The sequence below is a fragment of the Variovorax sp. Soil_C_19 genome (assembly GCF_057657255.1).
Window position 1 is genome coordinate 55640 of record NZ_JBDGIV010000001.1, and the last position, 112537, is coordinate 168176.

Here is a 112537-nt window from a genome sequence, read left to right on the forward strand (position 1 = left end):
GCCGACACCTGCCGCCGCCTCGCGAAGCTCGGCTATCTGGCGATCGCACCCGAGTTCTATGCGCGCCAGGGCGACCCGCGCGGCTACACCGACATCCCCAAGCTGCAGGCCGACATCGTCTCGAAGGTGCCCGATGCGCAGGTCATGGCCGACCTCGACGGCGCACTCGCCTATGCCGCGGCCAACGGCGGCGACACCAGCAAGGCGGGCATCACCGGCTTCTGCTGGGGCGGCCGCATCACCTGGCTCTATGCCGCCACCGGCAAGGTCAAGGCGGGCGTGGCGTGGTACGGCCGGCTCGTCGGCAACGCGAGCGAACTGACGCCCAGGCACCCGGTCGACGTGGCCGCCAGCCTGCAGGCGCCGGTGCTCGGCCTCTATGGCGGCAAGGACCAGGGCATCCCCCTTGACACGGTTGATAAGATGAAGGCCGCCCTGGCGACCGGAACCCCGGCTGCCAAGGCCTCGAGCTTCGTCGTGTACCCCGAAGCAGGCCACGCGTTCCATGCCGACTACCGCCCGAGCTACGTCAAGAGCGCAGCCGACGACGGATGGCAGCGCGCCTCGGCCTGGTTCAAAGCCAATGGCGTCGCCTGACGATCGCCAGTAGCCAACCACTGCCGAAGGCCGTCCGCGTGACGGCCTTTTCCGTTTATTTGTTGATGAACGACATCGGGCGCATGCGCCCATCGACCTTGCGCAAGCAGCTATGAATTTGATAGTGATCATCGTGGCGACCCTGGTTGCCGGCATCGGAAGCGTGTGGCTCGCCGCAGGGTTGCTGCGCGTGGGCGTGCGCAGCGGCTCGGGCGGCGTGAATCCGCAGCACCTATTGAGCCTCGCCGCGGGCGCGCTGCTCGCGACCGCCTTCATGCACCTGCTGCCCGAGGCCTTCGAGAGCCGCATCGCGCCCGCGCTCCTGTTCGGCGTGCTGCTGTTCGGGATCGTGTTCTTCTTTCTGCTCGACAAGGCCGAGCTCTGGCACCACGGCCACGAGCATCACCAACATGGCGGCCATCACCACGCGCATGGCCACGATCACGACCACGCGCATGCCCCGCGCGCGGGCGGCGGCTGGGCCGTGCTGACCGGCGACAGCGTGCACTGCTTCGGCGACGGCATCCTGATCGCATCGGCCTTCGTTGCCGACATGCGCCTGGGCCTCGTGGCGGCCGTGGCGGTGCTCGCGCACGAGGTGCCGCACCACATCGGCGACCTGGTCGTGCTGCGGCAGACCTCGGCCAACCCGCGCGCTGCACTCGTCAAAGTGTCGCTTGCGGGCACCATGACGATGCTCGGCGGCATCACGGGATGGTGGCTGGTCGACCAGCTCAAGGACTGGCTGCCGTATTTCCTGGTGCTGGCGAGCAGCAGCTTCGTCTATGTGGCGCTGGCCGACCTGATTCCGCAACTGCAGAAGCGCCTGGGCGCACGGCAGACCGCGGCCCAGGTGGCCTGGCTTGCGGTGGGCATCCTGCTGGTCGCGCTCGTGAGCGGGCTGGCCCACGGCGACCATGCGCATGGGCATGCCGAGGGACATGAGGAACATGGCCACGAGGGCCATGACCACGGCACGCACGGCGAGCCCGGACACAAGGACTGAATCCGCGGCCGGCGGGGATTTGGCGCAATCCCGAAACAGGCGCACCATCGGGGCTCGCGATTGTTTCGTCCATTCCCTTCGCCGAGGAGCCGATCATGAAGCACGTCGACGCCCACAAGCGTTCCGCCCCGCCGCCATCGAACGAAGATGAAGACGACTCGCCGGTCGACGATTTCGAGGAAATGGAATCCGAAGCGGGCGACGATCTCTCCGAGGCCGGCCTCGACCTCACGGACGCCAGCGATCTCGATGCCGACAACGTGCCGGCCGACGAGGAATTCGCGCGCGTGATGAACGCGCCCGACTAACCCGCCCAACTAACGCGCCGCTGCCGCGTCCCGCCGCACGATCACCTGCCCGTTGCGCGCCCCGCTGTGCACGCCGTGCTGCCAGGTGACGGCGCCGTTCACGATCACCACGTCGATGCCCTCGGCCGGCTGCGCCGGCGCTGCGTAGCTCGCGGTGTCGCGCACCGTGGCGGCATCGAAGATCACCACGTCGGCATGGTGGCCCGGCGCCAGTGTGCCGCGTTCGGTCAAACCGAAGTTGCGCGCGGTGAGCCCGGTCATCTTCCACACCGCCGTCTCCAGCGGGAACAGGCCGATGTCGCGGCTGTAGTGGCCTAGCACGCGCGGGAAGGTGCCCCAGAGCCGCGGATGCGGCTTCTCGCCGAGCGGAATGCCGTCGGAGCCGATCATGGTTTCGTCGAACGCCAGCACGCGCTGCACGTCGTCCTCGTCCATCATGAAATAGATCGCGCTGCCGGGCAGCAGGCGCTTTGCCGCTTCTTCGGCCGGCACGCCCCAGTCGGCGGCGATGTCCTTCAGGTCGCGGCCCGCGCACTCGGGGTGCGGCACGCTCGAGGCGATCAGCACGCGGCCGTCGAGCATGCCCCGGTCGGTACGGATCATGGTGGAGCCCGCGGTGTACGGATAGCAGTCGAGCCCGATGCACTGGTGCTGCATCGCCTGCTGGATGAAAGGAAGCGTGACCTTCGTGCGGCCGAAGTTCTGCGCGTTCTGCACCTTGTGGTGCGACACCACCACCGGAATGCCGAGCGCGCGCCCGATGTGGAAGGTCTCCTCGAGCGATTCCATCACGCGGTCGCCTTCGTCGCGCATGTGCGTCACGTAGAGCGCCTTGCGGGCGGTGAGCGGGCGTGCGACCTCGATGATCTCCTCGGTCGTCGCCTTCGTCGCGGGCGGGTAGAAGGTGCCGGTCGACAGGCCGATCGCGCCGGCCTGCATCGCTTCTTCGACCAGCGCCTGCATCGCCGAGATTTCCTCTGCGGTCGCGGCGCGGTCGAGGTCGGACATCACCACCGCGCGCAGCGTCGAATGGCCGACCATCGCGGCCACGTTCACCGACGAGGGCGCGGCGCGCAGCGCGTCGAGGTAGGCCGTGAAGCTGGTGAAGCGGCCTTCGGCGGGCGCCTCGAGCAGGCTCAGCGGCATCGGCAGGTCCATGTCGGGCCGAAGCGGTGCAGCGCTGATGCCGCAATTGCCGGCCACCACGGTCGTGACGCCCTGCGACACCTTGAACGGCATCTGCGCCTGCGACAGCACGGCCTGGTCGTCGTGCGTGTGCGAGTCGATGAAGCCCGGCGCGACGATGCGGCCGGTGGCGTCGAGCACGCGGTCGGCCGTGTGGCCCGCGAGCTGGCCGATGGCGGCGATGCGGCCGCCCGCGATGCCGACGTCGGCCTCGAAACGCGGCGCCTTGGTGCCGTCGATCACGGTGCCGCCGCGGATCAGCAGCTCGTAGTGGGGGGGCTTATCGGTCATCGGTGAGGTCGTTTCTTCAGCGAAAGTGGCAGGCGACCCAATGGCCGCCGGCCGATGACGAAGGGCGCTCGCCCAGTTCGGGCGTCTTTTCCTTGCAGACCGCCTGCGCCATCGGGCAGCGCGTATGGAAGCGGCAGCCGGAGGGCGGGTTTGCGGGGCTCGGCGGATCGCCCTGCAGCAGCATCCGGCGCGCGGGCGTGCGCGGATTGGGCACCGGCACCGCCGAAAGAAGAATCTCGGTGTAGGGATGCAGCGGCGTCGAGAACAGCGTGTCGCGGTCGGCGATCTCGACGATGTGCCCGAGGTACATCACCGCCACGCGGTGGCTGATGTGCCGCACCACGGCCAGGTCGTGCGCGACGAACAGGTAGGCGATGCCGAACTCCGCCTGCAGGTCCATCAGCAGGTTCACCACCTGCGCCTGCACCGACACGTCGAGCGCCGACACGGGCTCGTCGCAGACGATGAGCTTCGGGTTGAGCGCGAGCGCGCGCGCAATGCCCAGCCGCTGCCGCTGGCCGCCCGAGAACTCGTGCGGAAACTTGCTGGCCGCTTCGGGCCGCAGCCCCACGCGCGAGAACAGCCACTGCACGCGCTCACGCCGCTCGGCGGCGGCACCCATGCCGAAGTTGCGCAACGGCTCGGCCACGATCTCGCCGGCCGCCAGGCGGGGGTTCAGCGAGGCGTACGGGTCCTGGAAGATGATCTGCAGTTGCCTGCGGCGCAGCCGCATCTCGTTGGCCGAGAGCGTCAGCAGCTCTTCGCCCTCGAGCGCCACCGAGCCCGAGGTCGGCTCGACCAGCCGCATCACCGACTTGGCCGTCGTCGTCTTGCCGCAACCCGACTCGCCGACCAGCGAGAGCGTCTCGCCGCGCGCGACCGAGAACGAGACGCCGTCGACTGCCTGGATCGCCGGCTGAGCGGGTCGCAGCCAGCGCTTGGGCGAGATGTAGTGCTTGCGCAGGTTGCGTACCTGGAGCAGCGGCGCGCTGTCGGTCGTCGTCATGCGCTCACCTCCACGGCATCGGCGGGCTGGTCCCAGCGTTCCTCGACGGCGAAGCAGGCCACCTCGTGGTCGCCGCCCTGCGGCGCGAGCCGCGGCGCCTCGGTGCGGCAGCGCTCGCGCGCGTGGCTGCAGCGGGCGGCGAAGGCGCAACCGCGCCCCAGTTCGTGCGCAGCGGGCACCAGGCCCGGGATCTCGCTGAGCCGCGCACGCGCCGTGTTCATTGCGGGCATCGAGGCCATCAGCGCCCGCGTGTACGGATGCAGCGGCCGGTCGAACAGGTCGATCACGTCGGCTTCCTCGACCTTCTTGCCGGCGTACATCACCACCACGCGGTCGCAGCTTTCGGCCACCACACCGAGGTCGTGCGTGATCATCACCACGCCCATGCCGAGTTCCTTCTGCAGCCGCTTGATGAGGTCGAGGATCTGCGCCTGGATCGTCACGTCGAGCGCGGTGGTGGGCTCGTCGGCGATCAGCACCTCGGGGTTGCAGGCCAGCGCCAGCGCGATCATCACGCGCTGCCGCATGCCGCCCGACAGCTGGTGCGGGTATTCGTTCACGCGCCGCTCGGGCTCGGGGATCTGCACCACGCGCAGCATCTCGACCGCGCGCTGCATCGCCTGGGTGCGGGTCGCCTTCTGGTGCAGCTGCACCGTCTCGGCGATCTGCCGGCCCACGGTGAGCACCGGGTTCAGCGAGGTCATCGGCTCCTGGAAGATCATCGAGATGCGGTTGCCGCGGATCTGCCGCATCTCGCGCTCGCTCAGCTGCATCAGGTCGGTGCCGCGCAGGCGCACAGAACCCATATGGCGCCCGGGCGGCGTGGGCACGAGCCGCAGGATCGACAGCGCGGTCACGCTCTTGCCGCAGCCCGACTCGCCGACCACGCCGAGCGTTCGGCCCGCGCGCACCGTGTACGAGACGCCATCGACCGAACGCACCACGCCATTCAACGTGTGGAAGTGCGTGCGCAGCTCGTCGACCTCGAGCAGGGGCTCGCCGGGGGCGAGGGCCACATGGGACATCGGCTTCATGGCGCTCTTCCCACTTTCTACAGTTGCCGCGCCAGGCGCGGATCGAGCGCATCGCGCAAGCCGTCGCCCAGCAGGTTGATCGCCAGCACCGTCGCGGCCAGCAGCAGCCCCGGGTACAGGATGATGTGGAACGCCACCGCCACGAAGTTGCGGCCCTCGGCCATCATGTTGCCCCAGCTCGGCGTCTGCGCGGGCACGCCCACGCCCAGGAACGAGAGAGCGGCCTCGGTCAGCACCGCCGCGGCCGCGACGAAGGTCGATTGCACGATCAGCGGCGCCACCATGTTGGGCAGCACGTGGCGAAACAGGATCAACGGCAGGCGCGTGCCCACGGCGTGCGCGGCTTCCACGTAGAGCTGTTCGCGCAGCGTGAGCGCGAGCGAGCGCACCAGCCGCACCACGCGCGGGATCTCGGGCACGGTGATGGCGACGATCACCGTCGTGAGGCTCGCGCGCGTCACGGCCATGAGCGCGATCGCCAGCAGGATGCCGGGGATGGCCATGAGCCCGTCCATCACGCGCATCACGGGCCCGTCGGCCCAGCGCACGAAGCCCGCGAACAGGCCGATCAGCACACCGAACACGGTGGCCAGCGCGGCCACTGCAGCGCCGACGATCATCGAAACCTGCCCGCCCCACACCGCGCGGCTGAACACGTCGCGACCGAGCGCGTCGGTGCCGAACCAATGCTCGGCCGACGGCGGCTGCATGCGCGCGAGCGGATCGATGTCCTGCGGATCGTGGGTGGCGATCCACGGTGCGGCGATCGACAGCACGGCCACGGCGATCAGCAGCAGCGCGCCGACGATCAGCGTCGGGTGCTTGCGCGCCCAGCGCCAGCGCGGCGGCACGAAGGGCGCCTCGTCGGGCATGGCAGCGGCAGGCGCCGCGGGCAGGGTGTGTTCGTTCATCGGAAGGATGCTGGACATCACGGTGGGCTAGTAACTGATGCGCGGATCGAAGAACCGGTAGCTCAGGTCGATCAACAGGTTGATCAGCACGTACACGCCGGCCGACAGCAGCAGCACGCTCTGGATCACCGGGTAGTCGTGGCGCTGCACCGAATCGATCACCAGCCGGCCCACGCCCGGAATGGCGAACACGGTCTCGGTGACCACCACGCCGCCGATCAGCAGCGCGATGCCGACACCGACGGTGGTGGCGATCGGGATCGCCGCGTTGCGCAGCGCATGCCCGAGCACGGGCAACACGCCCAGGCCCTTGGCGCGCGCAGTGCGGATGTAGTCTTCATGCAGCACCTCGAGCACGGTGGCGCGCGTCATGCGGGTCACGAGCGCGATGTACACCAGCGCGAGGTTCACGCACGGCAGCACCAGCGAGCGCAGCCATTCGCCGGGGCCGTCGGCAAAGCGCACGTAGCCCTGCACCGGGAACCACGGCAGCTGGATCGCGAAGGCATAGATCAGCAGATAGCCGACGAGGAACACCGGCACCGAGAACGCGAGCACCGCGAACAGCATCACGAGGCGGTCGACCCAGGTGCCCGCGCGGTAGGCCGCGAGCGTGCCCAGCGGCACCGCGACCACGAGCGTGATCAGCATGGTGAGCGCAGCGATCGACACCGTGGGCTCCAGCCGCTGGCCCAGCAGCTGCGACACCGGCACCTGCGTGAAGATCGAGGTGCCGAGGTCGCCGGTGAAGAGCTTGCCGAGCCACAGCACGAACTGCTGCCATAGCGGCAGGTCGAGCCCGAGCGCGGTGCGCAGCTTCTCGATGTCTTCCACGCTCGCGAGGTCGCCCGCGATCAGCGCGGCCGGATCGCCCGGCGACAGGTGGATCAGCAGGAACACCACGACGGCGACCACCGCCATGACGGGAAGCGTCGCGATGACGCGTCGAACGATGTAGCCCATGGTGGTGCCTGCGTTGCCTATCGGCTGAGTGCCCAGAACATCGGCATGCCGGCCCAGAGCTTGTCGGGTCCCTTGAGGTCGGCACGCGCGGCGAAGGCGGCCGAGTACTGACCGGCGTTGATGTAGGGCACCGCCTCGTAGGCGCGGACCTGGAAGGCGTCGAGCAGCTCCTTCCGCTTGGCGGGCACGGTTTCCTTCAGCCAGGCGGTGCGCAGCTCGTCCAGCGGCTTGTCGCACGGCCAGCCCGGCAGCGTGTTGCCGCAGGCTGCACCCAGATAGGCGTTGCTGATCGGCGAGTTGACGTCGAACTCGCCGGCCACCGTCACGTACATGTTCCAGCCGCCGGCCTCGGGTGCATCGCGCTTGGCGCGGCGCGCGCCGATGGAAGCCCAGTCGAGGTTCTGCGCATCGACGTTGATGCCGATGCTCTTCATGGTCTGGGCGGCCATCAGCGCCTCGGCGTTGAGGTAGGGCACGTCGCTCGGCACCAGCAGCACCACCTTCTCGCCCTTGTAGCCCGCGTCGGCCAGCATCTTCTTGGCCTTGGCGACGTCGGGTTTGCGGTAGGGCTCGGCACCGGCCGCGGTCTCGTTCGGGCTGCCGCAGATGAAGAAGGTGGGGCAGTAGGCCATGCGCATGTCGAGCGGATAGCCCATGGCCGCGACGAAGCGCTCCTGGTTCACCGCTGCGAGCAGCGCCTGGCGCACCTTCGGGTTGTTGAACGGGGGATGCAGCTGGTTCATGACCAGGAAGCCCTGGTAGGCGCCGCCCGAGCCGATCTTGATGCTGCTGTCGGTGCGCAGCGGCGCGATGTAGTCGGGCTGCAACTGCTCGACGAGGTCGACCTCGCCGCGCTTGAGCGCCGCGATGGCGCTGTTGGAATCGGGCAGGTAGAGCCACTCGATGCGGTCGAAGTGCGGCTTCTTGCTGCCCGCGAGGCCGTTGGGCGGCTCGCTGCGCGCCACGTAGTGCGGATTGCGCACGAACACCGCCTTGTTGCCCGGCACCCATTCATCGCGCTTGAAGACGAACGGGCCCGAGCCCAGCACCTCGGACAGCGGCGCGGTCGCCGACATCTTCGCGAGCCGCTCGGGCAGCACCACCGGCGGAAAACCCGAGGGCTTGGCGAGCGCATCGAGCACCATGCCGAAGGGCTCTGCGAGCGTGAGCGTGAAGCTGCGCGCATCGGCGGCCTTCCATTCGGCGCCGACCGCGGTCATGGCACGGCCCAGGCTGTCGCGCGCGGCCCAGCGCTGCAGCGAGGCCACCGCGTCGGCCGAGGTGACGGCGCTGCCGTCGGAGAACTTGAGGCCCTCGCGCAGCGTGAAGTTCCAGGCCTTGCCGTCCTTCGAGACCGTGTATTTTTCCACCATCTGCGGCTGCGGCTTGCCCGACGAATCCTGCGCGAACAGGGTGTCGTACACCATGTAGCCGAAGTTGCGCGAGATGTAGGCGGTGGTGAAGGTCGGGTCGAGGATCTTCAGATCCGCATGCGCGACCACCTTGAGTGTCTTGTTCGCGGGTGCCTGTGCCAGCGCCGGCAGGCACGCGGCGGAAAGCGCCAGGGCAACAGCAGCAGCGTGGACTGCGAGCGTTCGTCGTTTCATGGTCGGTACTCCGGTGGGGCAAAAGAAGAAAGGAAAACTCAAGCGGCGACGCCGATCGGCCACTTGGGCAGCCGCGCCTTGCGGTAGGGCAGGGTGTTGAGATCGAGCGTGACCGCGCCCGGCGCGCCGGCGTAGATCACGTGCTTCGCGACCTTCGAATACGACGCGTAGAAGTGCTGCGACGACTTCACGACGATGATCTTCTTGGCCGCGAGGTCGCAGCCCAGCTGGGTGAACAGGTCGGTGCCCATGGCCTGGTTGCGCAGCGTGATCAGCACGATCTCGATGCCGTTGGCTTCGACGAGGGCGCTGTCGCCCATCAGCGTGGGCGTGCCGGCAAGCCCCGTCATCACCAGGTCGTGCCGCAGCGCCTTCACCGTGCATTCGAGATCGATCGGGTCGCCCGAGAGCGGACTGATCTTGCCGCCGAGGCGCATGGCCAGCCGGGCGCCCACGCCCGCATCGAAGGCGATGCGCACCGCGATCGGGTCCCACATCGGGCCGAGCGCCGCATTGGCGATGCCGCGTTCGACCATGCGGCGCAGGATGAAGGTCGCGTCGCTGGCGGCGCCGCCGCCGGGGTTGTCGGCGCCATCGGCGAGCACCACCGGACCGCCGTCGAAGGCCAGCGCCTCGTCGAGCGAGGCATCGATGCCGGGGTAGTTCACGGTGAGGCCGTCGCGCATCGCGATGACTTCGTCGGCGAGCTGGCGCGCGAGCGCATCGGCCTTGGCCTGGTCGCCGTCGGTGTAGACCAGCACCTTGGTGCCCATCTCGGGCACGTCGCCCCACGAGAAGCCGTGCGTGAGCGAGATCGACAGCACGCCGTCCTTTCCCTCGAGCGACTGCATGCGTTCGACGAAACCGCGCGCCGGCTCGCGCGAGGTGTGCACCGTCACGATCATGTCGCAGTCGACCACCGCCGCCACCGGCTTGACCTTGCCCTCGACCATTGCGGCGCAGAGGTCCACCAGCTCGAGCCCGCGCTCGAGCACGTCGGTGTGCGGGTATTCCTTGAACGAGATCATCAGGTCGGCGTTCGCGACCATCTCGGGCGTGAGATGGTTGTGCGGATCGAGCTCGGCACCGATCACCGCGCCGGGCCCGGCGATCTGCCGCACGCGTGCCAGCAGGTCGCCTTCGCAGTCGTCGTAGCCGTCGGCCACCATCGCGCCATGCAGGCCGAGCAGCACCATGTCGACGGGCATCACCGCGCGCAGGTCGGCCAGCAGCTCGTCGCGCAGCGTCTCGTAGGCGTGGCGCGTGGTGGTGCCGCTGGGCTGTGCGCCGGCCACCATGCCCTCGAACAGTTGCCAGCCCTTGTCGGCGCCGCGCATGCGCGCGGCCCACAGCGGGCCCGAGAACAGCGTCATCGCATCGGGGTGCTTGCCGGCCGCGAAATAGCCGCGGTCCTTGAAGGAGGCAAGGCCGGTCGGCATCGGGCCGAAGGTGTTGGTCTCGGTGGCGAGCGAGGCGCTGAAGACACGCATGGGATGGTCTTTCGTTCGAGGGGGTGGTTGTTCTTGTCAGGCGGGCGACGCGCTGCGCAGCCGCTCGGGGCCGAGCATGGCGGCCGTGAGCCCGAAGGACGCGATGCGTTCGGGCAGCGGCAGCCCGCGGGCCAGGGCCGCGCAGGCCTCGCCCATCGCCGCCGAGGTCTGGATGCCGTAGCCGCCTTGCGCCGCGACCCAGAAGAAGCCCGGCGCGCCGGGCTCGAACCCGCCGACGAGGTCGCCGTCGGCCACGAAGGAGCGCAGGCCGGCCCAGGTGCGCGTGGGCCGGCGGATGGCGAGCGTGGTGGCTTCTTCGATGCGGTGGATCGCGATGGCGATGTCGAGCTCCTCGGGCTGCACGTCCTGCGGGTCGACCGGATCGGCATTGGCCGGCGAGCCGAGCAGCATGCCGGCATCGGGCTTGATGTACCAGCCCTCGTCGGCGCTGAAGACCATGGGCCAGTGCGCGACGTTCTCGCCCTCGGGCGGCGCGAAGATGAAGGCCGAGCGACGGCGCGGCTCGATGCCGATGGGCCGCACGCCGGCCAGCTGCGCGATGGCGTCGACCCAGGCGCCCGCGGCATTGAGCAGCACCGGCGCTTCGTAGGCAACGCCGCCGGCCGTCACGCGCCAGCGTTCGCCGATGCGCTCGATGGCCGTGACGCCGGCGTCGCACACCAGCTTGCCGCCGGCCTGGCGCATGCCGCGCAGGTAGCCTTGGTGGATGGCGTGCACGTCCATGTCGGCGGCATCGGGCTCGTAGACGGCACCGTCGACCTGGTCGGGGCGCAGCGCCGGCACCATGGCGATGGCCTCGGCGCCGCTGAGGCGCATCGCCTCGCGGTCCATGGCGCGCAGCACGTTCCAGTGCGCATCGAGCACGGCGGACTGCGCGGCGCTGCCCACCATCATGGCGCCGCGCGGCGTGAGCAGCGGATGTTCGGCAAAGCCCTCGGGCGGGTTCTGCAGGAACGCGCGGCTCGCCATGGTGAGGGCCCGCACCTGCGGCGTGCCGTAGCTTTCCATGAACAGCGCGGCCGAGCGGCCGGTGGCGTGGTAGCCCGGCTGGGCCTCGCGTTCGAGAACGATCACGCGCGCGTGCGGCGCGAGCCAATGGGCCACCGAAGCCCCGGCAATGCCGCCGCCAATCACGAGGTAGTCGGCTGCCATAACGGGCGCGGGTGTGCTGGAGGTCATTGGCGAAAAGTGTAGGCAGGATTTTGCGGATACGCAAATTATTTGCAACGCACCAAGGGGAAACCATGACGCACCGCATCGGTGAAATTTGCGTGAATGCAATTTGCGGATACGCAACTTCCGCGCCTGCGTCATCCGGGTTGCCATGGATGGCGTGCTGCCCACTGGCAGAATCGCCATGCATCACAAGAGAAAGCCAAGCGTGAATCCACACACAGTGACCAGAGCGGGGACCAAGCCGAAGGACGAGCCGCCCACACTGGACCGCACCACTTTCGGTCACCGGCTGCGCAGTGCGCGCAAGCGTTTCGGCTGGACGCTGGCGCAGCTGGCCGAGCGATCGGGCGTGTCGATCACCACCATCTCGCGCGCCGAGCGCGGTCAGCTCGCACTCGGCTACGAGAACTTCACCGCGCTGGGGCGCGCGCTCGAGATGGACATGAACGCCATGTTCGCCGGGGCCGGCATCAAGCCCGCGCAGCTCGACGGCCCGGTGGTCACGCGCGCGGGCAAGGGCGTGGTGTACCGGGGGCTTTCGATCGCCTACGAGTTCCTCGGCACCACCGCGGCCGGCAAGCAGATGAGCCCGATCGTCGGCACCGTGCACGCGCGCCGCATCCATGGCCCCGAAGACTTCGTGCGACATGCGGGCGAAGAGTTCGCCTATGTGCTCTCAGGCGAGATCGAGGTGCATTTCGAGAACGGCGAGGTGGTGCGCCTCGCGCGCGGCGACTCGTTGTACTTCGACAGCCGCATCGGCCATGCGTACAAGAGCGTGAGCCGCCAGCTCGCGAAGATCGTGGGCATGACCACGGGTGAAAGCGGGCACATGAAGTCGGCGCGCGAGGCGCCGGCGCTGGCGCCGAAGGGCGCCGCCCGAGGCCGAAAGGCCTGAGCCGCCTTACTTCGCGCCGCCCGTGTATTTGGTGACGCTCGTGGCGCTCACGTGGTAGCCGCTCACGCCCATCATCGAATCGTTGCGCTTGGTTTGCAGCTTGCCCGTGACCCACACGGTGTCCATCGCGCGGAACTTGGCGCCCTTGGGCGTCACCACGTGCAGGATCTGGTTCGCGGGCGGCGGCGGGGTGTGGATGCAGGCGCCGAAGTAGGGCACGAGCAGGAACTCGGTGACTTCGCCCTTGACCTCTTCGAGCGGCACGATGAAGCCCGGGATCTTGACGTCGACGCCGTTCATCGCCGGGTTGGTGGGTGCGTTGTTCGACACTTCCTGCATCTTCATGAGCAGCTCGTTCGCGCGCGGGTCGCCGTCCTCGAGCGCGCTCAGGTCGATGCCCTTGAACTCCTTGGCGGGGTCCCAGTCCTTCGGCACCAGTTCTTCCCAGCTGATCTGGCGTGGCTGCCCGGCGGCAGCCTTGGCTGCGGCCGCCGGCGCACCACCCTTGCCGCCGAGCGGGTTCGTGGCGGTGGTGTCCTTGGGCGCGGGTTCGGCGGCCCAGGCCGCAGCCGTGAGCAGCGAACTGGCCAGCGCCAGGGCGGCGCAGGAACGGAAGCCGCGAAGTCGGGGGGTGTTCATGTTTCTAGATCCTCGGAGAAAGCCCGTCCGCCAGCGACAGCCTGTACGCGCGGATTCCGGGCAGCAGGCTTGCCAGCCAGCCCGCGGCCAGCAGGCTCGCCAGCAGCAGCCATTCGTTCAGTGTAGGTTCCGAAAGGCTCAGTGTCAGCCCGAACTGCGACTGCAGCCATGGCGCCAGCAGGGCAATGCCGAGCACCGCCATCGCCACGCCGAAGGCCACGCCGAGCACGGTGACCATGGCGCCTTCGAGCGCGAGCAGCGCCAGCACATGGCGCCCGCCGGCGCCGACGGCGCGCAGCACCGCGAGCTCGCGCCGCCGCTCGTTGAGCCCCGCCAGCACAACCGACACCAGCCCCGCGAGGCTGACGAGCGCCACCAGCGCCGACATCAGGAGCAGCGCGTTCTCTCCCACGCCGATCACGCTCCACAGTTCGTCGAGGGCCACGCCGGGCAGGATCGCCATGAGCGGCTCGCCGTTGTAGGTCGAGATCCAGCGCTGCACGCCGAACACCGCGGCGCGGTTCTTCAGGCCCACGAGCGCGGCCGTCACGTTCTTCGGCGTGAGGTCGAACTTGCGCACCTGCTCGGCCGGGATCTTCACGCCCGGCATCGGTGCGCCGCCCACCCACTCGAGGTGGATCGCCTCCATCGCCTCGAGGCCGATGTGCACCGTGCGGTCGACCGGCGTGCCGGTCCGCGCGAGCACGCCCACCACGGTGAAGGGCTTGTCGGCATGCTCGGCGGTGTTGAGTTCGCCGCCGCCATGGGCGAGCGTGATCTTCTGGCCCACGTGGTAGCCGAGCCGGTCGGCCACTTCGGCGCCGACCACCGTGTCGAACAGCGCGTCGAAGGGCTTGCCCTCGCGCAGCACGAGCGGCTGCCGGTTGCCGTAGCGGAACCGCATGAAGTACTCGGGCGAGGTGGCAAGCACGGCAAAGCCGCGGTGCGAATCGCCGAGCGACAGCGGCACCACCCAGTCGACGCCCGGGTGCGCGGCGAGCGCCTGCACGCTCTTCCACGCAATGTTGTTGGTGGCCGAGCCGATGCGGAATACCGAATACAGCAGCAGCTGCGTGGAGCCCGTGCGCGCGCCGACGATCAGGTCGGTGCCCGAGACCGACGCGGCGAAGTTCTGGCGCAGCTCGGTGCGGATGCGCTCGACCCCGAGCAGCAAGAAGGTCGACAGCGCGATCGAGAACACGGTGAGCGCGAGCGTGAAGCGGCGGTTCCAGGCGCTGCGCCAGGCGATCGAGAAGAGGGCGCTCATATCATTTCCGACGCGCCCGCCGCCGCGCGGTTGATCTCGGGCAGCAGCACGTGGCGCGCAAAGCGCTGGGCGATGCGCTGGTCGTGGCTCACGAAGACGAGCGCGCTCTGGTTCAGTGCGCAGGCGGTCAGCAGCACGTCGAGAAAGGCTTCGCGCCGGTCCTCGTCGAGCGCCGAGGTGGGTTCGTCGGCGATCACCACCTCGGGCTGGCCGATGAGCGCGCGCGCCGCGGCCACGCGCTGCTGCTGGCCCACCGAGAGCTGCATGGCCGGGCGCTGCCAGAGGCTGCGCTCGAGGCCCATGCCGCCGAGCAGGCGCTCGGCCTCGGCGCGCGCGCTGCCGCCGTGCTGCGCCGCCTGGTTGCTGCGCCGCTCGGAGAATCGGCAGGGCAGCAGCACGTTGTCGACCACGCTCAGGTACGGCAGCAGGTTGAACTGCTGGAAGATGTAGCCCACATGCGCCACGCGGCAGCGGTCGCGCGCCGCGCCCGAAAGCTTCGACCAGTCGTGGCCCAGCAGGCACACGCGGCCTTCGTCCGCCACCAGCACGCCGGCCAGCAGCGACAGCAGCGTGCTCTTGCCACAGCCGCTCGGCCCGTGCAGGAAGACGGATTCGCCGGCGGTGATGCGGAAGGCTTCGATGTCGATGCAGGGCCGCGTCGCGCCGGGCCATGCAAAGCGCAGGCCTTCGGCGGCAAGCACCACGCGCAGCGGCTTCGCTTGGCCCGCGGCGAGGGTGCTCACGGCCTCATTGGCCCCAGCCGAGGCGAACCGGCTGGGCCGCCTTGGCGCCGCCCGGGCGCTTGAGCTGGCGCTTGAACTGTCCCTGGGCCGTGGCGACCTGCACGTCGATCTGCCGCATGCCCTTGAAGGCGGAGAAGAGGTTCACGTCGATGAATTTGGCCGCGGCTGCGCTGGTGCAGTTGAAGGAGAAGGTGGCGTCCAGGTCGGCATGGCCCGCGGCCTCGGCGGGGTCCGGCTGGCCCAGGCCCAGCGCGCTGGAGCGCAGCTCGACCGGGCCGAGCTTGCAGTTGGCCGCGGGATCGACGGCGAAGAGCTTGTCGGCCGCGCGCAACTGGGCCACGGCGTCCTCGGAGGTTTTTTTCTCGGCGTTGGTACGCGGCGCGCGCTCGAAGCCCACGAGGTTGTCGAGCGGGGATTCCATGGCGATCACCACCGTGGGGCCGTCGACGGCCACGTCGAGCGTGAGCTGGCCATGCACATGCGCATGCTGGTGCTGGGCCTGTGCAGGAAGAACGCAGGCGGCAGCCAATGCTGCTGCCATTGCGAGGGCGAAGCCGGACGACGTGCGTCGGAGTCGAATGCGTTTCATGGTTCTGCGCCTTGCCGGGTCGGCAGCCCCGGGGTGTTGCTCCATTCGCTCCAGCTGCCGGCATAGAGCGCGGTCGTTCCCAGCCCCGCGATCTGCATCGCCAGCAGGTTGGGCACGGCGCTCACGCCACTGCCGCATTGGTGCACGACCGTCGCCGGATCGCGTCCCGCGAGCAGCGCCTCGAACTCGGCACGCAGCTGCGATGCCGGCTTGAACTTGCCGTCGGGGCCGAGGTTCTCGGCGAAGGGCCGGTTCAGGGCCCCGGGGATGTGACCCGCGATCGGGTCCAGAGGTTCCACCTCGCCGCGATAGCGTGCGGCGGCACGCGCATCGATCAAGTTCTGGCCGGGCTGGCCGAGCCGGCGGACCACGTCGTCGGTGGTCACGAGCCGAGCGAGCGGCTCGCTGGCGACGAAGTTCGACTGGAAGCGCGCCGGCTCCTCGCGGTCGGTCACTTCGCCGCCTGCGGCCTGCCACGCCTGCAGGCCGCCGTCGAGCACGGCCACGGCATCGTGGCCCATCCACTTGAGCATCCACCAGAGCCGGCCGCAGTAGTTGGCGCCGTTGCGGTCGTACACCACGGCCTGCATGTCGTTGGAAAAGCCCACGCTCGACAGCCACTGCGCGAATTTCTCGCGGCTCGGCAGCGGATGGCGCCCGCCCGAGGCCGGCACGCCGTCTTCTTGTGCAACCACCACCTCACCGTGCGCGCCGGGCCTGCCGTGCGGCGCGCTCAGGTTGTCGTCGAGGTCGGCATGCACTGCGCCCGGGATGTGGGCCGCCGCATATTGCTTTGCGCCGGCTTCGGGCGCCATGAGGTCGAAGGTGCAGTCGAAGACCATCAAGGGCGTGTCGCCCGCTTGAAGCGCGCGGAGTTGTTCGACGCTGACGAGGGTGGTGTACATGGCAAGTTCCTTCGCTGTCGCGTTGATCGGTTTGATGCGCCGGCGTGTCAGTGTTCCTCGGCGGGCGCCTTGGGCACGGCGCGCTGACGCAGCACGGTGGCCGCGATGCCGCTCGCGATGATGAGCGCCATGCCGGCCCAGCCGGTGGCGTCGATGCGGTCGTCGAACAGCACCACGCCGTAGAACGCCGCAAAGACGATGCCGGAATACTGCAGGTTGGCGACCACGAGGGTGCCGGCCTGCGTCTTGGCAGTGGCATAGGCGCGTGTCATGCAGAGCTGGCCGAGGGCGGCCAGGAGGCCGATGGGCAGCAGCCAGAGCGCATGCTGCCACGTCCATGCGCCGTTGCCCGAAAACCCGGTGGCGCCGGTCGCGAATGCGCCGGCCACGGCCGAGCCCACCGCAAAATAGAAGACGGTACGCAGCTCGGGTTCGCCGATGCGCGACAGCGCCACCACCTGCATGTAGGCGAAGGCGGCCGTCAGGCCCGACAGCAGGCCCAGCATGCCCGCGAAGCCGTTGCTGTCGTCCACCGTGGGCTTGAGCATCAGCACCACGCCGACGAAGCCCGCGAGCACCGTGGCCGCGAGCGTGCCCTGCAGCGGCGGGCGCTCGACGCGGCCGTCGCGCCCGCGCACCGGCACCCAGGCGAGCAGCGTGCCGCCGACCAGGAAGGCCGCGACCCAGACACTGCTCATGTAGTTGAGCGTGACGGCCGTGGCGAGCGGCATGTGGGCGATGGCGTAGAACCACGCGCCGAGCGACACCACGCCAATGATGCTGCGCCAGGCGTGCATGCCGGGGTAGCGCGTGGCCATCGACACGCCGCGACTGCGCGCCAGCAGCCACAGGAACACGATGCCGATCAGCCCGCGCCCGAGCACCATCTCGCCGCTGTTGAACCAGGCCGATGCAATCTTGACGACCACGCTCATGGTTGCGAAAAGAAAGGCGCCCAGCACCATCCACAGTGCTTGCATCAGCCGCCCCCGCCCGCCGGCGCAGCGGTCATCGCCTCAGGCGGCATGCATCGTCTGCCGATACCACTCGTGGAACTGCTGCATGCCGTCTTCCATCGGGCTCTGGTAAGGGCCGGTCTCGTTCTCGCCGCGCAGCATCAGCGCGCGGCGCCCGGCGTCCATGCGCTCGGCGATCTCGTCGTCCTCGACGCAGGTTTCCATGTACGCAGCGCGTTGGGCCTCGACGAATTCGCGCTCGAAGGCGACGATTTCCTCGGGGTAGAAGAACTCGACCATGTTGAGCGTCTTCTGCGGCCCCACCGGGTGCAGCGTGGAGACGGTCAGCACGTGCGGATACCACTCGATCATGACGTGCGGGTAGTAGGTGAGCCAGATGGCGCCGAACTTCGGCGGCTTGCCTTCGCGGTACTTGAGCAACTGCTCCTGCCAGCGCTGGTAGACGGGGCTGCCGGCGCGGCCGAGCCGGTTGGCCACGCCCACGGTCTGCACGGAGAAATTCTTGTTGAATTCCCAGCGCAGGTCGTCGCATGTCACGAAGCTGCCCAGGCCCGGGTGAAAGGGGCCCACGTGGTAGTCCTCGAGGTAGACCTCGATGAAGGTCTTCCAGTTGTAGTTGCACTCGTGCAGCTCGACGTGGTCGAGCGCATAGCCCTCGAAGTCGAGTTCGGCGCGCGGCCCCAGCGTGGCGAGGTCGGCCGCCACGTCGCGCCCGTTGGCCTCGAACAGCAGCCCGTTCCACTCGGTGAGCGGGTAGTTGTGCAGGTTCAGGCAGGGGTCCTGGTCGAAGTGGGGCGCGCCGATCAGCGTGCCCGTGGTGCGCGGGTCGCTCGCCGCGTAGGTCCACCGGTGCAGCGGACACACGATGTTGCCGCCCGCCTGGCTGTCGAGTTGGCCGCGGCCCTGCAGGATCAGCGCCTGCCGATGGCGGCACACGTTGGAGATGAGCTCCACGCCCTTGGGCGTGTGCACGAGCGCGCGGCCCTGGTGCTCCTGCGGCAAGGTGTGGAAGTTGCCCGGTTCGGGCACGGCCAGCCGGTGACCCACGTAGCGCGGGCCTTGGGCGAAAAGCGTCTGCATCTCGCGCGCGTAGAGCGAGTCGTCGAAGTACGCGGAAACTGGAAGTTGGCTCGCGGCCTGCTGCAGTTGAAGACTTAAATCAGACATGGAGGACCTGACCAAGCTCCCCACAGGGAGAAAAGAGAAAGACGGAAGGGCGCCGTGCGGCAATGCGACGGCCCGAGAGTTGTGCCGGCGCTGCCGGCGGGGGAATCGGGCATTGTACCCAAGGGGGCATCATCGCGCCGGCCCAAGGTCGAGGCCCGGCGGCAGCCCGCTGGTTCCCCGTCCTAAAATGCCATGTTTCATTCACATTCCCTCGCATGCCCAAGGTCACTCCCTCCGCTTCGTCCAGCCCGGAAGCCTCGCCCGACACAGGTCCGCTGCCGGCCAGCTACGAAGCCGGGCTCCAGGAGTTGGAGAAGCTGGTTGCAGAGCTCGAGTCGGGCCAGTTGCCGCTCGACCAGCTGCTGGGCAGCTACCAGCGCGGCGCCGCCCTGCTCGCCTTCTGCCGCGAGAAGCTCCAGGCGGTCGAAGACCAGATCAAGGTGCTCGATGCCGGCGCGCTGAAGCCGTGGGCCGCCGAATGAGCGCTGAACGTCTGGCCGGGCACTGGGACTCGGCGCGCCTCGCGCGCTGGAGCGAACCGCACCTCGCACGCGTCGAATCGGCGTTGTCGGCCTGGGTCGGTGTCGATGCGCCCGTGCTGCTCGGCGATGCCATGCGCTATGCAGTGCTCGACGGTGGCAAGCGCCTGCGGCCCCTGCTGGTGCTGGCGGCGAGCGAGGCGGTCGACGGCAATCCCGCCGCGGCGCTGCGTGCGGCCTGCGCGGCGGAACTCATTCATGCGTATTCGCTGGTGCACGACGACCTGCCCTGCATGGACAATGACGTGCTGCGCCGCGGCAAGCCCACGGTCCACGTGAAGTTCGGCGAAGCCGATGCGCTGCTGGCCGGCGACGCGCTGCAGGCGCTGGCCTTCGAGCTGCTGACGCCCGAAGGCGACGAGGTGCCTACGCTGATGCAGGCCACCCTGTGCCGGCTGCTCGCGCGCGCCGCAGGCAGCCAGGGCATGGCGGGCGGCCAAGCCATCGACCTTGCCAGTGTCGGCATGGCGCTCGACGAAGCCCAACTGCGCGAGATGCACCGCCTGAAGACCGGCGCGTTGTTGCAAGGCAGCGTCGAGATGGGCGCGGCCTGCGCGGCCGGTACGATGCCGCCCGGCGCCGTCGCCGCGCTGCGCGAATACGGAGCCGCGATCGGCCTGGCGTTCCAGGTGGTCGACGACATCCTCGACGTGACGGCCGACTCGCAGACCCTCGGCAAGACGGCCGGCAAGGATGCGGCCGCGGACAAGCCCACCTACGTCTCGCTCTGGGGCCTCGAGGGCGCGCGCGCGCAGGCGGCCCAGTTGCTCGCCCAGGCGCTCGCCGCGCTCGAACGCAGCGGCCTCGCCGACACGGCCGCGCTGCGCGCGCTGGCCCACATGGTCGTCGACCGCGACCGATGAACTGACCACCGATGGACAAGAAGACCCACGACGAACCCATGGCACCGCTGCTTTCCACGCTCCACGACCCGGCGCCGATCCGGCAGTACGACCGGGCCCAGCTCAAGCAGCTGGCGGACGAGGTGCGGGCCTGCGTGCTCGACAACGTCTCGCGCACCGGCGGCCACCTGAGCTCCAACCTCGGGACGGTCGAGCTCACGGTCGCGCTGCACCATGTGTTCGAGACACCGCACGACCGGCTGGTGTGGGACGTGGGCCACCAGACCTATCCGCACAAGATCCTGACCGGCCGGCGCGATCGCATGCCCACGCTGCGACAGATCGGCGGCATCTCGGGCTTTCCGCAGCGCACCGAGAGCGAATACGACACCTTCGGCACCGCGCACTCGTCGACCAGCATCTCGGCCGCCCTCGGCATGGCGATGGCGGCCAAGCAGAAGGGCGAAGACCGCCACACGGTCGCGATCATCGGCGACGGCGCACTCACCGCCGGCATGGCCTTCGAGGCGCTCAACAACGCGGGCGTGTGCGACTGCAAGCTGCTCGTGATCCTGAACGACAACGACATGTCGATCAGCCCGCCCGTGGGCGCGCTCAACCGCTATCTCGCGCAACTGATGAGCGGCAACTTCTACGCCGCGGCCAAGAACGTCGGCAAGAGCGTGCTGCGCGCCGCGCCGCCGCTGTTCGAGCTGGCCAAGCGCTTCGAGCAGCATGCCAAGGGCATGGTGGTGCCGGCCACGCTGTTCGAGCAGTTCGGCTTCAACTACGTCGGACCGATCGACGGCCACGACCTCGACTCGCTGGTGCCCACGCTCGAGAACCTCAAGCACCTCGACGGCCCGCAGTTCCTGCACGTGGTCACCAAGAAGGGGCAGGGGTACAAGCTGGCCGAGGCCGATCCGGTGGCCTACCACGGGCCCGGCAAGTTCGATCCGCAGGTCGGCCTGGTCAAGTCCGCAGCGCCGGCCAAGCAGACCTTCACCCAGGTCTTCGGCCAGTGGCTCTGCGACATGGCGGCGCACGACGGACGGCTCGTGGGCATCACGCCCGCGATGCGCGAGGGCTCGGGGCTGGTCGAGTTCGAGCAGCGCTTCCCCGATCGCTACTACGACGTGGGCATTGCCGAGCAGCATGCGGTCACCTTCGCGGCCGGCCTCGCGTGCGAGGGCCTGAAGCCGGTGGTCGCGATCTATTCGACCTTCCTGCAGCGCGCCTACGACCAGCTGATCCACGACGTGGCGATCCAGAACCTGCCCGTGGTGTTCGCGCTCGACCGCGCGGGCCTCGTGGGCGCCGACGGTGCCACCCATGCGGGCGCCTACGACATCCCGTTCCTGCGCTGCATTCCGAACATGAGCATCGCCTGCCCGGCCGACGAGCGCGAGTGCCGGCAGCTGCTCACGAGCGCCTACGAGCAGAACCATCCCGTGGCGGTGCGCTATCCGCGCGGCGCGGGCGCTGGCGTGGCGCCGCACCTCGCGCTCGACGCGCTGCCCTTCGGCAAGGGCGAGGTGCGCCGCCAGGGACGGCGCATTGCGATCCTCGCGTTCGGCACGCTGCTCTATCCGGCGCTCACCGCCGCCGAATCGCTCGACGCCACGGTGCTCAACATGCGCTGGGCCAAGCCGCTCGACGTCGAGCTGTTGCTCGAGGCCGCCCGCACGCACGAGGCCATCGTCACGCTCGAGGAGGGCGCGGTCATGGGCGGCGCGGGCAGCGCGGTGCTCGAGGCGCTGCAGGCTGCGGGCGTGCAGAAGCCGGTGCTGCAATTGGGCTTGCCCGACCGCTTCATCGAGCATGGCGACCCGGCCGGGCTGCTGGCGTCGATCGGGCTCGACGCGGCCGGCATCGAGGCCGCCATCGCCCAGCGCTTCGGCGCGGTCGCAGGGTAAACCCCGGCGAGCCGGGTGTAAGCGGGTTTTTACAATCGCGAAGACTCACAAAAGTCCCCAACGCGGTCACAAGCCGCGTTTCGTTTTTTCTGAAGCACCCGGAGTGAAATCAATGGATCGTCGTTCTCTCATCAAAAACGCAGGCATCGCCGGCGTTCTGGCTGCCGGCATTGCGCCCGCGGTTCACGCGCAGGCCGCCGTCCGCTGGCGCCTCGCATCGAGCTTTCCCCGCTCGCTCGACACCATCTTCGGCAGCGCCGAAATGCTGTCGAAGACGGTCAAGGCCATGTCGGGCGGCAAGTTCGAGATCTCGGCGCACCCCGCCGGCGAACTGATGCCCGCGTTCGGCGTGGTCGATGCCCTGCAGGGCGACACGCTCGAGATGGCGCAGAGCGCCGCCTACTACTTCACCGGCAAGGACCCGATCTTTGCGTTCAGCTGCGCCGTGCCCTTCGGCCTCACCGCACGCCAGAACGACGCCTGGAAGGAATACGGCAACGGCCGCAAGCTGCTCGATGCCTTCTTCGCCAACTACAACTTCCACACCGCCAGCGCCGGCAGCACCGGCACGCAGATGGGCGGCTGGTACCGCAAGGAGATCAAGACCGTCGCGGACCTCAAGGGCCTGAAGATGCGCATGGGCGGCGGCGTGTTCGGCGAGGCGATGGCCAAGCTGGGCGTGATCTCGCAGAACATGCCGGCCGGCGACGTGTACCAGGCGCTCGAGAAGGGCACGCTGGACGCGGCCGAGTTCGTCGGTCCGCACGACGACCAGAAGCTCGGCTTCAACAAGGTTGCGCCGTATTACTACTACCCCGGCTGGTGGGAAGGCGGCGCCGACCTCGAGTTCTTCATCAACAACAAGGCATTCGCCAAGCTGTCCGACGAGAACAAGGCGATCCTCAACGCGGCCACCAAGGTTGCCGCGCGCGACATGCTCGCCAAGTACGACGCGTACAACCCCATCGCGCTGAAGAAGCTCGTGGCCGACAAGACCCAGCTCAAGGCCTTCCCGAAGGCAGTGATGGACGCCGGCTTCAAGGCTTCGATGGAAGTGTTCGCCCTGCACGAGGGCAAGTCGCCCGAGTTCAAGAAGATCCACCAGGACATGCGCGCCTTCCAGCGCGACCAGATCCTGTGGAACCGCTTCTCGGAGTACCCGTTCAACCAGTACATGAACTCGGTCAAGATCTGACCGGACGCACCGGCGAGCAATCGTCGGGCGCACGACAAAAAAGAAGGCCGGCCACTCGCAAGAGTGGCCGGCCTTTTTGCCGTCAGTGCCTGGCGGCAGGTCAGGGCTTCTTGCCCTCCTGCTGCTTGAGCGCGTCTTCCATGGCCTTCAGCGGATCACTCTCCGCGCTCTCCGCGCTCTCCGACGGTTCGGCGGGTTCAGCCGACGGCGGCGGTTCTTCCGGCGCAGGGCTGCTGCCGAAGGTCGGCACTTCGGAGCCATAGGGCTCGGGCGCGAGTCCGCCGCCTTCGGGCGTGAGGCTTTCACGCATCTGGCGGCCGATGTCCTCGAGATTGACGTTCGGCGCCTTCTCGAGGCTGCCCGTCACGATCTGCGGGAACGCGATCAGGATGCCCACCATCGTCAGCTGAATCAGCAGGAAGGGAATCGCGCCCCTGTAGATCTGCATCGTGGTGACCGGCTCCATGACCTTCTGGGTCACGCGGTCGACGTACTGCTTTTCGGGCGCCACCGAGCGCAGGAAGAACAGTGCGAAGCCGAACGGCGGATGCATGAACGAGGTCTGCATGTTGACCGCGAGCAGCACGCCGAACCAGATCAGGTCGATACCAAGCTTGTCGGCCACCGGCGCCAGGAGCGGCACCACGATGAACGACAGTTCGAAGTAGTCGAGGAAGAACGCCAGGAAGAACACCAGGATGTTCACCACGATCAGGAAGCCCACGGCGCCGCCCGGCAGCGAAGAGAGCAGGTGCTCGACCCAGATCGGGCCGTCGGCGGCCTGGAACACCAGGCTGAACACCGTCGCGCCGATCAGGATGAACATCACGAAGCTCGACAGCTTGGTGGTCGCGGCCAGCGCCTGCTTGAGCAGCGAGAAGCTCAGCCGGCGGCGCACCCAGGCCATGATCAGCGCGCCCATGGCGCCCATTGCGCCGCCTTCGGTCGGCGTGGCAACGCCCAGGAAGATGGTGCCCAGCACCAGGAAGATCAGCAGCAGCGGCGGGATCAGCACGAAGGTCACGCGCTCCGCCAGTCGCGACAGCAGGTTGAGCTTGAGCGCCTTGTTGGCCAGGGCTATCACCAGTGCGAGGAACACGCCGCCGCACAGCGCCACCACCACCTTCTCGTCGGTGGCCACGAAGGTGACTTCACGGCCCTGGATCCAGGTGTGCACCGCTTCCATGTTGCGCGCCAGCCAGACCGCCACCACGGCCGACAGCGCCGTGAGCCCCACCAGCGAGATGTAGCCGCCGCTGCCGTTGGGCTCACGGTAGGTGCGCGCCTCGGGCGGCAGCGCAGGCACCTGCGACGGCTTGAAGATCGCGAGGAGCACGACGTACAGCACGTACAGGCCCATCAGCATGAAGCCGGGCAGGAACGCGCCCTTGTACATGTCGCCCACGCTGCGGCCGAGCTGGTCGGCCATGATGATCAGCACCAGCGAGGGCGGGATGATCTGCGCCAGCGTACCCGAGGCGGCGATCGCACCGCTCGCGAGGCGCCGGTCGTAGCCGTAGCGCAGCATGATCGGCAGCGAGATCAGGCCCATCGAGATGACCGAGGCGGCCACTACGCCGGTGGTCGCCGCCAGCAGGGCGCCGACGAAGATCACCGCGAGCGCCAGGCCGCCGCGCATGGGGCCGAAGACCTGGCCGACGGTGTCGAGCAGGTCCTCGGCCATGCCGCTTCGCTCGAGGATGAGCCCCATGAGCGTGAAGAAGGGCACGGCCAGCAGCGTGTCGTTGGCCATGATGCCGATGAGCCGCTGCGGCAGCCATGCCATCACCGAGGACTGGAATACGCCCAGTTCGATGCCCACGAGACCGAAGAAAAGGCCGCAGGCGCCGAGGCTGAAAGCCACCGGAAAGCCGAGCAGCAGGAAACAGATCAGCCCCGCGAACATGATCGGGGCGAAGTTGGCAGCAATGAATTCCATGATGTGGTTCTGGCGGGGTCAGTGCTGTGGCTTGGGCTCGGCGGCGGCCTTGGCGGCCTCGACCTCGGCCTGCAGGCGCAGGGCTTCGATGAGTTCGGCCTCGGCCGTCTTGTCGGTCAGGCGGCCCATCGGGTCGGGCCCCTCGCCGCGCAGGAATGCGATGCGCTTGATGAGCTCGGACCAGCCCTGCAGCATCAGCAGCATGAAGCCCACCGGCAGCGCCGCCCACACGGGCCAGCGGATCAGGCCGCCCGAATTGCCCGAGGTCTCGCCCGACTGGTACATCTGGAGCACCACCGGCGTCGACAGGTACAGCACCGTGAGGCACAGCGGCGTGAGAAAGAAGGCGAAGCCGATGATGTCGATCCACACCTGCTTGCGTTTGGACAGGCGGCTGTTGACCACGTCGATGCGCACATGCTCGCGGTGCAGCAGCGTGAAGCCCGCCGCAACCAGGAACGACCAGGCGAAGAGGTACCACTGCACTTCGAGGAACGCGTTCGAACTCATGTTGAAGACCTTCCGGACCACCGCATTGAGTGCGCTGATCACGGTGGCCGCCAGGATGAGCCAGATGGCGTATTTGCCCACTTGGGCATTGAGCCAGTCAATGGCCCGGGACAGCTTGAGCAAGCCTTGCATCACATCTCCATCTTTGTATTGGAAGCCCCCGATACGAATGCACCCGACGCACCGGCGTTGTGCGCCGATGGGTCGGGTGCGGGAGGGCGGGCTGAATTCTAATGAACTACCCAGGGGAATACCTTCAGGGGCTACCCGCGGGACGGTGCCGATAATGCGGGCCATGGCCCAGGCACCGCGCTCCGCATTCGATCCGGCGATCTCCGTGCCCGCCGGCATCGATTCGCCCGAGATGCATCGGGCCGGGCGCGACCTGCTCTCACTGGCGCTGATCGACGCGCGCAACCACACGCTCCACCTGCTGTCGCTCTACGAACAGGCGCTGGGCTCGGCCAGGCTGCCGGTGCCCGCGGGCGAGCCGGACGTGGTGCCGCCGCTCTGGCTCGCCGGGCACATCGGCTGGTTTGCCGAATGGTGGATCGGCCGCAACACCCAGCGTGCCTTCGGCGCCGACTGCCCGGTGCGCCCGACCCGACTCGCCGCCATCGACCCGCAGGCCGACGAATGGTGGAACCCGGCGCAGCGCGGGTCGTCGGACCTGCCCGACCTGGCGCACACCCGGGCCTACCTGCTCGAGACCCTGGAGAGCACGCTCGAACTGCTCGAGCATGCGGCCGAGACCGATCCGGGGCTCTACTTCTATCGCCTGGCGCTGTTCCACGAAGACCTGCGCGGCGAGCAGTTCATCGTGATGGCGCAAACGCTGGGGCTGCCGCTCGGCATCGGCCAGCCGCCAGCCGCCGTGGTGCGCGAGCCGCTGCTGCTGCCCGCCACGCCATGGGCGCTCGGCGCGGGCGAGGGCGGCGGCTTCGCCTTTGCGCAGGAGACGGGCCTGCAACGCCTCGAGGTGCCCGAATTCGAGATCGACGCGCAGCCCGTGACCTGGAGCCAGTACATCGAGTTCGTCGACGAGGGCGGCTACGACCGCGAGGCGCTCTGGCATCCCGAAGGCTGGCGCTGGCTCGGGCAGCAGGCCGAGGGGCGTCGCAGTCCGCGCCACGTCGAGCAGATCGGCGCGGCACGCATCGGCACCGGCGGCGGCTCGGTGCTGCAACACCGCTTTGGCGCCACGGTGCGCGCCGCGGGCCATCACAGCGCGGTGCACCTGAGCTGGTGGGAGGCTGATGCCTGGGCGCGCTGGGCCGGCCGGCGCATCGCGACCGAGGTCGAATGGGAGATCGCGGCCCACACTGCCGCGCGGCGCGGCTTCCGCTGGGCCGATGTGCACGAATGGACGGCGGGCACGTTGCGGCCGTGGCCAGGCTTTCGCGCCGATCCCTGGAGTGCGGGCAGCGAGTTCGACCCCGTGCCCGCCTTCGGCCGCGCGCGCGTGCTGCGCGGCGCCTCGTTCGCGACGCGCGCGCGGCTGCGGTCGCTGCGGCGGCGCAGTTTCGCGATGCCCGAACGCGACGACGGGTTTTTCGGCTTCCGGACTTGTAGCCTGTGACCCGCCACCCCCGAACAGGTCAACGGCCGTGCGGGCCTGTCGACATCGGCGGCGCCACTTCCTCGAGCGGCCGGCGTTCGGCGTCGGCCGCATAGCGCAGCGCCAGCAGCCCAGCCACGATGACCAGCACGGCGCCGATCGCGTAGCCGACCGTCACCGCGCCGCGGCTGCCGGTCTCGATGAGCATGCCGAACAGCAGCGGCGCCACGAAGCCGCCCGCGCCGGTGCCGATGGCATAGAAGATCGCGATCGCCATGGCGCGCATCTCGAGCGGGAAGACCTCGCTGACCGTCAGGTAGGCGGAGCTCGCGGCGGCCGAGGCCAGGAAGAACACCGCCGACCAGCACAGCGCCTGGCTGCGCGCGTCGAGCCAGCCCATCATGAAGGCCCAGCCCGTGAGCGCGAGGCCGATGCCGGCCAGCACGTAGGTCAGCGCGATCATCCTGCGCCGCCCCACGCTGTCGAACAGCGGCCCGAGCAGCAGCGGACCCAGCACGTTGCCGAGCGCGAACGGAAAGATGTAGAGCGCCACGTTTTCCTCGGCCACGCCGTAGAAGCGCGTGAGCACGAGCGCGTAGGTGAAGAAAATCGCGTTGTAGAAGAAGGCCTGCGACACCATCAGCGCCATCGCGACCACGCTGCGCGCGCGGTAGCGGTGCAACAGCACCTGCGCCACTTCGCGTAGGGTGGGGCTGCGGCGCTCGCCGCCGTAGGCCACGCGGCTCGTCGAGGGGGCCGGCAGCGGCCCATGCTGCACGCGCACCTCGGCCTCGATGCGCTCGACGATCGCGAGCGCCTCGTCGGCGCGGCCGTGCGCCACCAGCCAGCGCGGGCTTTCGGGTACGTCGCGCCGCACCAGCAAGATCGCCACCGCCAGCACCGCGCCGAGCCCGAAGCCCACGCGCCAGCCCCAGACCGGCCCGATCACCTGCGGATCGAGCAGCACCAGGCTGAGCCCGGCGCCCAGTCCGGCGCCGACCCAGAAGCTGCCGTTGATCGCGAGGTTCACGCGGCCGCGCACGCGCGCGGGGATGAGTTCGTCCACCGCCGAGTTGATGGCCGCGTATTCGCCGCCGATGCCCAGGCCGGTGACGAAGCGGCAGACCGCGAAGAACGCGAAGTCGGGCGAGAACGCGGTGGCGAAGGTGCCCAGCGTGTAGACCACCAGCGTGACGAGGAACAGCTTCTTGCGCCCGAGCCGGTCGGTGAGGCGGCCGAACAGCAGCGCGCCGATCACCGCGCCCGCGATGTAGACCGAGCCCGACAGGCCGATCTCGGTGGCGCTCAGGCCGAGCGTGTCGGGCCGTTCGAGCACCGCGCCGATCGATCCGACCAGCGTCACCTCGAGCCCGTCGAGAATCCAGGCGACGCCGAGCGCGATCACCACGCGCCAGTGCCAGCGCGACCAAGGCAGGCGGTCGAGCCGCGCGGGGATGTCGCTGTAGAGGGTGTTGCTGTTGCTTTGGTCGGTCAATGCGCTCCGTGCTCCTTCTCGCGTTGAAAGGTCCACCAGGGCAGCAGCGCGCGCAGCGACTGCACTTCGCCGCTGCCTGCGGTCTCGTAGCCGGGCAGCGTGCCCAGCAGGTGCTGCCACCCGGCGCTGCGCAGCACCTGCACCAGCGCCTGCACGGCGGGCTGGTCGAGCGCCGACTTGAGGCAGGCGAGGTGGTAGCGCTCGTGCACCAGCGGCACGAAGCCCAGGCCTTCGGCATCGGCCGCCGATGCGAGCCCGAGGCCCACGTCGGCCTGGCCCGATGCCACGGCATGCGCCACCGCCGCATGCGAGGTCTCGCAGCGCTCGTGGTAGCCCGCGAGCGCGGTGCCGTCGAGCCCGGCCTGCGCGAGCAGGTCGTCGAGCAGCACGCGCGTGCCGGTGCCGATGGCGCGGTTCACGTAGCGCGCGCGCAGGCGTGCCGCGTCGGCCAGCGAGCGCAGGCGCAGCGGATTGCCCGGCGCCACGAGCAGCCCCTGCGTGCGCCGCGCAAAGCCGATCAGCTTGTGCTGGCCCGGCTTGAGCAGCGGCTGGTAGGTGCGCTGCGCCAGCGAGCCGCGCGGCGGGTTCTCCAGCGTGTGGAAGCCCGCCATCACGCAGCGGCCCTGGTTGAGCGCGCGGATCGCGTCCACGCTGCCGGTGAAATGGATATCGAGCTGCAACTGCGCCGTGCCGGCCGCATGGGTGCGCAGCAGCGCGAGCGCGTCGTCGTGGCTCGCCTGCAGGCTCAGCACATGGGTGCGGTCGTCGAAGGCGAGCGCGAAGGCGCGCTCGAGTTCGGCATGCAGCGCCTCGATCTGCGGCGCGAGCCGGGCCTGCGCCTGGCGCTCGGCCCACAGCAGCTTGTCGCCGAATTCGGAGAGCTGCGCACGCTGGCCCTGTTCGCCCTGCACCAGCGGCCGGCCCAGCGTCTGCTCCCACGCGCGCAGTTCGCCCCACACATGGCGGTACGACAGCCCCAGCGCGCGCGACGCGCCCGATATGGAGCCATGCTCGCGCACCGCCTGCAGGATCTGCATCAGCGGATTGCGGATCTGCCGCGGTCCATGGCGGCGCGGCCGGATCGCGTAGGAAAGGTCGATCTGTTGCACGGGGCGGCGGAGGGTGGAGGCCGGCCCATTATGCAGAGCCGCCTCCGCCGGCGGGTGTCGGCCTGCGCCGCGCGGTGCGCGGCGTCCCTTTATTGCGTTTCGGCCAATGCGTCAGCCAGCGCGTTGACGAGGCGGTCGATCTCGGCCGGCTCGGCGATGAACGGCGGCGCGAGCTGGATCGTGTCGCCGCCGTAGCGCACGTAGAAGCCCTTCTTCCAGCAGTTCATCGCGATCTCGTACGGACGGCGTGCCGGCTCGCCCGGCAGCGCGGCGATCGTCAGGCCCGCGGCCAGGCCGTAGTTGCGGATGTCCGTCACATGCTTGCTGCCTTTGAGGCTGTGCACCGCGTTCTCGAAGTGCGGCGCAAGCGCCTTCGCGCGGCCGATCATGTCTTCCTTCTGCAGCACGTCGAGTGCGGCGATGCCGGCCGCGCAGGCGACCGGGTGCGCGCCATAGGTGTAGCCATGCGGGAACTCGAGCATGTAGTCGGGGCCGCCGGCCGCCATGAAGGTGTCGTAGATCTCCTTGCTCGCGATCACCGCGCCCAGCGGCTGCGCACCGTTGGTCACCTGCTTGGCCACGTTCATGATGTCGGGCGTGACGCCGAAGGCCTCTGCGCCCGTGAGCGCGCCGCAGCGGCCGAAGCCGGTGATGACCTCGTCGAAGATCAGCAGGATGTTGTTGGCAGTGCAGATGTCGCGCAGGCGCTTCAGGTAGCCCTTGGGCGGGATCACCACGCCGGCCGAACCCGCGAAGGGTTCCACGATCACGGCCGCGATGGTCGATGCGTCGTGCAGCGCGATCAGGTCGAGCAGGCGGTCGGCGAGCTCGGCGCCGTGCTCGGCCATGCCGCGCGTGAAGGCGTTGGCCGCGATCTGCGTGTGGGGCAGGTGGTCGGCTTCCACGCCCTGGCCGAAGAGCTTGCGGTTGGCCGCGATGCCGCCCACCGAGATGCCGCCGAAGTTGACGCCGTGGTAGCCCTTCTCGCGGCCGACCAGGCGCGTCTTGCCCGCCAGGCCCTTGGTGCGCCAGTAGGCGCGCGCCATCTTCAGCGAGGTATCCGCGGCCTCCGAACCCGAGCCCGTGAAGAACACGTAATCCAGGCCCGCGGGCGTGAGTTCCTTGAGCTTGTTGGCAAGCTCGAAAGACAGCGGATGGCCGAACTGGAAGGCCGGCGAATAGTCGAGCTTCGCGATCTGGCGGCTCACCGCCTCGGTGATCTCGGGGCGGCCGTGGCCCAGGCCCGAGCACCACAGGCCCGAGAGGCCGTCGAAGATCTTGCGGCCTTCGCCGTCGGTGAAGTAGGCGCCCTTGGCTTCCACGATCATGCGCGGATCGGCCTTGAACTGGCGGTTCCCGGTGTAGGGCATCCAGTGCGCGTCGAGCCAGGCGGCGTCGGTGCGCAGGGCGGGCGTGGGATCTGCGGCGGGGGTGGCAAGGGTCATGGCGCGGGCTCCGGAGGTGAGTGGATGCGCCGATTGTTGATAGTGCCTTCAGTGTGGAGAATGGCGCAATATCAATGTTCACTTGACGATTCATGCAAGTAAAGGAAAAGAGCCGAAGTCGTGCGGTGCTCGGCCAGCTCAGCGACATGGACCTGCGCCTGCTCAAGGTGTTCAGGAGCGTGGTCGACTGCGGCGGCATGGCGGCGGCCGAGCTCGAACTCAACATCGGCACCTCCACGGTGAGCCGCCATGTCAAGGACCTCGAGACGCGGCTCGGCCTGGTGCTGTGCCGGCGCGGCCGCGCGGGCTTTGCGCTCACGGCCGAGGGCCAGCGCGTGTACGACGAGACGCTGCGTTTGCTGGCCTCGGTCGATGCCTTTCGCGGCAGCATCGACGACATCCACAACCGCATGGGCGGCCAGCTCGACGTGGCGCTGTTCGACAAGACAGCGACCAATCCGAAGGCGCGCATCGGCGAGGCGATCGCGCGCTTTGCCGAGATCGCGCCCGAGGTGAACCTGGCCGTGCACGTGGGCTCGATCAACGCGATCGAGCAGGGCGTGCTCGAAGGCCATTTCCAGATCGGCATCATCCCCGCGCACCGGGCGTCGAAGAGCCTGGTGTATGCCGACCTGTTCGACGAGACCATGCTGCTGTATTGCGGTGCCGGGCATCCGCTCTTCGGTGCGAGCCACGCGAAGCTCACCTGGGCCCGGTTGCGCGAACATCATTTCGCGGGCCTGGGCTACCACTCGCCGAACATGGAACTGAGCCACCGCGCGAAGCTGTCGCGCAAGGCCACGGGCTTCGACCAGGAGGCGATCGCGACCCTGATCCTGTCGGGTCGCTTTCTCGGTTTTCTGCCCGACCACTACGCACAGGTGTTCGAGCAGCGCGGGCTCATGCAGGCCGTGCTGCCGGCGCGGTTCAACTATGCGTGCCGGTTCGTGAGCCTGCTGCGCAGGTCGCCGAAGCCGTCGCGGGCGGTGCTGGCGTTTCAAGCGTGCCTGGAGGAGGCGCATTGCTGAATGCGATGTCGTGCAGAAAGTAAAACAAAAGCGTGCATACATCACGCGGTGGACGCCTTCTTTTCGGGCTGCGGCCAGAGCCTGGATTAGGCTTGCGCTCCCTCCAGAAACCGCGCGACAGACCCGTTCGCCAGCTCCCACAGATGCCCATCCCGCGCTACAAGACCTTCACCGCCTCGCTCGTGCTGGCGGCTTTCGCTTCGAGTTCGCATGCCGCGGACATCGGCGTTCAAGCCACCGACCCGGTGGTCAGCAAAGCGCTTCCGTCCGGTTCGGGCATGACCTGGCATGCGGGGAAGTACTTCGTCGTGGGTGACGATTCGCCCTATCTGTTCGAGCTGAACCGCAAATTCGCGATCGTCGACAAGACCCTGCTGCAGGACTATCCGCTCAAGAAGAACGGCCGCATTGCCAAAAACATCAAGCCCGACCATGAAGCGATGACCACGGTCACATGGAATGGGGTCGTCTGGAACCTGATCCTGGGCTCGGGCAGCAAGCAGGGAACGCGCGAAACGGGCCTGCTGGTTGCCGTGAGTGGCAAGTCTGTCGCCCATGTGCGGGACATGGCCGGGCTCTATCGCGACTTCGCCGCCCTCGCGGGCTTCGAGGCCGGCCAGACGGTCAACATCGAGGCCGTGGCGGTGGCCCTTGACGCGGTTTACTTCTTCAATCGGGGCAACGCCGGGCAGAACATGCTCTTCAAGGTGACGCTCGCCGACCTCATGGCCTACATGACCGGCCAGGCGAGCCGCATCGCCGACATCCGCCGGTACGTGGTGCAGCTGCCGCGGCTAGGGGGACGCGAGGCAGGGCTCTCGGGCGCCGACCACTGGCCCGAGATCGACAGCCTGGTCTACAGCGCCTCGGTCGAGGGAACCGACAACGCCTACGACGATGGCGCGGTGCTCGGCAGCTTCCTGGGGTTGATTCCGCTGTCCGAGCTGGACGATGGCGCGCCGCTCGACCTGACCCAACGCGCGCAGCGCCTGCTGTCGAAGGGCGGGGTGCCACTCAAGACCAAGGTGGAATCCATTGCGCTGACGCACACGGAGCCGCGCCAGGCCACGGCGGCCTTGGTCAGCGACAACGACGACGGCACGAGCGAGTTCTTCGATGTCGTCTTGACCCTGAAGTCCGCGCAGCGACGCTGACCACGCGGGCCTGCGCGCCTACCGCTGTCCCCCACTGGGCAGCAGCAAATGCTTCGCCCCGATGTGCGCTTCCATCTCGTGCATGTGGGCCTCGGCGTCGACCATGTGCTCGGCCATGAGCCGGCGCACCTCGTCCGCATCCTCCTTGCGGTAGGCCGCGAGCAGCTGCGTGTGGTAGTCCACGTTGGTCTCGCCGAAGTGGTGGTGGTCGAGCGCCTTCTTGTAGACCACCAGGTCGCGCAGCAGGTCATTGAGGAAGCGGCACATGAACGAGAGCACCGGATTGGGGCAGCGCTCGGCCAGCAGGGTGTGAAAAGCGAGTTCGGCCTCGCGCTGGGTGCGCAGCTCGTCTTCGTTGGTCGGCTCGATGGTGCACAGGCGCACGTTGGCCTCGAGCTGCTCGAAGTTCTCGGGCGTGAGCCGCCCCACCACGCTCACCGCGAGCTCTGGTTCGAGCGCCTTGCGCAGCTGGTAGATGTGGTGCCCGTCGAGGTGATGGAAGTGCAGGAAGTTGCGCAGCGGCTCCGACGCATGCTCGACCGACACCTGCTGCAGGTAGGCGCCGCCGCCGGGGCCGGTGCGGATCGCCACCAGGCCGCGCACCTCCAGCGCCTTGAGCGCCTCGCGCACCGTGCTCTTCGAATAGCCGAACAGCTCGATCAGCTCCTTCTCGTTCGGCAGCCGATCGCCGGGCTGCTTGCGCTCGGCCACGATCCAGCGCTTGACGTCTTCGACGATGACGTCTGACAGCTTTTGCCGCTTGGGGCGGCGCTGCCCGAAGCTCCTGGCGTCCTGCGGTTTCATGCGTGAGAAAGAAGTCCTTGCGAGAGGGAAAAGCAATGTGCGAGCAGGTATCGGATTCGGTCGCTGCCGATTTTGGCACGCGCATTGCTAGCGGGTTTTTACCAGCATATTAATCCTATTTATCCGCTTAAATTGCTGCGATTCGACGCAGCACCCTCTCTCACTTCACCCCGACCGGAGAACTCCATGCAACGCAGACACCTTCTTCAGCTCGCCGCCCTCTCGGCCGCGCCCGCCGCCTCCCTGCTGGGCGGCCGTGCCGCCTGGGCCCAGTCGGCCGAGGCGATCCGCTTCGGCTGCCCGGTGCCGATGTCGGGCGCCTTCGCGGCCAACGGCAAGTACGCCGACCTGGGCATGAAGCTCGCGATCGAGCAGTACGGCAGCGTGCTCAAGCGTCCGCTCGCCTACACCGTGCTCGACACCGAGGGCAAGCCGGCCACCGCCGTGCGCAAGGTGCAGGAAGCGCTGCAGCAGCAGGGCACCAAGTTCTTTGCCGGCGGCATCCTGTCGTCGGAGGCGCTCGCCATGGGCAAGGAGGCCGAGAAGGCCGGCGGCGTGTTCATCACCACCGCGGGCGCCGACGAGATCACCGGCAAGGACTGCAACCCGGCCACCTTCCGCTGGTCGGTGCCCACCTTCGGTGCGGTCGAGCAGACAGTGCGCCCGCTGATCGCGAGCATGCCGAAGGCCAAGCGCTGGTACACCATCACGCCGCAATACGTGTTCGGCGAAGGCCTGCTCAGCGCCGCCAAGAACATCTTCCAGGAGAAGGGCATCGAGCACGTGGGCAACAGCTACCACTCGCTCAACGAGAAGGAGTTCAGCGGCTATCTCACCAACGCGCTGGCCGCCAAGCCCGACGTGCTGCTCCTGCTGAACTTCGGCGCGCAGTCGTCGGCGGCGCTGCGCCAGGCGGTGAGCTTCGGCATGCACAAGAACATGACGATCCTGATCGCCTGGGCGTCGGGGCTGGAGCAGTTCGACGAACTCGGCGCCGACCTCTGCGACGGCGTGTACTTCGGCGCGCAGTACTGGCACACGGTCGACTCGGCGCTCAACAAGGACCTGGTCAAGCGCACGGCCGACAAGCTCAAGATCGTGCCCAACTACAGCCTCGCGGGCTCGTACGTGTGCACCAAGATCCTGATCGACGGCATCGTCAAGGCCGGCAACGTCGACCAGAAGGCCGTGATCGCGGCGCTCGAAGGCCTGAAGTACGACGGCCTCACGGGTGCCGAGGAAATCCGCAAGGCCGACCACCAGGTCATCAAGGACTACTACCTGCTCAAGGGCAAGGCCAAGTCGAAGATGAAGGATGCGGCCGACTACGTGGACGTGGTGAGTTCGGGCAAGTCGTTCCTGGCCCCCGACAAGACCGGCTGCAAGCTGGGCTGAGCACGCAAGGAAACCGACGCGCCCCATGTCCGTCTACCTGCTCCAGACCATCAACGGCATCGGCATCGGGATGCTGTATTTCCTGCTGGCCGTTGGCTTGTCCATCGTGTTCGGCCTGCTGCGCTTCGTCAACTTCGCGCACGGGGCGTTCTACCTGCTGGGCGCCTACCTCTGCTTCCAGGTGATGCAGTGGGGGCTCGACTTCTGGCTCGCGCTGGTGGTGGTGCCGGTGTTCGTCGGTGCGCTCGGCTGGCTGGCTGAAAAGCTGCTGCTGCGCCGCGTGTATGCCAAGCCGCACGAGTTCCACATCCTCGTGACCGTGGGGCTCGCGCTCGCGGTGCAGGAGATCGTCATCGTCGTCTGGGGGCCGCTGGGCAACAGCGTGCCGACGCCCGACCTGCTGCAGGGCGTGGTGATGTGGGGCAGCTTCATCTACCCGAAGTACCGGCTGTTCGTGATCGGCTTCACGGCCGTTCTCGCGGTGCTGCTGTGGTGGGTGCTCGAAGGCACGCGGCTGGGGAGCGCGGTGCGCGCGGGCAGCGAATCGACCGAGATGGTGTCGCTGCTCGGCATCAACGTGTTCCGCGTGTTCAGCCTGGTGTTCGCGCTCGGCGCGGCCACGGCCGCACTGGCCGGTGTGCTGGCCGCGCCGATCCGCGGTGCCGAACCGTTCATGGGCGTCGAGGCGCTGGGCGTGGCGTTCGTGGTGGTGGTGATCGGCGGGCTCGGCAGCTTCGGCGGCGCGTTGGTGGGCGGCCTGCTGATCGGCATCGTGCAGAGCCTCATGAGCACCCTCTGGCCGCCGGGCGCGAGCCTGATGATCTACATCGCGATGGGCGCCGTGCTGCTGCTTCGTCCACATGGCCTGCTCGGCCGGAGGGCTTGACCGCCATGTCGAAAAAAATGACGTTTCTCCTGGCGCTGATCGTCGCCGCGGGCCTGCCGCTGGTGCTGCGCTCGGGTTCGCTCGCGAGCGAGGTGCTGATCTACGCGCTGGCCGCGCTGGGCTGCAACCTGCTGCTGGGCTACACCGGGTTGCTGTCGTTCGGCCAAGGCATCTTCTTCGGCCTGGGCAGCTACACCATCGCCATCCTGCTCACGCGGCTTGCGTTGCCGATGCCGCTGGCACTGCCCGCGGCCATTGCGATGGGCGCGCTGGGCGCGGCGGTGGTCGGCTGGGTCGCCATTCGTCAGCGCGGCACCTACTTCGTGATGCTCACGCTGGCCTTCGCGCAGATGTTCTATTTCGTGGCCTACACGGCCTCGGGCCTGACGGGCGGCGACAACGGCCTGCTCGACGTGCCGCGCCCCGCCTTCATGGACACCCCCTGGAAGTACTACGCCTTCGTGGCCGTGATGTTCCTCATCGCGTTCGGCCTGCTGCTGCGCGTGACCGATTCGGTGTTCGGTCGCACGCTGCTGGCCATCCGCGACAACGAGGACCGCGCCGCTGCCGCGGGCTACAACCTGCGGCGCTTCAAGCTGCTGGCGTTCGTGATCTCGGGCGCTGTCACCGGCCTGGCGGGCGGCCTGCACGCGATGATGACCGGCATCGCACCGCTGTCGAACGCCGAGTACCACACGAGCGAGATGATCCTGGTCATCACCGTGATCGGCGGCACCGGCAACCTCTTCGCCTCGGTGCTCGGGTCGGCCTTCTACGTGCTGCTGGCCGACTGGCTCTCGACGCTCTGGCCGCGCTGGCTGTTGCTGCTGGGGCTGCTGCTGATCGCGGTGAGCATTGGCATGCAGCGCGGGCTCTGGGGCCTGGGCGAAGGCGCCTGGCGGCGCGTGTTCCGCAAGGCACCGCCTGCGGCCCGGTTGCCCGACGCACAAGGGGAAAAAGCATGAGCGAGGTGCTCATCGAAGCGATCGGCGTCACCAAGCACTACGGCAAGTTCGCCGCGCTCGGCGGCGTCGACCTGAAGATCAGGGCGAACACCGTGCACTCGGTGATCGGGCCCAATGGCGCGGGCAAGACCACGCTGTTCCACATGCTGACGGGCACCGGTACCACCACGGGCGGGCGCATCCTGTTCGATGGCCACGACGTGACGCGCGAGCCCGACCACCGGCGCGTGCAGCGCGGCATGGCGCGCTCGTTCCAGGTCACGAGCCTGTTCGCGAGCCTCGCGGTGCGCGAGAACCTTCGCGTGGCCGCGCAGGGCGTGGCGCCGCGCCAGGCCATGAACTGCTGGCGCGCGCCGGTCGGCGAGCGTGCCTGCACGCAGACGGTGGACGAGGTGCTGCAGCGCGTCGGCCTCGAGCGCATGGCCGACACGCCGGCCGGCGCACTGTCGCACGGCCAGCAGCGCCGCCTCGAGGTGGGCATGGCGCTGGCCGCCCGACCCAAGGCGATCTTTCTCGACGAACCGACCTCGGGCATGGGCATCGACGACCTCGACGACATGAAGCAGCTGATCCGCGGGCTGCGCGACGCGCACACCGTGGTGCTGATCGAGCACAACATGAACATCGTGATGGACATCTCCGACACCGTGACGGTGATGCAACTGGGCCGCGTGCTCGCCGAAGGACTGCCGGGCGACATCCGCGCCGATGCGCGCGTGCGCAGCGCCTACCTGGGCAACATGATCACCGGAGGAAAAGCATGAGCGCCGTTTCTTGCTCCCTCTCCCCCTGGGGAGAGGGCAGGGGTGAGGGCAACGGCCTTCGCACATGCACTGCCCCTGCCGTCGCCGCTGGCCCTCACCCCAGCCCTCTCCCCAAGGGGAGAGGGGGCAGCAGCCAGGCCATGGCCGATTCTCGGGGAACGGAGGCGACCCGATGAGCGCGAACATCCTCGAAGTCGAGTCCCTGCACGCCCACTACGGCAAGAGCCATGTGCTGCAGGGCGTGTCGCTCACGGTCGGCGAGGCTGAGCTGGTCACGCTGCTGGGCCGCAACGGCGCGGGCAAATCGACCACGCTCAAGAGCATTGCGGGCGCCGTCACGCCGAGCGGCGGGCGCGTGCGCTTCCAGGGTGCGGACGTCGCGGGCCAGCCGGCGCACCGGATCGCGCAGCGCGGCGTGTGCCTGGTGCCCGAGCACCGCGGCATCTTCAAGCTGCTGACGGTGGAAGAGAACCTCATGCTCGGCCAGCGGCGCGACTCGCGCTGGCAGTTGGGCGACGTGTACCGCATCTTCCCGCGGCTGAAGGAGCGGCGGCGCAACGGCGGCGGCCAGCTCTCGGGCGGCGAGCAGCAGATGCTCGCGATCGGCCGTGCGCTGATGAACCACCCGCGTTTGTTGATCCTCGATGAGCCCGTCGAAGGCCTCGCGCCGGTCATCGTCGAAGAGATCGTCGCCCAGCTCAAGACCATCAAGGCGGCTGGCGTGGCGATCCTGCTGGTCGAGCAGAACCTCGAGGTCTGCGTGCAGCTGGCCGACCGCCACTACATCCTGGAGCAGGGCGTGGTCGTGCACGAGGCCGGCAATGCGGCCTTCATGGCCGACCACAAGGTGAAGGACCGCTACCTGGGCGTGGGCCTTGCTTGAGGTTCCGCACTTCCATTCTTCGAACACCATGACACCCCACACCGAAATCCGCATCGACGGCGAGCGCCTCTGGCAGTCGCTGATGGAACTGGCCCAATTGGGCGCCACCGCAAAGGGCGGCGTCTGCCGCATCGCGCTGACCGACCTTGACCGCCAGGGCCGCGACCTCTTCGTGCGCTGGGCGCGCGAGGCCGGCTGCGAAGTGCGCGTCGACCGCATCGGCAACATCTTCGCGCGCCGCGCGGGCCGCGACGACGCGCTGCCGCCCGTGGTGACCGGCAGCCACATCGACACCCAGCCGACGGGCGGCAAGTTCGACGGCAACTACGGCGTGCTGGCCGGGCTCGAGGTGGTCCGCAGCCTCAACGACGCGGGCATCGTCACCGAAGCGCCGCTCGAGATTGCCGTGTGGACCAACGAGGAGGGCTCGCGCTTCGTGCCCGTGATGATGGGCTCGGGCGTGTTCGCCGGCGCCTTCACGCTCGAGCATGCGCTGGCCCAGCGCGACAACGACGGCATCAGCGTGGCCGAAGCGCTCGCGGCCATCGGCTATGCGGGCGATGCACCGGCCTCGGCCGCCGCGTCGCCTGTGGGCGCGTACTTCGAGGCGCACATCGAGCAGGGCCCGGTGCTCGAGGCCAACGAGCGCGTGATCGGCGTGGTCGAGGGTGCGCTCGGCCAGCGCTGGTACGACGTGGTGCTGCAGGGCATGGAGGCGCATGCGGGCCCCACGCCGATGGAACTGCGCCGCGACGCGCTGCTCGCGGCCGCCGAACTCGTGGTCGAAGTGAACCGCATCGCGCTCGCCCATGCGCCGCACGCGCGCGGCACGGTCGGCTGGATCGACAACTACCCCAACTCGCGCAACGTGATCCCCGGCCGCGTGAAGCTCAGCGTCGACCTGCGCGCGGCCGACGACGCGGTGCTGTCGGCCCTGGACGCCGCATTCAAGGACGCGGTGCAGCGCATCGCCGCCAAGGGCCGGGTCGAGGCCACGGTCGAACAGGTCGTCTATTTCCCGCCGCAGCCCTTCACGCCCGCGCTGGTGTCGGCGATCCGCGAGGCGGCCGAAGTGCAGGGCCTGAGCGCGATGAACGTGATCAGCGGTGCGGGCCATGATGCGGTGTACCTCGCGCGCGTGTGCCCCGCCGCCATGATCTTCGTGCCCTGCCGCGACGGCATCAGCCACAACGAGATCGAGGACGCCGAAGCCGCGCACCTCGAGGCCGGCTGCAACGTGCTGCTCCAGGCGATGCTGCAGAGCGCGGGAGTGGCCGCATCATGAAAGTGCTGATCGCGCGCCTCAACCACGAGACCAACACCTTCTCGCCGGTGCCCACGCCGCTTTCGGCCTTCGGGCCCGAGGGCCCCACGTTCGGCGCCCAGGCTTATCGCGACAACAAGGGCATGCGAACCGCGATGTCGGCCTTCATCGACCTGGCCGAGCAGGCGGGCGCCGAGGTTGTCACGCCGGTGTCGGCCTCGGCCAACCCGAGCGGGCCGGTCGATGCCGAGGCCTACACCACGCTCACGCAGAGCATCGTCGATGCGGCGCCGGGCTGCGACGCCATCCTGCTCGACCTGCACGGCGCGATGGTGGCCGAGAACAGCGCCGACGGCGAGGGCGACCTGCTGCTGCGCCTGCGCGCCGCGGCCCCGGGCGTGCCGATCGGCGTCGCGCTCGACCTGCATGCCAACGTGACGCCGGCAATGGTCGGCAACGCCGAGGTGATCGTCGGCTTCAAGACCTATCCGCACGTCGACATGTACGAGACCGGCGCCCACGCGGGCCGCCTGCTGTTCGACCTGCTCGCGGGGCGCAGCCGGCCCGCGATGCGCTGGCACGGGCTGCCGCTGATGGCGCACACGCTGCGCAGCGCCTCGTTCGTGGGCGCGATGCAGCGCGCGATCGAGGCCGCGCGCGCTGCCGAGGGCGCGGGCGAATCGCTCGCGGTGTCGATCTTCGCGGGCTTCTCGCTGTCGGACATCGAGGCGCCCTGCATGAGCGTGGTGGCGGTCGACGCGCAGTCGCCCGAGCGCGCGCAGGCCACCGCCGACCGCATCGCCGCGCAGATGTGGGCCGAGCGCGAGGCGTTCGTCTACCGCAGCGAGCCGCTGGCCGAATCGGTCGCGCGCGCGAAACGGCTCGCCGACGGCGCGACGCGCCCGGTGCTGCTGCTCGACCACGGCGACAACTGCATGTCGGGCGGCAGCTGCGACACGATGGACGTGCTGCAGGAAGCGCTGGCGCAGGGGCTGGCCGGCATCGGCGTGGGCCCGCTCTGCGACCCCGAAGCCGTGGCCGCGCTGGTCGCGGCGGGCGAGGGCGCCACGGCCACGGTGGCGCTCGGCAACAAGGTTTCGCTCGCGGGCATCGGCCGGTCGGCGCCGCCCGTGGTGCTGACCGGCGTGGTGCGCACCGTCTGCAATGGCGAGTACGTGATCACCGGTCCCACCTACACCGGGCAGCGCAGCAGCATGGGCCGCACCGTGCTGTTCGACACCGGCGCCGCGCGCATCGTCGTGACCGAGCGCACGCAGGAGCCGTGGGACCTCGGCGTCTTCGAATGCACGGGGCTCGATCCGCGTACCGAGCGCTTTCTGCTGCTCAAGTCGCGCATGTACTGCCGGCCCGTGTTCGAGCCGATCGCCGCCGGGCTGGTCGAGTGCGACAGCCGGGGCGTGACGAGCTCGGACTACGGGCTGTTCCCGTTCTCGAAGGTGCGCAGGCCCGTATTTCCGCTCGACGCGGTCTGAGGCCAGCGAGCGTGCCTACTTGGTGGCGAAGTTGTAGCCGAAATAGTGGGTTCGGTCTCGCATGTCTTTGACGCTTTCGGCGTTGAGGACGAGCCTCGAGGAATTCAGCATCACCGGATTCGACTGCTTGCTCACCCATCTGTCGGCACTCCCCAACGTGGTCAGCACACTGGACGCCCCTTTGGTGTAGTAGTGCGCCGGGATGACAATCTTGGGCTGGATGATCTTTACGATCTTCAGGATCTGCTCTTCACTCAGGATGTGGTGCGACTCGTCGATCGGCAGTATCAGCACGTCGACCCCCTTCAATGCCTCCATCACATGAGGGGCCGGCTCCGGCCGGTTGTCTCCCCAATGTGCGATGCGCAGTCCACCGGTGCTGATCACCTGAATGACGTTGTCCATGTGCATGGCATTCGACGAGGCGCAAAAATCCTGCCCGAACTCGGCGCCCACGTCGGTCCACTTGTACCAGCCCGGTGCACGGCACTGGTGCTTGTCCGCGAGGCCCGTCACCGATACGTCGCCGATGCTGAGCGTGCCTGCAAGACGCTCCAGTGTCGCGGCGGCATGGACGCGATGCACCGCGTCGTGATCGAAGTGCGCGTGCGTGGACAGCACCATGTCCGCCGGCACCTCGGGAAATTCCTTCGGGAACCATGCACCCCAGGCGCCGGACGGATCGTTTCGCCACGGATCGATGACGATCGTCGTGCCTTTCGGCGAGGTGATCCTGAATGCCATGTGGCCGAAGAAGTCCAGGGTCACGTCACCGGCCGCCGTCGCTGAACCACCCTCTCGCTGCGCCTTGATGACGTTGTTGTTGTTCTCCAGAAACTCCCAGGAACGGGATTGTGCGGACGCATTGCTGCCGTACGCGAAAGCCAACCATGTGAAAGAGATCGCAAGCGATTTGGAGAAGCTGAACATCGGAACATCCTTGGCAGTTGTAGAGGGCCATGGGGATCTTCGAGTGCGGGCCGAGGCAGCGGTAGGTCCACGATGGATCGGCGCGTAGAGCCAGGTGGAGAGAGGCGCACCCGCGAGGGGCCTGTCCAAATTCGATCGCCGGAGGCCGCCTTATGCAATCCTTTACATAGGTAACTCGAGCTGCCCCCCGATACTGCGGCGCCTTCCCACGCCTCCCATGAAGCCCGCTGCATGAACACCTTCGCGCAAAGTGCCGTCGCGGCCTGGCACCTGCTCGCCGACGGCGACCCGATGCTGCTGACCATCGTCGGGCGCTCGCTCGCGGTCAGCGCCAGTGCCTGCGTGCTGGCCTGTGGCTTCGGGCTGCTGTTCGGCGCCTGGCTCGGCGTGGCGCGGTTCCGCGGGCGGGCCGCGCTGCTGACGCTGCTGAACACGCTGCTGGCGCTGCCTTCGGTGGTGGTCGGGCTGGTGATCTACCTGCTGCTGTCGCGCTCGGGCCCGCTCGGCTTCCTGGGCTGGCTGTTCTCGTTCCAGGCCATGGTGCTGGCGCAGACGGTGCTGGTGCTGCCGGTGGTGACGGCGCTCACGCGGCAGACCATCGAGGACACCGACCGCGCGCACGGCGAGCAGCTGCGCTCGCTCGGCGCGCGGCCGCTGGTGCGGGCGCTGCTGCTGGCATGGGATGAACGCTACGCGCTGCTCACGGTGCTGATCGCGGCCTTCGGGCGCGCGGTCTCGGAGGTGGGCGCGGTGATGATCGTGGGCGGCAACATCGACGGCTTCACGCGCGTGATGACCACCGCCATCGCGCTCGAGACCAGCAAGGGCGACCTGCCGCTGGCGCTCGCGCTCGGGCTGGTGCTGTTGGGCGTGGTACTGGTGCTCAACCTCGCGATCGCGGCGCTGCGCGGCTGGCGCGAGCGGATCGACGGCGGCGCAGGCCCGGGCGCCGCGGCGCCGGCCTGGCGTGCGGAGGCGCGCTCGTGATCGCGGATGCGGCCGTGTTCTCACTGAAGGGCGTCGACGTGCGCCTGGGGCGGGTCGTGGCGCTGCAGGGCGCCACGCTGCGCATCCATGCGGGCGAGCGGGTGGCGCTGATCGGCGCCAACGGCAGCGGCAAGACCACGCTGCTGCGCCTGCTTCATGGGCTGGTGCCGCACGTGGCGGGCAGCCTGGCGGGCGCGGTGCCGCGCCGCCAGCAGGCGATGCTGTTCCAGCGGCCGCACATGCTGCGCGCCTCGGTCGCCACCAACGTGGCGCTGGCGCTCTGGCTGCGCGGCATGCGCTGGCGCGAGGCGCGCCGTGCAGCCCTGCCGGCACTCGCGCGCGTGGGCCTCGAAGACCTCGCGGAGCGCAATGCGCGCGCGCTGTCGGGCGGGCAGCAGCAGCGCGTCGCGCTGGCGCGCGCCTGGGCGCTGCATCCGGCGGTGCTGCTGCTCGACGAGCCCACGGCCAGCCTCGACCCGACCGCCAAGCGCGAGGTCGAGTCGCTCATCGCCGAGGCCGCGAGCGGCCGCACGCTGGTGTTCGCGAGCCACAACCTGGGGCAGGTCAAGCGGCTCGCCACGCGCGTGGTCTACCTCGAGCACGGCCGCATCCTGGCCGACCTGCCGGTGCACGATTTCTTTCATGGGCCGCTGCCGGAAGAGGCCCGCCTGTTCGTCAAAGGAGAGTTGGCATGAACCTGTCTTTCAAGCACCTTGCGGCCGCGCTGGCCATGTTCGCGGCGGCTGCGGCCGCCGCACACGCCGAGACCATCACCATGGCCTCGACCACGTCCACCGAGCAGTCGGGCCTGTTCTCGCACCTGCTGCCGGCCTTCATGAAGGCCAGCAACATCGACGTCAAGGTGGTGGCGGTGGGCACCGGTCAGGCCATCGACATGGCGCGGCGCGGCGATGCCGACGTGCTGTTCGTGCACGACGCCGCGGCCGAGGAGAAGTTCGTGGCCGAAGGCTTCAGCGTCAGGCGCTATCCGGTGATGTACAACGACTTCGTGCTCGTGGGCCCGAAGGCCGACCCGGCGGGCGCAAAGGGCAAGGACATCGCCACCTCGCTGAAGAAGATCGCCGCGGCGAATGCGCCTTTCGTCTCGCGCGGCGACAAGAGCGGCACCGACGCGGCCGAGCGCCGCCTCTGGACGCAGGCCGGCGTGGCCGAAGCGGGCCAGCCGGTGCCGAACGAGCGCAAGGGCAGCGGCTACAAGGAGTGCGGCTGCGGCATGGGCCCGGCGCTGAACATCGCGGCCTCCTCGGGCGGCTATGTGCTCGCGGACCGCGGCACCTGGCTCAGCTTCAAGAACCGCGCCGACCTGGCGGTGCTGGTCGAGGGCGACAAGCGCCTGTTCAATCAGTACGGCGTGATGGTCGTGAGCCCGGCGAAGTTTCCATCGCTCAACAGCCGGGGCGCGCAGAAGTTCGTCGACTGGGTGATCTCGCCGGCCGGGCAGGACACGATCGCGGGCTACAAGATCGGCGGGGAGCAGCTCTTCTTCCCGAACGCCTCGGCCAACTGAGCGGCGCCGGCGCGCCATGACCTCCGAGGTCATCGACGCCAAACGCGCGCGGCGCGACCATCCTTTCACCCCGCGACGTTGCGGGCATCGACCTCGAAAGGACACGCACCATGAACACCGCCGCCCACGACGCCACCGCCATCGCCCAGCGCTACATCGATGTCTGGAACGAAACCGACGTCGCACGCCGGGCTGAACTCATCGCTTCGGGCTGGACCGCCGATGCACGCTATGTCGATCCCATGGCGCAGGCCAGCGGCCGCGAGCAGATCGGCGCACTGGTCGGTGCGGTGCAGCATCGCTTTCCGGGCTTCCGCTTCAAGCTGCTCGGCGAAGCGCAGTCCCACGGCGATAACCTGCGCTTTTCGTGGACCCTGGGACCGAGCGAGGCCGAGGACATGATCCAGGGCACCGACTTTGCACAGCTCGAGGCGGGCAAGCTGCACGCCGTGACCGGGTTTCTCGACAAGGTTCCCGCGAGCGCCTGAGCCTCAGCGCGAAGCCGAGCGCCCGCGCCACAGCTTGCGGTAGACCGTGGCACGGCTGATGCCGAGCGCACGTGCAGCCTCGGCCACGTTGCCCCGGGCGTCGGCCACGGCCTTGCGGATCAGCGCGGTCTCCACATCGCGCAGCCGGGGCCGCGATTCGGCAACGGGCTCCGGCGGGTGCTTGCCGCCGCCGCGCTGCGGCCGCACCTGCACGCGCAGCCCCGACCAGAGCGGGGCTTCGAGCACCGCGTCGCCGCGCCGTGCGGCATCGAGCAGCATCTGCAGCGGCAGCGCGAACAGGTCGCTGCAGTGCAGCGGCGCCTGGGGGCTGCGACCGAGCGGCTCGTGCAGCATCTGCCGCGCGGCGGCATTGGCGCCGATCACGCCGCCCTCGGCATCGACGCACAGCAGGCCTTCGGTCGCCTCGCTGGGCGGACAGCCGGGCCACGACAGGTGCAGGCGCATCTCGCAGGGCTGATTCAGCACCAGCAGGTTCTCGATGCTGCGCGCCGACAGCATGGCCAGGTGGCGCAGCTCGGGCCGTTCGGCCACCTGCACGCCGGTCAGGTCGAGCATGCCGATGCAGTCGCCCTGCGGGCCGAAGAGCGGGGCGCCGGCGCAGCTGTAGACGCTGGTGTCCTCGAAGAAGTGCTCGCCACGGTGCAGCCACACCGCCTCCTGCTCGGCCAGCGCGGTGCTGATGGCGCTGGTGCCGATGGCGCGCTCCGACAGGTCCACGCCGATGCGGCCGATGTTGCGCGCATAGCGGGCGCTGTCGTCGGCGCCGTCGGGCAGAGCGCCCACGTCGACCACGATGCCCTCGGCATTGGTCAGCACCGCGAAATAGCGTGTGTCGGCAATGGCGCGCGACAGCCGCTCGATCACCGGCCGCGCCGCCGCCATGAGCGCCCGGTTGCGCTCGGCCACGTCGCGGATGGCCGACTGGCCGACCGGATCGAAGCTCACGCGTTGCTGCGGCTGGCGCCCGGCCTCCATGCAGCGCTGCCAGGAGCGCGCGATCCAGGGCTCGATGCGTACCGGCGCGCGGGCCTGGCCGTGGATCAGGGCCCGGCGCGCCTCGGCAATGGCGAGCGAACGCTCGGTCAGGTGCGGGGCGATCGGAGCGGACATCGTTCTGGTTTACGCGGGGAGGGGCGTCGTGGGGAGCGCTTGCCGGCCGCAAGCTGTTTCATTTTGAGAATTTCGCGCCCGTGGCGCAAGCGCTGAGGGTTTTGCCTAGGATAGTGCACGTGGCCGGCATCCAAGATGCCTTTCGCTGAACCAGCCATCACCTTCAACGGAGACAGCCACATGCAGGTAGCTTTCACGGTCAACGGCCGTCAGGTCACGGTCGACGCACCCCCCAACACCTTTCTCGTGCACGCCATCCGCGAGCATCTCCACCTGACCGGCACCCACGTCGGCTGCGACACGGCCCAGTGCGGCGCCTGCACCATCCACCTCAACGGCCGCGCGGTCAAGTCGTGCAACATCCTCGTGGCGCAGGCGGCCGGTGCCGAGATCACCACCATCGAGGGCATCGCCGAGCCCGACGGCACCATGCACCCGATGCAGGCCGCCTTCAAGGAATGCCACGGCCTGCAGTGCGGCTTCTGCACCCCCGGCATGGTGATGAGCGCCATCGACCTGTGCACGCACCATCCCAAGTCGAGTGAATCGGAGATCCGCGAGCTGCTCGACGGCAACCTGTGCCGGTGCACCGGCTACCAGAACATCGTCAAGGCGGTGCAGATGGGCGGCGAGGCCATGGCCTCGGGCACCCCGGTCAAGACCACGGCTTCGGCCTGAAGGGAGCGACATCATGGGTGCTTCCGACTTCTCGAACCTACCCCACATCGGCGAGGCGCTGCGGCGCAAGGAAGACTATCGCTTCCTGACCGGCGCGGGCAACTACACCGACGACATCACGCTGGCCAACCAGAGCCACGCGGTCTTCGTGCGCTCGCCGCACGCCCATGCGGTCGTCAAGTCGGTCGACACGGCCGAGGCGCTGAAGATGCCCGGCGTGGTCGGCATCTTCAGCGGCAAGGACATCGAGGGCAAGATGGGCGGGCTGCCTTGCGGCTGGCTCATCAACAACCCCGACGGCACCCCGATGAAGGAGCCAATGCACCCGATCCTCGCGATCCACAAGGTGCGCTACGTGGGCGACCATGTGGCCATGGTGGTGGCCGAGACGGTGGAGCAGGCCAAGAATGCCGCCGAGGCCGTGGTGGTCGACTACGACGTACTGCCCGCGCTCGTGAGCGTGGCCGATGCCGCCAAGAAGGCCGGCGGCGTCACGCTGCACGACGAGGCGCCCGACAACCAGTGCTACAAGTGGGCGCTGGGCGACAAGACCGCGGTCGATGCGGTGTTCGCCAATGCGGCGCACGTCACGAAGCTCGACCTGGTCAACAACCGGCTGATTCCGAATCCGATCGAGCCGCGCGTGGCGATCGGCAGCTACAGCCGGGGCACCGACGACTACACGCTCTACGTGTCGAACCAGAATCCGCACGTCGAGCGCCTGCTGATGACGGCTTTCGTGCTGGGCCTGCCCGAGCACAAGGTGCGCGTGATCGCACCCGACGTGGGCGGCGGCTTCGGCTCGAAGATATTTCTCTATGCCGAGGACGTGTGCCTGACCTGGGCCGCCAAGCAGCTCAACCGCAACATCAAGTGGACGGCCGAGCGTTCGGAGTGCTTTCTGTCCGATGCGCATGGCCGCGACCATGTGAGCCACGCCGAGATGGCAATGGACAAGGACGGCAAGTTCCTGGCCATGCGCGTGCACACCGACGCCAACCTCGGCGCCTACCTGTCGACCTTCTCGACCGCGGTGCCGACCATCCTGTACGCCACGCTGCTCGCGGGCCAGTACACCACGCCGCAGATCTACGTCGAAGTCGATGCCTGGTTCACCAACACCGCGCCGGTCGACGCCTACCGCGGCGCGGGGCGGCCCGAGGCCACCTACCTGCTCGAGCGCCTGGTGTCGCGCTGCGCCTGGGAAATGAACCTCGGGCAGGACGAGATCCGCAAGCGCAACTTCGTCTCCAGCTTCCCGTACCAGACGCCCGTGGCGCTGCAGTACGACACCGGCGACTTCCATGCGTGCATGGACAAGGCCCGCGTGCTCGCCGACGTCGACGGCTACGCCGAGCGCAAGTCGGCGACCGAGGCCCAAGGCAAGCTGCGCGGCATCGGCTACTCGAGCTACATCGAGGCCTGCGGCCTCGCGCCGTCGAACATCGCGGGTGCGCTCGGCGCGCGCGCGGGCCTGTTCGAATGCGGCGAGATCCGCGTGCACCCGACCGGCAGCGTGACGGTATTCACCGGATCGCACAGCCACGGCCAGGGCCACGAGACCACGTTCGCGCAGGTCGTCGCGGCGCGGCTCGGCATTCCGGTAGAGAACGTCGACGTGGTGCATGGCGACACCGGCCGCGTGCCCTTCGGCATGGGCACCTACGGCTCGCGCTCCATTTCGGTGGGCGGCGCGGCCATCATGAAGGCGCTCGACAAGATCGAGACCAAGGCCAAGAAGATCGCGGCGCACCTGATGGAGGCGAGCGACGCCGACGTCGAGTTCGCCAATGGCGAGTTCACCGTCAAGGGCACCGACAAGAAGATCCCGTTCGGACAGGTCGCGCTCACGGCCTACGTGCCGCACAACTATCCGCTCGACAAGCTCGAGCCCGGCCTCAACGAAACCGCCTTCTACGACCCGACCAACTTCACCTTTCCGGGCGGCACCTACATCTGCGAGGTCGAGATCGACAAGCAGACCGGCGAAGTGAAGGTCGACCGCTTCACCGCGGTGGACGACTTCGGCACCATCATCAACCCGATGATCGTCGAGGGCCAGGTGCATGGCGGGCTGGTGCAGGGCATCGGCCAGGCGCTGCTCGAGAACTGCGTCTACGACAACGAGACGGGGCAATTGCTCACCGGCAGCTTCATGGACTACGCGATGCCGCGCGCGGGCGACTTCCCGCAGTTCAAGCTCGACACCGTCTGCACGCCCTGCACCCACAATCCGCTCGGCACCAAGGGCTGCGGCGAGGCCGGCGCGATCGGCTCGCCGCCGGCCGTGATCAATGCCGTGCTCGATGCGCTGGCGCCGCTCGGCGTGAAGGACTTCGACATGCCCGCTTCGCCGAACCGGGTCTGGGAAGCGATGCAGAAGGGCGGCAACCCGCAGGACGTGCAGGCGCCTTCGCTCGCCGCCAGCACCCAGGGCCGCCCCGCGCCCTGAACACCGCAAGAACCGACAAGAAAAGAAGCACGAAAAGAAGGAACCCCACCATGTACGCCTTCACACTCGAACAGCCGACCACCGTGGCCGATGCGGTCCGGCTCGCCGCGGCGGGCGCCAAGCCGCTCGCAGGCGGGCAGACCCTGCTGGCCTCCATGAAGCTGCGGCTCTCCGCGCCCGAGCAGCTCGTCGACCTCGGCGGCGTCCGCGAACTCACCGGCATCCGCAAGGACGGCGACACGATCACCATCGGTGCGATGTCGCGCCACATCGAGGTGGCGAACCATGCCGACGTCAAGGCCGCCTACCCGGCGCTGGCCGACCTGGCCGCGCGCATCGGCGACCGGCAGGTGCGCGCCATGGGCACCATCGGCGGTTCGGTGGCCAACAACGACCCGGCCGCCTGCTACCCGAGCGCGGTGCTCGGCTCCGGTGCGACCGTCGTCACGTCGAAGCGCGAGATTGCCGCCGACGATTTCTTCCTCGGGCTCTTCACCACGGCGCTCGAGGAGGACGAGCTGATCACCGCCATCCGCTTCCCGGTCCCGAAGCGCGCGGTATACGAAAAGCTGCGCCAGAAGGCCTCGCACTTTCCGCTCGTCGGCGTGTTCCTCGCGCAGTACGACGGCGGCGTGCGCGTGGCCGTCACCGGTGCCGGCAACGGTGTGTTCCGCCACGCGGGGCTCGAGGGTGCGCTGAACCAGAGCTTCACGCCCGCGGCGGCGGCCGCAGTGAAGATCGACGCGAGCGAACTCAACAGCGACCTGCACGCGTCGGCGGCCTACCGCGCGAACCTGATCAGCGTGCTGACCCAGAGGGCGGTGGCGCGGGCGCTGGGCTGACGAGACCTTCGGCTGCCTGTTCGAGACCCCTGCGTCCGGCAGCCTGCGCTACCCTTTGCCATGACCTTCGCCTCCATCGACGCCCTTTCCGACAGCCTGGTGCAGGCCGGCTACTTCGCCGACCGGCGCCTGGCCACCGCGGTGTTCCTCGCGCTCAAGCTGCAGCGCCCGCTGCTGCTCGAGGGCGAGCCCGGCGTCGGCAAGACCGAGCTTGCCAAGGCCTTGTCGAAGGCGCTGGGCCGCGCGCTGCTGCGGCTGCAGTGCTACGACGGCCTGGAACAACGCGAGGCGCTCTACGAATGGAACTACGCCGCGCAATTGCTACATATGCGCGCGGCCGAAGCTGCGGGCGCTGCCCGGGATGTGGAGTCCGAGGTCTACCAGCCGCACTACCTGATCCGCCGCCCCCTGCTGCAGGCACTGCAGACCCCGATGCCCGGCGCAGTGCTGCTGATCGACGAAGTGGACCGCGCCGACGAGCCCTTCGAGGCTTTCCTGCTCGAATACCTGGGCGAGTACCAGGTCAGCATTCCCGAGCTCGGTACCGTGCGCGCCGTGGTGCCGCCGGTCACCATCCTCACGAGCAACCGCACGCGCGAGCTCAACGACGCGGTCAAGCGGCGCTGCCTCTACCACTGGCTCGACTACCCCGAGCGCGAGCGCGAGCTGGCGATCGTTCGGGCCCAGGTGCCCGAGGCCGGCGAGAAGCTCTCGGCCCAGGTGGCCGCCTTCGTCGCGCGGCTGCGCGATGCGCCTTTCGTCAACGCGTTCCAGCGCGCGCCGGGCATTGCCGAGAGCGTCGAATGGGCACGCGCCCTGATCGCGCTCGACACGGTCGAGCTCGACCCCGAGGTGGTGGTCGACACTGCCGGCATCCTGTTCAAGCAGCGCGACGACGTGGCCGCGCTCACGCACGAACTGGCCGCCGATGCGCTGCGGCCGGAGGAAGAGGCCGGCGCATGAACGCGGGCGCCGTGATGTCCGCCCGATTCGCCCGATGCAGCAGCTAGGCGACGCCCGCACCGGCAAGCTGGCCGGCAACATCACGGCCTTCGGCCGCGCGCTGCGCCGCGCGGGCGTGCGCACCGATGCGATGCGCATCGCGCTGGCCGCCGAAGCCGCGACGCTGGTCGGCGTGGAGAGCCGGCGTGATCTTGGCGCCGCCATGGAGGCCGTCATGGTGAGCCGCGAGCAGGACCGCATGGTGTTCCGCGAGCTGTTCGATGCCTGGTTCCGCGACCCCGAGTTGGCCAACAAGCTGCTGGCCCAGATGCTGCCGAGCGCCGAAGGCAAGGCCGAGCCGTCGAAGCGGCGCCCGCGCGTGCGCGAAGCCCTGAGCCCGCCGCGCGATGCGGTGAAGCCGGCTGCGGCGGCCCCGCCGGACAAGGAGATCGAGTTCGACGCCGCCATGACGGCCAGCGACCGGCATCGGCTGCAGCACGCCGACTTCAATGCGCTCGGCGCCTCGGAATACCGGCTGGTCGAGCGGCTCGCGCGCGAGGTCACGCTGCCCGTGCCCCTGCTGCCTTCGCGCCGGCTGCGCGCGACCGGCCAGGCGGGAGCGCATGCGCGCATGCACTGGCCCGGCGTGCTGCAAGAGGCCGCGCGCACCGGCGGCGAGATCCTGCGCCTGCCGCGGCTCACGCGGCGCGAAGAGCCGCTGCCGCTTTTGGTGCTGGTCGATGTGTCGGGCTCGATGGAGCGCTACGCGCGGCTGCTGCTGGCCTTCCTGCATGCCGCCACGCGGCGCGCCGGGCGGCGCGACGTGTTCGCCTTCGGCACCGGACTCACCGATCTCACGCCGGCGTTCCGCGTGGCCGACACCGACGCGATGCTCTCGGCCGCGAGCCTGGCAATCGACGACTTCGCGGGCGGCACCCGGCTCGGCAGTTCGCTGGCCGAACTCCGGCGAACGCATGCGCGCCGGCTGACGGGGCGGCGCACGCTGGTGCTGGTGATCAGCGACGGGCTCGACACCGGCGAACCGGCCGTGCTCGACCACGAGCTGCTCTGGCTCAAGCGCCATTCGCGCCGGCTGCTGTGGCTCAACCCGCTGCTGCGCTTCGAGGGCTACGCCCCCTTGGCGCGTGGGGCCGCCGTGCTGCACCGCCATGCGGATGCGATGTGGGCGGTCCACAATCTGAATGCCCTCGAACAGCTGGCCGCCAGCCTCGCGGCCCTGATGCGCTCCGGCCGCTGACCGGAAGAAGCGAAGAACCCCAAAGGAAACCACCATGGAAATGCTCGGCAACCGCCGCCTCGGCGTGACGCAACAACAGGCCTGGGAAGCGCTCAACGACCCCGAGACGCTCAAGAAGTGCATTCCGGGCTGCGACAAGTTCGAAGCCACCGGCGACAACCAGTACAGCGTGGCGCTGGCGCTCAAGATCGGCCCCGTGTCGGCCAAGTTCAGCGGCAAGGTCATGCTCACCGACATCGTCGCCCCCGACGGCTACAAGCTCGCGTTCGAAGGGCAGGGCGGCGTAGCGGGTTTTGCCAAGGGATCGTCGAGCGTGACGCTCCGGCCGGTTGATGGCGGCGCCGCCGGCGATGCGGCCTGCGAGCTCGACTACACGGTGCAGGCACAGGTCGGCGGCAAGATCGCGCAGCTTGGCCAGCGGCTGATCGACGGCGCCGCCAAGTCCACCGCCGACGACTTCTTCAAGCGCTTCGATGCCGAGATGCAAAGCCGCTACGGTGCGCCGCCCGCGGAAGGTGCCGCCGAAGCGCCGGCCGAAAAGGCCGGCATGGTGTCGGGCTTGATGAAGAAGATCGGCCTGGGCAAGAAGGACGGCAGCGACACGCCTGACGCGGCGAGCTAGGGGCGAAGGGATGGAGAATCTCGACGTCATGGTGCTGCGCACGCTGCGCGACTGGCGGCAGGCCGGAAAGCGTGCGCTGCTGACCACGGTGGTGCGCACCTGGGGCTCGTCGCCACGGCCGGTCGGTTCCATCATGGCGCTGGCGGACGACGGCGCGGTGGTGGGCTCGGTCTCGGGCGGCTGCATCGAGGACGACCTGATCGCACGCTACAGCCACGCGCACGGCAGCGGCGAGCGCGTGCCGCCGGGCACGCCGCCCGCGCTCGTCAAGTACGGCATCACGGCCGACGAGGCGCATCGCTTCGGGCTGCCTTGCGGCGGCACGCTGGAGCTGCTGCTCGAACACGACCCCGATGCCGCCTCGCTCGCGGCGCTCGTCGCCGCGCTCGAGCAGGGCCGGCTCATGCGGCGCACGGTCGCGCTCGCGAGCGGCGCCGTGCAGCTGGCCGAGGCCAGCGCGCCCGACGAACTCAAGGTGGACGAGACCGAGCTCACCAACACCTTCGGTCCCGAGTACCGCATGCTGCTGATCGGCGCCGGGCAACTGGCCGAATACCTTGCCACCATGGCCAAGTTCAGCGGCTTCGCCGTGACGCTGTGCGACCCGCGCGCCGAGTACCGCACCGCATGGTCGCTGGCCGGCGTGGAGATCACCACCGAGATGCCCGACGATGCGGTGCTGGCCTTCAGGCCGGACCGGCGCAGCTGCGTGGTCGCGCTCACGCACGATCCCAAGCTCGACGACCTCGCGCTGCTCGAGGCCCTGCAGAGCGAGGCCTTCTACGTGGGCGCCATCGGCTCGCGCCGCAATGCCGAGGCACGGCGCAGCCGCATGATCGAGCACTTCGACCAGACGGACGCCTCGCTCGCGCGGCTGCGCGGGCCGATCGGCATCTACATCGGCAGCAAGACGCCGCCCGAGATCGCGGTCAGCGTGATGGCCGAGATCCTCGCGGTGAAGAACGCGGTGACGCTGCCGCGCGAAATGGAAGTGGCGCGCGCCAAGGGCCTGCAGCAGGCGGTGGCGGGCTGACACGCGCGGGGGCGCGCGCTATTCCACGCCCAGCAGGTCGTAGATGCGGCGCACGTACGCGCCGAAGGCCGGGCTGGTCTTCACATGCAGCTTGCGCGGTTCGGGCAGCTCGATGGGGAAGAAGTCGGCCATGCGCGCGGGCCCGGCGGTGAGCACGGCGCAGTGCGAGCCCAGGAACACCGCTTCCTGGATGCTGTGCGTGACCACGACGAAGGTCTTGCGGCTCTGTTCCCAGATGCGCAGCATCTCGAGGTTCATCTTCTCGCGCGTGAGCGCATCGAGGGCGCCGAAGGGCTCGTCCATCAGCACCAGCTTCGGATCGTGGATCAGCGCGCGCGCAATGGCCGCGCGCTGCTGCATGCCGCCCGAGAGTTCGTAGGGCAGCTTGTCGGCGAAGCCCGCGAGGCCGACCATCTCGAGCAGCTCGTGCGCGCGCTGGCGGGCGGCGCGGCGCTCCAGCCCGAGGATGTCGGCGGGCAGCATCACGTTGTCGAGGATGGTGCGCCACTTGAGCAGCAGCGGTTGCTGGAACACCATGCCGACATCGCGCCCTGGCTGGAAGCCGGCACCGCCGGGCCCGCCGATCTCGAGCGTGCCGCCGTCGTGGCCGTGCAGTCCCGAGAGGATCTTGAGCAGCGTCGACTTGCCACAGCCCGAAGGCCCGACCAGCGAGACGAGATCGCCGGCGTGCACGTCCATCGTGACGTCGGAGACGGCGAGGAATTCTTCGTTGCGCTTGCGGTAGACCTTGCGCAACTGCCGCATGCGGATCAGCGGCGTTTCGTCGCGCGATTGCAGAACGGCGCTCATGCCAGCCACCGCGCAAGGTTCGCCTGCACGAACGCATCGTCGGCCAGGTCGCCGTGCTGGCGGTAGACGCGGTCGATTTCGTCCGCCTGCCCACGGCCGAGGCCCTCTTCGGGGTCGAGGCACCAGATGCCTTCGAGCAGGCCCTGGCGCCGCAGCACCTCGTGGCAGCCGGCGATGCAGCCGTGGAAGTTGTTCGGCACGTCGAAGAAGGCGGCATTGCAGTCGGTCACGCGCGCATCGAGCGCGAGCAGCGACGGGCTCAGCGTGCCCCCGCCCGCGGCGAGCTCGGCCTTGATCGCCTGCAGTTGCTTCACTGCGCTCGACGTCCAGACCGACCAGTGGCCGAGCAGTCCGCCGCGAAAGCGCACCTCGACCGGCGTGCCGTCGCGCATGGCGGCGAACGGCAGCGCAAGGTCGAGCACGATGTGGTCGTCGTTGCCCGTGTAGAGAAACACGCGCTCCTCGGCGCGCGCATCGACCAGCCCACGCACCACGTCGAGCGTGCGGTAGCGGTTGAACGGCGCGACCTTGATCGCGAGCGCATTCGGTATCGATGCGAAGCGGCGCCAGAAGTCGCTCGACAACACCGGGCCGCCGACGACCGTCTGCAGGTAGAAGCCGACGAGCGGAATCTCTTCGGCGATGGCTTCGCAGTGGGCGATGAGTTCGTCTTCGGGCGAGCCCGCGAGCGCGGCGAGGCTCAGCAGTCCCGCGTGGTAGCCGAGCGAGACGGCCGTGCGCGCCTCGGCCTGCGCCTGCGAGGTCGGGCCGCAGAGGCCGGCGATCATCGCCATCGGGCGGCCGCTCCAGGCAAGGCGGTCGTGCATCGCGGCTTCGAGTACCGTGGCGTAGAGGCCGCGCTCGCGGATCGCGAACTGCGTGGTGTGCACGCCCACCGCCAGCCCGCCGGCGCCGGCATCGACGTAGTAGCGCGTGAGCGCACGTTGACGCTGGCGATCGAGGCGGCGCGACGCGTCGAGTGCGAGCGGGTGCGCGGGAATCACCGTGCCTTGCGAGAGCAGCGCGAGCACGTCGGCGGGCAGGTCGGATCGATTCAATGGCATCTGGATGTCCTCAGCCGAACTCGGGGCCGGCAATGGCGTGGATGAAGGCAGGCTGGCCGAGCGGCGGTGCCGTGCCGGGGCGCGTGGCGAGCGCCATGCGCGCAAAGCTGCGCTGCGGCGTGAAGCCGGCTTCGCGCAGCGCCGCGGCCATGGCGGGGCGGTTTTCGGGCACGTCGATGAAGATGCGGCCGCCCAAGCCGCGTGCGGCGTCCTGCAGCAGCGCCGCGGCCGTGTGCTCGTCGGCCGACAGCAGCGGACCGATGTGATGGGCGATGCGGCCTGCGCGCACCAGCCCGAAGCCGAGGCCGTTGCGCACGCAGCGGCTGTCCTCGCGCGCGAGCAGGTCGGCGAGCACGGCCGGGCGCGCCATGCCGAGCGCCTCGGCGTCGAGTGCGGCGAGGCTGTCGATGGGCGGCTTGCCGGCCGCGAGCGCATCGGTGGGGCCTGCGGTGGCCTCGCGCTGCCAGCGCGCCAGCCGCCACAGCGGGGTGAAACCGAAGCTCGCATAGAGCGGCTCGCCCTGCGGCGTGGCGTCGAGCATGGCGACCAGGCCCGCCGCTTGCACCTGCTGCAGACAGCGCGCGAACACCGCGCGGCCCAGGCCCTGGCCGCGCATCTCCGGCTGCACGAGGATCATGCTGATCCAGGCTGCGCCTTCCATCGGCAGCACGGCACCGCTCGCGACGATCGTGCCGTGCGCATCGCGCACGACGTGCAGCGTGCCGAGCCGCTCGAACAGTCGCCAGTCGCAGCCGGTCTGGTTCCAGCCGCTGGCGGCGACCAGCGCATCGAGCATCGGCTGCGTGCCGGGCGTGATCGACGCGAGCGTTTCGACGGCGGGCGTGGCCACGGCTTCAGTACTTTCCGTCGCGCGATTCGAATTTCGTCGGCTTGCCGTACTGGCGCTGCTCGCGCGAGATCCAGTCGGCCACCCAGCGGATCTGCTGGGCGAGCGGCACGCGCGGATAGCCGAACAGGCGCTCCGCCTCGCCGGTGTTCATGAGCCAGGCGGTCGGGGCCTCCTGGCCGGTGATCGTCGCGGGCTTGCCGAAATGACGCGCAAATTCTTCGGCGAGCCAGCGGATCGAGGTCGTCTCGGGGCCGCTCACGTTGAGCGGCGAGGTCGGCACCGTGGCCACCGACAGGCAGCGCAGCGCCTGTGCGTTCGCATCACCCTGCCAGATCACGTTGACGTGGCCCATCGTCACATCGACCGGCTCGCCGCGCCAGACCTTGAGCGCCACGTCGGCCAGCACGCCGTAGCGCAGGTCGATTGCATAGCTCAGGCGAAACAGCCGCCCGGGCGTGCCGTGCTGCTGAGAGAAATACTCGAACATGCGTTCGCGGCCCACGCACGAGTTGGCGTATTCGCCGGGCGGATTGGGCGCATCGCCTTCGCTCGCGCCCTGGCCGATCACCGGCACGAACGGGTACACGCAAGCGGTCGAGAAGGCCACGATGCGCGACGCGCGAAAGTGCTCCGCCACCAGCGCCGGCACATGCACGTTCATGGCCCAGGTGAGCGGGTTGTTTGCATCGGCGCCGAATTTGCGCCCGGCCATGAAGACCACGTTGGCGCACGGCGGCAGCGCGGCGATCGCGGCGCGGTCGAGCAGGTCGCAGGCGATGGTCTCGATGCCGTGTGCTTCGAGCGATTCGCGCACGCCGGCTTCGCTGAAGCGCGCCACGGCTATCACGCGGCGGCCCGGCATCGCGTTCTTTGCGAGGCGCGCGAGCGTCGGGCCCATCTTGCCGCCCACGCCGAGGATCATCAGGTCGCCGTCGATGCGCGCCATGTCGCGCACGAGGTCGCGCGAGGGCGTGGCCAGGTAGTCTTCGAGTGCAGCTTCGGTCTCGAAGCGATCGGGAAAGGGAAGCTCGTCGAGCACGATGGGTGCGGTCATTGGATTCTTGCGTCCTGGGTGATGAAGAGGCGCTCGAGCAGGAGCACCAGCAGGTAGAGCAGAACGCCCAGGCCCGTGATGAGCAGCACGGCCATGAAGACCGCGGGCGTGTCGAGCGAGGCCTGGACCTGGATCATCAGGTAGCCCAGCCCGCGTTCGGAGGCAATGAACTCGCCGACCACTGCGCCGGCCACCGCGAGGATGGTGGCAACCTTCATGCCCGAGAACACGTAGGGCAGCGAGCCCGGCAGCTGGATGTAGCGAAACAACTGCCAGCGCGAACCCTTGAGCGCACGCACCAGGTCGAGCATCTCGGGCTCGGCCTCGTTGAGGCCGCGAATGGTGGTCAGCAGGATTGGAAAGAAGCAGAGGCTGAAGGTGATCAGGATGTTGGGCCCGATGCCGTAGCTGAACCACACGATCACGAGCGGGCCCATCGCCACCTTGGGAATCATGTTGAGCGTGACCAGGAGCGGAAACACCAGCAGCATGAGCCGGCGGCTGGTAATGAAGAGCAGCGCCGAAAGAATGCCGAGCACCAGCCCGAGCGCATAGCCGCCGAACACCTCGAGCGCGGTGACGCCGGTGTTCATGAGCCAGCTGTAGTTGGGGTTGCCCAGCGTGGCCAGCACCTTGGACGGCGCGGGCAAGACAAAGGACTGGACCTCGAGCACCCGCACGACGATTTCCCACAGCACGACGGCCGCGACGTGCACCGCGGCCACGATGGCCCAGCGCTGCCAGTCGGGGCGCTCGCCCGCGAAGGGCGCGGGGGCGGTTGGCGCGAGTGCGCCCTCGGGTGCCGTCATCTCGATTCCTGGTCTGGGCAAACAATGCGGCGGATCATAGGACCCGCACCGGACCGAGTCAACCAACCGGTTGATAAAAAGCGGGCGAGGAAACCCTCAGGGCCTCAACGCGTTGAGTGCGAACTCGACCACGTGCTTGCGGCGCTTGCGCAATGCGCCGCGCGCGTCGAGCGCCTTGCCGAAGATCGCCGACAGCGTGTGGTTGTTGGAGAAGAAGAAGTACGAGATGCCCGCGATCGAGATGTAGAGGTTGATCGCGTCGAAGTCGGCCCGGAACACCCCCGCTGCCACGCCGCGCTTGAGCGTGGCCTCGAGCATGTCGATGAACGGCGAATGCATCTTCTGCAGCCGCTCGGAAGCGCGCAGGTGGGCGCCCTGGTTGCGGTTCTCGTCCGCCAGCAGCGCGATGAATTCGGGGTGCTCGGCGAGGTAGTCGAAGGAGAACGCCACCAGCTTGGCCATGGCCTCCATCGGTTCGAGCGCATCGAGCGTGAGTTTCTTTTCCTTTTCGCGGATCTCGGCGTAGACCGATTCGAGCGCGACCAGGTACAGGCCCTGCTTGTTGTCGAAGTAGTGGTAAACGAGCTGCTTGTTGACGCCCGCGGTCGCGGCGATCTCGTCGACACGCGCGCCGGCGAAGCCCTTGCCGGCGAACTCGGCCACGGCGGCCGCGATCAGCGCTTGCTTGGCGGCGGCCGGGTCGCGCTCGCGGCGCGCGGGTGCAGGTGCAGGTGCAGGTGCAGGTGCAGGTGCGGATGCAGGGCGGCGGGAGAGGGAGGAGGTTGCTGCGGGCATGGTGGGATGGATTCTGGCCCCATGGGTGGGCGTGTCTGGATTGCCTGTCAACCAAACAGTTGGTACGATGAACTGCAGAATCTGTTTTTACCCTCTTTTGGAGCGACCCGCATGAAAAAGCTGCTGCCGGCACTCGGCGCCACCGCGCTGCTGATGGTCTCGATCCCCGCCGCCTTCGCGGCCGATTCCATGAGCCTGATGCTCAACTGGACGCCGACGGCCGACCATGCGCCGATCTATTTCGCGAAGTCGAAGGGCTGGTACACCGAGGCCGGCATCGACCTGAGCATCGAGGCCGGCAAGGGTTCGGCGGTGTCCGCGCAGCGCGTGGGCACGGGCGGCGCCGAGCTCGGCATCGCCGACCTGCCCACCGCCATCCAGGCGAAGGGCAAGGGTGCCGACGTGAAGGCGGTGATGGTGATCTACGCGAACAGTCCGCAAGGCTTCTACTGGCTCAAGTCTTCGGGCATCACCGGACCCAAGGACTTCGCGGGCCGCAAGATCGGCAACCCTCCCGGCGATGCGGCGCGCCTCATGTGGCCCGCGTTCGCCAAGAAGGTGGGGCTCGATCCGGCGAGCGTGGGCTTCGTCAACGTGAGCCCGCAAGCCAAGGTTGCGGCGCTCAAGAGCAAGTCGGTCGACATCATCAGCGACTTCTACAACGAGCACGACCTGAAGGTGCGCGAGTTCGGCAGCGACCTCGGCTTCCAGCCCTGGCGCGACGCGGGCGTGAACGTGTATGGCAACTCGCTGATCGTGAACGGCGCGTATCTGGCGAAGAACGCGGCGCAGGTGAAAAAGTTCGTGGCGGTGACGCAGCGCGCCTACGACGCCTGCGTGAAGAGCTTCGATCCCTGTCTGCAGGCGCTGACGGCCAGCGTGAGCGGCCTCACGCCCGACAACCAGCGCGACCAGTGGAGCCGCATCAAGCAGCTGATGCGCGACGACACCACCACCAAGGTGGCGCTCGGCGCCTTCGACGGCCAGCGCGTGAAGGCCGACTACGAACTGGTGTCTTCGCTGATCGGCATCGACAAGCCCTACGACCCGGCGACACTCTTCACCAACGAGTTCCTCGACAAGGGCGTGCGCATGGCGCCCAACTGAGGCCGAGCCGGCTTCAGCCCGACTTGGCCTGGGGCGGCACGTCGCCGCCCTTTTGCCGTTCGCGGAACAGCGCGGCGCGCATCAGGAAGATGGTGGTGATCGGCGCGGTGAGCGCGATGAACAGCACGATCAGGATGGCGTGCAGGAACAGGCTGAAGCCTTGCACCGAGAAGTAGACGATCATCGCGATCGTCATGCACCATACGCCGACGGTGGCGCCCAGCGTGGGCGCATGGATGCGGCGAAAGAAGCTCGGTAGGCGCACGAGCCCGAAGGAACCGATGGCCGCGAAAACAGCGCCGAGCACCGCGAACACCGCGGTCGCGATCTCGGCCCACAGCGGCAGGGGGCCGACGATGAAATCATTCACTCTATGACCTCCCCGCGCAACAGGAACTTGGCCATCGCCGTCGATCCCACGAAGCCGAAGATCGCGACCAGCATCGCGGCCTCGAAGTAGACGTTGCTCGCGTAGTTGATGCCGAGCACCAGCATCATCAGCATGCCGTTGATGTAGAGGCAGTCGAGCGCCATCACGCGGTCCTGCGCAGTCGGTCCGATCAGCAGGCGCCAGAGCGCACAGAGCATGGCCACCGCCAGCAGGAAAAGCGCGGCCTTGAGGGCCCAGAAAAGAACGGGCGTCATGATTCGAAGATCTCCATCAGCGGGCGTTCGTAGCGCGTCTTGATCATCTCGATGAAGGCGGCTTCGTCGTCGAGGTCGAACAGGTGGATCAGCAGCGTGCTGCGGTCGAACGCGATCTCGCCCCAGGCGGTGCCCGGCGTCAGGCACATGATCATGGCCAGCACGGCGAGGGCGTTCGGGTCGCGCAGTTCGAGCGGGACCTGCACGAACTTCGAGGCGATGCGCGACGTGCGGCGCGTGAGGAGCAGCCGCGACACGTCGTAGGCCGACTTGAGCATGTCCCAGAGCACGACGAACGCCAGCCGCAGCGCCAGGCCGGGCCGGCGCATGCGAACCGGGGCGGGGCGCAGGCCCTGCGTGAGCAGGGGCACGGCAATGGCCATCACGGCCGCCGACATCAATGTGGCGGCGTCGAGCGACTGACTCAGCAGCAGCCACACCGCAAACAGCGCGAGCGAGAGCGGCGGCGACGGCATCCATCGCTTCATGGGGTGCCCCCCTTGGCCGGCCGCGGCGGGTTGGGCACCTGCCGCGCATCCATCACGGCCTTGCGGTATGCGGTGGGCGTGCGCAGGTTCTCGGCCGTGGCAGTGGCGTGGCGCATGACCGGGCCGGCCCAGACCGTCAGCGCCACGCAGGCCGCGAGCAGCCCGGCCACGGGCAGCACCTCGAGCGCCGGCAGCGCGGGCATGACGGGATGCGGCTGGGTCCAGAAATGCCGGATGCCGGTGCGGCTCAGCGCGATCAGCGCCAGGAAGCCCGACGCCAGCAGCAGCGCAAGGAAGATCCAGACGGGCGTCGAGGTGCCGCTGGTCACGAAGGCGCCCGACAGCATCGCGAACTTGCCCACGAAGCCCGACAGCGGCGGCAGCCCCGCGAGCAGCAGCGTGCAGCCGATGAAACTCAGGCCCAGGAAGGCGACGCCGGCCGGAATGGCGCGGCCGTAGAGTGCCTGTGCCTCGTCGTCGAGGTTCACGTCGTCGACCACGCGCAGGTCTTCGGCAAGAAACGGGGCGTTGCCCGCCTGCTCGTGCGGCGCGACGCTCAGGCCGGCATTGCGCCAGCGCTCGATCATGTCGACCAGCAGGAAGAAGGCACTGACCGCGAGCGTCGAACTCAGGAGGTAATAGAGCGCACCCGCCCAGACCGCGGTTTCGCCGAGGCCGATGGCCGCGATCAGCGTGCCGGCCGACACCAGCACGCTGAAGCCCGCGAGGTTGGAGAGCCGCTGCGTGCCGACGATGCCGAGCGCGCCCGCGAACAGCGTGGCGAGGCCGATCGCGATCAGCACCGATTGCCCGAGCCCAGCCGAGGCGCCGGTGTCGGGCGCGAAGAGCACGGTCCAGAGCCGGAGCAGCGTGTAGACGCCGAGCTTGGTGAGCAGCGCGAAGACCGCGCCCACCGGCGACACCGCGGCGCTGTAAGCCGGCACGAGCCAGAAGTTGAGCGGCCAGGCGCCGGCCTTGGCGAAGAAGGCGGTCGCGAGGATGGCCGCGGCCGCATGCACGAGGCCGCGGTCGCCCGCATCGAGCTGCGCGATGCGCATGCCGAGGTCGGCCATGTTGAGCGTGCCGGTCACGCCGTAGAGCAGCGCCGCACCGACCAGGAAGAGCGCCGAGGCGGCGAGGTTGATCGCGATGTAGTGCAGTCCGGCCTGCACGCGCAGCCGGCCCGAGCCGTGCAGCAGCAGGCCGTAGGAGGCCGCCAGCATCACCTCGAAGAACACGAACAGGTTGAACAGGTCGCCCGTGAGGAAGGCGCCGTTCAGGCCCATGAGCTGCAGCTGCAGCAGCGGATGGAAGTGCACGCCCGCGCGGTCCCAGCGCGAGGTCGAGTAGATGGAGGCCGCGAACGCCACCACGCCGGTGAGCGCGACCATCATGCTGGAGAGCCGGTCGGCCACCAGCACGATGCCGAACGGCGCCTGCCAGTTGCCCGGCAGGTAGATGCCGACCGAGCCCGGCCCGTCGCCGGTGTCGGGCGCATTCACCCAGCGCAGCAGCGCCAGCGCGGCCAGGAGGCCGGCGAGGCCCGAGATCACGCTCAGCGCCGACTTGGTGCGGCGGCGGCGCTCGCCGAGCAGCATCATCAGCGCGGCCGTGAGCAGCGGCAGCAGGATCGGTACCGCCACCAGGTGCGGCATGCCGAACTCGAGCAGTCGGTCGAGCAGGTGCACGAGGCCGGTCATTGGTGCTTCCTAGGCGCTGCGCTCATTCCGCCGCCCCCTGCCGCTCTTCGCCGTCGACGTGGTCGGTGCCGGTGAGGCCGCGCGAAGCCAGCATCACCACCAGGAACAATGCGGTCATCGCGAAGCCGATCACGATCGCCGTGAGTACCAGGGCCTGCGGCATCGGGTCGGCGGTGTTGGCGAGCGTGGCGGTGAAGCCTTCGATGAGCACCGGCTCGCTGTCGACCTTGAGCCGCCCCATGCTGAAGATGAACAGGTTGACCGCATACGAGATGAGCGTGAGGCCCATGATCACCTGGAAGGTGCGTGGACGCAGCAGCAGGTACACCCCCGAGCCGGAGAGCACGCCGATGGCGATGGCGAGCACGGCTTCCATCAGCGCGCGCCCTCCGCGGCCAATGCGGCGGCGGCTGCTGCGGCCTCGGCCGCCTTTTCGTCCTGCTCGGCGGCCCAGCGGTGGCTCCGGATCGATTGATGCGCGAGCGCGGTGAGTATCAGCATGGTGGCGCCGAGCACCAGCGCGAACACGCCGATGTCGAAGAAGAGGGCGCTGGGCACGTGCAGTTCGCCGAGGATCGGGACATGCAGGTGCGCGGTGTGCGTGGTCATGAACGGATAGCCGAGCAGCACGGCGCCGCTGCCGGTGGCCATGGAAAGCAGCAGCCCGACCGCGATCCAGCGGCGCGGATAGATGCGCAGGTGCTCTTCGACCCATTCGGTGCCCGACACGATGAACTGCAGCACCAGCGCGACCGACATCACGAGGCCGGCGACGAAGCCGCCGCCCGGCGCGTTGTGCCCGCGCATGAAGAAATACACCGACACGAGCACCGCGAGCGGCAGCAGCAGCCGTACCAGCACCGCCGGCACCATGAGGTAGCCGACCGCGGTGTCCTTCGCGAGCCGCGGGTTCAGCAGGTCGCTGCTGCCGTCGTCGGTCTGCGCGCGCTGCTGCGGGGGCAGCGCCATCGATTCGGGCGCGGGCCGGAAGCGGCGCAGCAATGCATACACCGTGAGCGCCACCACGCCGAGCACCGTGATCTCGCCGAACGTGTCGAAGCCGCGGAAGTCGACCAGCATCACGTTGACCACGTTGGTGCCACCGCCCTCGGTGAGCGCGCGTTCGAGGAAGAACGGCGAGATGCTCTGCGGGAACGGGCGCGTCATCATGAGCCAGGCCAACGCCGCCATGCCGCTGCCGGCGCACGCGGCCACCAGCAGGTCTCGCCCGCGCCGGCCCCAGGGCCTGAGCCGCGCGCGGGCGGGCTGCACTGCGTCCTTGCTGCGCATCGGCAGCCAGCGCAGGCCGAGCAGGATCAGCACCGTGGTGACGGCTTCCACCACGAGCTGCGTGAGCGCGAGATCGGGCGCCGAGAACCAGATGAAGGTGATGCAGGCAACGAGGCCCGCCGCCGACGCGAGCATCAGCGAGGCGAGCCGGTGGAATTTGGCCTGCCATGCCGCGGCCAGCGCACAGACGCCGCCGATGAGCCAGGTCATGGCGAACATCGGCGAGAACGGCAGCGGTTCGCGGCTGCCGCGTGCCACCGGTGCGGTCCAGAGCGCGGCCGCGGCGCCGGCGGCCGCCACCACGACCAGCAGCAGCAACTGCGACTGCATGCGCCGGGTGCCGAGCACGCGGCGGCTGCGGCGGCCGGCCTCGCTGAGCTGCGCGAGCAGGTGCTCGAAGATCAGCTGGCCGTCGAAGCGGTGCAGCAGCGGCGTGTGTTCGAGCGCACCGCGTGCGCGGCGGCTGCGCTGCGACAGGTAGAGCGCTGCGCCGCCGGCGAGCGCGACGAAGCTCATCGCGAGCGGCAGGTTGAAGCCGTGCCACACCGCGAGGCTGTAGGCCGGCAGCACGCCGCCCACCACCGGTTGCGCGGCGGCCGCGAGCAGCGCGCCGATCGACCATGCCGGCGCCACGCCCACGACAAGGCAGACCAGCACCAGCAGCTCGACGGGCACGCGCATCCAGTGCGGCGGCTCGTGCGGCTGCTTGGGCACGTCGGGGCCGCAGGGCGGGCCGAAGAACACATCGAACACGAGGCGCGCCGAATAGGCCACGCTGAAGATGCCCGCGACCGTGGCGATCACCGGCAGGCTGAAGTCGATCCAGGGCGTGGACTGGATGAAGACGGTCTCGGCGAAGAACATCTCCTTCGACAGGAAGCCATTGAGCAGTGGCACGCCTGCCATCGCGGCGCTGGCGATGATCGCCAGCGTGCCTGTGATCGGCATCAACCGCATCAGGCCGCTGAGCTTGCGGATGTCGCGCGTGCCGGTCTCGTGGTCGATGATGCCGGCCGCCATGAAGAGCGACGCCTTGAACGTCGCGTGATTCATGATGTGGAACACCGCCGCTACCGCGGCGAGCGGGCTGTTGAGCCCCAGCAGCAGCGTGATGAGCCCGAGGTGCGAGATGGTCGAGTACGCCAGCAGTGCCTTCAGGTCGCGCTGGAACATCGCGATGAAGCCGCCGAGCAGCAGCGTGATCGCACCCGCGCCGCCGACCAGCCAGAACCACTGCTCGGTGCCCGAGAGCACGGGCCACAGGCGCGCCATCAGGAACACGCCGAGCTTCACCATGGTGGCCGAGTGGAGGTAGGCCGACACCGGCGTGGGCGCTGCCATGGCGCGCGGCAGCCAAAAGTGGAACGGGAACTGCGCGCTCTTGGTAAAGGCGCCGAGCAGGATCAGCACCAGCGCCACGGGGTAGAGCGCGTGGGCGCGGATCTCGTTGCCCGAGGCGAGCACCACGTCGAGCTCGTAGCTGCCAGCAATGCGGCCCAGCACCAGCACGCCGGCCAGCAGGCAGAGCCCGCCGGCACCGGTGACGGTGAGCGCCATGCGGGCACCGCGGCGTGCATCGCGCCGATGGTGCCAATAGCCGATCAGCAGGAACGAGAACAGGCTGGTGAGCTCCCAGAACAGCACCATCTGGATCAGGTTGCCCGAGAGCACCACGCCGATCATCGCGCCCATGAAGGCGAGGAAGAACGAGAAGAAGCGGGGCACCGGGTCGGATGGCGACATGTAGTAGCGCGCATAGAGCACCACCAGCGCGCCGATGCCGAGCACCAGCATGCAGAAGAGCCACGCGAAGCCGTCCATGCGAAACACCAGGTCGAGGCCCAGTTCGGGCAGCCACTCGATGCGTTGGCGCAGCACGTTGCCCTGGGCGATCTGCGGAAAGAACCACGCGGTCTGCACCGCGCAGCCGAGCGCCACCAGCCCAGCCAGCGTCGACTCCCGATTGCGCGCATTGGACGGCAACAACGCGGCCAGCACGCTGGCAATGAAGGGGAGGGCGACGAGGAAGACCAGGGGCATTGCGGTCGATTCTATCGACCGCACCCCCGGCCGGCCCCGCCAAAGCCGGTGCCGTCGGCCGGTTTTACAGCCCCGATCGCGGTCAGCCGGCCAGCACCTGCACGCTGCGGATGCCGAGCCAGGTCGCGACGAGCGAGCCGCCGAGGTGGGCGGACGCGGTGAGCAGGGCCACGCCCACGCGGCCCTCGAGCAGCATCGTCACCACCTCGGCCGAGAAGCTCGAGAAGGTGGTGAGCCCGCCGAGGAAGCCGGTCACCAGCGCCAGCCGCCAGACGGGGTCGAGGTCGGGCAGCAGCTGGAACGCAGCGATCGCCACACCGATCAGGTAGCCGCCGATCAGGTTGGCGGCCAGCGTGCCCCAGGGCATGAGTCCGCCGCTACCCAGCCAGAGTGCGAGGCCCCAGCGCGCGAGCGCACCCACGGAAGCACCCATGCAGATGGCGATGATCGGAAGCAGCATCGGCCTATTGTCGGTGGCGCGGATCTGTGGCTCAGGGCGCCATCTGCTGCGGCAGCCAAGTGACGAGCTGCGGCACGAAGTAGATGAGCAGCACGGCCGCTGCCATCAGCAGGAACATCGGCAGCGTGACGCGCGCGATGTAGAGCAGGTCCTTGCCGGTCATTCCCTGCAGAACGAACAGGTTGAACCCCACGGGCGGCGTGATCTGCGCCATCTCGACCACCAGCACGACGAAGATGCCGAACCAGATCGGGTCGATGCCGGCCGCGTGCACGGTCGGCATGATGACGCCCATGGTCAGCACCACCATCGAGATGCCGTCGAGGAAGCAGCCCAGCACGATGAAGAACATCGCGAGCATCGCGATCAGCTGGAACTTCGAGAGGCCGAGCGAACCGATCCATTCGGCCAGGTGGCGCGGCAGGCCGATGTAGCCCATGGCGAGCGTGAGGAAAGCGGCGCCGGCGAGGATCAGCGCCATCATGCAGTAGAGCCGCGTGGCGCCGAGCAGCGCTTCCTTGAAGCTGTGCCAACTGAGCGACCCCTGCGTGCCAGAGATGACCAGCGCGCCCACCACGCCCAGCGCCGCCGCCTCGGTGGCGGTGGCGATGCCGGCGTAGATGGAGCCGAGCACCGACAGGATCAGCAGCGCCACCGGGATCAGCGACAGCGAGGCCTTGAGCTTCTCCAGCAGCGGCAGCTTCAGGTCGGCCGGCGGCACGCGTTCGGGATGCCGCAGCGCCCAGACCATGATGTAGCCCGAGAACAGCAGCCCGAGCACGATGCCCGGCACCACCCCCGCGATGAACAGGCGTGCGATCGAAACGTCGGCACTCACGCCATAGACGATCATGATGATCGACGGCGGGATCAGGAGGCCCAGTGTGCCCGCGCCCGCCAGCGTGCCGATGACCATGTCGTCGGGGTAGCCGCGCCGCTTGAGTTCGGGCAGGCTCATCTTGCCGATGGTGGCGCAGGTGGCCGCGCTCGATCCCGAGACTGCTGCGAACACGGCGCAGCCCACCACGTTGGTGTGCAGCAGCCGCCCCGGCAGGCTCTGCATCCAGGGCGCGAGACCCTTGAACATGTCCTGCGAGAGCCGGGTACGGAAGAGGATCTCGCCCATCCAGATGAAGAGCGGCAGCGCGGTCAGTGTCCAGCTCGAGGCCGAGCCCCAGATGGTCACGGCCATTGCGTCGCCGGCCGGGCGCGACGAGAAAACCTGCATGGCGATCCATGCGACGCCCGAAAGTGTGAGCCCGATCCAGACGCCGCTGCCGAGAATGAGGAACAGCGCCGCGATCAGCAGCGCTGCGACGGCAATGTCATTCATGGCGCAGCGCCTCCGCACCCTCGGCCTTGGCCGGGCGGCCGCGCCACTCGATCACGAACTCGTCGAGTGCCGCAATGGCGAACACCAGCGCGCCGAGCGCCATCGAGAGTTGCGGCAGCCACAGCGGCGTGGCGTCGTTGCCGGTCGAGATGTCGTGGAATTCATGCGACTGCAGTACCAGCCGCGCGCTGTACCAGGCGAACAGCAGGGCGAGCACCGCACCGGCACCCATGGCCCAGCGCTCGAGCCAGCGCTGCGCCGTGGGCGGCAGGTGCTGCAGCACCAAGGTCACGCGGATGTGCTCGCCGCGCTTGAGTGTGTGCGCCAGCGCCAGGAAACCCGCACCGGCCATCAGGTAGCCCGCATAGGCGTCGATGCCCGGCACGTTGAAATGCAACTGCCGGCTGACGATCGACAGCAGCACCATCGCCAGCAAGCCGATCATGAAAAGCGCCGCCAGGGCGGCGGCGCTGTCGTAGAGGAAGTCGAGGGCTTTTCGCATCGGGCGCGGTGCGGGCTCGGCTCACATCTTCTTGTAGGCGTCGACCACGGCCTGTCCCTCGGGCCCGGCCTTCTCGAGCCATTCCTTGATCATGGTGTCGCCGATCTTCTTCATGTCGGTTTTGAGTGCGGCCGAGGGCACGTGCACGGCCATTCCGTTCTTCTTGAGCAGGTCGAGGTACTCGACGTTCTTCTTCTTCGAGAGTTCCCAGCCGCGTTTCTCGGCGTCGGCTGCGGCCTTGCGCACGGCGTCCTGTACGGGCTTGTCGAGCGCATCAAAGGCCTTCTTGTTCATGAGGATCGCGTTCTTCGGCAGCCAGGCCTGCGTGTCGTAGAAGTTCTTGATGTATTCGAAGGTCTTCGTGTCGTAGCCGGTCGAACCCGACGACATGTACGACTCGATCACGCCGGTGGCCATGGCCTGCGACAGCTCGGCCTGCTGCACGGTGACGGGCTGGGCGCCGACGAGTTCGCCGATGCGCGCGGTGGCGGGGCTGTAGGCGCGCCACTTGACGCCCTTGAGGTCGGCGGCCGATGCGATCTCCTTCTTCACGAAGATGCCCTGCGGCGGCCAGGCCACCGTGTAGAGCAGCACGATGCCCTGTTCGGCGAGCTTCTTCTCGAGCGCGGGCTTCTGCGCCTGGTAGAGCTTCCACGCCGCGTCGTAGCTGTCGGCCAGGAACGGAATGCCGTCGGCACCGAACATCTGCCACTCGTTCTGGTAGTTGACCAGCAGGATCTCGCCGAGCTGCGCCTGGCCGCCTTGCACCGCTCGCTTGATTTCCGGCGCCTTGAACAGCGAAGCGTTGGCGTGCACCGTGATCTTGAGCTTGCCGCCGCTGCCCTTGTCGACGTCGCTCGCGAACTGCATGTTGTTCTCGGTGTGGAAGTTGCTCGCCGGGTAGGCGGTGGGCAGGTCCCACTTGGTCTGCGCGAATGCTGCGGCGCCAAGGGTGAGGCCAGCGAGGGCGATGCCGAACTTGTGATTCATGGGCTCTCCGGACGTATGAAGTGAAAAACGAAGGCCAGCATACGTGCAAATTCCGGGCCACTTGTGAGGCATTTCCCTGCCACGCGATGCCATGTGCGCGCTGGCGCGCCGTGCGGCCGGGCATGAAAAAGCCGCCCCGGAGGGCGGCTCGGTTCGCAGCGGCTGCTGCGGTGGGCTCAAGGCTTGGCTGGCTTCGCAGGCTTGGCCTCGGCCGACGCGGCAGCCGGCTTCGCCATGCTCGCGGGCGGGGTTGCCGCGGGTGTGGTCGCCGGCGCGGCCGCTGGTGCGCTGAAGGCCTTGCCGTTGACCGTGAGCCCTTCGCCCGAGAGCTTCTCGGCGGTTTTGTCCTTCACGCCCTTGACGCGCTGCATCAGGTCGGCCCAGTCCTTGAACTCGCCCTGCTTGCGCGCATCGAGGATGCGCGTCGACATGGCCGGGCCCACGCCCTTGATGCCATCGAGATCGGCCGCCGTGGCCTTGTTGACGTCGACCGCGGCGAACGAAGCGGCGGCACACAGCATCGCCAGTGCGGCGAAGATTTTCTTCAGCATGATTTTTGAACTCCCTGATGGTTGATCGAACTTCTTGCCGGCAGAGGTGCCGGCGCGCGTTCAACGGCCCAGGAAGATCTGCGTTGACGGCGCTGTGGCTGGCAGCCGCCCAGGTGACCATTGTTCCCAACCGTGGTCGGAATGTGGCTCAGAGTTCCTCGACGCGGCGCGGGGGATAACTGTCCCAGGCCTGGCATCCGGGGCAGTGCCAGAAGTACTGGTGCGCCTCGAAGCCGCAGGCGGCGCAGCGGTAGCGCATCAAGGGCCGCGTGGCCTGGTCGAGCGCGCGCTGGACCTGCGGATGGAATTGCTCGTGCTCGAAGCGTTCGCCGGCGAGCCAGCGCGACGCGGCCACGAGCGAGGGTTGTTGTGCCAGGTGCGCGATGTAGCCGTCGCGTGGCGCGAGCGGCTGGTCGTCGGCGGCCGGCGTGGCCGCGTGGGGCGCACCGCCGAGTGCGATCAGCGCCTCGAGCACGTCGATCGAGGGTGACTCGACATAGCGCCGTTGCAGCAGTGCCAGCGCCTCGGACTCGCGGTGCGCCGCGACGGCCGCCTGCTGCAGCGTGGCGGCATAGAGCGGTAGTGCGAGCGGCGCGGTTTCGCCGAGCGCCAGCAGTGTGTCGAAGGCCGCAGTCGCATCGCCATTGCGCAATTGCAGCGTGGCGGTGTCGATGGCGGGGCGTGGCGCCTGCGGCGCCTGTGCCACGGCTTCGTCGAGCAGGCGGGCGGCCGCGGCGAGGTCGCCTGCCGCCGCCTGCTCGGCAGCCTGCTCGCAGAGGTGGTGCGCGCGGCGCGTGCTGTAGCTCGCCTGGTCGGACTCGTCGAGCTTGCGCGCCACATCGGCCGCCTGCGTCCATTCGCGCGAACGCTCGTAGATGGCCAGCAGGGCGAGCCGTGCTTCATTCTCGTAACGCGTGCCTTCGAGCTTCTGCAGCGCGGCCTCGGCGCGGTCGAGCAGCCCGGCGCGCAGAAAGTCCTGCGACAGCGCATGCTGCGCGCGCTCGCGGTCGGCGCGGCTCAGGTCGCCGCGGCCGAGCAGATGTTCGTGCACCCGCACCGCGCGCTGGTATTCGCCGCGCCGGCGAAACAGGTTGCCGAGCGCGAAGTGCAGCTCCTGCGTGTCGGGGTCGTTCTGCACGGCTTCGATGAAGGCATCGATGGCCTGGTCCTGCTGCTCGTTCAACAGGAAGTTGAGGCCGCGGAAGTAGGCCTTGGGCGCCTGCCGGTTCTCGAGCTTGAGCTGCCGAAGGTCGAAGCGCGATGCGAGCCAGCCCAGCACGAAGGCGACGGGCAGGCTGATCAGCAGCCAGCTGGGATCAAAGTCCATGTTGACGTGCGGCCGGGAGGTCGGTGGCGGAGAGGGATGGCGCCGGCGCGGGCGCCGTGGCGGGCGGGCCCGGCATGGGCTGGACCTGCGGCGCGGCGGAAGCCGGCTGCGCCGCCGCGGCGGCGCGATGCTTCCACCAGCCCGGCAGCATGCCGAGCGCACCGACCACGAGGCCGCCCGCGAAGGCCGCGAGCACGACCAGCACCAGCGGCGCGCGCCAGTGCGTGCCGAAGAAGAAGTACACCGTGGCGTCGTGCTGGTTGTTCAGCGCGAAAGCGAAGAGCGTAAAAAAAATGGCTGCCTTGAGCAGCCACAGGATGTATTTCATAGCCATTCCCGTTGCCGGGGGCATTTTACGGTTGCCGCCGCCATGTGCGGCTCAGGGCTTCCGGTCGGGAGGCGGCGCGCTGGTGCCGAGTTCGGCGGTGCGTGCATCGACGGCCTCACGCAGGGCCTTGCCGGGCTTGAAGTGCGGCACCCGCTTCTCGGGAATCTGCACGCTCTCGCCCGAGCGCGGATTGCGCCCGATGCGCGGCGGACGCCGCGTGACGGAAAAGCTGCCGAAACCGCGGATCTCGATGCGGTGGCCGCGAACCAGTGCGTCGCTCATCGCGTCGAGGATGGTCTTGACGGCGTATTCGGCATCGCGGTGCGTCAGCTGCGCAAAGCGGGCTGCGAGTTCTTCGACAAGATCGGAGCGGGTCATAGGCCGGGCAAAAAACGGGGACGAAAAAAAAGACAGAGCGGCCCCAGGGCCTGCTCTGTCTTCGGACTCGACTTACTTGCTGTCGTTGTTGTCCAGCTTGGCGCGCAGCAGGGCGCCCAGGCTCGTCGTGCCCGCGTTCTCGCGTGACGACTGCTGGCTCAGGTTGGCCATGGCGCCTTGCTCGTCGACCATGTCCTTCTGCTTGATCGACAGCTGGATGTTGCGGGTCTTGCGATCCACGTTCACGACGATGGCGGTGACTTCGTCGCCTTCCTTCAGCACGTTGCGGGCATCTTCGACGCGATCGCGCGAGATTTCCGAAGCACGGAGGTAGCCGATGATGTCTTCGCCGAGGTCGATTTCAGCGCCGCGGGCGTCCACGGTCTTGACCTTGCCGGTCACGATCTGGCCCTTGTCGTTCACCGTGGTGAACGTGGTGAACGGGTCGCCGTCGAGCTGCTTGATGCCCAGGCTGATGCGCTCGCGGTCGACGTCGACGGCCAGCACGATCGCTTCGACTTCCTGGCCCTTCTTGTAGTTGCGAACGGCGGTTTCGCCGGCTTCGTTCCACGAGAGGTCGGACAGGTGCACCAGGCCGTCGATGCCGGCAGCCAGGCCCACGAAAACGCCGAAGTCGGTGATCGACTTGATCGGGCCCTTGACGCGGTCGCCGCGCTTGGTGTTCTGCGCGAATTCCTGCCACGGATTGGCCTTGCACTGCTTCATGCCCAGGCTGATGCGGCGCTTCTCTTCGTCGATCTCGAGGACCATGACTTCGACTTCGTCGCCCAGCGAGACGATCTTGTTCGGAGCGATGTTCTTGTTGGTCCAGTCCATTTCGGAGACGTGCACCAGGCCTTCGATGCCGGGCTCGAGTTCGACGAACGCGCCGTAGTCGGCGATGTTCGTGACCTTGCCGAACAGGCGGGTCGACTGCGGGTAGCGGCGCGAAACGCCCATCCAAGGGTCGTCGCCCATTTGCTTCAGACCCAGCGAGACACGGTTCTTCTCGGTGTCGAACTTGAGGATCTTGGCGGTGATTTCCTGGCCGGCCTGAACGACTTCGCTCGGGTGGCGGACACGGCGCCATGCCATGTCGGTGATGTGCAGCAGGCCGTCGATGCCGCCGAGGTCCACGAACGCGCCGTATTCGGTGATGTTCTTGACCACACCGCGCACGACTGCGCCTTCCTTCAGCGTTTCCATCAGCTTGGCGCGCTCTTCGCCCATGCTGGCTTCGACCACGGCACGGCGCGACAGCACGACGTTGTTGCGCTTGCGGTCGAGCTTGATGACCTTGAATTCGAGGGTCTTGTTCTCGTAGGGGGTCAGGTCCTTGATCGGACGCGTGTCGATCAGCGAACCCGGCAGGAACGCGCGGATGCCGTTGACGAGCACCGTGAGGCCGCCCTTGACCTTGCCGCTGGTGGTGCCGGTGACGAAGTCGCCCGATTCCAGGGCCTTCTCGAGCGCGAGCCACGAAGCGAGGCGCTTGGCGGTGTCGCGCGACAGGATGGTGTCGCCGTAGCCGTTTTCGACGCTGCCGATGGCAACGGAAACGAAATCGCCGGCCTGGACTTCGAGTTCGCCCTTGTCGTTCTTGAACTCCTCGATCGGCACATACGCTTCGGACTTGAGACCGGCGTTGACGACGACGTGGTTGTGCTCGACGCGCACGACTTCGGCCGTGATGACCTCGCCGGTGCGCATTTCAGAACGCTTCAGGGACTCTTCGAACAGATCGGCAAAAGATTCAGACATTGATGGTTCCTTCCGTCAGGCAGGGTTGGCAGGCGCTCATGCGGAATTGCGTGCGACTGCGCTGAGGTCTGTAGACGGCGGTTGTTTGGGCGGTTGCCCGGTTGGTTGAACATCCCGGCGGGCCAGTGCGCTGTCGCGCGAGAAGAGCCTGCCGGAGCGGTGGGCGCCATCCGGAACCCGGCTGGCGCGAGCCTTTCAAGCGGGCTTGAAAGGCCGTCGGTTCAGTCGTTCAAGTGGGCTCGAACGGCTGGATCTGCTGCCACCATGCCAACACCTGATCGATCGATTGCGCGATGGACAGCTGGGAGTTGTCGAGGTGGCGGGCGTCGTGCGCCGGCTTCAGAGGGGCCACGCTGCGGGACGAATCCCTGGCGTCGCGCGCCTCCAGGTCGGAGCGAAGACTGTCGAGTGTAGTCGAAATACCCTTTGAAATCAACTGCTTATGCCGCCGCTCGGCGCGCTGGGCGGCGCTGGCGGTGAGAAAGACCTTGAGCGCCGCGTTGGGAAAGATCACGGTGCCCATGTCGCGCCCGTCGGCGACCAGGCCCGGCAGCTGCCGGAAGCGCTGCTGCAGGCCCAGCAGCGCCTCGCGCACGGCCGGCAGCGTCGAGACGCGCGAGGCGTCCATGCCCGCGGCTTCGGTGCGGATCTCGTCGCTCACGTCCTCGCCGCCGAGCAGCACCTTGCCCTCGGCGAAGTGCAGCGGCAGGGTGCTCGCGAGTGCGGCGATGCGCGCCTCTTGCGCCGGCTCGGCCTCGAGCCCGGCGCGCCGCATGGCGAGGCCGGTCACGCGGTAGAGCGATCCCGAATCGAGGTAGTGGTAGCCCAGCAGGCGCGCGACCTCTGCCGCGAGCGTGCCCTTGCCCGACGCCGTGGGGCCGTCGATGCAGATCACCGGGATCTCCGCGGCCCGTGCGACCGAGAACAGGGTCTCGAAGTAGTCGGGAAAGGTCTTGGCGACGCAGTGCGGCTCGAGAATGCGGACCGGCAGGCCGGCCGGATTGAACGCCGCGAGCGAGAAGCACATCGCCACGCGATGGTCGTCGTAGGTGCGGATGCTCGCCGGCCGCCAGAGCGCCGCAGCCAGCGGATGCACGCGGAGGAAGTCGGGGCCGGACTCGACCGTGGCGCCGAGCTTGCGCAACTCGTTGGCCATGGCCTCGATGCGGTCGGTTTCCTTGACCCGCCAGCTCGCGATGTTGCGCAGGGTGCTTGGGCCATCGGCGTAGAGCGCCATCACCGCGAGCGTCATGGCGGCATCGGGGATGTGGTTCGCGTCGAGGTCGATGGCCTTGAGCGGCCACGCGCCGCGCCGGACTTCGAGCCAGTTGGGCCCGCTGTCGACCTGCGCGCCCATCTGGCGGGCGGCGTCGATGAAACGGATGTCGCCCTGGATCGAGTCGGCACCCACGCCTTCGATGCGGATGCCGCTGGCGCCGGCATCGCCCGTGGCGATCGCGCCAAGGCCGATGAAATAGCTGGCCGACGAGGCGTCGGCCTCGACGTGGATGTCGCCGGGCGAGCGGTAGCTGCTGCCCGCGGGAATGGTGAAGCGTTCCCAGTTGTCGCGCTGCACCGCGATGCCGAAGCGCGCCAGCAGGTTCAGCGTGATCTCGATATAGGGTTTGGAGATGAGTTCGCCGACCACTTCGATCACGACATCGCGTTCCGCCGCCAGCGGGAGTGCGAGCAGCAGCGCCGTGAGGAACTGGCTCGACACGTCGCCGCGCACGCGGATCGGCGCATCGAGCACCAGCGCGTCGCGGTCGACCGGGTGGATGCGCAGCGGCGGATAGCCGGGGTTGCCGAGGTAGTCGATGCGGCAGCCGAGCTGGGTCAGCGCATCGACGAGGTCGCCGATCGGGCGCTCGTGCATGCGCGGCACGCCGCTGAGTTCGAAGTCGCCGCCGAGCAGCGACAGCGCTGCGGTCAGCGGCCGCATCGCGGTGCCCGCGTTGCCCAGGAAAAGCGACAACAGCGCGCCGCCGGATTGGAACTGGCCGCCGATGCCGGTGATGCGCAGCGCCTTGCCCGAGGCCTCGACGCCGCAGCCGAGCGCGCGCAGCGCATCGAGCATCACGCGGGTGTCGTCCGAGTCGAGCAGGTCGTGAACGGTGGTGGTGCCGTTCGCGAGTGCAGCCAGCAGCAGAACGCGGTTCGAAATGCTCTTGGAGCCCGGCAGCTGCACCGTGCCGGCGGCGGACACGAGGGCGGGTAGGTCGAGGAAGGCGGTCGAAAACATGTCAGTGGCGCCCCCCGGCCGCCCGAAGCCGCTGACGCGCCCCCTCGGGGGGCAGCGATACGCAAAGCGATGAGCGTGGGGGCAGTTTCATTTCAGGCGTCCAGGGCGGAGGTGTCGCTGCCCGGCTGCCAGGCCGCGCGGGCCTTGCTTGCCGATGCAATCGCCTGCTCCAGCGCGTTGCCGTCGGCCGCGGCCATCAGCGCCTCCAGATCGAGCAGTGCCTGGCGGAAGGCCTGCGACTGCTGCAGCACCTGCTCGCGGTTGGCGAGCAGCACATCGCGCCACATGACCGGGTCGCTGGCCGCGATGCGAGAAAAATCTCGGAACCCGGGACCCGCGAGACGGAGGAAACGGTCGCCCTGCGGCTGGGAGAGCAGGGCGTTGGTGTAGGCAAAGGCCAGCAGATGCGGCAGGTGGCTCACGGCCGCGAAGGCGCTGTCGTGCTCCTCATGGGTCATGGTGAGCACGTTGGCGCCGATGCCGCTCCAGAGTTGCGAGGCGCGCTGCACGTTCGAGCGCAGCGTGGCCTTGACCGGCGTCAGCACCACCTTGCGGCCCGTGAAGAGCGAGGCCTCGGCATGCTCGACGCCCGACACTTCCTTGCCCGCGATCGGATGCGCCGGAACGAAATTCGCGAAGTGGTTCTGCAGGCCATGGCGCGCGGCCTCGATCACGTCGCCCTTGGTTGAACCCACGTCCATGATGAGCGTGTCGCTAGAAAGGCCGTGGCGGATGGCCTTGAATGTGGCCTCGGACGCCGCCACCGGCACCGCCAGCAGCACGAGGTCGGAGCCCGAGACCGACAGCAGCGCTGACGGCGCGGCGACGTCGATCACGCCGAGTTGGCGCGCCCGCTCGGTGGTGGACGGCGACTTGCTGTAGCCCACCACGCGCTTCACCAGCCGGGCGCGCTTGAGCGCGAGCGCGAAGGAGCCGCCGATGAGCCCGCAGCCGATCAATCCCAATTGCTCGAACATGGTGCGCGTCCGGTCAGGCTTTGACGGGATAGGCGCCGAGCACCTTGTAGAAAGCGCAGAGGCCGCGAAGCTCGGCCAGCGCCGCCGCCACGTTGGGCTGCGAAGGATGGCCATCGAGGTCGATGTAGAAGTAGTACTCCCACTGGCCGGTACGCGCGGGCCGTGACTCGAAGCGGGTCATCGAGACGTTGTTGACCTTGAGCGGCACGAGCAGGTCGTGCACGGCGCCCGGTCGGTTGGGCACCGAGACGATCAGGCTGGTGCAGTCGCGCCCCGATGCAGGCGGCATGGCGAGCGTCTGCGGCAGGCAGATCACCGAGAAGCGGGTGCGGTTGTACGAGTCGTCCTGGATAGCGTGCGCGACGATGTGCAGGCCGAAGCGCGTGGCCGCCCGCTCGCCCGCCAGTGCGGCCCACGCCGGGTTCGATGCGGCGAGCCGGGCGCCTTCGGCGTTGCTCGAGACGGCGCGCCGTTCGGCATTCGGCAGGTGCTTCGAGAGCCAGGTCTGGCACTGCGCGAGCGCCTGCGGATGGGCCAGCACGGCCTCGACGCCCTCGAGCGTGTTGCTGGTGCGCAGCAGATGATGGCGCACGAGCAGGCTGACTTCGCCGACCACATGGGTGGGCGAGTGCAGGAACAGGTCGAGCGAGCGCGTGACCACGCCTTCGGTGGAGTTTTCGACCCCGACCACGCCGTACTGGGCGCTGCCTGCGGCTGTGGCGTGGAACACCTCGTCGAAGCTGGCGCAATAGACCAGGTCGGCGGCACCGCCGAAGTATTCGATCGCGGCCTGTTCGCAGAAGGTGCCTTCGGGCCCGAGCACGGCCACGCGCTGCGGCGATTCGAGTGCCAGGCAGGCCGACATGATCTCGCGCCAGATGGCGGCCACGTGCAGGTCCTTGAGCGGACCGCCGTTGCTCTTCTGCATCTTCTCGATGACCTGCGCCACGCGGTCGGGGCGAAAGAACGGGGTGCCTTCGCGCTTCTTGACCTCGCCGACCTGTTCGGCCACATGGGCGCGCTCGTTGAGCAGGGCGAGCAGTTGCTGGTCGAGCGAATCGATCTGCACACGCAGATCGGACAAACTGTCGGAATTTTCGGGGGAAGAGGGCGGTGTGGGTGCGGAGGCGGTCATCGTGGCGAGCAGCGGCTGGGCATGCGCCTAGGCATGCGATCGCTCGAATTCTCGCATGTAGCCCACGAGTGCCTGCACGCCTTCGAGCGGCATCGCGTTGTAGATGCTCGCGCGCATGCCGCCCACCGACTTGTGGCCCTTGAGCTGCAGCAGGCCCGCTTCGCGCGCACCTGCCAGAAAGGCGTCGTTGCGGCTTTCGTCATGCAGGAAGAACGGCACGTTCATGCGTGACCGGCAGCCCGGATCGATCCTGTTGACGTAGAACGAGGAGGCGTCGATGAAGTCGTACAGCAGCTTCGCCTTGGCGATGTTGCGCTGCTCCATGGCGGCCACCCCGCTCAGCGTGCCTTCGGTCTGCTGCAGGAGCCACTGGAACGTGAGCCCTGCCATGTAGATGCCCCAGGTCGGCGGGGTGTTGTACATGGACTTGTTGTCGGCCACGGTCTTGTAGTTGAACGCGCTCGGGCAGATCTCGAGCGCACGGCCGAGCAGGTCGTCACGCACGATCACGAGCGTGAGCCCGGCCGGGCCGAGGTTTTTCTGCGCACCGCCGAAGGCGAGGCCGACGCGGCGCCAGTCGACGCTGCGCGATGCGACGTGCGAGGAGAAGTCGATCACCAGCGGCGCGCTGCTGCCGAGCGCCGCGAGATCGGGAAGTTCGTGGAATTCGACGCCGTTGATGGTCTCGTTGGTGCAGACGTGCACGTACGAGGCATCGTTGCCGAGTTGCCAGGTTGCAGGATCGGGCAGGCGCGTGTGCTGGTCGCCGGCATTGCTGGCCGCGACGTGCGCGGTGCAATAGCGCTGGGCTTCCTTCTGGGACTTGATGCTCCAGCTGCCCGTGATGACGAAGTCGGCGGTGGTGCCGCGCGACAGGTTCATTGGCACGATGGCGTTTTCGCCGAGCCCGCCACCCTGCATGAAGAGGATGTGGAAGTGTTCTGGAACGGCCAGCAGCTGGCGGATGTCGGCTTCGGCCTGCGTGCAGATGGCGCCGAACTCCTTGCCTCGATGGCTCATCTCCATCACGCTCATGCCGCTGTCTTGCCAGTCGAGCATGTCGGCGGCAGCGCGTTGCAGCACCGCCTCCGGCATGGCGGCCGGGCCCGCCGAGAAGTTGTACGGGCGCGTGCCGGCGGGCATTGGCTGCTGCTGGGGCGTCACGTCACTTCTTGTTGTTGTTGGAAGAGGACTTGGCCGGGGCCTTGGCGGGCGCCGCGCCTTGCGAGCCGCCCGTGGGGGCACCGAGTGCCTTGGCCACGTTCTCGTCGAGCGCGCGCATCTTGGGCTCGATGGTGGCGCGCGTTTCGGTCACGAGCTTCTCGGTCAGCGCGGTCTGCATCTTCGGATTGAGGTCCTGGTACTTCTTGCTGAGCGGCGAGTTGATCCAGGCCAGCAGCTGCTTGAGCTCGTCTTCGCTGAAGTTCTGCTCGAGGATCGGGGTCAGCGCGCCAGGTGCGAGCTGCACGGCCTTGTCGCGCACGATCGGATAGGACTCGTCGAAGTACTTCTTGAGCTCGGCGTCGGCGGCCTTGGCGGCAGCTTCGCGCTTGGCTTCGGGCACCTGCGTCTGCAGGTACTGCGAGCCGGCCTGCGCGATCGGGGCGCTCGATTGCTCGATCAGGCCACGCGCGAGCGATTCGATGCCGGGGCGCTGCACGTCGATGAACTGCTTGATGAGCGCGGCCTTGTCCTGGGCCATGGCGGCCATCGAACTGCCGGCCAGTGCGACCGTCAGAAGTGCGAGCTTGTATTTTTTCACTGAGGATTCTCCGTTGAAGATGTGGAAGTGTCGTCCGCGTCCGGCTCGATGTCGCCGTTTGCGTCGTTCTCGACGATACGCTGTAGCCCGCTGAGTTTTGCGCCTTCGTCGAGCCCGATCAGCGTGACGCCCTGCGTTGCGCGACCTAGTTCACGAATTTCGGCAACACGGGTGCGCACGAGCACGCCCTTGTCGGTGATGAGCATGATCTCGTCGTCCGCATGCACGAGGGTGGCGGCAACGACCTTGCCGTTGCGCTCACTCTGTTGAATCGCAATCATGCCTTTGGTTCCGCGACCATGCCGCGTGTACTCGGTAATGCTTGTGCGTTTACCGTAACCATTTTCGGTGGCAGTCAGCACGCTCTGCTGCTCGTCCTCCGCCACCAGCATCGCGATCACGCCCTGGCCTGGCTCGAGCGACATGCCGCGCACGCCGCGCGCATTGCGGCCCAGCGGGCGCACGTCTTCCTCGTCGAAGCGCACGGCCTTGCCACCGTCGCTGAACAGCATCACGTCGTGCTTGCCGTCGGTCAGCGCGGCGCCGATGAGGTAGTCGCCCTCATCGAGGTTCACCGCGATGATGCCGCCCTTTCGCGGGTTGTTGAACTCGTCGAGCGTGGTCTTCTTGACCGTGCCCATCGAAGTCGCCATGAAGACGTACTGGTCGGCCGGGAAGTTGCGCTTCTCGCCGGTGAGCGCGAGCGCGACGTTGATCTTCTCGCCTTCCTGCAGCGGGAACATGTTGACGATGGGACGCCCGCGAGAACCGCGCGAGCCTGCCGGCACTTCCCAGACCTTGAGCCAATACAGGCGGCCGCGGTTGGAGAAGCACAGGATGTAGTCGTGCGTGTTGGCGATGAAGAGCTGGTCGATCCAGTCGTCTTCCTTGGTCACCGTGGCTTGCTTGCCGCGGCCGCCGCGCTTCTGGGCGCGGTATTCGTGGAGCGGCTGGCTCTTGATGTAGCCGCTGTGCGACAGCGTGACCACCATGTCGGTGGGCGTGATCAGGTCTTCGGTCGAGAGGTCGAAGGCACTGTGCTCGACCAGACTGCGGCGCGCGCCGAGCTTCGATTGGCCGAACTCCTGCTTGATCGCGCCGAGTTCCTCGCCAATGATGACCGAGACGCGCTCGGGCTTGGACAGGATGTCGAGCAGGTCGTCGATCTCGGCCATGACGTCCTTGTACTCGGCGACGATCTTGTCCTGCTCGAGGCCGGTCAGGCGCTGCAGGCGCATCTGCAGGATCTCCTGCGCCTGGGTTTCCGAGAGGCGATAGAGGCCGTCGCCGCCCATGCCGAACTCGCGCTCGAGGCCTTCGGGGCGGTAGTCGTCGGCGTTGATCACGCCGCCGTCGGCCCGCGTGCGCGTGAGCATCTCGCGCACCAGCTTGCTGTCCCAACTGCGGGTCATGAGCTCGGCCTTGGCCACCGGCGGGGTGGGCGCGTTGCGGATGATCGAGATGAACTCGTCGATGTTGGCGAGCGCCACCGCCAGGCCCTCGAGCACGTGGCCGCGTTCGCGCGCCTTGCGCAGCGTGAACACGGTGCGCCGCGTGACCACCTCGCGGCGGTGCTGCAGGAAGACCTGGATCAGGTCCTTGAGGTTGCAGAGCTTGGGCTGGCCGTCGACCAGCGCCACCATGTTGATGCCGAAGGTGTCCTGCAGCTGCGTCTGCTTGTAGAGGTTGTTCAGCACCACTTCGGGCACTTCGCCGCGCTTGAGTTCGATCACCAGGCGCATGCCCGACTTGTCGGACTCGTCCTGGATGTGGCTGATGCCCTCGATCTTCTTCTCGTGCACCAGCTCGGCCATGCGCTCCTGCAGCGTCTTCTTGTTGACCTGGTAGGGGAGCTCGTCGACGATGATCGCCTGGCGCTGGCCGCGGTCGATGTCCTCGAAGTGGCACTTGGCGCGCATCACGACCTTGCCGCGGCCGGTGCGGTAGCCGTCGCGCACGCCATTGATGCCGTAGATGATGCCGGCGGTCGGGAAGTCGGGCGCCGGCACGATCTCCATCAGCTCGTCGATGCTCGCCTCCGGATGGCGCAGCAGGTGCAGACAGGCGTCGACTACCTCATTGAGGTTGTGCGGCGGAATATTGGTGGCCATGCCGACTGCAATACCGCCGGAGCCATTCACCAGCAAATTCGGCACCTTGCTCGGCAGAACCTTCGGCTCTTTTTCGGAGCCGTCGTAATTGTCCTGAAAATCGACCGTTTCCTTGTCGATATCGGACAGCATTTCGTGCGCAATTTTGGCCAGCCGGATTTCCGTATACCGCATTGCGGCCGCGTTGTCTCCGTCCACAGACCCGAAGTTGCCCTGGCCGTCCACCAGCATGTGGCGCATGGAGAAATCCTGCGCCAGCCGCACGATCGTGTCGTAGACCGACTGGTCGCCGTGCGGGTGGTACTTACCGATCACGTCGCCCACGATGCGGGCGGACTTCTTGTAGGCGCGGTTCCAGTCGTTGTTGAGCTCGTGCATCGCGAAGAGCACGCGCCGATGCACAGGTTTCAGGCCGTCCCGCGCGTCGGGAAGCGCTCGGCCCACGATCACGCTCATGGCGTAATCGAGATAGCTGCTGCGCATTTCCTCTTCGAGACTGATGGGCAGGGTTTCTTTGGCGAAGGAGGTCATTGAGGCGAGAGGCTGGCGGCAGAATGCGGAATTTTACGCTCTGAGGGGTGTCGCTCCGCCGCAACACAAGGCGGCTATTCCGCCTCCGTCCTACGCTTCCGGGGCGCCCAGCGGCCTGTTTGCCAAAGACCCTATGGCACAATCGCCTCAACGTTTTGGGTGGTGGTCACTTAAAGCGTCCTTGATTCGCAGCGCGGCTGCGGCTTTTTCCCCAAGAGGAGAACCATGAAGAAACTGAATAAAGTGGCGATGATGTTTGCAGTCGCTGCGCTCGCCACTGCCGCCGGCGCGCAGACCCGTGTCACCGCTGCGAATGGCGGCCCTACCATTGACAACTGGCAGAACGGCACCGGCGAACTCGTCTGGAAAAACGGCACGAACGAACTGTGCTGGCGCGATGCCAACTGGACGCCCGCCACTGCCGCTGCTGGTTGCGACGGTGCTCTGGTTCCTGCTGCACCTGCAGCCGTTGCGCCCACCCCGGCTGCTCCGGTCGCTCCTGCGCCTGCACCGCAAGTCGCCGCTTCGAAGGTCACCTTCGCTGCCGACGCCTTCTTCGACTTCGACAAGTCGGTCCTCAAGCCTGAAGGTCGCGCCAAGCTGACCGACCTGGTTTCGAAGATCCGCGACGTCAACCTCGAAGTGATCATCGCTGTGGGCCATACCGACTCGATCGGTTCGGACGCCTACAACCAGCGCCTGTCGGTGCGCCGCGCCGAAGCCGTGAAGGCCTTCCTGGTCTCGCAAGGCATCGAACGCAACCGCGTCTACACCGAAGGCAAGGGCGAGAAGCAGCCAGTGGCTGACAACCGCACCAAGGAAGGCCGCGCCAAGAACCGTCGCGTGGAAATCGAAGTGGTCGGCACCCGCGCCACCCGCTGATTCGATTGAATCGCTCAAAAGAACCCCGCTTCGGCGGGGTTTTTTTATGCCCGTCTGTTTCTCGCAGGCGCCGAACGACCCCGGGCTCCCGCGACCGTTCTCCGTTTCATAATCGTGGCATGACAGACCAAGTGAATGCCGACCCGGCCGAACTCGCCAAGTTTTCTGAACTGGCCCATCGCTGGTGGGATATGGACGGCGAATTCCGGCCGCTCCATGAAATCAATCCGCTGCGACTTGAATGGATCGATTCCATTGCGCCGATCTCGGGCCGCAAAGTGCTCGATATCGGCTGCGGCGGAGGCATCCTCGCGGATTCGATGGCGAGGAAGGGTGCCGACGTGCTCGGCATCGACCTTGCCGGCAAGGCGCTCAAGGTGGCGCGCCTTCATGCGCTCGAGGCCGGCACGAGCGGCGTCAAGTACCGCGAGGTCAGCGCCGAGGCGCTGGCGGCCGAGCAGCCGGGCGGTTTCGATGTCGTCACCTGCATGGAGATGCTCGAGCACGTGCCCGAGCCCGCGTCGGTGGTCCAGGCCTGTGCCACGCTCGTGAAGCCCGGCGGCTGGGTGTTCTTCTCGACGATCAACCGCAACCTCAAGTCCTTCGCGTTCGCGATCGTGGGTGCCGAATACGTGCTGGGCATGCTGCCGCGCGGAACGCACGAGTACGCGAAGCTGATCCGCCCGAGCGAACTCGCCGCGCACTGCCGCGCCGCGGGGCTCGACCTGCGGCAGACCCGCGGCATGGAGCACAACCCGCTCACGCGCCGCTATTGGCTCAGCGCCGACACGAGCGTCAACTACATGTTCGCCACGCAGAAGCCGGCTGTGCCGGGGCCGCAAGCGTGACGCGCGCTCCCATCCAGGCCGTGCTGTTCGACCTCGACGGCACGCTGGTCGACAGCGCGCCCGACCTCGGCGCGGCGGCCGACAGGATGCGCACCGACCGCGGGCTCCCGTCGTATCCGCTGGAGCGCTACCGCTTCATGGCCGGTGCCGGTGCGCGTGGCATGCTCGGCGTCGCGTTCGGCATCACGCCTGACGCGCCGGAGTTCCCCGAACTGCGCGAAGAGTTCTTCGTGGCGTATGAAAAACGCATGCTGCTCAACACGCAGGTGTTCGATGGCGTGCAGGCGCTCATCGAGGCCATCCATGAACGGGGCCTGGCCTGGGGCGTGGTCACCAACAAGTCGAAGCGCTTCACCGACCCGCTGACGCGCGCCATCCCGCTCTTCGCGAGCGCCGGCGCCATCGTGAGCGGCGACACCACGCCCTATTCGAAGCCGCACCCGGAGCCGCTGCACGAAGCTGCGCGACGCCTTGAAGTACCGTCCGGCGCCTGCATCTACGTGGGCGACGACGAGCGCGACATCATCGCCGGTCGCGCCGCGGGCATGCGGACAGTCGCGGCGACCTACGGCTACATGGGGCCGCAGGCCGACGCGACCCTCTGGAATGCCGATGCCACGATTTCAACGCCCCTGGCGCTCTTGAAGTTACTCGATTAGGCCTAAAATGAGTCGCTTGGGGCTGCACTGGTTTCGACGTGGGTTCGGAATCGCAGCGGGGCATGTCGAGCTGAATGCGCTCGTAAAACAGATTCAAACAAACTAACTGCAAACGACGAACGTTTCGCACTCGCTGCTTAATTGCCAGTGAGCCTTGCAACAGTTGGCCGATGGGCTGGGCAAGGGGGTCTGGAGCAATCCTGACCTCCCGGCTGCAAGGATAATTACATGGGCTGGCTCCGATCCGGGTACCTTGGGTCGGGGCGAGAAAATAGGGTACTGGCGTCCGGTTTAGCGTGTGACTGCGCGACTCCGGAAGCGAGACTTAAATCAGATCACTAAACATGTAGAACTGCGCGAAGAAGGCTTGCGGACGGGGGTTCAAATCCCCCCAGCTCCACCACACAACGTCCAAGGGCGTTCACTGAGGTTCAGTGAACGCCCTTTTCCATTGAAGAAGCTTTCGGTGTGCGACGTTCGAACAGCTCCACGACAACACTCCGCAGCCAATTCAGGCCGGCGTCGTTCTCGAATCGCCGATGCCAGCGCAGTTGCACGTCGATGGCGGGAAGGTCGAACGGCAACGCCATCAGACGGTAGCTTCCTTCGCCATTGAAGGCGTGCGCGACACTGTGCGGAAGGATGGCGGCCAGATCGGTATGGCGCAGGATCTCGGGCGCCACGGTGAAGTGGGGCAGTCTGAGCACGATGTCCCGATCGATCGCCAGATCGAAAAGCCATTGCTCGAGCATGTGGTGGCCCGTCGCGTCGCTGTCGGCGAAAACATAGTGCAGCCGCCGCACATCGTCGGCCGTCAGCACGTGGGTGGGATGAGGATGCCCTGCACGCACCATGCAGACGTGATGGTCCTGAAACAGCGTGTGCGAGGCGCACTGGGCTGACAGTCCCGGCACATAGCCGAGCGCGAGGTCGATGTCTCCAGAACGCATGGCCGTCTCCAGCGCGTGCAACGGCGTCGGCACGATCTCGAAGCGCACAGACGGTGCCCTCGTCCGCAGCGCGTCGAGCAGCGGCGGCAAGAAGTAGAACGCCGACATGTCGGACATCGAGACGCGGAACGTGCGCATGGCGGTGTCCGGGTCGAAGCCCGAATGCTGTTGAAGCGCGGCGCCGATGATGCTCAATGCCTGATCGATGGGGCCGTGCAGGCGCACCGCGGCGGCCGTGGGCAGCATGCCGCCCGGCGTGCGCACGAACAACGGGTCGTCGAACAGGTCGCGCAACCGGCGAAGGCAGTGGCTGACTGCGGGCTGCGTCAGCGCCAGCCGATCGCCGGCAAGCGTGAGGCTGTGGGTATCCCAGATTGCCAGGAACACGCGCAACAGATTCAGGTCGGCGGTACCGACATTAATTTTGGACATTCCGGAAATTCCAAACGTTGATTTGACGCATTTTGTGGGTCAAAGATATGGTCCACCCGTGTGTACCCGTCAGAGGAATTGAAATGCGCATGAAACAAGAGGGCAGGATCTTGCCGTGTTTTCGCTCGCGGCTGTTCATCGCGGCCTCGTCTGCGGTCTTTGTTGCCGCCTGCGGAGGCGGCTCCGGCAAAACCTTCGCGCCCCTGCCGGTTGTGGGTGGCGGTGCCGAGCCGCCGCAGGCGCAGCCCGAGCTCTCGCGCTGCGCCACGCTGGCAGGCACGACGCTGGCGAACACCACGTTCACCGCCGCGGAAGACGTTCCTGCAGGCAGCTTCGTGACCCCTTCGGGCGCTACCGTCAGTGACGTGCCTGCGTTCTGCCGCCTCGCCGCGACGTTGAAGCCGGCCGCGGAGTCCGACATCAAGGTGGAGCTGTGGATGCCCGCGAGCAACTGGAACGGCAAGTTCCTCGGCGTGGGCAACGGCGGCGCCGCCGGGACCATCCGGTACAACGACTTGGGAGTCGGCTTGCGGCGAGGCTACGCCGTCGCCACCACGGACATGGGCACCGGCCCCGACGGCGTGACCGCGGTGGTCGGCAAGATGGAGAAGATCGTGGACTACGGGTACCGGTCCACGCACCTGATGACCACCTTCTCGAAGGACATGCTCCAGCGGTTCTATGCGGCGACCCCTTCGCGGTCGTACTTCATGGCTTGCTCCACCGGTGGAGCACAGGGCGTCCAGGAGGCGCTGAAGTTTCCGCAGGACTACGACGGCATCGTCGTCGGTGCCATGGCGCACGACCGCGTGCCCGCCCACGTCTCGGGGCTTTGGGCCTACGCAGTGACGCAGAAGGACATGACCACCTACCTGACGCCCGAAAAGCGCAAGCTGTGGGCGGACAAGGTCATGGCGAGTTGCGACGGGCTCGACGGCCTCGAGGACGGGCTTGTCGGCCGGCCCGACAGGTGCACCGTCGACCCCGCCGTCCTGCAATGCGCGGCGGGCGGCGATGGCGCGGACTGCCTCTCCGCGGGCCAGGTCGATGCCTTGCGCAAGATCTATGCAGGACCCGTCCATGCCGTCACCGGCGAAAAGCACTACCCCGGGTTTCTTCGCGGCACGGAGCTCAGCTTCACCACAGCGGTTCCGTCGCCGACCAACGTCTCCGACGGCGGCAACTTCCTGTTCCAGTGGATCTGGGGCAAGAACTGGGACTGGCGCACCTTCGATTTCGGAAGCGACGTGGATGTGATGCGCAACATGCTCAACCATGCCGTCGATGCGAACAAGGGCGACCTCTCCGCCTTCAAGGATCGCGGCGGGAAGATGATCCTGTTCCAGGGTCTCATCGACTCCGTGGCGGCGCCCGAGGGAACGCTGAACTTCCTCAAGGGCGTGGAGAAGGCGATGCCTGGCCAGTCAGACCAGTTCGTCAAGTTGTTCAACGCACCTGGCATGGCGCACTGCCGCGGCGGCCCGGGTCCGAACTACTTCGGCAACTGGGCGGGCAACGCCCCGGTGCCTTTCCCGCAAAATCCGACCGACCCCACCCTGGACTTGCTGGCGGCCATGGAGCACTGGGTCGAGAAAGGGCGCACGCCCAACGAAATCATCGCCACCAAGTACGCAGGCAACCAGCCCACCGGCGCCGTCGAACGGACCATGCCCCTGTGCGCGTGGCCGAAGGTGAGCAAGTACAAGGGAACTGGCGACGTCGATTCCGCCGGCAGCTTCAGCTGCGTCGACCCTGATTGAGTGGGCAGGAGCGCTCCATGAACCTGATCCAGAAGCTCTTTCTCTGCGTGTTCGCGCTTCCGTTGGCGGCGGTTGCGGCAAGCCCCGCGGACACTTTCCCGAAGCGTCCGATCCGCATCATCGTGCCGTTTCCGCCCGGCGGCGGCACGGACACGGTGGCGCGCAGCGTTGCGGCCAAGCTGTCCGAGCGCTGGAGCGTGCCTGTCACGGTGGACAACCGCCCCGGCGGCAACACGGTGATCGGCGCGGAGCTCGCCTCGCGGGCCGCGCCCGACGGCTACACGTTGTTCCTGCCGATCGACTCCACGCTCGCAATGAACCAGAGCCTCTACGCGAAGCTGCCGTACGACCCGATCAAGGGCTTCGTGCCGGTGTCGCTGGCGATCACCATGCCGATGGTGCTGGCGGTGCATCCGGCTGTGCCGGCGCGCAGCGTGAAGGACCTGATCGGCCTTGCGAACACGCGCGATGGCAAGCTGGCCTACGCCCACGGCGCGCTGCCGGCGCAGGTGGCCGGCGAAGCGTTCAAGTCGGTGGCCAAGGTCGACATGGTCGCCATTCCGTACAAGGGCAGCGGCCCGGCGATGACGGACGTGATGGGCGGGCAAGTGCCGGTCATCTTCGATGCGCTCGGCCCGGCCATGGCCTTCGTGAAGTCCGGCAAGGTCCGGCCACTGGCGGTCACCAGCGCCAGGCGATCGCCGTCGCTGCCGGACGTTCCCACGCTGGCGGAGTCGGGGCTCGCCGGCATGGACCTGGTCACCTGGATCGGCTTCGTCGCGCCCGCGGGCACCGACCGCGCGATCGTCGCCAAGCTCAACACTGAGATCACGCGCATCCTCAAGCTGCCCGAAACCAGGGAGAAGCTCGGCGCGATGGGCATGGACGTGGTGGCCAGCACGCCTGAGCAGTTCGCGACGACCATCAAGGACGATGCCGCGAAGCTGGGCGCAGTCATCAAGGCCGCGGGCATCCAGCTCGACGGCAATTGACGCGCTGAACAGCGGGTCGTCGCTTCGCCACCATCACCTTCGGAGAATCCACATGCTCGCAAATCGAGCCGGCACCGCGTTGCCGGTGTTTCCCTGGCATCTGCTTCGCGCGGCCCTGTTCGTTCCCTTGCTCGCCGCGTGCGGAGGCGGCTCGAATGAGGCCGTCTCGCCGATCCAGCCCGTGGCCACCCGTTGCGCTTCGCTTGCGGGAATGAAGGTTGCGGACACCACGTTCAGCGTGGCCGAGGATGTCGCGTCGGGCAATTTCGTCCCACCGTCGGGCGCAACCATCGCAGACCTGCCATCGTTCTGCCGTCTGGCGGCGACGATCAAGCCCACGACGGAGTCCGACATCAAGGTGGAGCTGTGGATGCCCAAGGCCTGGAACGGAAAATACCTGGGCACCGGCAATGGCGGAATGGCCGGCCGGATCGACTACGAGGCGCTGGCCAATGGCGTGCGACGCGGGTACGCGGTCGCGAACACCGATCTCGGTACGTCCGCAGGCGTCGAGCGCATGGTGGGGCGCATGGAGAAGATCGTCGACTTCGGCCATCGAGCGACCCACTTGATGACCACACTTGCAAAAGCCGTCGTGAAGGAGTTCTACGCAACGGGGCCGAGCCGTTCGTATTTCCTCGGGTGCTCCACCGGCGGTGGGCAGGGCATGCACGAGGCGCAGAGATACCCCGACGACTACGACGGAATCGTTGCAGGCGCACCGGGGGCGGGTCGCGTACCGGCGCACGTCGCCTATCAGTGGGCCTATTCCGCAACCCAGCAGGACGAGACCACCTGGCTGACCGTCGAGAAGAGAAAACTGTGGGCCGACAAGGTCATGGCAGCGTGCGACGGCCTGGACGGGCTGACCGACGGCGTCATCGGGCGCCCCGACAAATGCACGATCGATCCGGCGGTGATGCAATGTGCCGCAGGCACGGACGGCGCCGACTGCCTGTCGTCCGGACAAGTGGGCGCGCTGCGCAAGATCTACGCGGGACCTACGCACCGCGTGACGGGAGAACAGATCTTCCCCGGCTATCTGCATGGGACGGAACTGAGTTTCACGGCATCCGAGCCGACCCCGACCTCGGCGCCGGCTTTTCCTTTTCCCTTCCAGTGGGTCTGGGGACTCAACTGGGATTGGCGGTCGTTCGATTTCGGCAACGACGTGGACGTGATGCGCAAGACGCTGGACTTCGCGGTGGACGCAACGAACCCAAACCTCGCTGCATTCCACGCACGCGGCGGCAAGCTGATCGTCTACCAGGGGCTTGCCGACGGCACGCAGGTGCCCGGTGCGGCCGTGGACTATCTGAAGAGCGTGGAAGCAGCGATGCCGGGCAAGACGCCGGAGTTCTTCAGGCTGTTCAACGCACCCGGCATGGCGCACTGCCGCGGCGGTGTGGGCCCCAACACCTTCGGAAACCTGCGGCCCGGATTTCCCATCTCGCCGAACGACCCTTCCAGAGACGTTCTGGCCGCGTTGGCACTCTGGGTGGAGTCGGGGCGCGCGCCCGACGAGATCATCGCCACGAAGTACCTCGGCGACCAGCCAACCGCTGAGGTCGAACGCACGATGCCGCTGTGCGCCTGGCCGAAAGTCAGCAAGTACAACGGCGTCGGCGATGTCAATGTCGCGGCGAGCTTCAGCTGCGTGTCACCGGAGTAAAAGCGGGCTAGCGGCCTAAAGGGGCCGCACCTCGAAATACGCTTCGTCCGTATCGCCGAGGTCGCGAAAGCCCGCGGTCCTGGCCCCGTCATACGCCTTGGCCCATCGTTTGGCCAGGGCCAATTCCTCCTTGGCAAGATCGCTCTCGGCCGACTCGCTTGCGTTCTGAAATGCGCGCAGGGCCGCGATCACCTCGCCGCCGAGCTGCTTGTCGATTTCGCGGCGAAAGCGCTGCTCCGCCACACAGATCGCATCGGACCCTGCGTATGCGTAGTCGGCGAGTCTGACGGTGTAGAGGGCCTGCGCCTCGAACTCGGCGTCGTCGTCGTATTCGGCCTGCAGTGGCTCGGATTGCACGGGTGCGGACGGCATCGAGACATCGAACACCGGCACTTCCGCCGCGCGGTAGAAAAGTTCAGCTTGGTTCATGTGGGTCATGGCGTGGCCAGCGAGTTGCTGTATGAATATACAGTCAATTGATGCATCCAGGAACGTCTTGCGGCAGGAGTGGCGACTGTCCGACCCGGCATCGCGCGATGGCAGGCGAAGGTCGGCGCATGCCATTGCTCAGGCGCATCGCCGTAACCGTGACCGAGGACGAAGAGGGCGCCTACCGCTGGCGCCTGGTCGAACTCGGGGACGAAAGTTGGCAAATGCTGAGAGGGTCGCCGCGCGGCTTCGAGACCTACAAGGCGGCGATGGCTGAGGGCCTGCTCGAACTGCAAGACATGGTCAAGGACCTCGACGCGGGCCCGCGCGAGGCGGAGCCAGAGGGGAAGGCCGAGCAGGCCCAAGCAGGCACAGGCGGGTCCGCCTTTGGTTTTGGCTTCGGGCTGCCGAAGGTCGAGTGACCGGTCGGCGGCTTTGTTTCGCCCGGGCGCCGAAGCTATAGTCGACGAGCGCAGTCGCCGCCTCGATCCCACCAAAGGACGCCGTGCCCGATCCATCGATTTCGACCCTCACGAGCTACTACGACACGGTGCCCTATGAGTCGCATCCGTTCCCGCAATCCGCGGTCGAGCACCTAGAGGCGATCGCCTTCCTGTTCGGCCTCGACACGCCACCGCCGTCGCGTGCGCGCGTGCTCGAACTCGGCTGTGCGGCCGGCGGCAACCTGATTCCGTATGCGGCGCGCCATCCTGGGGCCAGCGCACTCGGGCTCGACCTCTCGCGGGTGCAGGTCGAACAGGGCCTTGGCGCGATTGCGCGTACGAGCCTTTCGAACGTCGCGCTGCGGGCCTTCAACCTGGCGGACGTCGATGCATCGCTCGGCCAGTTCGACTACATCGTCTGCCACGGCGTCTACAGCTGGGTGCCGGGGCCGGTGCAGGACGCGATCCTGCGCGTGTGCGCCGAGAACCTTGCGCCCGATGGCGTGGCCTACGTGAGCTACAACGTCTATCCGGGCTGGAAGGCGCGCGAGATCGTGCGCGACGCGATGATGCTGCGCGGCGGCCCGCGCGACACGCCCGACGAGAAGCTGGCCTATGCGCGCGGCATGCTCGAATTTCTGGAGCAGTCGGCCCGGCCCGGCAGCGTGCTGAAGAAGACGCTCGAGGAAACGATGCCGATCGTGCGCAACGCGAGCGGCTACTACTTGCTGCACGAGTTTCTCGAACCCTGCAATTCGCCCTGCTACTTCAAGGAGTTCGCGGCGCGTGCTGCCGCGAAAGGACTCGCCTACCTGGGCGATGCCGAACCCTCGACGATGTTCGTTCAGAACTACGGCGAGACGGTGCGCGAACCGCTGCTGCGCGAATGCGGCGGCAGCCAGATCCTGATGGAGCAGTACCTCGATTTCCTGGTCAACCGCACCTTTCGCCAGACGCTGCTCGTGCCGCAGGCGCGCGCCGGCAGCATCCGCTTGCGGCTTGATCCCGCGCGCATCCGCGCGCTCGAATTCGCAGGCGCGTTCGGCAGTGCGGACGGCGGGCCGTTCACGCTCGACGCGCGCGAGCAGCAGTGCACGGCGCAGCGCGGCGTGACGCTCACGCTGCGCTTGCCTGCGCAGAAGGCGCTGGCGCAGCTGCTCGATGCGCGCTATCCCTCGAGCATGCCGGCAGAGGCATTGATTGCCGCGGTGGCCGAGCGCACGCGCGAGCCTCTGGCTTCGATCGAGCCGATCGTGATGTCGATGCTCGAAGAACTCGCGATCATGGGCGCGGTGCGGTTCCGCCGTGCACCGGTGCAGGCCGCCGCGGAGGTGTCCGCATTCCCGCGCGCATTGGCCGCGGTGCGCAGTGCCCCGGGCCTGGCGTTGAGTGCCGGCGACACCGCCAGCGCCTGCAACCAGTGGCACGAATCCGTGGCGCTGACGCCGCTCGAACGTGCCTTGCTGCCGCTGCTCGACGGCACGCATTCGCACGAGATGCTGGCCGACCATCTCGCGGCCGAAGTTCGCGCCGACCGGCTGCGCTTCGTGCTGCGCGACAAGCCGCTCATCGATCCTTCAGCGCTGGAGGCGTTTGCGCTCGGCCAGGTGGCCCTGGGGTTGCAGGCGCTGCAGCGCAAGGCGCTGCTGGTCGGCTGACCCACGCACAATCTCTCTCTCGTCATCAAACACACAGGAGGCTTCCCATGCAGCAATTCCATTGGACCCCGAGACTGCGCGCTGCGGTGGCGGCCGCGCTCATGCTGGGAGGCGCGGGTGCCGCGCACGCGGCCTCGCAGGCGCCGGTCGCGGCCGAGCACGGCATGGTCGTGAGCGCGCAGCATCTCGCCACGAAGATCGGCGTGGATGTGCTCCAGCGCGGCGGCAATGCGGTGGATGCCGCCGTCGCCGTGGGCTATGCGCTCGCGGTGGTGTATCCGGCCGCGGGCAACCTCGGCGGCGGCGGCTTCATGACCCTGCAACTGGCCGACGGGCGCAAGACCTTCCTCGACTTCCGCGAGAAGGCGCCGCTGGCCGCCACGGCCAATATGTACCTCGACAAGGACGGCAATGTCATCAAGGGCCTGAGCACCCTCGGCCACCTTGCGGTCGGCGTGCCCGGCACGGTCTCGGGCATGGAATACGCGCGCGAGAAGTACGGCACGATGAAGCGGGCCGACCTGATCGCACCGTCGATCCAGCTCGCCGACAAGGGCTTCGCGCTCCAGCAGGGCGACGTCGACATGCTGCTGACGTCGACCGACCATTTCAGGAAAGATCCGGCGTCGGCTGCGATCTTCCTGAACAAGGGCGAACCCTTCGCCGTGGGCCAGAAGCTGGTGCAGAAGGACCTGGCCAAGACCTTGCGCGCGATCAGCGTCAAGGGCGTGGACGGTTTCTACAAGGGACCGGTCGGCGCCGCCATCGTGGCGTCGAGCCAGGCCGGAAAGGGCATCATCACGCAGGCCGACCTCGACCAGTACAAGACGCGCGAGCTGGCCCCGATCGAGTGCGACTACCGCGGCTACCGCGTGGTGTCGGCGCCGCCGCCGAGTTCGGGCGGCGTCGTCATCTGCGAGATGCTCAACATCCTCGAGGGCTATCCGCTCAAGGACCTCGGCTTCCGCTCGGCCGAGGCGGTGCATTACCAGATCGAGGCGATGCGCCACGCCTACGTCGACCGCAACAGCTACCTGGGCGACCCCGACTTCGTTAAGAACCCGCTCGAGCGCCTGCTCGACAAGGGCTATGCCGAGAAGATCCGCGCCGCCATCGATCCGCAGAAGGCCGGCGTCTCCAAGGACATCAAGCCGGGTGTCGCGCCCCACGAGGGCAGCAACACCACCCACTACTCGATCACCGACCAATGGGGCAACGCGGTGTCGGTGACCTACACGCTCAACGACTGGTTCGGCGCCAAGGTCACGGCCGACAAGACCGGCGTGCTGCTGAACAACGAGATGGACGACTTCACCTCGAAGGTCGGCGTGCCCAACCTCTACGGCCTGGTGCAGGGCGAGGCCAACGCCATCGCGCCGGGCAAGCGCCCGCTGAGCTCGATGAGCCCGACCATCGTCTCGAAGGACGGCAAGCCGGTGTTCGTGGTCGGCACGCCCGGCGGCAGCCGCATCATCACGGCCGTGCTGCACACCATCCTGAACGTGGTCGACTACGGCATGAACGTGCAGGAGGCGGTGGACGCGCCGCGCTTCCACCAGCAATGGCTGCCCGATGTCACCAACGTCGAGCCCTACGCGCTCAGCCCCGACACCCGCAAGATCCTGACCGACATGGGCCACAACCTGGGCGTGCCGCAGCCCGCCAACCACATGGCGGCGATCATCGTGGGCGCGCCGTCGCTCGGCGGCAAGCCGGTCGGCAACAACCGCTTCTACGGCGCCAACGATCCGCGCCGCAACACGGGCCTGGCGGCAGGGTACTGATGCACCTGCAAGACATCCTCTACACCCAGGGTTTCGGCACGCGGCGCGTCTGCGCGGGGCTGGTCCAGCAAGGCTTCGTCACCATTGCCGGCGCGGTGGTCGACGACCCTGCCGCCGACCTGGAACCGGAAGGGCTGCGGTTCACGGTGCAGGGCACCGAATGGGCGTACCACGACAAGGCCTACCTGATGCTGCACAAGCCGGCCGGCACCGAGTGTTCGCAGAAGCCGTCGACCTACCCGAGCATCTACACGCTGCTGCCGTCGCCGCTGCGGCTGCGGCCCAACAAGGCGGCGGTGCAGGGCGTACAGGCCATCGGACGGCTCGACCAGGACACGACCGGCCTGCTGCTGTTGACCGACGACGGCCATTTCATCCACCGCATGGGCTCGCCGAAGCACCATGTGCCGAAGGTCTACGAAGTGACCGCCAAGCACCCGGTGGACGCGGCGCAGATCGCGCGCCTGCTGGCCGGCGTGGTGCTCGACGACGATCCGAAGCCGGTGCGCGCCGCCGCCTGCGAATCCGACGCCCCGCTGCACCTGCGGCTGACGCTCACCGAGGGCAAGTACCACCAGGTGAAGCGCATGCTGGCCGCGGTGGGCAACCGGGTCGAGGCGCTGCACCGTTCGCGCATCGGCACGGTGGCGCTGCCTGACGATCTGGCGCCCGGGCAGTGGCGCTGGCTTGATGCGGCCGAGGTCGCCGCGCTGCGCGCGCCCGCCAAATAAGCGGCGATTTCCTGTGCCGGCGGTCAGCCGGCGGGCGCATACGATCGTTACCATCCGAAGCACTTCTCCGGAATTTCACTTGCGTCTTCCTGCCCGCCAGCCCGGCCGCGCCGCGGCCCTTGTTCTTTTGTACGCCTTGCTGAGCTGCGCGGCCGCCCTGATGGCGCCCGCCGCCGCCAGCGCCGGGCCACCGGAGCCGCCGCCGCCGATCTTCGTGCTCAATTCGCTCGATGCCAGCGTGAGCGTGATCAGCCCGGTCGACTGGACCGAGAAGCTGCGCATTCCGACCGGCAAGGAGCCGCACCACATCTACATGACGCCGGACGAGAAGTCGGTGATCGTGGCCAACTCGGCCGGCGACTCCCTGACTTTCGTGAACCCGCGCACCGCCGAGGTCCAGCGCGTGGTGTACGGCATCATCGATCCGTACCACCTCCAGTTCTCGCGCGACATGAAGTGGTTCGTCACCGCGGCCAACCGGCTGAACCACGTCGACGTCTACCACTGGGACGGCCACGACCTGAAGCTCGCCAAGCGCATTGCCACGGGCAAGACGCCGAGCCACATCTGGATCGACCGGACCAGCACCGTCGCCTACGTCACGATGCAGGACAGCGACGAACTCATCGCCGTCGACTTGCCGACGCAGACCATCCGCTGGCGCATCGCGACCGGCCCGATGCCGGCTGACGTCTACGGTGCGCACAACGACCAGACGTTGCTCGTCGGCCTGACCGGCAGCGATGGCGTGCAGGTGTTCGATGTGGCCGGCCCCCAGCCAAAGTTGGTCGGCCAGATTCCGACGGGCAAGGGCGCCCACGCGTTCCGCGCGGCCGGCGACGGCAAGAGCGTGTTCGTGAGCAACCGCGTCGCCAACTCCATCAGCCGCATCGACCTGGCGACGCTGAAGGTCACGGCGACCTATGCCGTGCCCGGCGGCCCCGACTGCATGGATGTGTCCGCCGACGGCAAGACGCTGTACGTCACCTCGCGCTGGGCCAAGAAGCTCAGCGTGGTCGACCTTGCGAGCCAGAAGGTCGTGCGTCAGATCAACGTCGGCCGTTCCCCGCACGGCGTCTGGACCCTGGACCATGCGAAGAGGACCTGAGCCGGCGCGCCGGCATGCGTTGCGCGGGCTGGCCGCCGCCATGGGGGTCGCGGCCGCCTTCGGCACCACGCTGGCGGCAGCGGCCGGCACCGGGGGCGCCTGCGCAAAACCCCTCTACCTGACCTTCGACACCGGCCACATGGGCGTGGCCGAGCTCGTGGCCGACGTGCTCCGGCGCCACGACGTGCGCGTGACCTTCTTCGGCGCCGCCGAGCGCACGCTGGACGGCGGCGACAGCCTCGACCGGCACTGGGCGCCCTGGTGGAAGGCGCGCGCGGCCGAAGGCCACGAGTTCGCATCGCACACCTACGACCATGCCTACTGGCGCGCCGACCTCGAGGGCGCCGAACCGCGCTTTCGCATCAAGCCATCGGCCGGTGCGTTGGCGGGGCGCGAATTCACCTGGAGCGCCGCCGAATACTGCGCCGACATCGCCAAGGCCTCGGAGCGCCTCGCACTCGTCACCGGCAAAAAGCCCCTGCCGCTGTTCCGCGCGCCCGGCGGCAAGACTTCTGCGCGGCTGCTCGCGGCCGCCAAGGCCTGCGGCTTCGCCCATGTGGGATGGTCGCCGGCCGGGTTCCTCGGCGACGAGCTGCCGAGCGAGAAGTTCAGCAACGAGAAACTTCTGAAGCAGGCGCTCGGCAGCATCCGCCCCGGCGACATCCTGCTCGCGCACCTGGGCATCTGGTCGCGCAAGGACCCCTGGGCGCCGGCCAATCTCGAGTCACTGATCGTGGGCCTGAAGGCGAAGGGCTTCTGCTTCGAAACACTGCGCCAGCATCCCCAGTACCGCGACTGGATCGCATCGCATCCTTGAACAGGCCGAGATGATCGACGGGTTCACCGATGTTTTTTCCGCGCTGCAGGGCTGGTTCTTCGAAACACTGGTCCAGCCGCTGGTGTATGCGGCCGGCTTCGGCGGCTGGACCGAGGACGCGTTCGACGCCACCGGCTGGCTGCTGGTCGGCCTGATCCAGGTGCTGGTGCTGCTCGCCGTCATCGGGCCGCTGCAGCGCTGGCGCGCAGTCGAGCCGGTGGCCGATCGCCGCGCGATCCGCACCGACATCCTCTACACGCTGATCCACCGGCTGGGCCTGTTCCGGCTTGCGATGTTCTTCACGCTCGAGCCCGTCTTCGACGACGCCCTCGGCAGCCTGCGCGCCGCGGGCTGGGGCACCCTGCACCTCGACGGGCTCTGGCCCGGCGTGACCGACGTGCCGCTGGTCGCGTTCGTGGTCTACCTCGTGGTGCTCGATTTCGTCGGCTATTGGATCCACCGCGGCCAGCACCGCTTCAGGTGGTGGTGGGGCCTGCATTCGCTGCACCATTCGCAGCGCCAGATGACCATGTGGAGCGACGACCGCAACCACCTGCTCGACGACGTATTGCACGGCACGCTGATCGTGCTGGTCGCACAGCTGATCGGCGTGGCGCCGGGCCAGTTCATCGCCTTCGTGGCCTTCACCCAGCTCAGCGAGAGCCTGCAGCATGCCAATCTCCGGCTCGGCTTCGGTGCCGTGGGCGAGCGGCTCTGGATCAGCCCGCGCTTCCACCGCCTGCACCACAGCATCGGCCTGGGCCACGAATCGCGCGGCGCCCACACGCTGGGCGGCTGCAACTTCGGCGTGCTGCTGCCGTGCTGGGACCTGCTGTTCGGCACCGCGAACTTCGAGAACCGCTACGACCCGACCGGCATCCGCGACCAGGTCGAGCCCGGCGCCGACGGACGCCTGCGCGATTACGGCCAGGGCTTCTGGTCGCAGCAATGGCTCGGCCTGAAGCGCCTGGTCGGCCGGCACTGAGCCTCGGCGCCTCCCGGGGCGGTTATCCTTCCCACCCAATGCGCCTGCTCATCGACTCCTTCTGGCGCGCGGTCGCCTATTGCATGCTGCCGCGCGTGATCGTGCTGTCGCTGTTGCCGCTGGCCCTCATGGTGCTGCTGGCCGCGGGCTTCGGCTATTTCTTCTGGGACGCGGCTGTGGCATGGACGCGCGAGGCGCTCGATGCCTGGCCGCTGTTGTCGAGCTTCTGGAGCTGGATCGGCCGGCTGTTCTCGAGCGACGTCACCTCGGTGCTCGCGCCGATGGTGGTGGTCTTTGCGGCCACGCCGCTGATCGTGGTGGTCTCGCTGATCGTGGTGGCGGGCCTCATGGCCCCGCCGCTCACCACGCTGGTGGCGAACCGCCGCTTCCCGGTGCTCGAGCGCAAGAAGGGCGCCTCGTTCATCGGCAGCGTGGCGCGCTCACTCGGCGTCACCGTGCTGGCGCTGCTAGCGCTCGTGGTGTCCATGCCGCTCTGGCTCATTCCGCCGCTGGTGCTGATATTGCCGCCGCTGATTTGGGGCTGGCTCACCTACCGCGTGATGAGCTTCGATGCGCTGGCGGACCACGCCAGCCCCGAGGAGCGCGCCACGCTGCTGCGCACGCACCGGGTGCCGCTGCTGTGCATCGGCGTGTTCTGCGGCTACCTCGGCGCGGCACCGAGCATCGTCTGGGCCTCGGGCCTGCTGTTCGCCGCCGCTTTCTTCGTGCTGGTGCCGCTCGCGATCTGGATCTACACGCTGGTGTTCGCGTTTTCCGCGCTCTGGTTCGCCCACTACTGCCTCGACGCGCTCGCGAAACTGCGCGCGCAGCGCGAGGCCGCGGCGACGCTGGCCGGCGCAAACCCTTCTGCGGACGAGGCCGACCGGGCCGTTCTTTCTCAATGGAAATCCCCATGACCCGCGCTTTTGGCCTGATCGTCGTCGGTGACGAGATCCTTTCTGGCAAGCGTGCCGACAAGCACATGCCCAAGGTCATTGAGCTGCTGGCCGCCCGTGGCCTTCAGCTCGGCTGGGCCGAGTACGTAGGCGATGTGCCCGCGCGCATCACGGCGGCGCTGGCGCGTGCCTTCGCCTCGGGCGATGTCGTCTTTTCGACCGGTGGCATCGGTGCCACGCCCGACGACCACACACGGCAGTGCGCCGCCCAGGCACTCGGGCGGCCGCTCGAACTGCATCCCGAGGCCGAGGCGCTGATCCGCGAACGCATGCAGGACACCGCGCGCGAGCAGGGCACGGTCTACGAGCCCGACCGGCCCGACAACATCCACCGCCTCAACATGGGCGTGTTTCCTCAGGGCGCGACGATCATCCGGAACCCGTACAACAAGATCCCGGGCTTCAGCGTCGAGCATGTGCATTTCGTCCCGGGCTTTCCCGTCATGGCGTGGCCGATGATCGAATCGGTGCTCGAGAGCCGCTACCCCGACCTGTTCACGACCGGCCAGTCGGCCGAGAAGTCGGTCATCGTCTTCGGCGCCATGGAAGCCACGCTCACGCCGCTGATGCTGGCCGTCGAGGCGGCGCATGCCGGCGTCAAGGTGTTCAGCCTGCCGAGCGTCGACCATCCAAAATACGGGCGGCACATCGAACTCGGCGTCAAGGGCGATCCGCTGCAGCTCGATGCCGCCTATGCCCAGCTGATTGAAGGGTTGCACGCCTTTGAAGCGAAGTTGGGCCCAGAATTGGTGCGCTGATCTCGTTTGCACCAGTTTGGTGAATCATCTTCATCATTTGGGGGCGGGCGCCGTGCCCGGAGCCTCCCCAAGACGGGGCGACAATGGCACAGAACCTGCATTCCCCGACCCTGTCATTCCAACCACCCATCCAACCAGGAGAAACTGATGGCAAAGACCGTCGCCGACGTACTCAAGCTCGTGAAGGAAAACGAGGTCAAGTTCGTCGACTTCCGCTTCACCGACACCCGCGGCAAGGAGCAGCACGTGACCGTGCCCGTGTCGCATTTCGATGAAGACAAATTCACTTCGGGCCACGCGTTCGACGGTTCGTCCATCGCCGGTTGGAAGGGCATCGAAGCCTCGGACATGCAGCTCATGCCCGACCCCAACACCGCCAACATCGATCCGTTTTTCGAAGAGACGACGCTGATCCTGACCTGCGACGTGATCGACCCGACCGACGGCAAGCCCTACGAGCGCGACCCGCGTTCGCTCGCCAAGCGCGCCGAGGCCTACATGAAGGCGTCGGGCCTGGGCGACACCGCTTTCTTCGGTCCGGAACCGGAATTCTTCGTGTTCGACAGCGTGCGCTGGAAGAACGACATGTCGGGCTGCTTCGTCAAGATCGACTCCGAAGAAGCCTCGTGGAACACTGACAAGGAATACGAGCACGGCAACACCGGCCATCGCCCGGCGGTCAAGGGCGGCTACTTCCCGGTGCCTCCGGTCGACAGCTTCCAGGACATGCGCTCGGAAATGTGCCTGGTGCTCGAATCGCTCGGCATCCCGGTCGAAGTGCATCACCATGAAGTGGCCAACGCCGGCCAGATGGAGCTCGGCACCAAGTTCAGCACGCTGATCCAGCGCGCCGACTGGGTACAGCTGCAGAAGTACGTGATCCACAACGTGGCCCACGCCTACGGCAAGACCGCCACCTTCATGCCCAAGCCCATCGTCGGCGACAACGGCTCGGGCATGCACGTACACCAGTCGGTCTGGAAGGACGGCAAGAACCTGTTCGCCGGCGACGGCTATGCGGGCCTCTCGGACTTCGCGCTGCACTACATCGGCGGCATCATCAAGCACGCCCGTGCGCTGAACGCCATCACGAACCCCGGCACCAACAGCTACAAGCGCCTGGTGCCCGGCTTCGAAGCGCCGGTGAAGCTGGCCTATTCGGCCAAGAATCGCTCGGCCTCGATCCGCATTCCGTTCGTGTCGAACCCGAAGGGCCGCCGCGTCGAGGCGCGCTTCCCCGATCCGCTGATGAACCCGTACCTCGGTTTTGCCGCGCTGCTGATGGCGGGCCTCGACGGCGTCGAGAACAAGATCCATCCGGGCGAAGCCGCCAGCAAGGACCTGTACCACCTGCCGCCCGAAGAAGACGCGCTGATCCCGACCGTCTGCCACAGCCTGGACCAGGCGCTCGAGTACCTCGACAAGGACCGTGCGTTCCTGACCAAGGGCGGCGTGTTCACCGATGCCTACATCGATGCCTACATCGAGCTGAAGATGCAGGAAGTCACGCGCTTCCGCATGGCGACCCATCCGGTCGAGTTCGACATGTACTATTCGCTCTGATCGCCAGCCCTCGCGGGCGCGACACAACCAAAAGGACGGCTGCGGCCGTCCTTTTTTCTGGGCCGGGAACATCGCATCATCGATCGTGTCGAATTGCACGAAAATGCCCGATTCCGCCACTTACGCCCCTCCATGAAGCTTGCCTCACTGATCTTTCTGGCCGGTTCGCTCGCTGCCTTGCCCGCGCTCTCGCAAGAGCGCGTGTGGCGCTGCGGGAACGAATACACCAACAACGCGACGATCGCGCAGCAGAAGGGCTGCAAGGTCATCGAAGGCGGCAACGTCACCATCGTGCAAGGCACCCGGCCATCGGGCGCCAGCGCTTCGGGCACTGGCGCCGCCAGCGGCAGCCCGGCGCCGTCGGCCTCGCGCTCGCCCGCCGGCAGCCCGCGGGTCGAAGGCGTCGACCAGCGTGCGCGCGACGGCGAGGCCCGTTCAGTGCTCGAGACCGAACTCCGCAAGGCCGAGGCGCGCCAGGCCGAGCTGCAGCGCGAGTACAACAACGGCCAGCCCGAAAAACAGGGCAGCGAAGGCCGCAACTACCAGAAGTACCTCGACCGCGTGGCCGAGATGAAGGCCGAACTCGCGCGCAACGAGAGCGACATCGCGGGCATCCGCCGCGAGCTCGGCCGCTTGCCGGCCAGGCCGTAGCCATGGTGTTCGGGAAGAAGGCGGCCAGCGCCACACCGCGCTTCCAGTCCTTCGACCTGCTCTCCACGCTGATCGCCGTGGTCAGCACCAAGGGGTCGGTGCTGTTCGCCAACGCCGCGCTCGAAGACGCGCTGGGCACTTCGCGCCGCACGCTCGAAGGCTCGCAGTTCGGCGCCTGCTTCCACGAGCCGCAGGTGCTGCGCACCGCCATCGACGGCGCGCGCAGCAACGACTTCGCCACGCTGCGTTACGAGGCCTTCCTGCGCCGGGTCAACCACGAGCTGATGCCGGTGCAGGTCACGCTGGCACAGGGCGACAAGGCCGGCGAGCTGATCATAGAGATGTCGCCGCTCGAGCAGCAGGTGCGGCAAGACCGCGAAGAGCGCCTGCTCGACCAGGCGCAGGCCAACAAGGAACTCATCCGCAACCTCGCGCACGAGATCAAGAACCCGCTCGGCGGCATCCGCGGCGCGGCGCAGCTGCTGCAGATGGAGGTCGAGTCGCGCGACCTCATCGAATACACCAACGTCATCATCCATGAGGCCGACCGGCTGCAGACCCTGGTTGACCGCCTGCTGGCGCCGCACCGGCGTCCGCACGTCGTGGGCGACGTCAACATCCACGAGGTCTGCGAGCGCGTGCGCTCCGTGATCCTGGCGGAGTTCCCGCGCGACCTGCACATCGAGCGCGACTTCGACGTCTCGATTCCCGAGTTCCGCGGCGATCGCGAACAGCTGATCCAGGCCACGCTCAACATCGCGCACAACGCGGCGCAGGCGCTCGCCGAGCGTCGCGCGGCGGGCGACGCGCAGATCACTTTCAAGACGCGCATTGCCCGGCAGGTGATATTCAACAAGCAGTGGTATCGATTGGCACTGGAATTGCATGTCATCGACAATGGACCGGGTGTGCCGGACGCGATCAAGGACCGCATCTTCTATCCGCTCGTATCGGGCAGGGAAGGCGGAACCGGGCTTGGATTGACGCTGGCGCAAACTTTCGTGCAACAGCATCACGGCGTGATCGAGTGCGACAGTGTCCCGGGCCGAACCGATTTCAAGATACTGATCCCGCTGCCCTAGCAGCCACCGGCCCACAAGGAGATGCATGAAGCCGATCTGGATAGTTGATGACGACCAATCGATCCGCTTCGTGCTGGAGAAGGCTCTGTTGCGCGAAGACCTGCCGACGCGCAGCTTCACCAGCGCGCGCGAGGTGCTGGCGGCCCTCGAGCAGGCCGGCGGCGACGAGCAGCAGGGGCCGCAGGTCCTGGTGAGCGACATCCGCATGCCCGGCGGCTCGGGCCTCGACCTGCTCGACAAGATCAAGGCCAAGCATCCGGGCCTGCCGGTCATCATCATGACGGCGTTCTCCGACCTCGACAGCGCCGTCTCGGCGTTCCAGGGCGGCGCCTTCGAATACCTGCCCAAGCCCTTCGACCTGCCGCGCGCCGTCGAGCTGATCCGCCGCGCGGTCGACGAGAGCCAGCGCGAGGAAGTGGCCGAGGAGCGCATGGCTGCCGCGCCCGAGATGCTGGGCCAGGCGCCCGCCATGCAGGACGTGTTCCGCGCCATCGGCCGGCTCTCGCAGAGCAACGTCACGGTGCTCATCACCGGCGAATCGGGCTCGGGCAAGGAGCTCGTCGCGCGCGCGCTGCACAAGCATTCGCCGCGCGCCAACGGGCCCTTCGTGGCCATCAACACCGCGGCCATCCCGAAGGACCTGCTGGAGAGCGAGCTGTTCGGCCACGAGCGCGGTGCCTTCACCGGCGCGCAGACCATGCGGCGAGGGCGCTTCGAGCAGGCCGAGGGCGGCACGCTCTTCCTCGACGAGATCGGCGACATGCCGTTCGACCTGCAGACGCGCCTGCTGCGCGTGCTCAGCGACGGGCACTTCTACCGTGTCGGCGGCCACAACTCGGTGAAGGCCAACGTGCGCGTCATTGCGGCCACGCACCAGGACCTGGAGCAGCGCGTCAAGCTCGGCGGCTTCCGCGAAGACCTGTTCCACCGCCTCAACGTGATCCGGCTGCGCCTGCCGGCGCTGCGCGAACGCGGCGAGGACGTGCCGGCCCTCACGCGCCACTTCCTGCAGGTGAGTGCGCGCCAGCTCGGTGTCGAGCCCAAGCGCATTTCCGAGGCTGCGCTGGCCAAGCTCGCGACCTTCGGCTTCCCCGGCAACGTGCGCCAGCTCGAGAACATCTGCCACTGGCTCACCGTGATGGCGCCGGCGCAACTCATCGAGACCAAGGACCTGCCGCCCGAGATCATGGCCGTCGCGCCTGCCGCGGCCGAAGTGTCTGTTGCTGCTGCTGCTGCCGCGCCGCTGCATGCAGCACCGCTTGCATCGCCGGGCGGCGATCGCGAGTTTTCCGCGCCCATGGCCGCCGCGTCCGAGACCCTCGTCGCCGAAGTCCCGGTCGTTGCGAGCAGCTGGGAGAGCGGCCTCGAGACGGAAGCCCAGGCGCTGCTTGCGGCCGGGCGCACTGACGTCTGGGACGTGCTCTCGCGCCGCTTCGAATCGCGCCTGATCCTCGCGGCGCTGGCCAGCACCCGCGGCCGGCGCATCGAGGCCGCCCAGAAGCTCGGCATCGGCCGCAACACGATCACGCGCAAGATCCAGGAACTCGGGATCGAATAGCCCCCGCAAGGGGAGCGAGCCTACCGGCTGCGCTGCCCCAGCGTCAGCGAGTCGAGCTGGAAGTTGCCGCTCTTGTCCCAGAGCCAGGTGTCGACGTAGGTGTGGCCGCCCAGGCGCCCCGGGCTCGGCAGCGGCGAGGCGCCCTTGATGAGTTTCGCGATCATCGGCGGCACTTCGGGCGCGTGGCTGGGCACGCGGCTGAAGGTCACGTTCCTCACGTTGCCCTCGGCGTCGAGGTCGGTCTCGACCACCACCACCGCATAGACCAGCGGCGGAATCTTGCCCTTGTAGATGCGCTTGGCGTACGTGTTGTAGATCTTGCGCGCGCCGGTCTTGCGGTAGGCCCGCACGACCGGTGTCTGCGCGGTGATCAGGCGCACCGTCGGCACGTCGCTGCGCGCGCCGGGCAGATCGTCGGAGGCCGAAGCGCCCGGTTTCCCGTCGTCGCCGGACTTGGTGTCGGATGGCTTGAGCACCGAGCAGCCGGCGAGCGTCAGCAGCACGGCGGCGACTGCGAGCAGACGGATGGTCATGGCGCCGGCACTCCCTGGTCGAGTTCGAGCACCACCGGCGCATGGTCGCTGGGCTTCTCCCACTTGCGCGGCACACGATCGATGACGCAGCCCCGTGCGCGCGGCACCAGCGGCTCGCTCACCAGAATGTGGTCGATGCGCAGTCCGCGGTTCTTCTGGTAGCCGAGCATCCGGTAGTCCCACCACGAATAGCTTTTTTCGGGTTGCTCGAAGAGCCGGAAGCTGTCGACCAGGCCCAGCGCCAGCAGCGCCTTGAACTCTTCGCGTTCTTCGGTCGTGTGGTGGATGGTTTCCTTCAGGCCCACCGGGTCGTAGCTGTCGCGGTCTTCGGGCGTGACGTTGAAGTCGCCGAGCAGCACCAGGTTCGGGTGCGCGGCCATCTCTTCGCGCAGCCATTCGCGCAGCGCGCGCAGCCAGCCCATCTTGTAGGCGAACTTTTCGGTCCCCGGTGCCTGCCCGTTGACGAAGTAGCCGTTCACCACGCGCAGCGGACCGGTCGGCGTCTGCACCGTGGCCGCGATCACGCGCGACTGGTCGTCGGTGAAGCCGCCGATGTTCTTCACCACGTCGCCCATCGGCATCAGGCTCAGGATAGCGACGCCGTTGTAGGTCTTCTGGCCGAACACCGCGCAGTCGTAGCCGGCCGACTTGAGCACGTCGAGCGGAAACTTGTCGTCGCTCATCTTGAGTTCCTGCAGGCACAGCACGTCCACAGGGTTGGCGATCAGCCAGTCGAGCACGTGCTGCAGGCGGGCGGTGAGGGAATTGACGTTCCAGGTGGCTATGCGCATGTTTTGCAAAGTGATCGGGGCCAAGGAAAAATCCTGTCGAAGCGGGTGCCCATGGTGCTGCCTCCCGCTGCGGTAGGCATCGTCCATGTTTCGCTGCACCCGCATGGGGTGCGCCACTTTACAACTTCCCTGCGCATGACCACAACGCGCGAGCGCTCTCGCCGCCCGAACTCAATCCGCGCGGCCGAGGACGGTGATGGCTTTCGACCCGGGGTCGATCTGGACTCGATCGCCGGTGCGCACCAGGGCCAGCAGGTCTTGTTCCCAGCCTTCCGCGATCGGCAGGCGCGCCAGCGCCGCACCCTGGACCATGACCGGGTTCAGCTTTCCGAAGACGAGCGCCTTGGGCGCGATGCCTTTGTTGAGCAGATCGAAGAATGCCCATCCGCCCGCCACCCCGCCCTTGCTGGTCGGGATGATCAGCACGCGGTCGCGGATGGACTCGCCTTCCGCGCTGTGGCCGATGCGGGAGATCACGCCGGTCCAGCGATCCAGGTCGTAGCGCGGACTGAAGCCCTCGCGCATGACCAGGGCCAGGCCTTCCACCTGCTCGCCCCACGCGCGTTTCACACGGATCGTCGTCGTCATGCGAGCCTCCCGGTGCAGGCGATCTCGACGCAATCGCGCGTGCGGCGCAGCACCGTGTTGAAGCGATGCGCCGTGATCGTGTTCACGAGCTTGCCCGAATTGGAGATCAGGTTCGTCCAGCCGTTCTCCTCGCGGATCTTCGAAAGCCGCTGCAGGATGTAGAAGCACACGCCCTGTAGGATCGTGACCCCCGCCTTCTCGAGCGTGTCGACATAGCCGAGGCGCTTCGCATCGCTGTAGACCATGTGGTTGGTGGTCACGACGGCGGCCATGTCCGGTGCCACGGTGCGGCCCTCGAAGAGCTCGGCCAGGTCCTGCATCTCGAACAGCGAAAGCTGCGGCCCGGAGAAGACGACGATGGCCGACCCGCCGTCGCGATAGCGGTAGGCGTCGTAGACGGCCTGGATGTCCGCGTCCCGCACCACCATCCTTTGCTCGGGCTGCCTGCCCTGGAAGGCCTTGTCTCGCGTCGTTGCCTCGGGCGTCACGCCGACCATGTGGAACATCGCCATCGATCCGTAGCTCGCGAGCGATGCGCCCAGCTGCTTCAGCTCGTCCGAGGAGGGCATGCGTTCGAAGCCGTCGAAGACGGGCACGGCGAAGTAGTCCTGGTTCGGATGGCCCACGAGCTTGCCCAGGGCGCCCCAGTCGGCGAGGTCGCGCATCTCGGCCTGCAGCTCGACCAGCAGCGAGCCGGCGCGGGCCTCGTCGAGGTGGAAGCCGTACTCCGGCGTGCGCCCGGTCAGGGCGGCCGCGAAGCTGGCCTTGCCGGCTTCGAAGTTCGTGCGCGCCCCGAGCACCGAGTTGGCGTAGATCACCGTCCCGGTGTCTCCCCACGCCACATGTTCGCCGAGCTTGGGCTGGTAGACCTGCTGGTAGGGAATGCAAGAGTCCGTCGTGGCGATGCGCATCGTCTTGTAGCGCGAGAGGATCTCCTTTTCCTTGAGGCCCTCGTCCTCGTCCTGGCGCAGCCTCTCGTCATCGTGGAAGTGCATGCACTGCGCATTGCTCGAGGTCGGCACGGCGCAGCGGGCGTTCTTGTCGCCCATGCCGCGCAGGTGCGCGAGCCCGCCGTCGCCCATCACTTCGATGTCGCCCATGACGTGGGCATGGGTGATGGGCACGAAGCGCTCGGCATCGAAGAAGCTGCCGACCTCGATCTGGAAGCGGATCGCCTCCTGCACCGCTGGCCCGTGGTCTCCGCGAAGCATGGCCTGCTCCTGGGCGGTCAGGCGCATCGAGCCGGTGCGCGGTTCGGTGGCGTCAATGGTGTTGTTCATCTTTTGCCTTCTCCTTCAATCGGCCTTGGCGCCGGAGTCCTTGACCAGGCGGGCGTACTTGCGCCTTTCGGCGGCAACGAACTTGCCGAAGGCCGTGGGGTCCAGGTAGTCCGGTGCGGCGCCCTGGGCCTGCAGGTGCTCGGAGAAGCTCTTGTCGGCGGTGATCTCGCCGATGCGCTTCGAAAGCATGTCGACGATGGGCTTGGGCGTTCCGGCGGGGACGAAGACACCTTGCCAGTTCTCGATGTCGAAGCCGGCGAATCCCTGCTCGGCGACCGTCTGTACCTGCGGCAGCAGCGCGGATCGCTGCGCCGTGCTCACGCCCAGCACGCGCAGCTTGCCGGCCTCGATGTGCGGCAGTGCCGGCGGCAGGCCGGAGAAGAACAGGTCGACCTGTCCGCCGAGAAGGTCCGTCATCGCCGGCGCACCGCCCTTGTAGGGCACGTGGGTCATCTTGAGCCCGGCCGTCAGCCGGAACAGTTCGCCGGCGAGGTGCTGCGGGCCTCCAATGCCCGAGGACGCGAAGTTCGCGCCGCCGTTCTTGCTCCGGACCCGGGCTACCAGGTCCTTGACCGATTCCGCCGGCGATCGGGCGTTGACCACGAGCACCAGCGGGGCCGATGCGAGCTTCGCGACGGGCGCGAGGTCCTTCGCGGCGTCGAAGCTCATGTGCGCGTAGAGGAACCCGTTGATCGTGACTTCCGCGGGCGAAGCGATGAGCACGGTGTAGCCGTCGGCCGCGGATTTCGCGACATGGTCGGCGCCGATGTTGCCGCCGGCCCCGGTCTTGTTCTCGACCAGGACCGTCTGGTCGAGCTTCTGGCCCAGGCGGATCGCCAGCGCCCTGGCCACCACATCGGTGGCGCCGCCCGCCGGGAACGGGACGATCAGGCGGATGGGCCTGTCGGGAAAGGCGGCGTGCGCCGAGGGCGCCGTGGCAGCCAGGCAGGCGGCCGCGAGGGCGCCGATCCATGTGCGTCTGCTTTGCATCGTGTCTCCATTTGGTTTTCGTTGGCAGACAGACTCTGGCCGTTTTTGTGATTCTTGGATAATCACGATTTCGCCGCACATGCATGGTTCTGGTTATCACCAGGGGGTTCTTTCGTGACGCTGCCCGCTCCGCACGACGCCGTGCATCCCGTGATCCGCTCCCGGCTGCGGCTGAAGCACTTCGAAGTGTTCCGCCACGTGTGCGAGCTGCAGACGATCCGCAAGGCCGCGGTCGCATCGAACATGACGCAACCGGCAGCCACCAAGCTCATCCAGGAGCTCGAAGACATGTTCCAGGTGCTGCTGTTCCAGCGCAACCGGCGCGGCATGCAGTTGACGCAGCACGGCGAAATCCTGCGCCGGCACATCGGCGTGGTGATGGCGGACATCGGCAACATCAGCGCGGACCTCGATCAGTTCACGCGCGGCGGCGGCGGCGAGATCCGGCTCGGGATCATCCCGTCGCTGTCGTCGACGCTGCTGGCGCGCTGCATCAACGACCTGCTCGATGCGCATCCGCGCGCGCGTTTCTCGCTGCAGGAGGGGACCACCGACGAACTCCTGGGACAGCTGCTGCAGGGCAACCTGGACCTGATCTTCGGGCGGGTACTGCATGCCGGCACGCCAGGCAGCGTGCGCGCGACGAAGATCTACACCGAAGCCTTCGACATCGTCTGCGGCAGCCACCACCCCTTGGCCGCCCGAGCGAGCGTGACATGGAGGGAACTCGCCGGCGCGCGCTGGGTGCTTCCCGCCGTCGGAAGCCCGTTGCGGGAGATTACCGAGGGCATGTTCACCGCGAGAGGCAACCTCCGCCCGAGCGTCGCGGTCGCGTCGAGCAGCTTCCACCAGATGCGCTACGTGATCGGCTCCGGCGAGCTCCTTGGGGTCCTGCCCCACACCATTGCAGCGGCAGGAGAGGCCGAGGGCGACCTGGTCGTGCTTCGGCCGAAGCAGGCCGCCAAGGCCGCGCCGATCAGCCTGATCGGCCGCAACGACATCGAGCGGCCGCCGATCGTCGCGGCGTTCGAACGGATCGCACTGCAGACGGCAAGAACGCTCGGCCTGCACTGACCGGCGCCTCGCGCCCTCAGGCGGCCCAGGCGCGCTCGACGATCTTCTTGAATTCGACTTCGGGCGCGAGCGTGCCGAAGGCGAAGCCCCAGTCGCCGCCGAGTCGTGAGGCGCAGAACGCCTCGGCCACATAGGCCGGGCTGAAGCGCAGCAGCAGCGAGGCCTGCAGCGCGAGCGCCATCTTCTCGACCAGGCGCCGCGCAATGCCGTCCATGCGCTCGCGGCGGAACGCTGCATCGCGCAGCCATGCGATGGTCACATCGAGGTGTGGGTTCATGCCGCGCGCAAGCTCGATTTCCTGCAGAACCGGCCGCAGCGCCTCGGGATCGCGGTCGACCGCGCGCAGCACGTCGAGGCAGATCACGTTGCCGCTGCCTTCCCACACGCTCTGCACCGGGGCCTCGCGGTAGAAGCGCGGCATCATCGAATCTTCGATGTAGCCGAAGCCGCCGTGGCATTCCAGCGCCTCGAAGGCATTGGCGCTCGCGCGCTTGGCGAGCCAGTACTTGGCGATGGCGGTGACCACGCGCGAGAAGCGCGCTTCGTTGTCGTCGGTGGCCGCCCGGTCGATGCTGCCGGCCAGGCGCATGAGCAGGGCGGTGGCGGCTTCCGACTCCAGCGCCAGGTCGGCCAGCACGTTGCTCATCAACGGCTTGTCGACCAGCTTG

The 112537-nt window shown here is 67.9% G+C and carries 108 protein-coding genes and 1 other RNA gene (2 of these 109 cut by a window edge); 51 read left to right on the forward strand and 58 right to left on the reverse strand.

Annotation, left to right across the window (positions count from 1 at the left end; genetic code table 11):
• From AC3A6R_RS00265 to AC3A6R_RS00275, 3 genes are all read left to right on the forward strand, one after another.
• Positions 1-597, forward strand: the 3' portion of a protein-coding gene (locus tag AC3A6R_RS00265; RefSeq protein WP_487859732.1) for a dienelactone hydrolase family protein. Its footprint begins 315 nt before the window's first position; the window shows 597 of its 912 coding nt (coding positions 316-912); its start codon lies beyond the left edge, outside the window; the stop codon is at positions 595-597.
• A gap of 112 nt (positions 598-709) precedes the next feature.
• A complete protein-coding gene (locus AC3A6R_RS00270; RefSeq protein ID WP_487863417.1) occupies positions 710-1603 on the forward strand; it encodes a ZIP family metal transporter in 894 nt (297 codons plus the stop codon).
• A 95-nt stretch (positions 1604-1698) separates the two neighbouring features.
• Positions 1699-1911, forward strand: coding sequence for a hypothetical protein (locus AC3A6R_RS00275; RefSeq protein ID WP_487859734.1), 213 nt, complete (start codon positions 1699-1701; stop codon positions 1909-1911).
• Between the two features lie 9 nt (positions 1912-1920).
• Here the strand turns inward: AC3A6R_RS00275 and AC3A6R_RS00280 are convergent, their stop codons facing one another.
• Genes AC3A6R_RS00280 through AC3A6R_RS00315 form a run of 8 tightly spaced genes read right to left on the reverse strand, consistent with a single transcriptional unit; the run spans position 1921 to position 11598 of the window.
• Positions 1921-3387: an N-acyl-D-amino-acid deacylase family protein gene (locus AC3A6R_RS00280; protein ID WP_487863418.1), complete on the reverse strand. Its 1467-nt coding sequence runs from the start codon at positions 3385-3387 to the stop codon at positions 1921-1923.
• Positions 3388-3403: 16 nt separating this feature from the next.
• On the reverse strand, positions 3404-4393 hold the full coding sequence (locus tag AC3A6R_RS00285) for an ABC transporter ATP-binding protein (RefSeq protein ID WP_487859736.1): 990 nt from the start codon (positions 4391-4393) through the stop codon (positions 3404-3406).
• The gene (locus AC3A6R_RS00290; RefSeq protein ID WP_487859737.1) at positions 4390-5427 is read right to left on the reverse strand and encodes an ABC transporter ATP-binding protein; all 1038 of its coding nucleotides are present in this window, start codon (positions 5425-5427) and stop codon (positions 4390-4392) included. Before AC3A6R_RS00290 ends, AC3A6R_RS00285 begins: the two co-directional genes overlap by 4 nt.
• A gap of 17 nt (positions 5428-5444) precedes the next feature.
• On the reverse strand, positions 5445-6338 hold the full coding sequence (locus AC3A6R_RS00295; RefSeq protein ID WP_487859738.1) for an ABC transporter permease: 894 nt from the start codon (positions 6336-6338) through the stop codon (positions 5445-5447).
• 27 nt (positions 6339-6365) lie between these two features.
• On the reverse strand, positions 6366-7301 hold the full coding sequence (locus AC3A6R_RS00300; RefSeq protein ID WP_487859739.1) for an ABC transporter permease: 936 nt from the start codon (positions 7299-7301) through the stop codon (positions 6366-6368).
• 17 nt (positions 7302-7318) lie between these two features.
• A complete protein-coding gene (locus tag AC3A6R_RS00305; RefSeq protein ID WP_487863419.1) occupies positions 7319-8908 on the reverse strand; it encodes an ABC transporter substrate-binding protein in 1590 nt (529 codons plus the stop codon).
• 38 nt (positions 8909-8946) lie between these two features.
• Positions 8947-10398, reverse strand: a complete 1452-nt coding sequence (locus AC3A6R_RS00310) for a M81 family metallopeptidase (RefSeq protein WP_487863420.1) — start codon at positions 10396-10398, stop codon at positions 8947-8949.
• A 36-nt stretch (positions 10399-10434) separates the two neighbouring features.
• On the reverse strand, positions 10435-11598 hold the full coding sequence (locus tag AC3A6R_RS00315) for an NAD(P)/FAD-dependent oxidoreductase (RefSeq protein WP_487863421.1): 1164 nt from the start codon (positions 11596-11598) through the stop codon (positions 10435-10437).
• Positions 11599-11800: 202 nt separating this feature from the next.
• Between AC3A6R_RS00315 and AC3A6R_RS00320 the strand changes: the two genes are divergently transcribed.
• A complete protein-coding gene (locus tag AC3A6R_RS00320; protein WP_487859743.1) occupies positions 11801-12493 on the forward strand; it encodes a helix-turn-helix domain-containing protein in 693 nt (230 codons plus the stop codon).
• 6 nt (positions 12494-12499) lie between these two features.
• On the opposite strand, the gene AC3A6R_RS00325 is transcribed toward AC3A6R_RS00320, so the two are convergent.
• From AC3A6R_RS00325 to AC3A6R_RS00355, 7 genes are read right to left on the reverse strand one after another with little or no spacing between them, the layout of a single operon-like run.
• Positions 12500-13132, reverse strand: a complete 633-nt coding sequence (locus tag AC3A6R_RS00325; RefSeq protein ID WP_487859744.1) for a DUF3299 domain-containing protein — start codon at positions 13130-13132, stop codon at positions 12500-12502.
• A gap of 4 nt (positions 13133-13136) precedes the next feature.
• Positions 13137-14399: an ABC transporter permease gene (locus AC3A6R_RS00330; protein WP_487863422.1), complete on the reverse strand. Its 1263-nt coding sequence runs from the start codon at positions 14397-14399 to the stop codon at positions 13137-13139.
• Complete coding sequence (locus tag AC3A6R_RS00335; protein ID WP_487863423.1) at positions 14396-15142, reverse strand: ABC transporter ATP-binding protein; 747 nt, start codon at positions 15140-15142, stop codon at positions 14396-14398. Before AC3A6R_RS00335 ends, AC3A6R_RS00330 begins: the two co-directional genes overlap by 4 nt.
• 4 nt (positions 15143-15146) lie before the next feature.
• Positions 15147-15731 carry a DUF2796 domain-containing protein gene (locus tag AC3A6R_RS00340; protein ID WP_487863424.1) on the reverse strand — a complete coding sequence of 195 codons (585 nt, stop codon included), beginning with the start codon at positions 15729-15731 and terminating at the stop codon, positions 15147-15149.
• Positions 15728-16636, reverse strand: coding sequence for a sulfurtransferase (locus tag AC3A6R_RS00345; protein WP_487859748.1), 909 nt, complete (start codon positions 16634-16636; stop codon positions 15728-15730). Before AC3A6R_RS00345 ends, AC3A6R_RS00340 begins: the two co-directional genes overlap by 4 nt.
• Positions 16637-16683: 47 nt before the next feature.
• Positions 16684-17616, reverse strand: coding sequence for a DMT family transporter (locus AC3A6R_RS00350; RefSeq protein WP_487859749.1), 933 nt, complete (start codon positions 17614-17616; stop codon positions 16684-16686).
• A gap of 36 nt (positions 17617-17652) precedes the next feature.
• On the reverse strand, positions 17653-18780 hold the full coding sequence (locus tag AC3A6R_RS00355) for an aromatic ring-hydroxylating oxygenase subunit alpha (RefSeq protein WP_487863425.1): 1128 nt from the start codon (positions 18778-18780) through the stop codon (positions 17653-17655).
• 215 nt (positions 18781-18995) lie between these two features.
• Here AC3A6R_RS00355 and AC3A6R_RS00360 point away from each other — a divergent pair, with 215 nt between their 5' ends.
• The 4 genes from AC3A6R_RS00360 (at position 18996) to AC3A6R_RS00375 (ending at position 23272) form a co-directional block, all read left to right on the forward strand.
• Positions 18996-19262, forward strand: a complete 267-nt coding sequence (locus AC3A6R_RS00360) for an exodeoxyribonuclease VII small subunit (protein ID WP_487859751.1) — start codon at positions 18996-18998, stop codon at positions 19260-19262.
• Positions 19259-20182 (forward strand): polyprenyl synthetase family protein, encoded by a 924-nt coding sequence (locus AC3A6R_RS00365; RefSeq protein ID WP_487863426.1) that lies wholly within the window; start codon positions 19259-19261, stop codon positions 20180-20182. The genes AC3A6R_RS00360 and AC3A6R_RS00365 overlap by 4 nt, the downstream gene beginning before the upstream one ends.
• 38 nt (positions 20183-20220) lie before the next feature.
• The gene (gene dxs / locus AC3A6R_RS00370) at positions 20221-22077 is read left to right on the forward strand and encodes a 1-deoxy-D-xylulose-5-phosphate synthase (RefSeq protein WP_487863888.1); all 1857 of its coding nucleotides are present in this window, start codon (positions 20221-20223) and stop codon (positions 22075-22077) included.
• 112 nt (positions 22078-22189) lie between these two features.
• Positions 22190-23272: a TRAP transporter substrate-binding protein gene (locus tag AC3A6R_RS00375; RefSeq protein WP_487859753.1), complete on the forward strand. Its 1083-nt coding sequence runs from the start codon at positions 22190-22192 to the stop codon at positions 23270-23272.
• A gap of 100 nt (positions 23273-23372) precedes the next feature.
• On the opposite strand, the gene AC3A6R_RS00380 is transcribed toward AC3A6R_RS00375, so the two are convergent.
• Both AC3A6R_RS00380 and AC3A6R_RS00385 read right to left on the reverse strand, forming a co-directional pair.
• On the reverse strand, positions 23373-25211 hold the full coding sequence (locus AC3A6R_RS00380) for a TRAP transporter large permease (RefSeq protein ID WP_487863427.1): 1839 nt from the start codon (positions 25209-25211) through the stop codon (positions 23373-23375).
• Positions 25212-25229: 18 nt separating this feature from the next.
• Positions 25230-25853 carry a TRAP transporter small permease subunit gene (locus tag AC3A6R_RS00385; RefSeq protein WP_487859755.1) on the reverse strand — a complete coding sequence of 208 codons (624 nt, stop codon included), beginning with the start codon at positions 25851-25853 and terminating at the stop codon, positions 25230-25232.
• 163 nt (positions 25854-26016) lie between these two features.
• Here AC3A6R_RS00385 and AC3A6R_RS00390 point away from each other — a divergent pair, with 163 nt between their 5' ends.
• Positions 26017-27300 (forward strand): SUMF1/EgtB/PvdO family nonheme iron enzyme, encoded by a 1284-nt coding sequence (locus tag AC3A6R_RS00390; protein WP_487863428.1) that lies wholly within the window; start codon positions 26017-26019, stop codon positions 27298-27300.
• A gap of 19 nt (positions 27301-27319) precedes the next feature.
• Here AC3A6R_RS00390 and AC3A6R_RS00395 read toward each other — a convergent pair whose 3' ends face one another.
• The 3 genes from AC3A6R_RS00395 to aptA form a co-directional block, all read right to left on the reverse strand.
• The gene (locus AC3A6R_RS00395; protein WP_487863429.1) at positions 27320-28774 is read right to left on the reverse strand and encodes an MFS transporter; all 1455 of its coding nucleotides are present in this window, start codon (positions 28772-28774) and stop codon (positions 27320-27322) included.
• Complete coding sequence (locus AC3A6R_RS00400; protein ID WP_487863430.1) at positions 28771-29883, reverse strand: substrate-binding domain-containing protein; 1113 nt, start codon at positions 29881-29883, stop codon at positions 28771-28773. Before AC3A6R_RS00400 ends, AC3A6R_RS00395 begins: the two co-directional genes overlap by 4 nt.
• A gap of 89 nt (positions 29884-29972) precedes the next feature.
• On the reverse strand, positions 29973-31328 hold the full coding sequence (aptA, locus tag AC3A6R_RS00405; RefSeq protein ID WP_487863431.1) for an omega-aminotransferase AptA: 1356 nt from the start codon (positions 31326-31328) through the stop codon (positions 29973-29975).
• Positions 31329-31420: 92 nt separating this feature from the next.
• Here aptA and AC3A6R_RS00410 point away from each other — a divergent pair, with 92 nt between their 5' ends.
• Positions 31421-32356 (forward strand): LysR family transcriptional regulator, encoded by a 936-nt coding sequence (locus AC3A6R_RS00410; protein ID WP_487863432.1) that lies wholly within the window; start codon positions 31421-31423, stop codon positions 32354-32356.
• Between the two features lie 143 nt (positions 32357-32499).
• Complete coding sequence (locus AC3A6R_RS00415; RefSeq protein ID WP_487863433.1) at positions 32500-33510, forward strand: DUF6929 family protein; 1011 nt, start codon at positions 32500-32502, stop codon at positions 33508-33510.
• 18 nt (positions 33511-33528) lie between these two features.
• Here the strand turns inward: AC3A6R_RS00415 and AC3A6R_RS00420 are convergent, their stop codons facing one another.
• Positions 33529-34314, reverse strand: a complete 786-nt coding sequence (locus AC3A6R_RS00420) for a FadR/GntR family transcriptional regulator (RefSeq protein ID WP_487863434.1) — start codon at positions 34312-34314, stop codon at positions 33529-33531.
• A gap of 186 nt (positions 34315-34500) precedes the next feature.
• Here AC3A6R_RS00420 and AC3A6R_RS00425 point away from each other — a divergent pair, with 186 nt between their 5' ends.
• The 7 genes from AC3A6R_RS00425 to AC3A6R_RS00455 all read left to right on the forward strand — a co-directional run bounded on the left by AC3A6R_RS00425 (position 34501) and on the right by AC3A6R_RS00455 (position 41964).
• Positions 34501-35709: an ABC transporter substrate-binding protein gene (locus AC3A6R_RS00425; RefSeq protein ID WP_487863435.1), complete on the forward strand. Its 1209-nt coding sequence runs from the start codon at positions 34501-34503 to the stop codon at positions 35707-35709.
• A gap of 25 nt (positions 35710-35734) precedes the next feature.
• Positions 35735-36595: a branched-chain amino acid ABC transporter permease gene (locus AC3A6R_RS00430; RefSeq protein WP_487859764.1), complete on the forward strand. Its 861-nt coding sequence runs from the start codon at positions 35735-35737 to the stop codon at positions 36593-36595.
• A 5-nt stretch (positions 36596-36600) separates the two neighbouring features.
• Entirely contained in the window at positions 36601-37560 is a 960-nt protein-coding gene (locus AC3A6R_RS00435) for a branched-chain amino acid ABC transporter permease (protein WP_487863436.1), read from the forward strand.
• On the forward strand, positions 37557-38324 hold the full coding sequence (locus tag AC3A6R_RS00440) for an ABC transporter ATP-binding protein (RefSeq protein WP_487859766.1): 768 nt from the start codon (positions 37557-37559) through the stop codon (positions 38322-38324). The genes AC3A6R_RS00435 and AC3A6R_RS00440 overlap by 4 nt, the downstream gene beginning before the upstream one ends.
• A gap of 172 nt (positions 38325-38496) precedes the next feature.
• Entirely contained in the window at positions 38497-39207 is a 711-nt protein-coding gene (locus tag AC3A6R_RS00445; RefSeq protein ID WP_487863437.1) for an ABC transporter ATP-binding protein, read from the forward strand.
• A gap of 28 nt (positions 39208-39235) precedes the next feature.
• Complete coding sequence (locus tag AC3A6R_RS00450) at positions 39236-40492, forward strand: Zn-dependent hydrolase (protein ID WP_487863438.1); 1257 nt, start codon at positions 39236-39238, stop codon at positions 40490-40492.
• Entirely contained in the window at positions 40489-41964 is a 1476-nt protein-coding gene (locus AC3A6R_RS00455; protein ID WP_487863439.1) for a M81 family metallopeptidase, read from the forward strand. The genes AC3A6R_RS00450 and AC3A6R_RS00455 overlap by 4 nt, the downstream gene beginning before the upstream one ends.
• Before the next feature lie 15 nt (positions 41965-41979).
• Here AC3A6R_RS00455 and AC3A6R_RS00460 read toward each other — a convergent pair whose 3' ends face one another.
• Positions 41980-42894 carry an MBL fold metallo-hydrolase gene (locus AC3A6R_RS00460; RefSeq protein WP_487863440.1) on the reverse strand — a complete coding sequence of 305 codons (915 nt, stop codon included), beginning with the start codon at positions 42892-42894 and terminating at the stop codon, positions 41980-41982.
• Between the two features lie 231 nt (positions 42895-43125).
• Between AC3A6R_RS00460 and AC3A6R_RS00465 the strand changes: the two genes are divergently transcribed.
• From AC3A6R_RS00465 to AC3A6R_RS00480, 4 genes are all read left to right on the forward strand, one after another.
• A complete protein-coding gene (locus AC3A6R_RS00465; protein ID WP_487863441.1) occupies positions 43126-43881 on the forward strand; it encodes an ABC transporter permease in 756 nt (251 codons plus the stop codon).
• A gap of 14 nt (positions 43882-43895) precedes the next feature.
• Positions 43896-44576 carry an ABC transporter ATP-binding protein gene (locus AC3A6R_RS00470; RefSeq protein WP_487863442.1) on the forward strand — a complete coding sequence of 227 codons (681 nt, stop codon included), beginning with the start codon at positions 43896-43898 and terminating at the stop codon, positions 44574-44576.
• Positions 44573-45409: an ABC transporter substrate-binding protein gene (locus AC3A6R_RS00475; protein WP_487863443.1), complete on the forward strand. Its 837-nt coding sequence runs from the start codon at positions 44573-44575 to the stop codon at positions 45407-45409. Before AC3A6R_RS00470 ends, AC3A6R_RS00475 begins: the two co-directional genes overlap by 4 nt.
• 110 nt (positions 45410-45519) lie before the next feature.
• A complete protein-coding gene (locus AC3A6R_RS00480) occupies positions 45520-45897 on the forward strand; it encodes a nuclear transport factor 2 family protein (protein WP_487863444.1) in 378 nt (125 codons plus the stop codon).
• A gap of 3 nt (positions 45898-45900) precedes the next feature.
• Here the strand turns inward: AC3A6R_RS00480 and AC3A6R_RS00485 are convergent, their stop codons facing one another.
• Positions 45901-47028: a helix-turn-helix domain-containing protein gene (locus AC3A6R_RS00485; protein ID WP_487863445.1), complete on the reverse strand. Its 1128-nt coding sequence runs from the start codon at positions 47026-47028 to the stop codon at positions 45901-45903.
• A 180-nt stretch (positions 47029-47208) separates the two neighbouring features.
• Between AC3A6R_RS00485 and AC3A6R_RS00490 the strand changes: the two genes are divergently transcribed.
• Genes AC3A6R_RS00490 through AC3A6R_RS00520 form a run of 7 tightly spaced genes read left to right on the forward strand, consistent with a single transcriptional unit; the run spans position 47209 to position 54855 of the window.
• The gene (locus AC3A6R_RS00490) at positions 47209-47706 is read left to right on the forward strand and encodes a (2Fe-2S)-binding protein (protein WP_487859775.1); all 498 of its coding nucleotides are present in this window, start codon (positions 47209-47211) and stop codon (positions 47704-47706) included.
• A gap of 13 nt (positions 47707-47719) precedes the next feature.
• Complete coding sequence (locus tag AC3A6R_RS00495) at positions 47720-50158, forward strand: xanthine dehydrogenase family protein molybdopterin-binding subunit (RefSeq protein ID WP_487863446.1); 2439 nt, start codon at positions 47720-47722, stop codon at positions 50156-50158.
• Positions 50159-50208: 50 nt separating this feature from the next.
• Complete coding sequence (locus AC3A6R_RS00500; RefSeq protein ID WP_487863447.1) at positions 50209-51000, forward strand: FAD binding domain-containing protein; 792 nt, start codon at positions 50209-50211, stop codon at positions 50998-51000.
• 60 nt (positions 51001-51060) lie between these two features.
• A complete protein-coding gene (locus tag AC3A6R_RS00505) occupies positions 51061-51963 on the forward strand; it encodes an AAA family ATPase (RefSeq protein WP_487863448.1) in 903 nt (300 codons plus the stop codon).
• A gap of 25 nt (positions 51964-51988) precedes the next feature.
• On the forward strand, positions 51989-53200 hold the full coding sequence (locus AC3A6R_RS00510; RefSeq protein WP_487863889.1) for a vWA domain-containing protein: 1212 nt from the start codon (positions 51989-51991) through the stop codon (positions 53198-53200).
• Positions 53201-53234: 34 nt separating this feature from the next.
• Positions 53235-53822, forward strand: a complete 588-nt coding sequence (locus tag AC3A6R_RS00515; RefSeq protein ID WP_487859779.1) for an SRPBCC family protein — start codon at positions 53235-53237, stop codon at positions 53820-53822.
• A 10-nt stretch (positions 53823-53832) separates the two neighbouring features.
• Positions 53833-54855 (forward strand): XdhC family protein, encoded by a 1023-nt coding sequence (locus AC3A6R_RS00520; protein ID WP_487859780.1) that lies wholly within the window; start codon positions 53833-53835, stop codon positions 54853-54855.
• Positions 54856-54873: 18 nt separating this feature from the next.
• On the opposite strand, the gene AC3A6R_RS00525 is transcribed toward AC3A6R_RS00520, so the two are convergent.
• The 6 genes from AC3A6R_RS00525 to AC3A6R_RS00550 all read right to left on the reverse strand — a co-directional run bounded on the left by AC3A6R_RS00525 (position 54874) and on the right by AC3A6R_RS00550 (position 60237).
• Entirely contained in the window at positions 54874-55665 is a 792-nt protein-coding gene (locus AC3A6R_RS00525) for an ABC transporter ATP-binding protein (RefSeq protein WP_487859781.1), read from the reverse strand.
• Entirely contained in the window at positions 55662-56729 is a 1068-nt protein-coding gene (locus AC3A6R_RS00530; RefSeq protein ID WP_487863449.1) for a dihydrodipicolinate synthase family protein, read from the reverse strand. The genes AC3A6R_RS00525 and AC3A6R_RS00530 overlap by 4 nt, the downstream gene beginning before the upstream one ends.
• 10 nt (positions 56730-56739) lie before the next feature.
• Positions 56740-57579: a GNAT family N-acetyltransferase gene (locus AC3A6R_RS00535; protein WP_487859783.1), complete on the reverse strand. Its 840-nt coding sequence runs from the start codon at positions 57577-57579 to the stop codon at positions 56740-56742.
• Between the two features lie 4 nt (positions 57580-57583).
• A complete protein-coding gene (locus AC3A6R_RS00540; protein ID WP_487863450.1) occupies positions 57584-58633 on the reverse strand; it encodes an NAD-dependent epimerase/dehydratase family protein in 1050 nt (349 codons plus the stop codon).
• Positions 58630-59442 carry an ABC transporter permease gene (locus AC3A6R_RS00545; RefSeq protein WP_487863451.1) on the reverse strand — a complete coding sequence of 271 codons (813 nt, stop codon included), beginning with the start codon at positions 59440-59442 and terminating at the stop codon, positions 58630-58632. Before AC3A6R_RS00545 ends, AC3A6R_RS00540 begins: the two co-directional genes overlap by 4 nt.
• Before the next feature lie 96 nt (positions 59443-59538).
• The gene (locus tag AC3A6R_RS00550) at positions 59539-60237 is read right to left on the reverse strand and encodes a TetR family transcriptional regulator (protein ID WP_487863452.1); all 699 of its coding nucleotides are present in this window, start codon (positions 60235-60237) and stop codon (positions 59539-59541) included.
• Positions 60238-60348: 111 nt separating this feature from the next.
• Here AC3A6R_RS00550 and AC3A6R_RS00555 point away from each other — a divergent pair, with 111 nt between their 5' ends.
• Positions 60349-61344 carry an ABC transporter substrate-binding protein gene (locus tag AC3A6R_RS00555; RefSeq protein WP_487863453.1) on the forward strand — a complete coding sequence of 332 codons (996 nt, stop codon included), beginning with the start codon at positions 60349-60351 and terminating at the stop codon, positions 61342-61344.
• 13 nt (positions 61345-61357) lie between these two features.
• Here the strand turns inward: AC3A6R_RS00555 and mnhG are convergent, their stop codons facing one another.
• The 21 genes from mnhG to gyrA all read right to left on the reverse strand — a co-directional run bounded on the left by mnhG (position 61358) and on the right by gyrA (position 83895).
• On the reverse strand, positions 61358-61714 hold the full coding sequence (mnhG, locus tag AC3A6R_RS00560) for a monovalent cation/H(+) antiporter subunit G (RefSeq protein WP_487859788.1): 357 nt from the start codon (positions 61712-61714) through the stop codon (positions 61358-61360).
• Positions 61711-61989 (reverse strand): K+/H+ antiporter subunit F, encoded by a 279-nt coding sequence (locus AC3A6R_RS00565; protein WP_487859789.1) that lies wholly within the window; start codon positions 61987-61989, stop codon positions 61711-61713. Before AC3A6R_RS00565 ends, mnhG begins: the two co-directional genes overlap by 4 nt.
• Positions 61986-62477, reverse strand: coding sequence for a Na+/H+ antiporter subunit E (locus AC3A6R_RS00570; RefSeq protein WP_487859790.1), 492 nt, complete (start codon positions 62475-62477; stop codon positions 61986-61988). Before AC3A6R_RS00570 ends, AC3A6R_RS00565 begins: the two co-directional genes overlap by 4 nt.
• Positions 62474-64177, reverse strand: a complete 1704-nt coding sequence (locus AC3A6R_RS00575; RefSeq protein ID WP_487863454.1) for a monovalent cation/H+ antiporter subunit D — start codon at positions 64175-64177, stop codon at positions 62474-62476. Before AC3A6R_RS00575 ends, AC3A6R_RS00570 begins: the two co-directional genes overlap by 4 nt.
• A 22-nt stretch (positions 64178-64199) precedes the next feature.
• Positions 64200-64553, reverse strand: a complete 354-nt coding sequence (locus AC3A6R_RS00580) for a Na+/H+ antiporter subunit C (protein WP_487863455.1) — start codon at positions 64551-64553, stop codon at positions 64200-64202.
• Positions 64553-67507, reverse strand: coding sequence for a monovalent cation/H+ antiporter subunit A (locus AC3A6R_RS00585; RefSeq protein ID WP_487863456.1), 2955 nt, complete (start codon positions 67505-67507; stop codon positions 64553-64555). Before AC3A6R_RS00585 ends, AC3A6R_RS00580 begins: the two co-directional genes overlap by 1 nt.
• An 82-nt stretch (positions 67508-67589) precedes the next feature.
• The gene (gene crcB, locus AC3A6R_RS00590) at positions 67590-67967 is read right to left on the reverse strand and encodes a fluoride efflux transporter CrcB (RefSeq protein WP_487859794.1); all 378 of its coding nucleotides are present in this window, start codon (positions 67965-67967) and stop codon (positions 67590-67592) included.
• Between the two features lie 31 nt (positions 67968-67998).
• A complete protein-coding gene (locus AC3A6R_RS00595; protein ID WP_487859795.1) occupies positions 67999-69300 on the reverse strand; it encodes a TRAP transporter large permease in 1302 nt (433 codons plus the stop codon).
• Positions 69293-69802: a TRAP transporter small permease gene (locus AC3A6R_RS00600; RefSeq protein WP_487859796.1), complete on the reverse strand. Its 510-nt coding sequence runs from the start codon at positions 69800-69802 to the stop codon at positions 69293-69295. The genes AC3A6R_RS00595 and AC3A6R_RS00600 overlap by 8 nt, the downstream gene beginning before the upstream one ends.
• 21 nt (positions 69803-69823) lie before the next feature.
• Complete coding sequence (locus tag AC3A6R_RS00605; RefSeq protein ID WP_487859797.1) at positions 69824-70792, reverse strand: TRAP transporter substrate-binding protein; 969 nt, start codon at positions 70790-70792, stop codon at positions 69824-69826.
• Positions 70793-70968: 176 nt separating this feature from the next.
• Positions 70969-71343, reverse strand: coding sequence for a ComEA family DNA-binding protein (locus tag AC3A6R_RS00610; protein WP_487859798.1), 375 nt, complete (start codon positions 71341-71343; stop codon positions 70969-70971).
• Positions 71344-71491: 148 nt separating this feature from the next.
• On the reverse strand, positions 71492-72670 hold the full coding sequence (gene lapB, locus AC3A6R_RS00615) for a lipopolysaccharide assembly protein LapB (RefSeq protein ID WP_487863457.1): 1179 nt from the start codon (positions 72668-72670) through the stop codon (positions 71492-71494).
• A complete protein-coding gene (locus tag AC3A6R_RS00620) occupies positions 72660-72998 on the reverse strand; it encodes a LapA family protein (RefSeq protein ID WP_487859800.1) in 339 nt (112 codons plus the stop codon). The genes lapB and AC3A6R_RS00620 overlap by 11 nt, the downstream gene beginning before the upstream one ends.
• Positions 72999-73049: 51 nt before the next feature.
• Positions 73050-73412, reverse strand: a complete 363-nt coding sequence (locus AC3A6R_RS00625; protein WP_487863890.1) for an integration host factor subunit beta — start codon at positions 73410-73412, stop codon at positions 73050-73052.
• A gap of 36 nt (positions 73413-73448) precedes the next feature.
• On the reverse strand, positions 73449-75137 hold the full coding sequence (rpsA, locus tag AC3A6R_RS00630; protein WP_487859801.1) for a 30S ribosomal protein S1: 1689 nt from the start codon (positions 75135-75137) through the stop codon (positions 73449-73451).
• 229 nt (positions 75138-75366) lie between these two features.
• Entirely contained in the window at positions 75367-77379 is a 2013-nt protein-coding gene (locus AC3A6R_RS00635) for a bifunctional 3-phosphoshikimate 1-carboxyvinyltransferase/cytidylate kinase (RefSeq protein ID WP_487859802.1), read from the reverse strand.
• Between the two features lie 92 nt (positions 77380-77471).
• Positions 77472-78356: a prephenate dehydrogenase gene (locus AC3A6R_RS00640; RefSeq protein WP_487863458.1), complete on the reverse strand. Its 885-nt coding sequence runs from the start codon at positions 78354-78356 to the stop codon at positions 77472-77474.
• 13 nt (positions 78357-78369) lie between these two features.
• Complete coding sequence (pheA, locus tag AC3A6R_RS00645) at positions 78370-79491, reverse strand: prephenate dehydratase (RefSeq protein WP_487859804.1); 1122 nt, start codon at positions 79489-79491, stop codon at positions 78370-78372.
• A 27-nt stretch (positions 79492-79518) separates the two neighbouring features.
• A complete protein-coding gene (serC, locus tag AC3A6R_RS00650; RefSeq protein ID WP_487863891.1) occupies positions 79519-80634 on the reverse strand; it encodes a 3-phosphoserine/phosphohydroxythreonine transaminase in 1116 nt (371 codons plus the stop codon).
• A 22-nt stretch (positions 80635-80656) separates the two neighbouring features.
• Positions 80657-81253, reverse strand: coding sequence for a DUF2059 domain-containing protein (locus AC3A6R_RS00655; protein ID WP_487863459.1), 597 nt, complete (start codon positions 81251-81253; stop codon positions 80657-80659).
• The gene (gene gyrA / locus AC3A6R_RS00660; protein ID WP_487863460.1) at positions 81250-83895 is read right to left on the reverse strand and encodes a DNA gyrase subunit A; all 2646 of its coding nucleotides are present in this window, start codon (positions 83893-83895) and stop codon (positions 81250-81252) included. The genes AC3A6R_RS00655 and gyrA overlap by 4 nt, the downstream gene beginning before the upstream one ends.
• 225 nt (positions 83896-84120) lie before the next feature.
• Between gyrA and ompA the strand changes: the two genes are divergently transcribed.
• The 4 genes from ompA (at position 84121) to ssrA (ending at position 86687) form a co-directional block, all read left to right on the forward strand.
• A complete protein-coding gene (gene ompA / locus AC3A6R_RS00665; protein ID WP_487859807.1) occupies positions 84121-84777 on the forward strand; it encodes an outer membrane protein OmpA in 657 nt (218 codons plus the stop codon).
• A gap of 119 nt (positions 84778-84896) precedes the next feature.
• On the forward strand, positions 84897-85625 hold the full coding sequence (ubiG, locus tag AC3A6R_RS00670; RefSeq protein ID WP_487859808.1) for a bifunctional 2-polyprenyl-6-hydroxyphenol methylase/3-demethylubiquinol 3-O-methyltransferase UbiG: 729 nt from the start codon (positions 84897-84899) through the stop codon (positions 85623-85625).
• On the forward strand, positions 85622-86284 hold the full coding sequence (locus tag AC3A6R_RS00675; protein ID WP_487863461.1) for an HAD-IA family hydrolase: 663 nt from the start codon (positions 85622-85624) through the stop codon (positions 86282-86284). Before ubiG ends, AC3A6R_RS00675 begins: the two co-directional genes overlap by 4 nt.
• 18 nt (positions 86285-86302) lie before the next feature.
• Positions 86303-86687: a transfer-messenger RNA gene (gene ssrA / locus AC3A6R_RS00680) on the forward strand.
• Between the two features lie 28 nt (positions 86688-86715).
• On the opposite strand, the gene AC3A6R_RS00685 is transcribed toward ssrA, so the two are convergent.
• On the reverse strand, positions 86716-87666 hold the full coding sequence (locus AC3A6R_RS00685; protein WP_487863462.1) for a LysR family transcriptional regulator: 951 nt from the start codon (positions 87664-87666) through the stop codon (positions 86716-86718).
• 83 nt (positions 87667-87749) lie between these two features.
• Between AC3A6R_RS00685 and AC3A6R_RS00690 the strand changes: the two genes are divergently transcribed.
• Genes AC3A6R_RS00690 through AC3A6R_RS00700 form a run of 3 tightly spaced genes read left to right on the forward strand, consistent with a single transcriptional unit; the run spans position 87750 to position 92090 of the window.
• Positions 87750-89426, forward strand: a complete 1677-nt coding sequence (locus AC3A6R_RS00690; RefSeq protein ID WP_487863463.1) for a tannase/feruloyl esterase family alpha/beta hydrolase — start codon at positions 87750-87752, stop codon at positions 89424-89426.
• A 17-nt stretch (positions 89427-89443) separates the two neighbouring features.
• On the forward strand, positions 89444-90418 hold the full coding sequence (locus AC3A6R_RS00695) for a Bug family tripartite tricarboxylate transporter substrate binding protein (RefSeq protein WP_487863464.1): 975 nt from the start codon (positions 89444-89446) through the stop codon (positions 90416-90418).
• A 52-nt stretch (positions 90419-90470) separates the two neighbouring features.
• Positions 90471-92090, forward strand: coding sequence for a tannase/feruloyl esterase family alpha/beta hydrolase (locus tag AC3A6R_RS00700; RefSeq protein ID WP_487863465.1), 1620 nt, complete (start codon positions 90471-90473; stop codon positions 92088-92090).
• A 15-nt stretch (positions 92091-92105) separates the two neighbouring features.
• On the opposite strand, the gene AC3A6R_RS00705 is transcribed toward AC3A6R_RS00700, so the two are convergent.
• Complete coding sequence (locus AC3A6R_RS00705; RefSeq protein WP_487863466.1) at positions 92106-92528, reverse strand: hypothetical protein; 423 nt, start codon at positions 92526-92528, stop codon at positions 92106-92108.
• 119 nt (positions 92529-92647) lie between these two features.
• On the opposite strand from AC3A6R_RS00705, the gene AC3A6R_RS00710 reads away from it, so the two are divergent.
• The 13 genes from AC3A6R_RS00710 (at position 92648) to ntrC (ending at position 106613) form a co-directional block, all read left to right on the forward strand.
• Positions 92648-92941: a hypothetical protein gene (locus tag AC3A6R_RS00710; protein ID WP_487863467.1), complete on the forward strand. Its 294-nt coding sequence runs from the start codon at positions 92648-92650 to the stop codon at positions 92939-92941.
• An 83-nt stretch (positions 92942-93024) separates the two neighbouring features.
• Complete coding sequence (locus AC3A6R_RS00715) at positions 93025-94620, forward strand: methyltransferase regulatory domain-containing protein (RefSeq protein WP_487863468.1); 1596 nt, start codon at positions 93025-93027, stop codon at positions 94618-94620.
• Between the two features lie 47 nt (positions 94621-94667).
• On the forward strand, positions 94668-96404 hold the full coding sequence (gene ggt / locus AC3A6R_RS00720) for a gamma-glutamyltransferase (RefSeq protein WP_487863469.1): 1737 nt from the start codon (positions 94668-94670) through the stop codon (positions 96402-96404).
• A complete protein-coding gene (locus AC3A6R_RS00725) occupies positions 96404-97135 on the forward strand; it encodes a pseudouridine synthase (RefSeq protein ID WP_487863470.1) in 732 nt (243 codons plus the stop codon). The genes ggt and AC3A6R_RS00725 overlap by 1 nt, the downstream gene beginning before the upstream one ends.
• 79 nt (positions 97136-97214) lie before the next feature.
• On the forward strand, positions 97215-98243 hold the full coding sequence (locus AC3A6R_RS00730) for a YncE family protein (RefSeq protein WP_487863471.1): 1029 nt from the start codon (positions 97215-97217) through the stop codon (positions 98241-98243).
• Positions 98227-99060, forward strand: coding sequence for a polysaccharide deacetylase family protein (locus tag AC3A6R_RS00735; RefSeq protein ID WP_487863472.1), 834 nt, complete (start codon positions 98227-98229; stop codon positions 99058-99060). The genes AC3A6R_RS00730 and AC3A6R_RS00735 overlap by 17 nt, the downstream gene beginning before the upstream one ends.
• Before the next feature lie 10 nt (positions 99061-99070).
• Positions 99071-100045 carry a sterol desaturase family protein gene (locus tag AC3A6R_RS00740; RefSeq protein ID WP_487859817.1) on the forward strand — a complete coding sequence of 325 codons (975 nt, stop codon included), beginning with the start codon at positions 99071-99073 and terminating at the stop codon, positions 100043-100045.
• A 38-nt stretch (positions 100046-100083) separates the two neighbouring features.
• Positions 100084-100962, forward strand: a complete 879-nt coding sequence (locus AC3A6R_RS00745; protein WP_487859818.1) for an EI24 domain-containing protein — start codon at positions 100084-100086, stop codon at positions 100960-100962.
• Positions 100959-101759: a competence/damage-inducible protein A gene (locus tag AC3A6R_RS00750; protein ID WP_487859819.1), complete on the forward strand. Its 801-nt coding sequence runs from the start codon at positions 100959-100961 to the stop codon at positions 101757-101759. The genes AC3A6R_RS00745 and AC3A6R_RS00750 overlap by 4 nt, the downstream gene beginning before the upstream one ends.
• 147 nt (positions 101760-101906) lie before the next feature.
• Positions 101907-103322, forward strand: a complete 1416-nt coding sequence (gene glnA / locus AC3A6R_RS00755) for a type I glutamate--ammonia ligase (RefSeq protein ID WP_487859820.1) — start codon at positions 101907-101909, stop codon at positions 103320-103322.
• A 132-nt stretch (positions 103323-103454) separates the two neighbouring features.
• Complete coding sequence (locus AC3A6R_RS00760; RefSeq protein WP_487863473.1) at positions 103455-103973, forward strand: hypothetical protein; 519 nt, start codon at positions 103455-103457, stop codon at positions 103971-103973.
• Between the two features lie 2 nt (positions 103974-103975).
• A complete protein-coding gene (gene glnL, locus AC3A6R_RS00765) occupies positions 103976-105055 on the forward strand; it encodes a nitrogen regulation protein NR(II) (RefSeq protein ID WP_487863474.1) in 1080 nt (359 codons plus the stop codon).
• A gap of 25 nt (positions 105056-105080) precedes the next feature.
• Entirely contained in the window at positions 105081-106613 is a 1533-nt protein-coding gene (gene ntrC / locus AC3A6R_RS00770; RefSeq protein ID WP_487863475.1) for a nitrogen regulation protein NR(I), read from the forward strand.
• Between the two features lie 20 nt (positions 106614-106633).
• Here ntrC and AC3A6R_RS00775 read toward each other — a convergent pair whose 3' ends face one another.
• The 5 genes from AC3A6R_RS00775 to AC3A6R_RS00795 all read right to left on the reverse strand — a co-directional run bounded on the left by AC3A6R_RS00775 (position 106634) and on the right by AC3A6R_RS00795 (position 110795).
• Positions 106634-107146: a hypothetical protein gene (locus AC3A6R_RS00775; RefSeq protein ID WP_487863476.1), complete on the reverse strand. Its 513-nt coding sequence runs from the start codon at positions 107144-107146 to the stop codon at positions 106634-106636.
• Positions 107143-107937 (reverse strand): exodeoxyribonuclease III, encoded by a 795-nt coding sequence (gene xth / locus AC3A6R_RS00780; protein WP_487859825.1) that lies wholly within the window; start codon positions 107935-107937, stop codon positions 107143-107145. The genes AC3A6R_RS00775 and xth overlap by 4 nt, the downstream gene beginning before the upstream one ends.
• Before the next feature lie 171 nt (positions 107938-108108).
• The gene (locus AC3A6R_RS00785) at positions 108109-108525 is read right to left on the reverse strand and encodes an aconitase X swivel domain-containing protein (RefSeq protein WP_487863477.1); all 417 of its coding nucleotides are present in this window, start codon (positions 108523-108525) and stop codon (positions 108109-108111) included.
• Entirely contained in the window at positions 108522-109763 is a 1242-nt protein-coding gene (locus AC3A6R_RS00790; RefSeq protein ID WP_487863892.1) for an aconitase X, read from the reverse strand. The genes AC3A6R_RS00785 and AC3A6R_RS00790 overlap by 4 nt, the downstream gene beginning before the upstream one ends.
• A gap of 57 nt (positions 109764-109820) precedes the next feature.
• Positions 109821-110795 carry a Bug family tripartite tricarboxylate transporter substrate binding protein gene (locus tag AC3A6R_RS00795; RefSeq protein WP_487863478.1) on the reverse strand — a complete coding sequence of 325 codons (975 nt, stop codon included), beginning with the start codon at positions 110793-110795 and terminating at the stop codon, positions 109821-109823.
• 114 nt (positions 110796-110909) lie between these two features.
• On the opposite strand from AC3A6R_RS00795, the gene AC3A6R_RS00800 reads away from it, so the two are divergent.
• Positions 110910-111869, forward strand: a complete 960-nt coding sequence (locus AC3A6R_RS00800; RefSeq protein ID WP_487863479.1) for a LysR family transcriptional regulator — start codon at positions 110910-110912, stop codon at positions 111867-111869.
• Between the two features lie 16 nt (positions 111870-111885).
• Here AC3A6R_RS00800 and AC3A6R_RS00805 read toward each other — a convergent pair whose 3' ends face one another.
• Positions 111886-112537 carry the final stretch of an acyl-CoA dehydrogenase family protein gene (locus AC3A6R_RS00805; protein ID WP_487859826.1) on the reverse strand. It continues 1028 nt past the right edge of the window, so the window shows 652 of its 1680 coding nt (coding positions 1029-1680); the start codon falls outside the window, past its right edge; its stop codon occupies positions 111886-111888.

Coding starts and splice junctions, on each gene's coding strand:
- AC3A6R_RS00365 (WP_487863426.1), top strand. CDS start 19,259: ATGAGCGCTGAACGTCTGGCCGGGCACTGGGACTCGGCGCGCCTCGCG.
- AC3A6R_RS00705 (WP_487863466.1), bottom strand. CDS start 92,528: ATGACCCACATGAACCAAGCTGAACTTTTCTACCGCGCGGCGGAAGTG.
- ubiG (WP_487859808.1), top strand. CDS start 84,897: ATGACAGACCAAGTGAATGCCGACCCGGCCGAACTCGCCAAGTTTTCT.
- AC3A6R_RS00545 (WP_487863451.1), bottom strand. CDS start 59,442: ATGACGGCACCCGAGGGCGCACTCGCGCCAACCGCCCCCGCGCCCTTC.
- AC3A6R_RS00315 (WP_487863421.1), bottom strand. CDS start 11,598: ATGACCTCCAGCACACCCGCGCCCGTTATGGCAGCCGACTACCTCGTG.
- AC3A6R_RS00425 (WP_487863435.1), top strand. CDS start 34,501: ATGCAACGCAGACACCTTCTTCAGCTCGCCGCCCTCTCGGCCGCGCCC.
- AC3A6R_RS00415 (WP_487863433.1), top strand. CDS start 32,500: ATGCCCATCCCGCGCTACAAGACCTTCACCGCCTCGCTCGTGCTGGCG.
- AC3A6R_RS00710 (WP_487863467.1), top strand. CDS start 92,648: ATGCCATTGCTCAGGCGCATCGCCGTAACCGTGACCGAGGACGAAGAG.
- AC3A6R_RS00695 (WP_487863464.1), top strand. CDS start 89,444: ATGAACCTGATCCAGAAGCTCTTTCTCTGCGTGTTCGCGCTTCCGTTG.
- AC3A6R_RS00685 (WP_487863462.1), bottom strand. CDS start 87,666: ATGTCCAAAATTAATGTCGGTACCGCCGACCTGAATCTGTTGCGCGTG.
- AC3A6R_RS00310 (WP_487863420.1), bottom strand. CDS start 10,398: ATGCGTGTCTTCAGCGCCTCGCTCGCCACCGAGACCAACACCTTCGGC.
- AC3A6R_RS00450 (WP_487863438.1), top strand. CDS start 39,236: ATGACACCCCACACCGAAATCCGCATCGACGGCGAGCGCCTCTGGCAG.
- AC3A6R_RS00795 (WP_487863478.1), bottom strand. CDS start 110,795: ATGCAAAGCAGACGCACATGGATCGGCGCCCTCGCGGCCGCCTGCCTG.
- AC3A6R_RS00580 (WP_487863455.1), bottom strand. CDS start 64,553: ATGGAAGCCGTGCTCGCCATCGCCATCGGCGTGCTCTCCGGCTCGGGG.
- ompA (WP_487859807.1), top strand. CDS start 84,121: ATGAAGAAACTGAATAAAGTGGCGATGATGTTTGCAGTCGCTGCGCTC.
- crcB (WP_487859794.1), bottom strand. CDS start 67,967: ATGCTGCTTCCGATCATCGCCATCTGCATGGGTGCTTCCGTGGGTGCG.
- glnA (WP_487859820.1), top strand. CDS start 101,907: ATGGCAAAGACCGTCGCCGACGTACTCAAGCTCGTGAAGGAAAACGAG.
- rpsA (WP_487859801.1), bottom strand. CDS start 75,137: ATGTCTGAATCTTTTGCCGATCTGTTCGAAGAGTCCCTGAAGCGTTCT.
- lapB (WP_487863457.1), bottom strand. CDS start 72,670: ATGGACTTTGATCCCAGCTGGCTGCTGATCAGCCTGCCCGTCGCCTTC.
- AC3A6R_RS00750 (WP_487859819.1), top strand. CDS start 100,959: ATGACCCGCGCTTTTGGCCTGATCGTCGTCGGTGACGAGATCCTTTCT.
- AC3A6R_RS00530 (WP_487863449.1), bottom strand. CDS start 56,729: ATGCCATTGAATCGATCCGACCTGCCCGCCGACGTGCTCGCGCTGCTC.
- AC3A6R_RS00445 (WP_487863437.1), top strand. CDS start 38,497: ATGAGCGCGAACATCCTCGAAGTCGAGTCCCTGCACGCCCACTACGGC.
- AC3A6R_RS00690 (WP_487863463.1), top strand. CDS start 87,750: ATGCGCATGAAACAAGAGGGCAGGATCTTGCCGTGTTTTCGCTCGCGG.
- AC3A6R_RS00330 (WP_487863422.1), bottom strand. CDS start 14,399: ATGAGCGCCCTCTTCTCGATCGCCTGGCGCAGCGCCTGGAACCGCCGC.
- AC3A6R_RS00620 (WP_487859800.1), bottom strand. CDS start 72,998: ATGAAATACATCCTGTGGCTGCTCAAGGCAGCCATTTTTTTTACGCTC.
- AC3A6R_RS00495 (WP_487863446.1), top strand. CDS start 47,720: ATGGGTGCTTCCGACTTCTCGAACCTACCCCACATCGGCGAGGCGCTG.
- AC3A6R_RS00525 (WP_487859781.1), bottom strand. CDS start 55,665: ATGAGCGCCGTTCTGCAATCGCGCGACGAAACGCCGCTGATCCGCATG.
- AC3A6R_RS00725 (WP_487863470.1), top strand. CDS start 96,404: ATGCACCTGCAAGACATCCTCTACACCCAGGGTTTCGGCACGCGGCGC.
- AC3A6R_RS00420 (WP_487863434.1), bottom strand. CDS start 34,314: ATGAAACCGCAGGACGCCAGGAGCTTCGGGCAGCGCCGCCCCAAGCGG.
- AC3A6R_RS00375 (WP_487859753.1), top strand. CDS start 22,190: ATGGATCGTCGTTCTCTCATCAAAAACGCAGGCATCGCCGGCGTTCTG.
- AC3A6R_RS00325 (WP_487859744.1), bottom strand. CDS start 13,132: ATGAACACCCCCCGACTTCGCGGCTTCCGTTCCTGCGCCGCCCTGGCG.
- AC3A6R_RS00610 (WP_487859798.1), bottom strand. CDS start 71,343: ATGCTGAAGAAAATCTTCGCCGCACTGGCGATGCTGTGTGCCGCCGCT.
- AC3A6R_RS00295 (WP_487859738.1), bottom strand. CDS start 6,338: ATGAACGAACACACCCTGCCCGCGGCGCCTGCCGCTGCCATGCCCGAC.
- aptA (WP_487863431.1), bottom strand. CDS start 31,328: ATGACCCTTGCCACCCCCGCCGCAGATCCCACGCCCGCCCTGCGCACC.
- AC3A6R_RS00380 (WP_487863427.1), bottom strand. CDS start 25,211: ATGGAATTCATTGCTGCCAACTTCGCCCCGATCATGTTCGCGGGGCTG.
- AC3A6R_RS00550 (WP_487863452.1), bottom strand. CDS start 60,237: ATGCCCGCAGCAACCTCCTCCCTCTCCCGCCGCCCTGCATCCGCACCT.
- ggt (WP_487863469.1), top strand. CDS start 94,668: ATGCAGCAATTCCATTGGACCCCGAGACTGCGCGCTGCGGTGGCGGCC.
- AC3A6R_RS00435 (WP_487863436.1), top strand. CDS start 36,601: ATGTCGAAAAAAATGACGTTTCTCCTGGCGCTGATCGTCGCCGCGGGC.
- AC3A6R_RS00490 (WP_487859775.1), top strand. CDS start 47,209: ATGCAGGTAGCTTTCACGGTCAACGGCCGTCAGGTCACGGTCGACGCA.
- dxs (WP_487863888.1), top strand. CDS start 20,221: ATGGCACCGCTGCTTTCCACGCTCCACGACCCGGCGCCGATCCGGCAG.
- AC3A6R_RS00555 (WP_487863453.1), top strand. CDS start 60,349: ATGAAAAAGCTGCTGCCGGCACTCGGCGCCACCGCGCTGCTGATGGTC.
- AC3A6R_RS00775 (WP_487863476.1), bottom strand. CDS start 107,146: ATGACCATCCGTCTGCTCGCAGTCGCCGCCGTGCTGCTGACGCTCGCC.
- AC3A6R_RS00390 (WP_487863428.1), top strand. CDS start 26,017: ATGGCCCAGGCACCGCGCTCCGCATTCGATCCGGCGATCTCCGTGCCC.
- AC3A6R_RS00520 (WP_487859780.1), top strand. CDS start 53,833: ATGGAGAATCTCGACGTCATGGTGCTGCGCACGCTGCGCGACTGGCGG.
- AC3A6R_RS00505 (WP_487863448.1), top strand. CDS start 51,061: ATGACCTTCGCCTCCATCGACGCCCTTTCCGACAGCCTGGTGCAGGCC.
- AC3A6R_RS00385 (WP_487859755.1), bottom strand. CDS start 25,853: ATGCAAGGCTTGCTCAAGCTGTCCCGGGCCATTGACTGGCTCAATGCC.
- AC3A6R_RS00500 (WP_487863447.1), top strand. CDS start 50,209: ATGTACGCCTTCACACTCGAACAGCCGACCACCGTGGCCGATGCGGTC.
- xth (WP_487859825.1), bottom strand. CDS start 107,937: ATGCGCATAGCCACCTGGAACGTCAATTCCCTCACCGCCCGCCTGCAG.
- AC3A6R_RS00290 (WP_487859737.1), bottom strand. CDS start 5,427: ATGAAGCCGATGTCCCATGTGGCCCTCGCCCCCGGCGAGCCCCTGCTC.
- AC3A6R_RS00300 (WP_487859739.1), bottom strand. CDS start 7,301: ATGGGCTACATCGTTCGACGCGTCATCGCGACGCTTCCCGTCATGGCG.
- ntrC (WP_487863475.1), top strand. CDS start 105,081: ATGAAGCCGATCTGGATAGTTGATGACGACCAATCGATCCGCTTCGTG.
- AC3A6R_RS00355 (WP_487863425.1), bottom strand. CDS start 18,780: ATGTCTGATTTAAGTCTTCAACTGCAGCAGGCCGCGAGCCAACTTCCA.
- AC3A6R_RS00540 (WP_487863450.1), bottom strand. CDS start 58,633: ATGACCGCACCCATCGTGCTCGACGAGCTTCCCTTTCCCGATCGCTTC.
- AC3A6R_RS00785 (WP_487863477.1), bottom strand. CDS start 108,525: ATGACGACGACGATCCGTGTGAAACGCGCGTGGGGCGAGCAGGTGGAA.
- AC3A6R_RS00605 (WP_487859797.1), bottom strand. CDS start 70,792: ATGAATCACAAGTTCGGCATCGCCCTCGCTGGCCTCACCCTTGGCGCC.
- AC3A6R_RS00585 (WP_487863456.1), bottom strand. CDS start 67,507: ATGCCCCTGGTCTTCCTCGTCGCCCTCCCCTTCATTGCCAGCGTGCTG.
- AC3A6R_RS00515 (WP_487859779.1), top strand. CDS start 53,235: ATGGAAATGCTCGGCAACCGCCGCCTCGGCGTGACGCAACAACAGGCC.
- AC3A6R_RS00440 (WP_487859766.1), top strand. CDS start 37,557: ATGAGCGAGGTGCTCATCGAAGCGATCGGCGTCACCAAGCACTACGGC.
- AC3A6R_RS00270 (WP_487863417.1), top strand. CDS start 710: ATGAATTTGATAGTGATCATCGTGGCGACCCTGGTTGCCGGCATCGGA.
- AC3A6R_RS00485 (WP_487863445.1), bottom strand. CDS start 47,028: ATGTCCGCTCCGATCGCCCCGCACCTGACCGAGCGTTCGCTCGCCATT.
- AC3A6R_RS00345 (WP_487859748.1), bottom strand. CDS start 16,636: ATGTACACCACCCTCGTCAGCGTCGAACAACTCCGCGCGCTTCAAGCG.
- AC3A6R_RS00350 (WP_487859749.1), bottom strand. CDS start 17,616: ATGCAAGCACTGTGGATGGTGCTGGGCGCCTTTCTTTTCGCAACCATG.
- AC3A6R_RS00635 (WP_487859802.1), bottom strand. CDS start 77,379: ATGTTTTCGACCGCCTTCCTCGACCTACCCGCCCTCGTGTCCGCCGCC.
- AC3A6R_RS00740 (WP_487859817.1), top strand. CDS start 99,071: ATGATCGACGGGTTCACCGATGTTTTTTCCGCGCTGCAGGGCTGGTTC.
- AC3A6R_RS00475 (WP_487863443.1), top strand. CDS start 44,573: ATGAACCTGTCTTTCAAGCACCTTGCGGCCGCGCTGGCCATGTTCGCG.
- AC3A6R_RS00760 (WP_487863473.1), top strand. CDS start 103,455: ATGAAGCTTGCCTCACTGATCTTTCTGGCCGGTTCGCTCGCTGCCTTG.
- AC3A6R_RS00480 (WP_487863444.1), top strand. CDS start 45,520: ATGAACACCGCCGCCCACGACGCCACCGCCATCGCCCAGCGCTACATC.
- AC3A6R_RS00700 (WP_487863465.1), top strand. CDS start 90,471: ATGCTCGCAAATCGAGCCGGCACCGCGTTGCCGGTGTTTCCCTGGCAT.
- AC3A6R_RS00275 (WP_487859734.1), top strand. CDS start 1,699: ATGAAGCACGTCGACGCCCACAAGCGTTCCGCCCCGCCGCCATCGAAC.
- AC3A6R_RS00360 (WP_487859751.1), top strand. CDS start 18,996: ATGCCCAAGGTCACTCCCTCCGCTTCGTCCAGCCCGGAAGCCTCGCCC.
- AC3A6R_RS00285 (WP_487859736.1), bottom strand. CDS start 4,393: ATGACGACGACCGACAGCGCGCCGCTGCTCCAGGTACGCAACCTGCGC.
- glnL (WP_487863474.1), top strand. CDS start 103,976: ATGGTGTTCGGGAAGAAGGCGGCCAGCGCCACACCGCGCTTCCAGTCC.
- AC3A6R_RS00640 (WP_487863458.1), bottom strand. CDS start 78,356: ATGTTCGAGCAATTGGGATTGATCGGCTGCGGGCTCATCGGCGGCTCC.
- AC3A6R_RS00575 (WP_487863454.1), bottom strand. CDS start 64,177: ATGACCGGCCTCGTGCACCTGCTCGACCGACTGCTCGAGTTCGGCATG.
- AC3A6R_RS00735 (WP_487863472.1), top strand. CDS start 98,227: ATGCGAAGAGGACCTGAGCCGGCGCGCCGGCATGCGTTGCGCGGGCTG.
- AC3A6R_RS00465 (WP_487863441.1), top strand. CDS start 43,126: ATGAACACCTTCGCGCAAAGTGCCGTCGCGGCCTGGCACCTGCTCGCC.
- AC3A6R_RS00340 (WP_487863424.1), bottom strand. CDS start 15,731: ATGAAACGCATTCGACTCCGACGCACGTCGTCCGGCTTCGCCCTCGCA.
- gyrA (WP_487863460.1), bottom strand. CDS start 83,895: ATGACCTCCTTCGCCAAAGAAACCCTGCCCATCAGTCTCGAAGAGGAA.
- AC3A6R_RS00460 (WP_487863440.1), bottom strand. CDS start 42,894: ATGTTCAGCTTCTCCAAATCGCTTGCGATCTCTTTCACATGGTTGGCT.
- pheA (WP_487859804.1), bottom strand. CDS start 79,491: ATGACCGCCTCCGCACCCACACCGCCCTCTTCCCCCGAAAATTCCGAC.
- AC3A6R_RS00790 (WP_487863892.1), bottom strand. CDS start 109,763: ATGCGCCTGACCGCCCAGGAGCAGGCCATGCTTCGCGGAGACCACGGG.
- AC3A6R_RS00745 (WP_487859818.1), top strand. CDS start 100,084: ATGCGCCTGCTCATCGACTCCTTCTGGCGCGCGGTCGCCTATTGCATG.
- serC (WP_487863891.1), bottom strand. CDS start 80,634: ATGCCCGCCGGCACGCGCCCGTACAACTTCTCGGCGGGCCCGGCCGCC.
- AC3A6R_RS00570 (WP_487859790.1), bottom strand. CDS start 62,477: ATGAAGCGATGGATGCCGTCGCCGCCGCTCTCGCTCGCGCTGTTTGCG.
- AC3A6R_RS00410 (WP_487863432.1), top strand. CDS start 31,421: ATGCAAGTAAAGGAAAAGAGCCGAAGTCGTGCGGTGCTCGGCCAGCTC.
- AC3A6R_RS00595 (WP_487859795.1), bottom strand. CDS start 69,300: ATGAATGACATTGCCGTCGCAGCGCTGCTGATCGCGGCGCTGTTCCTC.
- AC3A6R_RS00600 (WP_487859796.1), bottom strand. CDS start 69,802: ATGCGAAAAGCCCTCGACTTCCTCTACGACAGCGCCGCCGCCCTGGCG.
- AC3A6R_RS00565 (WP_487859789.1), bottom strand. CDS start 61,989: ATGACGCCCGTTCTTTTCTGGGCCCTCAAGGCCGCGCTTTTCCTGCTG.
- AC3A6R_RS00430 (WP_487859764.1), top strand. CDS start 35,735: ATGTCCGTCTACCTGCTCCAGACCATCAACGGCATCGGCATCGGGATG.
- AC3A6R_RS00455 (WP_487863439.1), top strand. CDS start 40,489: ATGAAAGTGCTGATCGCGCGCCTCAACCACGAGACCAACACCTTCTCG.
- AC3A6R_RS00280 (WP_487863418.1), bottom strand. CDS start 3,387: ATGACCGATAAGCCCCCCCACTACGAGCTGCTGATCCGCGGCGGCACC.
- AC3A6R_RS00305 (WP_487863419.1), bottom strand. CDS start 8,908: ATGAAACGACGAACGCTCGCAGTCCACGCTGCTGCTGTTGCCCTGGCG.